Genomic DNA, 114711 nt, shown 5'->3' with positions numbered 1-114711 from the left:
ACGTCGCGTTTCAACCGGGCCCCGAGCAGAGCATCGCTCGAACCTCGATTTCATCGCCACACGCGCTCGGATAAGCCGCCTGAACAGGACTTCCACTTGCTCTCGCTGCCTCACCTACCCCGGCCGGCGTCGACCGCAGCGCGGGAGGAGCCGCGGCCTGCGTTTCCTTTTGTGTCGATCCTCTACGCCGCCCGATCCACGATCCGCTCGCCGGCCTCGACCCGCACCCGCAACCGGTTCCCCGCGGGAGGAAGGGGGCAGACGTACTGGTCGCTGAAAGCGCAGGGCGGGAGGTAGGCGCGGTTGAAATCGACGACCACCGTACCGTCGGAGTCCGGCGCCCCGATCGGCAGGAACCGGAATCGATAGGCGTCGTCGCCGCTGGTGGCGTCGGCGATGACGGCACTGAACCCCGTCGAGCCGCCGGAGACGGCGAGGCGCACGGATTCACCGCCGACCTCGAGAGCGATTTCTCCGACGGCGGTCTCCTCGCGTTCATATCCGTCCACGCTGCGCACGACCCTGGTCTCTCCGGATGCCGCAGGAATGAACACGCCGTCGACCACCCAGTCGTCGTTCGGGGGGAAGGAGAGGATCTCGCGCAGCTCGGATCGACTGGGCGCGTCCGGATCGAAGACCCGCAACGCCAGCGCGCCATCGCGGTCGATCGCGCGGAGACGGAGCTTCCCGACCCGTGCGTCCTCCCCCGGTGACAGCGCCACCTCTTCGGGCTCGGCATCCGGGTCGAGCGGGACGATGCCGACGACCCGCCCGTCACGACCTGCCCAGGAGCCGGGCGCTCCGGGGTAGGAACGATGCTCGGCATCCAGCCAGTGCGTGTGCCTCAGCGAGGCGATCCCGTACTCGCCGGAGACAGAGCGCCAACGGGACTCCCGTTCGGCGTCGAGATCGGTACGACCGGGGGCAGAGGTCATGCTGGTTCCTTTCGGATGACGGCGATCATGCGATCACGGATTCGCGTGAGGCATCGTACTCGGCGACGCGTTCACCCAACGACTTCTGAGCGCGCCGCCATTCGGCATCCAGCAGCGGGTATGCCTGCTCGATGAGCGTCCGAGCCTTTTCAATGGCGACCGGGATCGTGTACCGCCCGGGATGCAGCCCGAGGACGAGTTCGTCCGAGAGCGCGAACGACGGATCGGCCGTGAGGTCGGCGACGAGGTCGTCGACCGTACCCCAGGCCACGTTGTCCGAGATGAGCTCCTCGGCGGGGCTCAGACCTTCGGGCAGCCGGCCGACCGATCGCGCGGACGCGTTCCATTCCCGGGTGGCCTCGGTGAGTTCCGCGAGCGCCTGGGCTGTCGTGTCCGCCGGCCACGCGGACCGCGACAGCACCACATGGGGCGTGCGTTCCGTCCCCCACGAGCGCGTGAACTCCGATCGGTACTCGAGGATGGAGTCGGCCTGGCGCTTCAGGAACACCGGGCGGTTCTCCGGCGTCCGCTCATCGCCGTTCCCGAACCGCTCCAGGATGAATCCATCACCGAGTTGCGCCGCGCGTCGGATCGTCGACCACGTCGATGTGCCGTGGTAGATCCGTCCGCGCAGGTCGTGGTTCGGCGGATGGATGCGCGCCTGAGAATCGGGAATCTGCTCCCCGCGGAGCGCCCAGTGCAACTGCTCGACCTTGGTCAGGTAGTCGTTCTCGCGCTCACTCCCCCACCGCGCGAAGACGTGATATCCCGTCGAGGGAACACCCTTCCCGAGGCCGAGCTGCAGACGACCTCCCGACAGGTGATCGAGCACCGAGACCTCCTCCGCGAGGCGCACCGGGTCGTCGACGATGATCGGGACCACAGCGGTGCCGAGTGTGATCGTGGAGGTCAATGCGGCCGCGGCCCCGTAGAACGCGAACGGGCTGGGAAGGTTCGCCCATCCGGAGTGGAAGTGGCGCGTCGCGACCCACGCGCTGTCGTACCCGAGCTTCTCGAGCTCCTGGATGAACCGGAGATTCTCCGCGTACACCCGTTCGAGATCGTCGGTGTGGTCGAGGTGAGTGATGAACCCGAGTCTCAGATGACGATCCGCGGCGGGCTGCACCGGCAGATGGGTGCGGGGAAGTTCTTGAGTCATGACGGATCCTTCTAGGCCGATGCGGCCAGGTCGACGGTGGGTGCAGAGCTGACCGCCTGCAGCCCGGGGAGCTCATCGGCGAAGAGCTCGATGGCCTTGAGGACATTGGCGTGTGAGACGCCGGGCCCCTGGAACTGGATCGCGGTCTGTTCGGTGCCGTCGAACTGCGCCGTCCAGTCCCAGATCTTCTCCGCGACATCTCCCGCGGTGCCGATCGCGAAGCTGAGCTGTTCGGCGATCTCGTCGAACTGCGCGCTGTCCGGTCCGCCGCGCCAATCGACCTTGAGATAGATACGCGCGTATTCGCGGAGGAACTCCACGGAATCGCGCCGGGCCTGCTCACGAGTCGCGGCGACCAGGCCGCTGCGGAGGTGGATCACCTCGCCGGACTCCCCTGTCACGGCCCGATAGTCGCGGTTGATGCGCAGGCGCTCCTCAAGGGGAAGCGGCCGCGGAATCATCAGACGGTACCCGTGCTTCTCCGCGAGCGGGATCGCATTGCGTCCCGCGGCGGCCCAGATGAGATCACGCGCGCTCCTGCCGGCCGGCGGAGAGACGATCACGTCGGTGAAGTCGTAGAACTCGCCGTGGAAGTTCACCGCGCCGATGTCGATCGCCTGTCGGAGGATCTCGAAGACTTCCGCAGCACGTGCCGAGGACTCCGCCCGAGTCACCCCCCACACCGAGAGGAATCGGTCGTCGCCCACCCCGGAGCCCACACCGAGGTCGAGGCGCCCACCGGAGAGCGCGTCGAGCAGCAGCGCCGACTCGGCGAGCCGGATCGGATGATAGAACGGCGCGCACACGATCGAGGTGCCGAGCCTGATCCGGCTGGTGACGCCGCTGAGACGGGCGAGCAGCAAGAGCGGATCAGGGATCTCGCCGCGCATGTCGAGATGGTGCTCCGTCACCCACACGCCGTTGTATCCGAGCTGGTCGCCGAGCACGACCTGCTCCTCGATGTCGCGGTACAGTTCGGCAGCCGATTGCCCTGGTGAGGTGTCGCCGTAGTAGAAGAGATCAATCCTGGGCATCGAGGATCCTTTCGGGGGTGGCCTCCCGCGGCGGGAGGGTGGGAAGAGATGCGAGAAGCTGCTGGGTGTACGGATGCCGCGGTGCGGTGAAGACCTCGTGGACGTCGCCCTGTTCGACCACGCGCCCGTCCTTCATGACGAGGACGCGATCGGCGATGTGATGGATGACGCCGAGGTCGTGGGAGATGAACAGCAGCGCCACGCCGGTGCGGTCGCGGAGCTCGACGAGCAGGTCGAGGACCTGCGCCTGAACCGATACATCGAGCGCGGATACCGCCTCATCGCAGACGATCACCTCTGGCCGGGTCGCGAGGGCACGCGCGATCGCGACCCGCTGTCGCTGGCCGCCGGAGAGCGATGACGGTCGACGCCCTGTCACATCCGCCGTCAGGCCGACGGATTCCAGCAGTCGTCCGACTTCGTCAGGGCGCTCCGCACGGGGGACGCCGACACGGGCGAGCGCCTCGGCGATGATCGCGCCCACGCGCTGTCTGGGATCGAACGAGCCCAGCGGATCCTGCGAGATGTGCTGAATGCGAGGTCGCCGCATCCGCCGCTTCTGCTCGGGGATTCCGGACCACGCCTCGCCGAGGAATTCCACGGAGCCGGAGTCCGGCTCTGCCAGGCCCAGGACGACGCGGGCTGCCGTCGACTTTCCCGACCCCGACTCCCCGACGATGCCGACGATCTCCGACCGATGAAGCGCGAACGACACCTCCTCGAGGGCGACCGTGTCCTCTCCTCCCGGCGCACGATACGTCTTGCGAAGGCGGTCGGCACGCACGACGACGGGCGCCGAGCCCACGACGGCGGGAGTGGCGTCGTCCTGTCCCACCCGCTCGCGATCGTCGGACAGCCGTCGCCCGCGCGAGCCCGACCCAGGGACCGCATCGAGCAGCTGTCGCGTGTACTCGTGACGAGGCGCGGTCAGCACCCTCCTCGTCGGCCCCTCTTCGACCACGACTCCGTCGCGCATCACCAGAACACGGTCGGCGATCTGGGCGACGACGGCGAGATCGTGGCTGATGACCAGAAGAGCGGTGCCTCGGGATCTGAGGTCGGCGAGCAGGTCGAGGATCTGCGCCTGGACGGTCACATCCAGGGCGGTGGTCGGTTCGTCGGCGACGATGAGCTCCGGTGCGCCCGCGAGCGCCGATGCGATGAGCGCCCGCTGACGCAATCCTCCGGAGAGCTCGTGCGGGTACTGGCGAGCGCGGACATCCGGACGGGGGATGCCGACGCTGGTCAGCAACTCGCGGACCCGGAACCTGTGCTGCCCTCGCGTGAGGAGACGGTGCACCGCCAGCGGTTCAGCGACCTCCGCCCCGATCCGGCGAAGGGGATCGAGAGAGCTCAGCGCGTCCTGGAGCACCAGTCCGATTCGTCGACCCCGGATGCCGCGCCACTGGCGTTCGGTGAAACGGCGGAGATCGGCATCCGCCCAGCTCAGCCGCTCGGCGTTCACGGCGGCGCCGGCTCCGGCGACGCCGAGCAGCGCCCGCGCGGTGACACTCTTGCCCGACCCTGACTCCCCGACGATGGCGACGGACTCGCCGGCGCGGATGTCGAAGGACACTCCGCGCACGGCACGGACCGGCACCCGACCGCCGTGGAAGGTGACCGTGAGGTCGCGGACGCTGAGCAGAGGCGTTCCCTGGGCGACCGGCTGCGCATCGGCGTCCGATAACGGGAGCACCGGCCGGCTGAGGACGTCGGTCATCGCCGACCTCCCAACGGGCTGACGAATCGTCGCTGCAACCAGCGTCCGATCACCGTCACCGAGATCACTGTCGCGGCGAGGAAGATTCCCGGCCACAGGGCGAGCCACGGTGCGAGCGAGAGGTAGTTGCGACTGTCTGAGAGCATGAGTCCCCATTCCGGGGTCGGCGGCTGGGCGCCGAGGCCGACGAAGCTGAGAGCGGAGCCGAAGATGATGGCAGTGCCCACGCCGATCGTGGCCAGCACGAGCACCGGCCCGATCGAATTGGGCAGCACGTGGCGCCATGCGATCAGAGCGGGGCGCTGTCCGAGCGTGACAGCCGACTCGGCGTAGCCGGATGAGCGCACCTGGAGCACCTGCGACCGCAGGACCCGTGCGTAGCTGGGAATGGATCCGATGCCGATCGCGATCAGCAGCGTCGAGAATCCGGTGCCCAGCACCGCAACCGCGATGATCGCGAGGAGCATCTCGGGGAAGGCGTAGAGGACGTCGATGAGTCGGGAGAGCACGCGGTCGCCCCAACCCCGCGAGAGACCGGCGAGCAGTCCGAGGGCGAGCCCGGCGATCAGCCCGATGACGGTGGCCCCGAATCCCATCCCGAGACTCAGTCGCGCTCCGTGGATCACGCGGGCGAACTGATCGCGCCCGAGCTGGTCGGTGCCGAACGGGTGCGCGGCGCCCGGGGGCTGGAATGCCGCCAGCGGGTCGGTCCGCAGCGGGTCGGTGTCGGTGAACAGGGCAGGAGTGATCGCCATCACGATCAGCAGGATCAGGATGCCTGCGGCGAGGACCATGCCGACCGGAACATCCGTACGCAGGAGTCGCGCCTGCGCGCGGGGCAGCGGCACGTCGAGAGTCACCATGCTCCCACCAGCCCCTTCTGGGTACGAGTGCGGGGATCGACGATCAGCGCGAGCAGATCGACGACGGTGTTCACGACCACGAATACGATCGCCGAGAAGATCACGACCCCCATGATCACCGGAGCATCCTTCGACATCACGGCGTTGAGCAGCACTCGGCCGATCCCCGGCCTGGAGAAGAGCGTCTCGATGACGGTGGTGCCCACCAGGAGCGACCCGACGATCGCACCGGAGACGGTGAGTGCCGGGATCACCGAGTGTCGAAGCCCGTGCCGGACCCGCACCCGTGCGGCGCTCGCTCCGCGGGTACGGGCTGTGAGCGCGTGCGGCTGTTCCAGGGTCTCGTCGAGGCGCTCTCGCAGGATCTGCCCCAAGACGCCGGCGAGGGGCAGCGCCAGGGTGACCGCGGGTAGCACGAGCGAGCCGAAGCCGTCCGCTCCGGTCGACGGGAACAGGGGAATCGCGAAGGCGAAGACGCTCAGCAGGATGAGTCCGATCCAGAACGAGGGCACGGCGATGGCGACGAGCTCGATGCCCTGGGCCAGGAAACGCGCTCCGCGTCCACGGCCGGCCGAGACCAGTGCACCGACGAGGGCGAAGCCGATCGCCAGCACCATCGCGAATGCGGTGAGCGCCGCCGTCGGCGGCAGCGCCGTGCCGATGATCTCGTTGACCGATGCGCGCTGCTGGTAGCTGACGCCGAGATCGCCGACGAGCAGCCCACCGAGGTAGCGGATGTACTGCAGCCACACGGGCTGGTCGAGCCCGTAGGCGACGGCGACATCCCGACGCATCTCGGGGGTGATCTCGAACGTGCCGCGAAGGAGGGTGTCCACCGGGTTGCCCGGCATCATCTGAAGAGTGAGGAAGGAGAGCGTTGCTGCCGCGACCATGACCAGCGCGATGTCGATCGCTCGTGCGCGAGCGAATCGGAGCGCGACGACGGCACTCGGCCGACGGGCGGGCGACGGGGTGGCGTCGTCCACCGGACGCACCTCGATCAGAGTGTCAGACATGTGCCCTGGCCCTTCGTCGGTGGAAAGTGAGTGCGGGCGGGGCGATGGCAGCCCCCGCCCGCACGGGTGTCAATCGGCGATCTGCACGTCGTAGAACGCAGTCGGGTATCCGACCGGATCGAACGCGATTCCCGACACCGAGTCCTTCGATGCGACCAGGAACGACTGGATGTAGATCGGGATGATCGACACCTGTTCGTTCACCCGCTGCTGGATGAGGCGATACAGCTCGGCGCGACGTTCCGGATCAGCGGACGAAGCCGCTTCGGGCACCCACGCGGCGAGGTCGTCGTCGCCGTAGCGGGAGTAGTTGATCCCGTTCGGGGCGATGCCCTTCGGGTTGGTCGCGGATCCGAACACCGCAGCATCAGACTGCCCCCACGATTCCGCGACGATCTCATAGTCGCTCGCCGCGACCCGCTCGAGGTATGCCGACGTGTCGAGTTGCTCGATGGTGATCTCGATACCGGATTCACGGGCCTGCGCCTGGACTGCCTCAGCGACCACGTCGCGCTGATCGCGAATGTCGCTCGCGTCGCTGATCCAGCGCAGCACCAGACGCTCGCCGCCCTTGGTCAGGTAGCCGTCGCTGTCGGTCTCGGTGTATCCGGCCTCCGCCAGAAGCGCAGTGGCCGCGTCCGAGTCGAACTCGTAGCTGCCCTCGATCTCCGCGTTGTAGGCGCCCTCTGGTGCCGTCGTCGGCGCCAGAGGCGTCCATGCGCGGTCGTATCGCCCCTTGTAGATCGTCTCGACGAGTGCATCCCAGTCGACGGCCGTGCGCAGCGCTTCTCGCACCCGCACGTCCGCTGTCGGGCCGTCCGTCGTGTTCAAAGGCGCGACGAACGGGACTCCGGTTGCGGGGGCGCTCGCGAGGGCGAACCCTGCTTCCTCGACGGCATCGGCGTTCAGCGGAGGCAGGCTGGAGATCGCATCCGCAGAGCCGCTGGTGAGCGCACCGATGCGGACCTGCGCCTCGGGGACGAACTGGATCTCGACCTCCTCGAGGTAGGCAGGGCCCGTGTGCTCGGCGAACTCGGGACCCCACTCGTAGTCGTCGTTGCGCTCGAAGATGAGCTTCGCGCCTTGGTCGTATTCGACCGGCACGAACGGGCCCGTTCCGACGAGCGCAAGCGGGTCGGCGCAGCGGTCGCCGTCGTCGTACTTCTCGAGTGACGCGAGCGAGAAGATCGGGTAGTCGGGGTTCGAGAGCTGCTGCAGGATGTTCGCGGTCGGCTGCGTGAGGGTGAGCTCCCACGTGAGATCGTCGATCGCCCGCGAGGATGCGTACCAGCGTGGTGCGCTCAAAGTGCTGCCGTCGGCGATGAACCGGTCGAAGCTCGCCTGTACGGCATCCGCCGTCAACTGCTCGCCATCATGGAAGGTGACGTCGTCGCGCAGCGTGAAGGTCCACACCGTGCCGTCTTCGTTCGATTCCCACTCGGTCGCAAGGCCCGGGGAGAAGGCTCCCGAGGCGTCCTGCCGAACGAGCGGATCGATGATCTGTCGGATCACGTTGTAGTTCGCGAGATTCTTGTACGCGGCGGTGTCGAAGCAGGTCGGCTCGAGGTCGCTGAGGTAGACGAAGCGACGGGATGCTTCGTCGGAAGGTGACGTGCTGGTTCCACCCCCGGCACACGAGGTGAGAAGCAGCACCACCGGCAGCGCGGCAGCGAGAGTGATTCGGCGTTTCATGGGTTCTCCTGGGGAGTGCTGTGAGGGTATGGGTGTCGGGTGATCAGCGAGTCTGGAAGGCGGGAACGGGGTCGCGGTTCGCCGCCCACGCATCGAGTCGGCCGAGGACTCCAGCGGGCAGCTCGACGCGGAGCGCCTCCACGTTGTCGTGGAGGTGCACAATTCGGCCGGTGCCCACCAACGGCAGCGATGCGCGGGAGCTGTGCAGGATCCACGCGAGGAGAAGCGTCGCCGCCGATAGGCGCGCCTCGGCGGCGAGCGCAACGATCGCCGGGTCGTCGAGAAGCGTGCGTCCGTGCCCCAGGCTCCAGAAGGAGACGAAGGGAATGCCGGCGTCTTCTGCCGCGGCGAGGACGTCGCCGGATCCTCGGCTGACCACGTTGTAGTGGTTCTGCACTGCAGCGATCGGGGCGATCTGCTGCGCCGCGTGCAGCTGCGAGAGAGTGACGGCGCTCAAGCCGATGTGCTCGATGACGCCTTCGTCGCGGAGCTCGAGAAGTGCGCCGACCTGATCCTCGAGGGGGTAGGTCGGATCGATGCGGTGGAGGTAGAAGAGCGGGATCGAGTCCAACCGCAGCCGCAGGGCTGACGCGTGCGCTTGCTGTCGCAGGTACGCGGGCTGGCCGAGCGCACTCCACCCCGTCGGGCCCGTGCGCAGCATCCCGGCCTTGGTCGCGATCACGACGTCCCGCGGATACGGCCACAATGCCTCCGCGATGACCGCCTCGCTGACATCGGGCCCAAGGCTGTCTGCCGTGTCGATGTAGCGGATGCCGGCATCGACGGCGCCGCGCACGAGTGCGATCGCGGCACGGCGGTCGACCGGTGCTCCCCAGCCGCCTGGGCCCGCGAGGTGGAGCGCGCCGAAGCCGAGGCGCGGCACCTCGCGGCCGGCGAGGCTCACGCTCGCCGCCGGTGCGGGGCGGAGCGTGCTGCTGGGAGTCGGGGTCATGATCTCTCCTGGTGGGGGTCCACGGCGCCTCGTGGGAAGCGGCGTGACGCCGGCGAATCGGGCGGGTCACCTCAGAATCAGAGGCCCGGAGGTGACCGCCAAATCGCTGCAGCGCGGGGGCGTCATGCGGGTTAATGGAGGCGACACCGAAGGTCATAAAGACACGCCTGAAGAAACAATCACGATCGGGACCGCCGGCAGGATTCGCCGGCGGTTAGCGTTCCGACCATGACCCGTATCTCGCGCAGCGACTCCATCCGCGCGCCGCACAATGCAGCGAGCCTCGCCGCTGACGACTTCAAGTCCGTGTTCCGCGGCCACCCCGGCGGCGTCGCCGTCATCACTGCCGACCCTGGCTCCGGACCGGTGGCGTTGACCGCGACGTCGGTCGCATCGGTCAGCGCCGATCCCCCGTTGCTGGTGTTCTCGTTGTCTTCACAGTCTTCGGCGACGGCGGCGATCTCCGCATCCGCCTCGATCGTGGTGCACCTGCTCGACGAGCACGATGTCGATCTTGCGAAGCGGGGTGCGACCAGCGGTGTGGACCGTTTCGCCGACACGACCGCCTGGGCCCGACTCGCGACTGGCGAGCCGGTCTTCCCCGGTGTGCGGGCCTGGGTGCGCTGCGCGATTGTGAATCGGATGGATGCGGGTGGATCCACGGTGATCACGGCGTTGGCGCTGCAGCACCATCTCGCTCGCGATGCGGACTCCGCTGACGGCGGCGGCGCGCTGGTCTATCACAACCGCACCTGGCACCGACTCGGAGAGCACTCGACGCTGCGTTGACCCGCCGGCGAAGCGACTCAGGTCAGGTTCAGTACTTCGCGGAGCTTGGCCGCGAAGGCCTCGGGCTGGCCGGCGTAGCCGAACTCGCCACCCATGAAGCCTCCGTGGTGGCTGGGGAAGACCGTCGCCTCCTGGCCGAGCTGTTCAGCCAGGGCGATCGCAGTCCGACCCGTGTAGACCTTCAGTGACTCCTCACCGACGCCGACGACGATGCGGGTCGGCGCCGCCTTCAGGGCCTCGAGGCCTGGCTCATAGAGGCACACTGCCCAGGACCGGTCCGACAGCAGCGGGTCCCCCCGCGTGCCGTCGTCTTCGGTCGGCATCCCGAATGCGGCCGGGTCCGGCGCCGGCTGAGCGAGGTACTCGTCGGTGATCTCGCCCTCCCACGAGGTCATCGCGATGAACGCTGCCATCCCGGCGCCCCAGCCCCTGTCCTGATACACCTGGGTGTAGGCCGCTCGAGCTCGCTGGACAGCTTCCGCATCCGGCAGCACGCAGTCGATCGGCGGTTCGTGCGCGACCAGGGTCGATATGTCGTGCGGGTATGCCGTGACCAAAGCGAGCGCGGTCACCGCCCCGCCGCTGCTGGCGAGCATGTCTACAGGTCCGGAATTGAGCGCCTCGATGATCGCGTGAACGTCCTCGGCCTGAGTCTCCGGCCGGTTCGTGACTTCGCCATCCTTCCGCGTGCTCCGACCCAGTCCGCGCGGGTCGTAGGTCACGACGGTGCGATCCTCGAACAGCTTCACCTGGGCCTGGAAACCGCTCGCGTCCATCGGCTGGCCGATCATGACCAGCGGCGGACGGCCATCCACGGTCGGCAGTGGTCCGTGGACGTCGTAGACGAGGTCGACCTCTGGTAGCTCGAGCGTGTGCTGCGTCATCGACGGACTCCTCCATGGTGAGCGATCTCATTGGATCGTATGGCGCGGCATCCGTAGGGCGCTAGCTGCTTTCGGATGCCACTGCTACCGATGCACGGGCAGGTCGTCCGATCCGTTCGGGCGTCGCCTCCGAACAACCAGGGAACACCCCGGTGGACAGGAGACGATCATGGCCCAGCGCCGCAGCGGAAGACGATTCATCGCGTGGGCTGCCCTCGCGGGCGTGATCGGCGGCGCCGTCTTCTTGGCGACCGCCGAGCTGTTCGCACTGCTCTTCGCGCGCGCGGCCAGTCCGATCCTGGCGGTGGGCGGCTTCGTGATCGACATCGTGCCGCAGCCGTTCAAGGAGTTCGCGATCGCCACGTTCGGCGAGTACGACAAGATCGCCCTGCTGGCGGGGCTCGGCCTCGCCGTGGTCATCGCCTCGGCGATCGCCGGCGTGCTGCAATGGGTGCGCCCGCCGCTCGGCGTCGTCGCACTGATCATCGCGGGTGTACTGTCGACCGCTGCGATCGTCACCCGCGCCGGCGTGACGCCGCTCGCATTCGTACCGCCCCTCCTCGGAACGATCGCCGGCGCGCTCATCCTCATCCTGCTCATCGGTCGCCTGCGCACATGGCGGGACACGGCGCTCGGGGAGCGGTCGGACGACATTCTGACCGACGCAGTACCCGAGAACCCAGCCGCCCCGAAGGGCTTCGACCGCCGCCGCTTCTTCATACTCGCCGCGATCTCGGGAGCATCCGCCGTCATCGTCGGCATCACGGCGCGCACCGTGAGCATGGCGGTGGGGTCGGTCGATTCGATCCGCAGCGCTCTCAGACTCCCGGCCGCGCGCACGAAGGTGACGGTTCCGAAGGGGGCAGAACTCGACATCGAGGGCCTGAGCACCCTCTTCACGCCGAACAAGGACTTCTACCGCGTCGACACCGCCCTCACAGTTCCGACGATCGATCCAGAGACCTGGCGTCTCGTGATCGACGGGATGGTCGACCAGCGCATCGAGATGTCGTTCCAGGACATCCTCGACATGGGTCTCGACGAATACGCGATCACCCTGACCTGCGTCTCGAACGAGGTCGGCGGCGAGCTCGTGGGTAACGCGATGTGGCTCGGCGTGCCGTTGCGCGACGTGCTGAAGAAGGCCGGCGTGAAGGCCGGCGCCGACATGGTGCTGTCGCGCAGCGTCGATGGATACACCGCGAGCACACCGCTCGCGGCCTTGACCGACGAGGACCTCGACGCGATCCTGGCGGTCGGTATGAACGGCGAACCGCTCCCGCTCGAGCATGGCTTCCCGGTGCGCATGGTCGTACCAGGACTCTACGGCTACGTGTCGGCGACGAAGTGGCTGACCGAGCTCAAGGTCACCACCTTCGCCGACGACGAGGCCTACTGGACTCCGCGCGGGTACAGCGCAGAGGCGCCCATCAAGTTCTCGTCCCGGCTCGACACCCCCAGCATCGGCCAGGCCGTTCCGGCGGGCACCATCCCCCTTGCCGGCGTGGCCTGGGCGCAGTCCGTGGGGATCGAGCGCGTGGAGGTGCGCATCGACGACGGCGAGTGGATGCCCGCCACCATGTCGACGCCCATCAACGACGACACGTGGGTGCAGTGGTTCATGGAGTGGGACGCGACTCCCGGCACGCACTACGTCGCCGTCCGCGCGGTGAACAAGAACGGCGACCTCCAGATCGAGGAACGCGCACCGATCGCTCCCGACGGATCGTCGGGCTGGCAGCGCTCGCTCATCCGCGTCACCTGATCCGAGTGCGATGGCCGCAGACGTCGCCGATGTCGCCACGCATGCCCCTGGGAATGGAGAAGCCCCCCGACTTCTCGGGGTTTCTCGGGCGGTGACGGTGGGAGGTGATCCCACCGTCACCCCGAATACTCCGTGGGTAGAACTCCCAAGCCGAGCGTCGATAGGTTGGGATTGGAACTGCTCGCCGACGGAAGGCAACAGCGCATGCGCGTCACCCCTCGTATCTGGATCGGCTTGGCGATCTACGTCGGATACGTCCTCGTCATCTTCGTCGTATCGAAACTCAGCGGGGTCGCGTACACCGACATCGGGAAGTCCGCCGAGTTCACCTGGCGCGGAGCGGTGCTCGACCTCGCGGCCGGTGCTGTCCTGCTCGCCATCACCACCTGGCTGTTGGGATGGTGGAAGCCTGCGTTGTTCGAGCGGAAGCGGTCACATCACAAATGGCCGATCTTTGTCCCGGCGATCATGCTCGTCGTCGCCGTGGTGAACCTGTTCAGCACCGACTGGTCCAAGTTCGACGCGTCTTTCCTCCTGTCATTGCTCGCCCTCGGAGTCGCCGTCGGATTCTGCGAAGAGCTGATGACGCGAGGCCTCCTGCTGACAGCGTTCCGCTCGCGCCTCTCCGAGGTCTGGGTCTGGCTGCTCACCTCGCTCCTCTTCGGCGCGATGCACCTCATCAACGCCGCCCTCGGTGCACCATTTTTGAACACTCTCGGACAGGTGGTGCTCGCCGCGATGTCGGGAACCTGTTTCTACATCGTGCGTCGGGTCACCGGCTCCCTCATCTGGGCCATGGCCCTGCACGGCATCTGGGATGTCGCCGCCTTCTCGGTCGGCTTCGCCCCTCTCGGCACCGCCTGGGCGGCCTTCCTGACACCGGTCATCGGCATTCTCGCTGTCGCCGTCGTCCACTGGGTGATCAAGGGCACGGATGAGAAGCCGACCGGAGCGATGCCCGCAACGGCCGCACCGGCATAGAGTCCGAGGATCGGCCCGACGCACGTGCGTGGGGCGTCTACGATTCCGGCGCCCTCAGCCAGGAACCGAACCCCGGATACGGAAAAACCCCCGATTTCTCGGGGGTTTCCATGGCGGTGACGGTGGGATTTGAACCCATAGATCCGAGATCAGCTTCGACGTGAATGCCGGATTTCGGCCGGAATCGCTTGGGTTCGCCTCGGATTCGATCCGGCGGATCAGAGTCGATTCGATTCAGTTGTTCCCACATCGGCATCGATGCTCGGCGCAACTCATCGGCCGGGATGAACGCCGTCGACTCCATGGGTCTCGGTGTGCGTCATACGCCCGCTGCAGTTGCGGGTAGTGGCGCCGTGGGATTAGAACGAGATGCCGGGTGGCAGGTTCGCGACGTTGCCGGGCTCGACCACATAGATGACGGCGGTGTCGGCCTGCACTCGAATCTGGAGACGAGCAGTGAACACGGACCAGCGGCTGATGACGAGTCGTTTCACGGTGGTTCCGTCGAGGCGTTGGCGCTGCCGGTCAGCACCGAACCACCAGCCGGAGTAGCGGATCTTGACCTCGGCGCCGGCTGGACCCTGGAACCAAGCCGTGGTCGTCACGTTCCAGAAGGTTTCCAAGGTCCGCCAGTCTCCTGCGCGGACGAACTTCTCTCTCACTGGCATGGCGCATCCTCTTTCCCTTCTAGGGCGCAGCCGCGACGCTCACGCTGAGCGCGTAGTGCGCGGGCTCGGCATTGCCGCTGGTCGCCTCGAATTCGAACGTCAGATCGGCCGGCGATGTCGAGATCATGTGCTTGGCGATGAAGTCATCCCGGTCGTACCAATGGTCTCCATCGTTCTCGAACAGACTGAGTTCCCGCGAGCCGACGAAGAGGAACTCATCACTGAGGACCTGCGTCTGTCCCTGGGTCATGTTCGGCAGCGCGCGCTTCGTTCCGTTGAAGGTCACATACAGCTCGTCCGCGAACGTCTCCGCCTGCTCCAGACACGTGATCGACCGGAGGCGGAGGATGGCCGAACCAGCCGGCGAGCCCACCCGCACGCTCAGGGCGTAGTGCGCGCCTGCGGCGTTGCCGCTGTTCGTCGCGAAGTCGAGCGTCGAGTCCCCCGGCGACTCGGTGACCGTGTGCTTCGCGATGAAGTCGTCCCGGTCGTACCAGTGGTCTCCATCGTTCTCGAACAGGCTGAGCTGCCGAGACCCGTCGAAGAGGAACTCATCGCCGAGTGTCTTCGTGTCGCCCTTGGTCATGTTGGGCAGGGCCCTCTTCGTGCCGTTGAACGTCACGTACAGCTCATCGCTGAAGGTCTCCGCCTGCCCCAGGCAGGCGATCGATGTGAGTCTCAGAATGGCCATGTCAATCCTCCTCGTCTCCGCAGACCTTGCCGACACCCCAGCCGATGAGACCGCCGATCAGCATGCCTCCCGATCCTCCGGTGAGCAGTCCGCCGATGAGCATGCCGAACAACCCTGCCGCCGGGGCGACCGTGCTGTTCCGCGCGGCGTAGGTGGCACCGACCATCGTCGAGCCCATCGCGCTCGCATCGGGATCGTCCAGTGATTCCCGGAACAGCGTGTCGAGCGTCGCCGTGGCGTCCTCGGAGGACTGCTTCCCCGCGTCGACCTGGAAGACGATGCGGGCCACCTGCTCCAGGCGCTTCACGTCGACGTCGGCGATGAGGCCGTTGGCGCGCATGCGCCGGATGCCGAGACCGATCGCCCTCTGCCGGTTCCCGCCGGCCTCCTCGATGATGCGTCGGGCCTCGTCCTCGATCACGGTCGCCAGATCGCCGGGCGACATGCCCAGCGTCCGGTACGCGCGCAGGAGTTCCACGGACCCGAAACTCTCCACATTCAGGGTGCTCATACGAATCTTCCTTCCATAGATCGATGCGGATGGAAACGGCGCTGACGGCCGCTTCCGATGACATCGATCTCGTCGAGTGCATTCTTCTGAATCTGACGACCCCGTTAGGTCGCCCACTAGGAAGAGCGCGGTCGGCAGCTCGCTGATACATCGCGGTGCGCTCCGCTGATCCTGACGAGTGCCGCATGCTCGACGATGCCTGATGCGCCCGTTGCCGTCGGAGACGGAGATCTCGGTATCTGCCTGCGCCGAACACGAAAGAAACCCCCTCACGAAGAGGGGGTTTCCATGGCGGTGACGGTGGGATTTGAACCCATGAAGACGAGATCAGGCTCGATATGAAAGCCTCGTTTCGCGCGGAACCACTGGGATTCGAGTTCGCGGGCGATCAGGTGGTTCGGAGTCGATTGGATTCAGTTGTTGCCACGACGTTGCCACGAGACTCCACGCCGATTGGTCAGCGCGCGACGCGTGAGTGCGAGCATCAGATCGAGGGCTCTTGCGAGCTTCGTGGTCGTCGTGAATCTAGAAGCCCGGCCGCGACTCCTGCCGGAGACGATGGGACTCCGACCTCTGGTTGCCGCTTATACCTCTAATGTCCGAAAAGGGAATCCACCTTAGCAGGGCCGTCTTGCGCCCATCACAGGCGAAAACATGCACTTCCCACATGCCTGCCGCACACCACACACCACATCAACGGCAGCGCGGGTTCGCGCTGAGTCCGCGCGTTCCTATCCACTTCGGGCCGTTCTGGGACACTGCTGGGGACCGTGGGATCTGAATTCCATGCTGGGATATGTCTGAGCCACACCGCACCCGGCAAGGTTCGTGCCCCTCACATGAATAGTAGGGTTCGTGACCCTACTATCCAATCTCGTTGCCCGTCGACCTGCTGCAGAGTGCTCCGAGGGTTCAGCCCGACAGCTCACAATGACGAGAGTGGGCCTCCCGACAAAGCGGGCACCCACGCTCGTCAGACTATTACCCTGATACCGCCGCGGTCGATCCGCGCATGATCAGGCTGACCGGAAGCATGATCGTCTCCTGCACCTGCTCGGCACCGGAAAGCGCCTCCAGCAGAAGCTGAGCGGCGCGGATGCCCATGCTCGTCGCCGGAACACGAACGGTGCTCAGCGGCGGTGCCAAGTCCTCTGCGAACTGAACGTCGTTGAAGCCGATGAGCGACATGTCACGAGGGCACTCGATCCCGGTCTGCCTCATGGCACGCAGGATTCCGACGGCGATCAGGTCGTTGCTGGCCACGACACCGGTGGCGCCGTGAGATCGGTCGTGGAGAAGAGGCAGCATCGCCGCACGACCCGCCTCGATCGACAGAGCTTGGGCGATCACAACCGTTCCCGTCATATCACCGAAGGAACGCCACGCCGCTTCGAAGGCGTCGGCTCTCGTCGTGCTCGTCGAGAGGTTGCTCGGCCCGGCGATGTGCAGAAGTCGACGGTGCCCGAGATCGTGAAGACTGCGAACAGCCGCCGTGATGCCGCTCGCATCGTTGCCGGCCACGAGCGGATAGGGCACGGGGCCAGCGTCACGGTTCAGGAGCACCACCTTCACTCCCGCCTCGTAGAGATCGGCGATCGGCGACTCGTCGCGCTGGCCTGAGGCGATGATCAATCCGTCGACGCGCCGATCGAGCAACGACGTGAGTGCGCCGCGTTCACCCGCCGCGAAACCGTCTGTATTCGCGATGAGGACGGAGTAACCATGGGGTTGCAGGTGGGCTTCGATTGCGCGAACAAGAGGCGGAAAAAGCGGATTGGTGATGTCTGGGATGACGACACCCACGGTCATCGAACTGTTCGTGCGAAGGCCGCGCGCAAGAGTATTCGGAACATAGCCCAGTTGCTCTGCGGCGCGAACAACGCGCTCAACGGTCCGCGCGTTGACCATCGACCTCGTGCTGGCATTGAGCGCGCGGGAAGCGGTGCCCTTGTGGACTTCCGCGAGCGCGGCCACGTCGGCAATCGTCGGACGTCCGTTACGCACCGTTGCCTCACCCCTGACTACCTCATGCTCTGCAACGAACATGCTATTGGCACACCCTCCATGGACGGCTCTCGCCCGAAGTCGAAACGACTCTACAACCGATTGCTAAACCTCTTGTGCTGATCCTTGCGCGCCCCTAAGCTACCGCAATCGATTGCAGAATCTGTCTGGCCATGACAGGTGCGCCGTCGAAACACAACGGAAAGGACACAGCCATGCCCGACACGACAACCGCGGCGGCCCGGAAGTTGCGCCGATGCACCAGAGCCGGCGCGATGATCACGGCACTTGCGACAGCAGTAGGCCTCACCGCATGCGTACCTACTCTCACGACAGAAGCGACGAGCACCCCCTCCGCGGAGAGCTGCGCACTGGACGTCGAGCCCGGCATCAATGAGGTTCCCCTGGAGTCCGGTGGCGTGTCTCGGCCGTTCCAGCTTTACGTCCCTGCCGACTACGACGGACATACGCCGATCCCCATCGTGATCAACGGTCACGGCAGCACGAGCGACGGGGCGGAACACCTCGCCTACAGCGCCATGATGTCGGTGGCGGACGAGCATGTTTTCGCCATCGCATCTCCGACAGGAGCGGTCGAGTTCACCCGCGGATACATCTGGAACTTCCCCGGATTCCCGCTGTACGGCGGGACGGAGTTGGCAGCCGAGGGCACACCCGATGACGATCTCATGGTGAGAGACCTCATCGAAGAAGTGCAACAGGTCGTCTGCACCGATGCGACACGCATCTATGCAACGGGATTCTCAGCGGGTGGACGTATGGCCTCGCGTCTCGCGTGCACGAATGCAGATCTGATCGCGGCGTTCGGCGCCGTCGGCGGCCTGCGGGCCGGCCCGGAGCCGGACCCGACGGACTGCCACCCCGCGCGTCCCGTCCCCGTGATCGCCTTTCATGGCGATGCGGATCCGATCAACAGGTTCACGGGCGGCACCGGCACTACGACCAACTTCGGCTACGGAGTCGATACCGCCGTCGAGCAGTGGGCGTCCATAAACGGCTGCGAAGGCGAACCGACGATCGAATCGGTGACTCCGACTGTCAAGAGCGCGGCGTATCCGTGCCCAGAGGATGCCGAAGTCATCTTCTACACCGTCGAAGGCGGCGGACACACGTGGCCGGGAGCTGGATTCATTCTGCCCGAAGACCCGTTCGGACCGACTGACATGTCCATCAACGCCAGCGAACTGATGTGGGAGTTCTTCTCCCGCCACCAGTTGCCCGCCTCCTGACACGACGCTCGGGGTGGGGTCGAGAGGCTCGGCCCCACCCCGAGTGCTGTGCTCAGCAATGGTTCGCGACGAAGACCATTCCGCTGAACTGCAGGCTGGTCATTCCTCCTCCAGGCCGTCGCTGACGGCCACGCCCTCGGGGAGGAGATCCAACCCCGAGCCATGCGCGGACGTCAGGATGAGCGAGGCGAAGTCCTGCTCGACATTGCCGTTGCCGACTTCCTGAGCGACGATGTTGCGTGTCACCGAGGCGACGGGCATGACGACGCCCAGTTCGCGCGCAGCCGCCAGACCGAGGTCGAAGTCCTTCTGGAGCAGCTCATGAGTGAACGTGGGCGTGAAGTCCAGATTCACCAGGGCAGGCGTCTTGTACTGAGTGAAGACGGACCCCATGACGGAGTCGTTCAGGAAGGAGAGGAATGCCTCCCTCGTGACACCGGACTTCTCAGCGAGAACCGTGATCTCGGCGAGAGACTGGGTCACGACACCGAGGAACACATTGTGCGCGATCTTCACGGTACGAGCGACTTCCCCCTCGCCGACGTACGTGACGCCGCGTCCCCACGTCTCCAGAAGTGGAAGCGCAACCGAGAAGACGTCGCGTGGGCCGGAGACGGCCACAGTGAGCTTGCCCGTCGAGATGACCTTCGGATTTCCGGAGACAGGTGTGGCCAGGAAGCCCACGCCGCGCGACTCGGCCTTCTCACGGACCATGGCGCTCGCCTGTGATGAGACCGTCGATGCATCGCCGATGATCTTCGGCACCCGGCTCTTGTCGGTGAGCAGACCATCGGGCCCGAGCATGACGTGCTCGAGGTCTGGGGATGCAGAGACCATGCTGAAGACGATGTCCCTGTCGGCCAACTCGACCGGCTTGTCCACGACGGTGGCACCGTACTCTGTCAGCGCCTCGGCCTTCGTACGCGTGCGGTTGTAGACCGCGACGTCGTATCCCGCATCCAGCAGGCGCTTTGCCAGTTGGTACCCCATACGTCCTACGCCGATCCAACCCACAGTCGCCTTAGCGGTCATAACGTGCTCCTTCATTTAACAATCGATTGCTTTTCCTTTGAGGTGCCGCGTACGCGCGCAACGCTGTTGCGCATCAGGCGTCGCTCACGGTGCCTCAAGGCTCTATTCCGCGGCGGCGACCCCACGCAGTTCGGGCGCGATCTGTTCGTACATCCATCGCCAGGGTGCTGCTTCTTCGAAGCGTGCGCACGCCGACATCAGCATTCCGTCCTCGAAACGAGGGGCGATGAGTTGGATGCCGAAGGGGAGGCCGTCGATGAGCCCGCCCGGCAGGGAAGCAGCCGGGTGCCCACTGAAGTTCGTGAGGTAGGTCAGGCACCAGCCGATGAGCGGATTCACCTGTTCACCGTCGACCATCGAGGGACCGACCGTCTCACCGTGCTCACGATTCTCCACCGCCAGAGCACCGACCGTCGGCGACGCGATGAAGTCGACCTGGTCGAAGAGCCCGTCGACGATGTCATGAACACGAGTGCGCATCATCTGGTCCCGCTGGAGGTCGTCGAAGCCGGCACCACCGGCGACGTCCATCCAGTGCAGGACATGATCCGGAAGCTGCGGGATCATGTCGAGTCCGGCCTGCCTGAATCCTTTGACAGCAGCAAGGTTGCCCGTACTGATCATGCGGCACCACAGGTCGCTCAACTCGGTTCGAGAGAACGGCAGTCGGACATCCAGGGGCACGATGATCGCCCCCTGCTGTTCGAACGCATTGAGGCTCGCCTCGACGGCTTCGGAGATGCGGCGATCGACCGCGAAGACTCCGAAGTCCCGCGTGTAACCGATACGTTTCCCGGCGATCGCGCCGTCGAGACTGCCGCTCCAGTCCACGGTCTCCCTCAGCGAGTATGGGTCGAGTCGATCACGACCGCTCAGCGCCTGGAGTGCGAGCGCCGCATCAGCCACGCTGCGGGTGATCGGCCCCTCGTAGACGAACGGCGCCGTACCGCCGAAGGCATTCGGTCGCATGACGATCGGTACGCGCCCGAATGAGGGCTGGAACCCGAATGTGCCGCTCCACGCTGACGGGATCCTGATCGATCCACCGCCGTCCGTGCCGTCGGCGACCGCGAGTACACCCGCCCCGACGAGTGCCGCGCTTCCTCCAGAGGAGCCACCGCTGTTACGCCGCAGGTCGAAAGGATTGCTCGTCGCGCCGAAAATTGCGTTGTCGCATGTCCCGCGGAATCCGAGTGCCGGGCTGTTGGTCGTCCCCACGATGATCGCACCCGCGGCTTCCATCCGGCGCGGAAACGTGGATGAGATGTCCCCGACGAATCCAGTGCGCTGGAGCGCTCCCCCGAAGGTGGACGGCCAACCCGGGTACATGTTGTACAGATCCTTCATCGCCGTCGGAACCCCCGCAAGGATTCCGACGTCCTCGCCGGCTTGGATGCGTCGCTGCAGTCGGCGTGCGGATTCTCGCGCGCCTTCGGGATCGATGTGAGTGAAAGCGTTGAGGTGCGGCTCCGCGTTCTCGATCGCGTTCAGCGCATCGTCCACGATCTCTTCAACGCTCCGATCCCCCGAGGTGACTGCGGCCGCGATCTCAGTGGCCTGCGCTCCGGCGAAAGTGGACATGATGGTTCCCAATCTGGTTGGTTGGCGATCGATTACTTGGGTCGAAGCCGCTGGGACGTCGCGCGCATGTGCATCGCGTCACGTCCGGACCGCTGCGATGGCGCTGACTTCGAAGTTGAGAGCCGCGGGAACGAGGCGCACGATTTCGACAGTGGTCGTCGTCGTGAGGTGGGGCAGTGACGTCTTGGTCACGGCCTCGACGACAGCGTTGTTCTTTTCGATGTCGCGGACGTACTTCGTCATCGACACGATGTCGCTCAGCGTCCCGCCAGCCGCGACCAGGATCCGCTCGAGGTTCCGATATGCCCGGATGACCTCTGCTTCAACAGAATCGGACGGCTCGTCGGACGTCGGAGGTCCGAGCACCCCTGCGACGAAGATGAGCTCGTGGTTGCCGACCACCCGAATCGCTGGCGTGAAGGGGAGGCCAGGGATTCCGTACACCTCCTCCGCCGAGCCGATCGACAGGAGGTGTTCAGCATCGCTGAATGGTTGCATGTGCTCTCCCTTCAGGTGACGAGCGCGAATGCGCCCGCATGGGGATGTGGACCGAGTACCGACTGATACCGTGCCGCGCACGCGGCTCGCACCCCGTGCGCGGCTCGGTTGTCACGTCACGAGGTACTCGCGGTTCTTGCTCGCAAGGTCGCGAGCGATCGTGGACCGGGCGAACTCCTCGTAGTCGTCGAGCCAGCGCTCCAGCAGGGTGCGGACGCCCTCATCGGTGAGGTCGCCTTCCTGAGTAAACTTCTCCCCCGCGTGGTTCACGTAGATCTCGGGGCGACCCATGACCTCGAGGTCGGAGTAGAGCGCGATCTTTCGCAGGTCCATCTGCGCGCGATTGGTGCCGATGGTGCCGATCGATGCGCCGATGATCCCCAGCGGCTTGTGCCGCAACGGGTTGAGCGCCGGAACGGGCAAAGTCTGCCAGTCGAAGAAGTTCTTCAGCACTGCCGGGAGCGAGTAGCAGAACTCCGGCGTTGCGATGATCACACCGTCGGCCGCACCGATCTGGCCGTGAACATGCTTCACGCTGTCCGGCACCTCGCCGAAGTAGTACTCGACGCTGGCGAACGGCAGGTCGGAGAGACCGTCGACCGGCGTGATGACCATGGTTCCGCGCTTCTGCGCGATCTCCTGCAGAGCCCGGATGAGGCCGGCGTTGTACGAGCCGGCGCGCTGACTCCCGCAGACTGCTGCGATCTGAATCTGTCCATCGGAATTGACCACTGTGACCCACCTTCAACTCGAGTAGTGCTGAAATCTCGTCACGCAACCGACCAACTCTGGCGGCATCGTTCTGAGGCGTGCGGCGACTCCAGGTGAAGTCGCCGGCATTGGGACGGATCCATGAATTCGTGCTGGATCCGGTGCTGTCGCACGATGTCACTCGCGGCAGCCACGGGTGTTCCTCCTAGAGGGTCGGCCCGATCGACTGGGTCTCGATGCCGAGAACATCACGCCCCAGGAGTTCGTATCCGACGCGACCGGAGAGCCCTGCATGGCGGCTTCCGACGGCGGTGTTCCGCCAGATCCGCTCCAGCGGGTTCACCTGGGAGAAGGTCGACGTACCGTGCGCGCTCGCCAGTGCGTCCACTGCCTCCCAGCACGCCTGTGCGACGTAGGCGCAGTCCGCTCGGTTCTTGGTCTTCTCGTGATCATTGGCCGGCCTCGATTCAGCGACGATCCGATCCAGATCATCGGCCACGGCTAGCATCCGCAGCCGCGCGGTCTCGATGATCTGGGTCGCCCGCCCCAACTCCACCTGAAAGGCGGCGGACTCCGCCTGTGTCCGGTAGGTCGTGGTCACGATCGGCCGCGAGGCTGCTTTGCCGGTGACCAGTTCGAGCGCATGCTCCGCTTCGCCGACCAGAGTGCTCACGATCGCAATGTTCAGCACAGAATAAATATGGGAGCGGTAGATGCCCTGGTAGACGCTGCTGTCGTAGTCGCGCCAGCGAAGGATTCGGTGCTCCGGGACGAAGACCCCGTCGATCACGGCCGTCGAGCTGGCCGTGGCACGCATCCCGGTGACGAACCACGTGTCGTCCACCGTGATGTCTTCGCGGGGCAGCAACACGAACCCGAGCTCTGCCCCCGGACCGAGACTCCCGTTCAGCGGTGCGGTGACGAAGATCCAGTCTGCGACGGTGACGCCTGACATGTAGGGCCAACGACCTGTGAGCTCGATACCCCCTTCGCGAGCCTCCGCGTGGCCTGACGGAGCGAGCACGCCGGCCCCGCGGACTCCGGCACCACCAGCCCAGATCTCCGCCTTGGCCTGCTCGCTGAACAGTGCGAACACGAATGCCGCCGCATTGTTCACACCCATGAACCAGCCGGCCGCCGCGTCGCCCTGGCCGAGCAGGATCGCAGTCTCAACGACGGTGCGGAATGATGCCTCGCCGCCACCAAACCGGGTCGGAGTCAGCAGAGACGTCAGACCGGCACTGGTGATCGCCTCGACGTCAGACGGGTCGAGGTGGCGCTCCGTGTCCGCGGCCGCGGCGTGAGAGCGCAGCTGGTCGCACATGCTGTGGGCGTGATCGATCGCTGTATCGCTTGCTCGGGTTTCGGGAGCGCTCGTCATCATCTACACCTTCCTCACCAGCACCGGATGGCACCGGCATCGCTATGTGGCGATCACACTACACAATCGATTGCAATGAAACAAGAGATCGAGAGAGAGGCGTGCGTGGGTTCCAGACCATTGGGAACTGCACGACAGGCGAGTCGTGCTCAGAATTTACTACAACCGATTGCAGTTGAGGCGCCTCCACCTCTAGCATGACACCAGGGCGCCGTGATCTGACCCGCAAACGGTGGCCACGGAAGGAAGCTGACGATGACACGACGAACGATCCTTCGAAACGCCCATGTGCTGGCTCTGGACGACCAGATCGGCGAACGCGGCGGTGATGTGCTGATCGAGGACGGCGTCATCATCGAGATCGCCGAATCGATTCGCGCCGACGCCGCCGATATCGTCGAACTTGGCGGTGCGATCGTGATGCCGGGCCTCGTGGACACGCACATCCACCTGTGGCAGTCCGCGATCCGTGGTATCGCCTCCGGGACGTGGGCACGCGAGTACTTCGGCCTCGTGCATCCGCTGTCGGGCAGGTTCCGCGCATCAGACATGCATGCGTCCACTCTCGGAGGCGCCATCGAGCTCCTGCTGTCCGGGACCACCACGGTCTTCGATTTCTGTCACGCGACCAACTCCCGCGAGCATGCGGAGGCCTCATTGCAGGCGCTCGACGAATCCGGCATCCGCGGTCTCTTCGGGTTCTGTTTTCGTCATCGTCCAGAGGCCGTCGTGGAAGGATTCACGACGCTCCAGGAGCGGTTCGATGTTCTCGCAGAACTCGTCTCAGACTGGAAGAGTCATGATCGGCTGGGCCTGGGCGTCGCCCTCAACAACATCGACCACGTCCCTCCAAGGGTGCATGCCGAGGAGGTCGGCGCGGCACGGTCACTGGGATTGCGCCAGAGCTTGCACTCGAACCTGCCTGGACAGGTCGCGCTGTCAGCGCGGAACGGGCTCCTCGGCGAAGACTTGAGCTGGGTGCACGCTGCCGCCATCGACGACGATGAGATCGCTCTGCTCGCCGAGCACGGCGGTTCCATCGCCTTCACACCTGAAGTGGAGGCGGCGATGATGGGCGTCGCACCTCGCGTTGGCGCCGCACGACGTCGCGGTGTTCCCGTCTCCATCGGAACAGACGTTCCGTCGGGTATCAACGGCAGCCTGTTCGCGCAGCTCCGGATCGCTCGAGCGGTGACCCGGACGATCGACACACAGACCGAACGCGCTCAGAACCGACCTGGCACGCGAACGGCGTCGCATCCGAGCCTCGACACGATGGACTTGCTGCGGATGGCGACGATCGACGGTGCACGCGTGCTCGGGCTCGAGAAGCAGATCGGCACGGTCACGCCAGGAAAGCGCGCTGACCTGCTCGTCATCGACACGGCGCCGTTCGGTCTGGGCGCCGGCACCGCCGCTGATTTCGTCGTGTACCAGGCCACGGCGCGTAATCTCCGCAGCGTCTATGTCGACGGCGAGTTGGTGGTCCACAACGGCACCCACCTCACGTCCGACATGAACGTCGTGCGACGCAGACTGGACGATGCCCGCGATTGGGTGCTCGGCTGGACCGCAGAAAGCGAGTGGCCGGAGATCGACGAGGAGTTGCGCGCCCGGTACGAAGCCGGGCAGGGCAAGGCATCCTGATGCTGATGAGTTCCAGGGGCGGCTGACAAGAGGCGGCTCGTATCGTATACGCATGGACAGCACGCAGGCTCAACCACTCCGGATCGCGCTCGGCGGTCACATCCTGACCCTTGATGATCACTCCTCGCGCGCAACCGCAATGGCATGGTGCGATGGCGCCGTCGTGGCCGTCGGCAGCGATCGTGACGTACTGGCACTGACCGGCGCCGATCCTGCTGATGCGGTGGACTTCGCGGGTCGAACCGTCATCCCCGGCCTCACGGACGCCCACGCTCACCTGGACCGCTACGGTCTCGGTGCAGATCTCCCCGGCTTCGAGGACTGCGTGAGCGTCGCCGATGTGCTCGAAGTGATCGCGCACGCGGTCGAGACCCGGGAGCCGGGCGAGTGGATCGTGACTCGGCCGATCGGGGCGCCGCCGCACTACGAGCGTGCCCGATTGGGTGAGGGTTCTCTCGTCCCGACTCGTGCGCAACTCGACCGGGTCGCCCCCGACAACCCGGTGTACATCCGCCCGATCTGGGGTTACTGGAATGCGGAGCTCGACCTTGTTTCGGCGGCGAACACCGCCGCACTCCGGGCGGCCGGTATCGATCTGCGCACGACGCGGTCGCCCAGCGCCACGGTCGAGCTCCTCCGCGACTCGTCAGGAGAGTTGACGGGCGTCTTCGTCGAGCGCGTCCGAAACCCCATCCTCGAGCACACCCTGCTGGCAGATGCGCCGACGTTCACGACCGCGCAACGAGCCAGGGCGATCAGGGCCGGAGCTGCCGCTTACGCGGGCTATGGCACCACCGCTTTCTTCGAGGGCCACGGGCTGTCGGACGATGTCCTGGACGCCTACCAGCAGGTTGGTGCTGGGGGCTTGCGTGCGTCCCTGATGTGGAGTTCCAACTGGACTCAGGATGATCCGGATGAGGTCGGCGCGCTGCTGGCCGGCCGGCGACGCCAACTGCAGGCGGCCGATTCGCGCCTTGATCTGCAGGGGGTGTTCGTCGAGATCGATGACGGCTCCGGCGATGCCGCGCTGCGCGCTCGGGGACGTTCACACTCCGGCTGGGCCGGCTTTACGACGGGAGCGGCGCTTCCCGAGGAGCAGCTTCTTCGCCTCTTGCACAGGGCGGCTGAGGCAGGCATCCGCGTGTCGGGCCTAGACGCGCGCCTGCTGCCTCTCATCGCCGAAGTCGACGCCGTCACACCTGTCACGCCGCTGGGCTGGGTGCTGTCGCACCACCCCGTTCTGTCTCCGGAACAGATCGATCAGATCGCACACTTGGGGATGATGGTGACCACCATCGCGCCGTACACCCTGATTCGAGGCGGCGACGCACTCCTCCGCGGTGGTTCGGCCCCGGGAAGCATTCTGCCTCTGCCTGCACTGAAAGCTGCCGGAGTGCCGTTCGCGTTCGGTAGCGATAACGTTCCGATCTCGATCTGGGAGTCGATCTACGCGGTAACCGAGCGCCTCACCGAGAGCGGAGCCGCTATTGGACCGGAGAATGCCCTGTCTCGCGAGGAAGCCCTGATCGCAGCCGCGAGGGGCGGGGCCTCGGCCACCGGAGAGCAGGATACTCGCGGGGCACTGGCGACGGGCATGGCGGCGGATTTCGCCGTGCTCGACCACGATCCGCTTACTTGCCCCGCGAGCGCACTCAGAGCGATCCGCGCCTCAGCCATCGTCATCGGAGGGGATGTGGTCCACGGAACGCTGTAGCCATCTCCCGAATGCAATGGGTTGCAGTTTTCCCGGGAGCATGCGTAAATGGACGCCACGGGCAAGTTCGTATACGAACATCGCGACTATGGCCCGGTAACGACCGCTTTTGATAGATGCTCCAACCCACCCGTCAATGGAGGCACCGTGTCCGCTCGTCACCGTTTCCGAACCACCGTCCTTCCTGCTCTTCTGGTGAGCGTTCTCGCGGTCAGCGCCTGCGCAGGCGAGACCGGCGACAGCACCAGCGGCGATTCGGAGAAGCCGATCGCCCGCATCGTCACTGTCGGCACCCCCGGCACCAACGTGGGGTTCCTCTTCGACGACATCCCTATGGCCGTCGAAGCAGCCGGAGGCGGGGCGGAGGACGCTGGCTACTTCCCCTCCACCCAGCCAGCCCTCGAAGCACTCAGCGGCGGTGCGGCAGACTTCGCCACGATCGTGACCTCCGGGGCACTCACCGGACTCACCGGCACCGGCGACTACCTCTTCCTCGGCGTGGCCAAGGCCTCGGCAGGACAGAGCTCGTCGATCGTGGTGCCGGCCGGCAGCGACATCAAGACGGTGGAAGACCTGGCCGGCAAGTCGGTCGCGGTCACCAAGGGCGCGGCCGGCGAGTACATCGTGGACCAGGCGATGCTCAACCACGGCATGCCGGCCGACTCGATCAAGAAGGTCTACCTCGGCCCAGGCGACGCGGCCGGCGCGTTCATCCAGGGTTCGATCGACGCATGGGCGGCCTTCGACATCTTTATCCCTGCGGCCGTCACCAAGATGGGAGCACGTGTGCTGATCACCGGCGATGACGAGTTGACCGGAAAGTTCGACTACCCGGTGCTCGTCGTGACCCGTTTCTTCGCCGAGGCGCACCCCGAGGTCACGGCCGCCGTGCTGAAGGGCTACACCAAAGGCGGTCAGCACGTGATCGAGGATCCCGACGAGTATCTGTCGATCCAGAAGACCGCGAACGACTTCAGCCCGGAGCAGATGGACTACATCTTCGATCGGCTGCTCGTGTACGAAGCCTACGACGCTCAGACGCTCGCCGAGCTTCAGGAGAGCATCGACAGCTGGAACGAGATCGGTACGCTGAGCGAGAAGCTCGCGGCGAAGGACATCGTGTTCGACGTCGCTTCTGTTCCCGCGAGCTGACCGCGGCCCTGTCATGGCGACGCAAAATTCCTCCGCTCTCACCGAACCCCACGCGAGAAACATCGGGCCCGAACCGCGTCACGCACCCAAGCGCACTCAGTGGTGGTCGCGCATGAAGCCGTTGCGCACGGCCGGACCGGTCATCGTCCTGGTGTTGTGGCAGGTCACGACCATGACCGGTCTGGTGCCGCCGACCGTCCTGCCTCCGCCTTCCGAGGTGTTCGTCACGGGGTGGGAACTCTTGCAGACGGGTGAACTCCAGATGCACCTGCTGGTGTCCCTGGAGCGAATCGCCTATGCCGTCCTGCTCGGCGTGAGCATCGGTTTGGTGATGGCACTCCTCTCCGGCATCTGGAAGGTCGGCGACGCGCTGATCGATCCCCTCATGCAGATGATGCGCACCGTGCCGGTCCTCGCGCTGGTTCCGCTGTTCATCCTCTGGTTCGGTATCGGCGAGCCGTCCAAAGTGCTCATGATCGCGCTGGCTGTGGTGTTCCCGGTGTACCTGAACACATACGCCGGCATCCGCGGGGTCGATCGCAAGCTCATGGAGGTGGGGACGATCGTGCGACTCACACCCATCGGACGGATCCGGCACATCGTGCTTCCCGGCGCGCTGCCCGGATTCCTGACTGGTCTGCGGATGTCACTGGGCGTGGCCTGGCTGATCCTTGTCATCAGCGAGCAGGTCAATGCCAACGAGGGCGTCGGGTACCTCATGAACAACGCGCGTTTGTATTTGCGCACAGACGTGATCGTGCTCGGCATCCTGATCTACGCGGCTGCGGGCTATCTGTCCGACCTGCTCGTGAGGCTCATCGAGAAGCGCACACTGGCCTGGCGTCAGGGATTGGAGACGGTATGAGTGCGAAGGCACCCGAGAAGGCAGATGTTGGCCTCGGTGCCCTTGTCGTGTCGCTGCGCGACGTGTCGCGCTCGTTTGGGGATACGAAGGTGCTCTCGGATATCGACCTCGACATCGAGAGTGGACAATTCGTCGCGCTGCTCGGGCGGTCGGGAACCGGCAAGAGTACGCTCCTGCGGATCGTGACGGGACTCGACACCGGTGCGACTGGCCGGATCGCCGTCACCGACCGCCTCTCCGTCGGCTTCCAGGAACCTCGACTGCTGCCGTGGAAGAAGGTATGGCGCAACGTCGCACTCGGGCTTCCCGGTTCCGACCTGAAGCGGCGGGCCCAGCGCACCTTGCAGGAGGTCGGGCTCGAGCACCGCGCGGATGCCTGGCCGCTCACGCTCTCAGGCGGGGAGGCCCAGCGGGCCTCTCTCGCGAGGGCGCTCATCCGCGAGCCTCAGCTGATGGTCCTTGATGAGCCGTTCGGTGCGCTGGACGCTTTGACGAAGATCAAGATGCACGCGCTGCTGCTCGAGTTGTTCCGCGCCCACCGGCCCGGAGTCCTGCTTGTGACCCACGACGTGGAGGAGGCGATCCTGCTCGCCGATCGAGTGTTGGTCATGGAGGGCGGGAAGTTCGTTTCGGACACCCAGATCGATCTGCCGCATCCCCGCACCAAGGCGGGCGGGTCTTTCGTGAAGTTGAGAACGAAACTGCTGGCTGACCTCGGCGTCACTGACGTCGCCTGACGTCGCTGGAGTGCGCTCGGTTGGGCACGGTGCTACCCGTCTCATGCCGCGGTCTGACCGACCCGTGCCGTTTCCGTCGACGGCGCCCGTCGTCCGTCGGCCGTCGGCCGTCGGCGCGTCGTAGGACAACCAGTATCAGCAGCATGAGCACGACGACGATCGCGGCATCGATTCCGATGCCGACCCGAAGTGCGAAGAGGCTGGTGAGGCCGCCGGCTGCGATCGTGATGGCGGAGACGATGGGCGTTCCGAGGGTCATGCTGACTTGCTGGGTCATGGTGACGAGACCAGTGGCGAGTCCGTGCTGTTCCGCGTCGATCCCCGAGGTGGCGGCGACGAGGAACGTGACGACGGCGACCATGTGCCCCCCGGCGGCGATGGATCCGAGGATGGAGTAGAGGACTGTCGAGAAGGCGCCGCCGTCCACGACGACCAGCACTGCGACGACTTGCCACGCCGTTGCCAATTCCTTCTCATCATCGCACGCTCGCACACCGCGCGAGCGTGCAATGCACGAGCGAATCCGATGATCACCGTCGCCGCACTCTAGGAGCCGCATCCAATCTCGCTCGAGCTTCCTCGCGGCGGACGGGACGGCATCTCAACGCGTCGCTCTTCGCGGGCAATGTGCGGTTCGACTATTCGCCAGAGCAGACCACATCGACGAGGTTCCGCTCCACCCATTCGCGCAGAGTCGTGGTCGAGATGCCGTGGCGCGAGTTGAACGTGCCTTCCTTCTCCCAGGCCACGCCGCGTCCCTGCGCGAACGCTGCGCGGTACTTCCTGGTCATGTTGTCTGGGTCGGCGGCGAGTTCAGCCATGAGGAGGGGCTCCGACCATACGCGTAGCTCAAACGAGCGCCCCAGAACCTGTTCCAGCGTTTCCGCCAGCTGGCCGTAAGTGATGGTATCGCCGGCGACGTAGACGATCTCGTTCCGGATCCGCGGCTCGGCGAACAGGATCGCCGCGGTGAGCGCACCGATGTCTTCCGGGGTCGTAACGGTGACGGCGGTGTCCGGGGTGCCAAGTGCGTTCACGGTGTCATTCGGCAGGTCGACCATCCCCGACCCGGGCTCGAAGAGGTAATTCATGAACATGCCTGTGGATATGATCACCCACTCGGTGTCGTCCTGTGATCGGAGGAGGTCTCGCACGTCGAGCTGTGAGTCGAAGATGTCCTGAGGGCTCCCGCGCCCGATCACATCGAAGTCGACTCCGAACTGCCACGGGAAGTACCGTGGGAGCTTCGCCTGCAGCGCCGCCTGCGCAACCTTCATTGGGGTGTCAAGACCGGCGGTGATCCCGGTACAGCCGATGACAGTGTCGTAGTCCGAAAAGATCGCCGCGAGGTCGTCGATGGTGCTCTCCACCAGGTCGCCGGCGACGATCCCGATGCCAAGGGCGCGGATCTCCGCAACGTCGCGCTGCTTCGCCGGAACCGTTGAATCGATCGTGTAGGCGCGCAGCAGCACATCCACGGAGGCTCCCGGCATGTCCGCCACCCGGCGCGCGACGTTGCGCAGCACGGGCATTCCGAGTTCGCCCGCCCCAATGACGAGGATCCTCCGCGACGAGCCGTCCCAGCTGCGCACTGACATGTGTTCTTCCTTTCCTGCGGCATCTCGAGGATCGCGATGCCGTTCACAAAGCGTAAATTTTGACATCAGTGTCAAGGTCAAATCGATCACCCCCGACAGAAGGATGCACCTGATGAGGATCAGCGAGGCTGCGGCGGAGATCGGCGCGCCGGCGCGGATGCTGCGTTACTACGAGCAACAGGGACTCATCGAGGCATCACGCTCGGGAAACGGGTACCGCGACTACTTCGAAGAGCAGGTGGAACACGCCCGCCACGTCCGTGCCCTCGTCGAAGCGGGGCTCTCCACTCGCATGATCAAGATAGTGCTGGACATTGAGTCCCCCGCAGCCGACCGGCCGTCGACGGCGGAGAATCGCGCCTCCGCCGTAGAGCTGGCGAGAGAGCTGCGTGTGGTGGAGAACCGCATCCTCTGCCTACAGAAGAGCCGCGAGGCCGTCATCGGCTATCTCCAGAACTCCGCCCACGCAGATCTGCTCACGGCCAGCCCCCATTTATCGGGCGCGGACGCGGGAGAGCGGGACGAAGCGCCGACCGACACGCTCCGCCCGCATTCGCGCTGATTAGGAACGGATGGCGAAGCCACCGGTCCAGGGCACCTCTTCGCGCACCGCGAGGACGAGCTGCAGGAATCCGAGCGCCTCGAGTTCCCGCGCCCGCTTCAGCGACCCCGCGTCGGTCACGGAGACGCCGCTGGCCGAGATGATCTCGGTCAGCTGCGCTTTGGCCTGGTCGTCGTCACTCGCCACGATCACGGTCGTGGGGACTCCGCCCACCTCGCGCGACCCGAGGGTGGCGGCGAAATTGGTGTTAAAGGCCTTCACGACCTTCGCGTCGGGAACCGCTCGCTGGAACTCAGCAGCAGCGGAGGAGTCGGCGGGCACTGTGAGTGCGTCGAACGTGTCGAAATCGACCGGATTGGTGACATCGACGACGATCTTGCCCTGCAGCTGCTCGGCGTACGTCTCAATAACGTCTGCGACCGCAGGGTAAGGAATTGCGAGCACGACGATCTCACCCGTCAGCGCCTCCCCGAAGGCGGCCGCCGTGCCTCCGACCTGCTCTGCCAGGGCGGCAGCTTTCGCCGAGTCCCTCGCGACAGCCTGCACCGACGCGCCGCCCTTCGCGAGGATACCGGCGATCGCCGAGCCCATGTTCCCTGTTCCGATGATGGAGATGCTTGCCACGTTTCCGTCCTCCTGCTCAATTAGGTTGCAACTACAACTACTTCTCACAACCTACTCTCGGCCTGATCTGTTCCCCCTAGAGTTGGTGCGATATGTCCTACAAAGTCCCTCGGATGACCGATGAGCAATCTCGCGCCTGGTTGGCGCTCGTCTGGACGGCGGAGCTGCTCCCGGCAGCGCTCGACGCGCAACTGCAGGCGGACTCCGGTCTGACACACTTCGAGTTCATAGTCATCGGCACACTGCAGCAGGCGAAGAACAGCACTCTGCGCACGAAGGACCTCGCCTCCGCCACGAACTCGACGCTGCCTCGCCTGTCGAGGGTCGTCGGTAAACTCGCAGTTCGCGACCTGGTGGAACGCATCGGAGCAGATGACGATGCCCGCGTCGTGAATGTCAGGCTCACCGCGGCAGGGCGACGTGAACTCATCCGCGCGGTACCTGATCACATCGCGCTCGCCAAGTCGGTCGTCATCGACCATCTGTCCGTCGACGATCTCCGAGCTTTGACCCGCATTCTGGCGCCGCTCGTCGAGCGACTCGATCCGCTCCACCGCGTCGGGTTCGCTGCGGCCGAGAGATCCTCCTCCCGCTGAGCGGGATTCCTGTCCGACGGCCGTCAGTCCTGTCGGCGCGTGATCTCCGCCATCGCCGACCAGTCGAGCCTGGCGAGCTCTTCATCCTGGAGCGTCTGCTCGAAGATGTCAGTGAGAACCGACGCAGTCGGCAGGGCTGCACGGAACTCCTGCGCAGCCGACCGTGCCAGATTGAGATCCTTGAGTCCCAGCTCCGCCGAGAATCCGACGGGCAGATACCCGCGTTCGGCGATCATCTTGCCGTATCCGGTGTATGCGCTCCCGGTGTAGGCGGCGTCGGTCAGGATCTCGACGAAGACCGAACCGTCGACACCTCCCCGCTCGATCAGGTTGACCGACTCGGCCAGCGCCTGCAGCGTGTGGATGAGGTTGTAGTTGACCCCGATCTTGACGAGGTTCGCACGCTCCGGTTGGTCGCCGAGGCGCCAGGTGCGCTTTCCGAGAACCGTCAGGAACTCTTCGGCACGGTCCAGAGCGGCCTCAGGTCCGGCGGCGACGATGTTCAGACCACCGCTTGCTGCCAGGTGAGGGCGGCCCAGCACCGGAGCGGCGACATAGTCGACACCAGCCTCGCGATGACGCGCGACCAGATCCCGCACGGTATCGAGACTCAGCGTCGACATGTTGACGTGCACCGAGCCGGCCGCACTGCGGAGTGTCTCGTCGGAGAAGACCGCGTTTGCGGCCGCGTCGTTCGCGAGCATCGAGACCGCGACTCCGGCGCGAAGCGCCTCGGCGGGTGTCGCCACCGGTCGGGCTCCGGCCGCAACGAGCGGCTCCAGCGGCGCGCGCGATCGGTTCCAGACGAGCACCTCGTGCCCCGCATCGATGAGACGGCGAGCCATGCCTGCGCCCATGGTGCCAAGGCCGAGGAAACCAACTGTTGTCACGAGAAACTCCGTTCGATAGTCCTGGAAAAGAGGAGGTCAGGGGAAATTCGCGCTTGTCGAGCCACGCTCGATGAACTCGGGCTCGAGCATCTGACGGACGTCGGTCGGTCTCACTCCCTCGAGGAGATCGAACGCGATACGCGCGCTACGACGACCCAGCTCGAAACCGGGGAGGCGCACGGTCGTCAGCGGCGGGTCGAGATGGTCAACGAGCGGCGCATCGTTGTAGCCGACTACTGAGATGTCCTCGGGACACCGCAATCTGGCGGCTCTAATCGCATCGATCGCGCCGATTGCCATCAGGTCGTTGTGCGCGAAGACCGCAGTGGGTCGCCTGTCAGGCGGCTGACGCAGAAGCATCTCCGCCTGACGTCGCCCCTCCTCGACGGTGCTCTCCGGCGCATGGGCACCTGTCGACACATCGGAGGCTTCGGGGTGCTCGCGCATCGCCGCGCCGAACCCCCGCGCGCGCTCGACGAAGGAGGATATCTGGAACGTACCTGGTATCTGGGCGATGCGCCGGTGCCCCAGAGCCAGGAGGTGTTCTACCGCCACCCGGGCACCCACGAAGTCGTCCGGCAATACCTCGAGGTGACGTCGCTCGGCACCGGCGAGCCCGGACGAACCGAATCCTCGTACCGCCAGCACCACCGGAACCCGGCGCTCGAGATCCGAGACGAAATCCTCGTCATCGACCTGCGCGGCACTCAGGATGATGCAATCCACCTGATTGCGCAGAAGTCGGATCACGACGCTACGCAGGATCGCCGGGTCATCGTGGGTTTCGGCCACAAGTGGCGTATAGGTGCCGGTGCGGGCTTCGTGCTCGATCCCTCGCAGCAAGGAAACCACGAAGGAGTTGGCCAAGTCGGCTACCACGACGCCGATCGTGCCCGTTCTCCCCCGGCGCAGACTTTGCGCGACCGCGTTCGTACGATAGCCGAGCCCCTCTGCCACGGCGTGCACCCGCGCCTTGGTCGCCTCGCTCACGAGGTGGGATTGGTCATCACTCAGAGCTCGTGACGCCGTCGCGACATGGACGCCCGCCTCGCGCGCGACATCTTTCAGGTTGGGAACTCGGGATTCGGCCATATTCGCACTGTAATGCCCGTTCATTCGCCCGAGGCGCACTCGGTCCGTGCTCCTCGCAGCGCGTACCGATCCCGCGAAGTCTCGGGCCGCGCTGTCGGTACCCTCATCCTGGTCCATGGTCTCGCGAGAGATACTCCGCCACTCAGTACGGGTTGGCGACCATGAGTTCGTCGGCGGGATACTTCGTGAGAATGATCGGACCGTCTTCCGTCACGACGACCTCCTCCTCGATGCGCGCAGCCGAATAGCCGTCACTCGCCGGGCAGTATGTCTCGACCGCGAACACCATGCCGGTCTTGATCTCGACTGGTTCGCGGTAGCTGTTCAGCCGTGAGATCACCGGCCGCTCGTGAAGTCCGAGCCCGAGTCCGTGGCAGAACTGCAGACCGAAGGCCGAGAGCTCGTCATCGAACCCCAGAGACTCCGCGGTGGGGAACAACGACGCGATCTCGTCTGAGCCCACCCCGGGCTTGATGGCTGCGATCGCGTTGTCCATCCACTCCCGCGCCTGCGAGTATGCACTCTTCTGGGGACCTGTCGCACGACCCACACTGAACGTGCGGTAATAGCACGTGCGATACCCGTTGAACGAGTGGATGATGTCGAAGAACGCCTGATCGCCCGGACGGATGATCCGGTCGGTGAAGTTGTGCGGATGCGGGTTGCAACGCTCTCCGGAGATCGCGTTGATCGCCTCCACCTGATCGGAGCCGTACTCGTAGAGCTTCTTCGCCGCCAAAGCGACGATGTCGCTCTCGCGCACACCGGGCTTCAGCGCTTCGACGATGTCGGTATAGACACCGTCGACCATCGCCGCTGCCTGGTTCAACAGCATGATCTCGTCGGCGCTCTTGATCTCGCGGGCATCGAGCATGTGCTGCTGGGCGTCGACCACTGTGAGGCCCTGGCGCTGCATCTCGAAAAGGAACGGTGGCTCGACGATGTCGATCCCGACCGGGCTATTGTGCAGCCCGAGGTCCTTGAGGATGCCCTTGATCTCGGTCACGGCATCGACCATGAGGCCCGCGGTGGGAGCCACCGCGCCCCGGAATCCGAGGAAGCCGGGATGATTGTGGTCCTGCTTCAGCCATGGCGAGTAGAGCTGGTGGTGCTTGACCGCAGAACCGAAGTCCCACAGGTGCGGCTCCCCGCCACGCGTGAGCAGGGCGTACCGGATCATCTTGTCGCCCAGCGCGCCACCGACCCACGACGACGTGGTGTAGCGGATGTTATAGAAGTCGAACAACAGGAAGGCACCGCATTCGCTCGCTTCCAGCGCGGCTTGGGCGCGCTGGAGGCGATAGTCCCGAAGGCGGGAGAAGTCGACCCGCATCTCGTAGTCGACACCCATCTGTCCGGGAGTCAGGAGCGGTCGGGGAGTGTTGGCGGCCTCGGCCATCGGTGGCGATCTCTCTATTGGGACGGTGGTCGTATTCGACGGTACCGCAAATTCAAACGATTGCATTGCGAGCGGAAACCGATCCCCTGGGGAATCGCAACCACTTCCTCCGGATCGTGAGGTGACCATCAGATGGCCGACTTAGCTGACCATCCAGCAGTCACGACACGCAGCATCGCGCTGCCCGGAACGAGAGGAGGAAGAGGCAGCCCGCTCATCAAGAGAGGCTGCCCACCCTGTCCGCTCTTTATCGAACTGCGGCGATGCCGTCGATCTCGATCGTCGCGCCGTTGTAGAGGGAGTGCACACCGATGACGGTGCTCGCGGAAGGCGTGGTCGTCTTGACGATGCCGTTGCGCGTCTCTCGCCAGGTGTGAAGCTTCTCCTGGTCGAGTTCCGTGATGTACACGTTCACGCGAACCAGGTCGTCATACGTGACGCCGGCGGCATGCAGGGCGCGCTCGAACTCGCCGTACGTGAGTTCGATAGCGCGAACGAAGTCGGTGGGCACAGATCCGTCTTCTTCGAACCCAACCTGCCCAGAGATGAAGATGAGCTCACCCGCGGTGACGCGGGTGCTGTCAGAGATGCCGGGAACCACGGGAGCCGGGATGCGGGAGATACGTTCGTTGGTCATATTCATTACTCCTTGTTGAATGCGAATGGTCGGAAGGTTCTCATTCGTCTCGTCCGTAGACGACGCAGAACGGGACGGAAGATGTGGGTAGCGAAGATCGGTCCGAGAGCGTGTGCCACCGGCGGTTGTGATACACGAGAGGAATCGGCTCCTGGTCGACGTCTTCGCCGTGCTGCTTGGACTCGATCGCCTCAACGAGGATCAGGGTCGAGCCGTTGGCATCCACCCGCTGTACGACCCGTCCGCGCAACCAGTGCGCCCCCGGGTAGTAAGGCTCACCGGTGGGGAGCCGGCTCCACTCGACGTCCGGTCCGAACCGGTCGACCCCCCGCTGCGCACCCAGCTTGGCAAGGGCGACCTGGTCTGCAGCGAGCATGTGCACGACGACTGTCTCAGCCTTGAGGATCGTCGGCGTACTCGAAGAGAGGGCCGACGCCGAGAAGACGAGCGTCGGCGGATCGATGGACACCGATGCGACAGAGCTGACGGTCATCGCGACCGGGCCATCGCCAGCGTCGGCGGTGACGATCGCGACGCCGGCCGGGTGCGACCGGAAGGCGAAGCGAAAGTCATCAGCGGAGATGGCGGAATGAGTCTCAGTCATGGTCATTTTCTCACCGTTCACTTGGTTGTTTTCGAAGTCGGTCTCGACCGGGGACTCACACCACAGGCAGGACAAAGCGGGCATCGCCTTCACGGCCCACCATCACCCGCCCGAGAGCCTCGTAGCCACTCGCCGAGAGGGTGTGCCCGTGTCGGGCTGCTGCTGCCTGATCACGCCAGATCCGCTGGAGCACCGACGAGTCGGAGAACCCTGCGGAGCCGTGCGCCGTCACTAGATCACCGATGAGTTGAGTGATCGTGTCGATGACCCAGCCCGCCTTCGCACGCAATGCAATGCGATCGGCGTAAGGCGCATACTCGCCTCGTTCGGCCGTGAGGTAGATCTCGTCAGCGACCTGCTCAGCCAGAGCTTCGGCCGCCGCGAGCTGAACCGCAGCTTTGGCGAGCGTGTACTGAAAGATCGTCGAATCCGCCTGACGGTCATATCCCGTGAAGGCGATGGACTTGGTTCCCGCCGCCGCCACCACGAAGTCCAGTGCTGCGCGGCCCATTCCCAGGTGGGGCCCCACCAAGTTCATGAAGAGCGACGGCACGAACATCGTGCGATACGACGTCTCCTGGTTGCTGCCGATGTACTCACCCTCGATCGCTGCGGTCAGCCGGAAGATGCGGTGACTCGGCACAAGAACATCGTTCGCGAGCTGGGTGACGCTCGCCGTCGACTTCATCCCAGCGACGAACCAGTCGTCCTCAAAGGTGAGGTCCTCTCGAGGGATCAACGCAACACCGGCGTCGATGATCTCACCCGCGACGTTCTTGAGCGGCACGCCGAGAAGCGACCATTCTGCCTCGCGGCTGCCCGTGCCGTACGCCCATCGACCGGTGATGCGGTATCCCCCGTCAACGACGACGGCCTCTGACGTGGTGGCAAGGACGATGGAGACGAGCGCGCCCGCCTTCCCCCGCTCCCCCCAGACATCGCCCTGCGCCTGATCGCTCATGAGGCTCAGCACCCAAGCGCCGGTGTTGTAGATGCCGGCCATCCAGGCGAGGCTGCCGTCGCCGGCACCGATCGCACTCGTCACGGCCTGCACGTCACGAGTGTTGCCGGCGAGCCCGCCAAACTTCTCCGGCGCCGACACGCTGAATGCTCCCGTGGCCCGTACAGCCTCGAAGATGCGTTCCGGAACACGCCGGGAGAGGTCTCCTTCACGTCCGCCTTCTGCGAGCTCGGGGCGAAGCGCCGTGATTCGATCGATGACTTCAGTGATCGATGGTCGAACAAGTGTGTCAAACAAGGGTGTTCCTCCTCGGGACGTCTGAATTTTTGAAGCAAGAGACAAAATGCAAACGATTGCTTGCGCCTTATGCTAGGCCGAGATTGTTGCAGCGATGTTTCAAGGTCGTAAGTTGCCGGATTCGCCTGCGTCGCATGGGAAGAGTGCCGCCGCCTGCAGGCTATGCATCGAAGACCTCCGGATGTCGAACCAGTTCGAGCCGACTGCGACGGATATGTCGGCGGAGGACCTGCTCGGCCTCGTCGGCATCTCGACGACGTAGAGCCGTGACCAGAAGGTGATGGTCGTGATGCACCGCATCATCGCCCTCGCGATAGAAGAGGCGCGTCGCAGTCCTCCGATAGTGCTGCGTGCGATTCCACAGGCGAAAGACCGTCTCGCCGAGAACAGTGGTCTGCACAGCCTGCAGGCTCGAGTGATGGAACTCGCGATCCAGGAGCAGAAAGCGCTCGACATCGGAGGTGCTCGCCATCGCGTTGGCAAGGGAATCCATGTTGTCGATCACCGAGTCCGACAGGAGAGGGACGTTCAACCCGAGAAGCAGCGGTTCCAGACTCTCCCGCATGCGATACATCTCCTCGCAGTCCGAGATCGTGAGCCTCGACACCCAGGCGCCGGTGTTCGCGACGAGCGTGACGAGGCCCTCCGCCTCCAGCATCCGCAACGCCTCGCGCACGGGCAAGCGACTGGCGCCGAGCTGATCGGCGAGCTGGCCTTGACGGATACGCTCGCCCGGTGCGTATTCACCCAAGAGGATGGCATCACGCAGCGTCGCCGCGATGCGAGCGCCGGTCGCACCGTGGATGAGCGTGCTGGTCTCTATCGACATGTCGACCTCATCGCTCGGGGTGCGCCGGGTGCCAGAGCAGGCTGTCGGCTTGCTTCTCGTACGCCTTGCCCTGGGGGAAGCTCACAAGTTCGAACTGCAGACCCCACGGGCTGGTGAAATAGACCCAGCGCTGGCCTTCCGCAGCCTGGGCACTGGATGTCGGAGACCCCATGACCTCGACGCCGTTGTCATTCAGGTAGCGCACGGCCTCGTCGATGTCATCGACGTAGAACGCGATGTGAAACCCGCCGAGGTCGCTGTTGCGGGGATGGGGCGCCTGACCATCGGCCGCCTCATAGAGGAAGACCTCGAAGTTGGCCCCGTTGCCCAGCCGGAAGAAGCGGATCTCACTGATGACAGTGCGCGGATGCACTCCCAGATGCGTGTGCATCCAGTCGCCGTCTGATTTCTTCGATCCGAGGGTGTAGACGCGTTCGCAACCGAGGATGTCGACGAGGAATCGCTCAGCTTCTTCCAGATCCGGGACGGTGAATCCGATGTGGTCGGTCCCGTGGATGCCGGGGATGCCCGGCCGCACGGCGTCAGCCATATGTGGACTCCTCTGTCGCAACCAAATTGGATACACCGTACCCGTATCGGCAGTCTACGACGATATATTCCGATATGCAAACGTTTGTATTGGATCCGATACTCCGCTACCGTCGACTCAGCGGTCTAGGTGATCGCGCGAGAGGAATGGCGAAGATGCCGAAGAAGAAGCGACTCCAGACCGGCGTCGACTGGTTCCAGCTGACCACCACCGACGCGGATTGGAATGCAGCCGATCCCGCACTTCTGGGGACCATGCTGAGTGAACTGCATCTGATCCGCGCGTTCGAGGAGACGGTCCTCGAGATCGCCGGCGAGGGACTCGTCCATGGGCCAGCGCACTCGAGCATCGGGCAGGAAGGTGGAGCAGTCGGCTCAATCGTCGGGCTTCGCTCCACCGACGGCGTCAACGGGTCTCACCGGGGTCACCATCAGTTCCTCGCGAAAGCTCTCACCCACGTCAGCGCCGGAACGATCGATCCCGCCGAGCCGGTGAACGACGACATCCAGACGGTCCTGCAGCGGACCCTGGCGGAGATCCTTGGCCTCGCGCAGGGCTACTGCCGTGGCCGCGGCGGGTCGATGCACCTCCAGTGGTTCGAAGCCGGGGCACTCGGAACCAATGCGATCGTCGGCGGCGGCGCACCGATGGCCACCGGTAACGCCTGGGCGCAGAAGCACTCAGGGACGACGGATCTGTCCATCAACTACTTCGGCGACGGCGCAGCGCAGATCGGCTCGGTGCTGGAGTCGATGAACCTCGCTGCCGCATGGAAGCTGCCGGTCTGCTTCTTCGTGGAGAACAACCTCTACGCGGTGTCGACGCGCGCCGACGAGATCACCGCGGATCCGAGGTTCTCCGTCCGCGGCCAGGGCTTCGGAATCCCCTCCTGGCGTGTGGACGGAATGGACCCGCTCGCGGTGCACCTGGCAACCCTGGAGGCATCAGAGCGGATGCGCTCGGGCGAAGGCCCGACCGTCATCGAGGCAGAGGTGTACCGGTTCTTCCACCAGAACGGCGCCTACCCCGGCAGCGCGTTCGGATACCGCACGAAGGAGGAGGAGGCACTCTGGCTCGCCCGCGATCCCCTGGACCTCGTGGCCCGGCACATGATCCGTCGTGGACTCATCGAGGACGCCGGCGTCTCGGCCCTTCGCGAACGCGTTCAGGCTGCGATGACGGAGGCCGCAGCTCAACTTCTCGAGTCAGATCCGGATCGCCCCGGAAAGCGCCGCATCCGACCGGAGCTGTGGCCGGAGACGAGCTTCGTAAACGTGGGCGTCAGAGGCGACGGTAGCGAGTTGCAGGGTCTCCCCGCGCTCGATGAGTCCGCTCCCCTGCGCCCGGTGAAGTTCATCGAGGCCGTGGCCCAGGTGATGGACCGCCGCATGGAGACGGACCCGCGCATCGTCGTGATGGGCGAAGACGTGCATCGCCTCAACGGAGGCACCAACGGCGCCACCAAGGGGCTGCCGAAGAAGTACGGCGAGGATCGCATCCTCGGCACCCCCATCAGCGAGAACGCCTTCGTCGGTCTCGCCGGTGGCCTCGCCCTGGACGGCCGCTTCCGTCCGGTCGTCGAGTTCATGTACCCGGACTTCATGTGGGTGGCCGCCGACCAGGTTTTCAACCAGATCGGCAAGGCGCGGCACATGTTCGGTGGCGACAACGATGTGCCTCTCGTGCTGCGCACCAAGGTCGCGATGGGATCCGGCTACGGGTCACAGCACCTGATGGACCCCGCGGGCATCTTCGCGACCAGCCCCGGATGGCGAATCGTCGCCCCCTCCAACGCGAGGGACTACATCGGTCTGATGAATGCGGCTCTCGCGCTGCAGGACCCGGTGCTCGTGATCGAGCATGTCGACCTCTATGGCACAGCTGACGAGATCCCGGAGGGCGATCTCGATTACATCATCGAGCCGGGCTCGGCCGCCGTGCTCCGGGAAGGTTCCGACGTCACCGTCCTCACCTACCTGGCAATGGTCGCTCACTCCAAGGAAGCGATCGAGCAGACCGGCATCGATGCCGAACTCATCGACCTGCGCTGGCTCGACCGGGCATCCATCGACTGGGAAACCATCGGCGACAGCATCCGCAAGACGAACGCCGTGCTGATCGTCGAGCAGGGCTCGCAGGGCACGTCCTACGGCGCATGGCTCGCCGACGAGATCCAGCGGCGATTCTTCGACTGGCTCGATCAGCCGGTCGCCCGAGTCACCGGAGAAGAAGCATCGCCCAGCATCTCTCGCGTGTTGGAGCGGGCAGCCATCGCCCGCACGGAAGAAGTGGTCGCGGGCCTGGAAGCAGTCCGCGCCGGATTCGGATCCTGATCATGGTTGAAATCATCCGCATGCCCGAGATCCTCGCTGGCGCCGAAGAAGCGGCTGTCCAGTCTTGGCTCGTCTCCCCGGGCGATACCATCGCACAGAATCAGCCGATCGCCGAGATCGAGACCGACAAGGCGAGCGTCGAGATGCTGTCGGAGGCCGCCGGAGTGGTTGGACGCCTCCTCGTTCCCGAGGGCGACAGCGTGGCGGTGGGCGATCCGATCTTCGTGATGCTCGCCCCCGGCGACAGCGAGAAGGATATCGATGCTGCTCTCGCGGCTATCGGCCTGGGCGAGACGCCATCGGCGCCGCCCGCAGAGGCCACCGATCCAGAGCCGCAACCGTCGAACTCGGCCCAGCCGACGCCCCCGGTCACTGCGATGGAGCAGGCGACCGTCCCCGCCCCGGAGCAGAGCGATGCAGCTGAAGCGCGTCGACTCTTCGCTACCCCCATCGTCCGTCGGCTCGCGGAACAGCACGGCGTGGCGTTGCAAGACGTACAAGGAACCGGTCCCAACGGGCGGATCGTGCGTCGCGACTTCGAGACGCACCTGACCCGGCTGACGACAGCTCCTCCCGTTCCGGTCGCGCCCTCTCCCGCGCCCGCGCAGGAGCCGTCGAGTGCGAGCACTTCGGAGGTCGCGGCTGCCGGCACAGCACCCTACGAGGACATCCCCCTCGATCGCATGCGCAAGGCGATCGCCCGTCGCCTCACCGAGAGCAAGTCGACCGTGCCGCACTTCTATCTTGTGGCCGACTGCCGCGTGGACGAGTTGATGGCCCTGCGTGCGACGGTGAACCAGACGGCGAGTCGCAAGATCTCCGTCAACGACTTCGTGGTGAAGGCCGTCGGCGCAGCTCTCATGGAGGTCTCGCAGGCGAACGCGACGTGGAACGGCGACAGCATCCGTCAGTTCTCCTCCGCAGATGTCTCGGTCGCCGTCGCCACGGAAGGCGGCCTGACCACTCCGGTGCTGCGCGGAATCGAACGCATGTCGCTGACAGAAGTGAGCGCCACCATCGCCGAGATGGCGGAGCGCGCACGCTCAGGGCGGCTCAAGCAGCACGAGCTCGAGGGAGGCAGCTTCTCTGTATCGAACCTCGGCATGTACGGCACGTCGCAGTTCACCGCCATCCTCAACCCGCCGCAGGCGGGAATCCTCGCGGTCGGCGCCGCGCGGGCGGTGCCGGTGATCGACTCGGACGGGGCTCTCTCTACCGGGAAGGTCATGACCGTGACGCTCTCAGCTGACCATCGCGTACTGGACGGGGCGGTCGCGGCCCTGTGGCTCGCCGCCTTCCAACGACGCATCGAGAACCCTCTCACCATCCTGATCTGACCTGACCTGACCTGACGAAAGAAAGCAACCATGGCAATCATGCGAAGTGTCAACCCCACCACCGGGGAGGAACTGGCGACGTTCGAGCAGGATAGCGACACTGTCGTCGAACAGAAGCTGGCCGCCGCCAACACCGCTGTACCGCAGCTCAAGGCGGCAGGGTGGGCTCGCCGAGCCGAGCTCATGAACGCCGCCGCGGACCTCCTGGAGGCTGACCTCGAAGTGGTCGCGGCGATGATCACGGACGAGATGGGCAAGCCCATCGCACAGTCGCGTGGTGAGGTGGCGAAGTCCGTCTACGCGATGCGATATTACGCCGAGAACGCCGAAGGTTTCCTCAGCGGGCGCACTCTCGACGACCCCTCCGCGGTCGGCGCGAGCCAAGCTGGCACGCGCTTCGACCCGCTCGGCGTCGTCCTCGCCGTCATGCCGTGGAACTACCCCATCTGGCAGGTCATCCGTTTCGCGGCACCGGCCTTGATGGCCGGGAACGCGGGCATCCTGAAGCACGCCTCGAACGTGCCTCAGGCGGCGGTCTACCTCGGCAGTCTCTTCACGCGTGCGGGCTTTCCTCAAGGCTCCTTCTCGACCCTTCTCATCGGCGCTGGACGGGTCGAGAGCGTCATCCGGGATCCGCGCGTATCCGCCGTCACGCTGACCGGTTCTGAGCCAGCCGGGAGGTCGGTCGCGTCGATCGCCGGCGACGTGCTGAAGAAAGTCGTGCTCGAGCTCGGCGGCTCAGACCCGTTCATCGTGATGCCCTCTGCCGACCTCGAGGCGGCCGCGGAAATGGCTGTGAAGGCCCGCACCAGCAACAATGGTCAGGCCTGCATCAACGCGAAGCGCTTCATCGTGCACACCGATGCCTACGCCGTGTTCTCCGAGAAGTTCGCCGCGAAGATGGCGCAGTTGCAGATCGGCGATCCGCAGGACGAGAGCACCGACATCGGACCCCTGGCGACTTCGTCGGGCCGCAACGACATCGTCGAGCTGGTCGATGATGCACGAGAGAAGGGCGCGGACATCATCGTGGGCGGCTCTTTCGACGACAGCGCCGACGGATGGTTCTACCCGCCTACCGTGATCGCGGGGATCACTCCGGAGATGCGCCTGTTCGAGGAAGAGGCCTTCGGACCTGTCGCAAGCCTGTACGAAGCCGCGTCGCTCGAAGACGCTCTGAACATTGCCAACGGTCTCGACTTCGGCCTGGGCTCGGCGTTCTGGAGCTCGGATGAAGCGGAGATCGGACACGCGATCAAGACGATCGAGTCCGGCGCCGTCTTCATCAACGGCATGACCATCTCCTATCCCGAGCTGCCCTTCGGAGGCATCAAGCGCTCCGGGTACGGCCGCGAGCTCTCGGCGGAGGGCATCCGGGAGTTCTGCAACCTCAAGACGGTGTGGGTCGCTTGACCCACCAAGACGCGTAGCGGAACTCACCCGAGAGCGCGCGACGTATGCAGAACGGCCCCGTGGAGAGGTCCACGGGGCCGTTCTGCATGCCCGGGCGCAGCGCCTCAGCGACAGGAGAAGGGGCCCTCGGCGCGGTGGGACGTCTCCGTCGCCGCTCCGAGGGCCCCTTTTCGTCCAACGATCAGAAGGGCTGAACGTTGTCCTCGATACCGAAGAGGAACTTGCCGTAGACCTCGGCGCCGATCTCCGGGTGCACCAGAGCGTGACGGCTCGCGGTCTCGCTGTTGCGCCAGAAACGCTGCAGCGGATTGATCTCGGCGAAGCTGAAGGCTCCGGCGATGCTGAGGCAGCGGTTGATCGACTTGCGCACGAGCGCTGCCGCCTGGCCGTTGTCCATACGAGTCCTGGCACGCTCTTCCACCGTCATCGGGCGACGGTCACGGGCGGCGGAGTCGATGATCGCAACACTGCGCGTGACGAGCAGGTACGCCTGGTCTGCCTCGGACTGCGCCTTGGCCAGCTCGATCTGGTGCACCACCGAGTTCTTCGCGTGCTGGTACACCGAGTACGTGATCGGCTTCTCACCGACGCCACGGGCGATCTCGATGGCACCGCGCGCCATTCCGATCTGCGCAGCGCTCAGCACGATCTCCGCGACAGGCACGAAGGAGGCATTGTAGTTGTCCTCCTCGGCCCAGACCCGGGGGTACTGCTCGGTCGCGAAGTTCCCGATCGGCTCGATGCGGTGGTCAGGGATGAAGATGTCCTCGACGAAGACGGTGTTCGAACCCGTTCCGCGCATACCGGCCACGTACCAGGTGTCCCTGATGTTCGAGTCCGACTTCGGGATCAGCACGAGCGAGTTCACGGGGAGACCGTTCTCATCCTCGCCCGTGCGCACCGGCACGATGGACCAGTCCGCGTGCAGCGACCCGGTGGAGTAGCCCCACTCGCCCGTGAGGCGGATGCCGCCCTCGACGCGCTCGAACTTCTTGGTGGAATTCGCCTGCATGAAGGGACCACCCGGCGAGAGCACGGCGGCGACGGATGCGCGGGGGTTGGAGCCGAAGACGTCTTCCTGAGCCTGCTCGGAGAACAGGGTGGCGAACCACGTGGACGAGTTCAGCAGCGCTGAAACCCAACCGGTGGCACCGTCAGCCTGGCCGACGGCCGCAACGGTATCGATGAAGGTGCGGAAGTTGCCGCCGAGGCCGCCCCAGCGCTTCGGGATCGAGATGTGCAGAAGACCTGCGTCCCGCATCGCCGTGATGACCTCTTCCGAGACACGACGGTTCTCCTCACCCTGCTGGGCGTACTCGCGGATCAGAGGCTGCAGTGCCTGTGCTTTCGCGATGATCTCGTAGTCGGGGCCGGGCGCGCCGAAAAAGGCGTCCATGGCCGGTGCTTCTTGAACTGAACTGCTCACTGTCGCTCTCCTTCGATGACGCCGGCCTGGAGCCTGCGTGTGATTGCAATCGTTTGCTTCTATCGATGATGGTATACGCCCGATGGCTACTTTTGTGTTTCGGTTTTGAAAACTTCCGCCCTGCGAAGGCTGAGCGCGAACCGGACCTGGCTATCGGGTCGCAGTGAAGTCGATGTCCACCAAGGCTGCGAGGAAGTCACTCAGCTCCGCCGCCATGTCGACCGCCTCGGGATTCAACAGCCATTGCACCTGCAACCCGTCCATCATCGCGAGGGTAGCCACGGCGGCGCTTCGCGGCGCGACTCCCGGTCGCGTGCGATTCTGCCGCTCCAGATCTTCGAACGCCTTGCGCAGGTTGGTGCGGGCTTCTTCATAACGAGCAATGAAGTAGTCCCGCGCGGGGTGCCCGGGTTGCGTGGCCTCCGCGGACAGGACGCAGTACAACTCGACAACGCCGGGCGCGGAGGCGTTACGAGCCGCCGTGGTGACCAGCCCGCGCAGAGTCACGTCTCCATCGCCCTCGGCCATGCGCACCCATTCCAGGCTGTGCTGATCGCGGCGATCCAACACAGCCGCCAGCAGCGCAGGCTTGGTCGGGAAGTGGTGCAGCAGCCCCGCCTCACTCATTCCGACCCGCTCAGCCACATCGCGGAGCGATCCCGCACGATACCCCACTTGGGCGAACACTTCGAGCGCAGCATCGAGAATCGCTACCCGCTTCGCTCCTGTCTTCGCATACTCCCCGCGGGGCTTCCGCTTGCGCGAATCCGTCATGATCTCCCTCGTACACTCCGGGGTCGACGGATACGCCGGCCCCCTCCATTCTGCAACCCCCACGCGGAGCCCGTTTCGTACAGTGATACTAAATTTTGCAAAAACCTAGTGAACATTCATTTTAGGTGCTAGCTTACGCATACAGCGATCCGACGAGGCATCGCCCCTACCAAGAGGACACAGCAAATGATGCGATGGAAGAAGGTCGTCTCCGCAGCGGCCATCGCTGTCACCGCGACGCTCGCGATCGCGGGTTGCGCGGCCGGCGCGAATGAAGACACCGCCAGCGAGACCCTGATTCTCGGCGCCAGCGCCGCTCCTGTCACGTTCGACCCGTCCGGCACGGAGTGGGGAAACCGGTCGCCGTTCTATCAGGCCGTTTTCGACACTCTGCTGCTCGCGACCCCGGAGGGGACCATTGAGCCCTGGCTCGCGACGAAATGGTCGTACAACGAGGACAACACGATCCTCACGCTCACCCTCCGTGATGACGTGACCTTCACAGACGGCACGAAGCTCACCGGTGATGTCGTCGCCACGAACCTCCTTCGCTACAAGGAAGGCACTTCTCCGAACGCGGGGAGCTTCGCCGGTGTGGCGAGTGTCGAGGCTCCTGACGACACCACAGTCGTCATCACCCTCAGCGCGCCCGACCCTGCACTTCTCAGCTATCTGACCCGCGATGCCGGCCTCGTCGGCGCCGCGGATTCGCTCGAGAGCGCCGACGTCGCGACGACGCCGGTCGGCTCCGGCCCGTACATTCTCGACACGGACGCAACTGTCACGGGAACCTCGTACTCCTACACCAAGAATCCGGACTACTGGAACCCGTCAGTCCAGCACTACGACAAGGTCGTCATCAACGTTCTGAGCGACGCCACCGCCGCACTGAACGCGATCAAGGCGGGCGAGGCGAACGGAGTCAAGCTCTCCAGTAACGACGTTGTCTCCGAAGTCGAAGCCGCCGGCTGGACCGTCAGCTCCGCCGAGATCGATTTCCAGGGACTGTTGCTCCTCGACCGAGCCGGGCAGATGAACCCCGCCCTGGGCGACGTGAAGGTGCGTCAGGCGATCAACTACGCGTTCGATCGCAAGGGTCTGCTCAGCGCGCTCCAGTCGGATCGTGGCACCGTGACCACCCAGGTCTTCCCCGCCGGCTCGAAGGCGTTCGATCCGGAGTTGGACGACTACTACACGTACGACCCGGAGAAGGCGAAGAAGCTTCTTGCCGAAGCCGGCTACCCGGACGGTCTCACGCTCGCGATGCCAACGCTCTCGGTGTTCGGAACGACGACCTACGCCCTGATCGCCCAGCAGCTCGCGGATGTAGGGATCACGGTCGAGCCGACGGACGTACCAGTCGGCAACTTCTTCGCCGATCTGCTGGCGCCGAAGTACCCTGCCTCCTTCATGGCACTCGAGCAGAACCCGGACTGGCAGCTGGTTCAGTTCATGATCGCTCCGACCGCGTCGTTCAACCCGTTCAAGTCGCAGGACCCGCAGGTCGACGAGTACCTGAAGCAGATCCAGTACGGCGACGAGGCGACCCAGGCCGCAGTCGCGAAGGAGCTCAACACCTACATCGTGGAGCAGGCCTGGTTCGCCCCGTTCTACCGCGTGCAGGGAAGCTTCGCGACGGACGCCAACACGGCCGTCACGATGCTCCCGACGAACACCTACCCGGCGCTTTACGACTTCCGGCCGAAGAAGTAGTCGCCCTCCGGTCCGCCCGAGAGATCGGGCGGACCGGCATCCATCTTCGAGGTCCCTCTACACAGGAGTGGAGCCATGCTCACTTTCATTCTGCGGCGGTCAGTTTCGGGTGTGATCCTGATCGTCGCGATCACGGTCATCGCCTTCACACTGCTGTATCTCGGCAGCGGCAACATCGCCCGCTCGATCCTCGGCCAGAACGCCACCAATGAGGTGGTCGCGCAGAAGACCGCGGAACTCGGGCTCGACAGACCACTCCCCGCTCAGTTCTGGGACTGGCTTAGTTCCGCCGCAACCGGCGATCTCGGTCGCTCCTGGTTCACCGGCCAGCTCGTGTCGGTCCAGCTCTCCAGCCGACTCTCGGTGACGCTGTCGATCGTCATCGGATCCATCATCCTCACCGCGATCTTCTCGGTGGTCCTCGGCATCGTCGCCGCTCGCCGCGACGGAGCGGTGGACGGCGCCATCCAGTTCCTCTCGATCCTCGGCTTCGCGATCCCCGGCTTCCTCATCGCCCTGTTCCTGGTGCTGCTGTTCGCCATCAATCTGCAGTGGTTCAAAGCGACCGGGTACATCCCCATCACTCAGTCCTTCACGGGGTGGCTCAGCAGCGTGACACTGCCCATCATCGCCCTCGCGATCGGCGGGGTGGCGACCATCGCTCAGCAGGTGCGCGGTTCCATCATCGATGGACTCTCCCGCGACTATGTGCGCACGCTGCGCAGCAGGGGCCTCAGCTCGAATCGCGTGGTGTACAAGCACGTGCTGCGCAATGCCGGGGGGCCCGCGCTCTCACTTCTCGCCGTGCAGTTCGTCGGCATGATCGGTGGCGCGGTCATCGTCGAGCAGATCTTCGCCCTCCCCGGAATCGGCTCGCTCACGGTGCAGGCGACGGCACAGGGCGACATCCCGGTCGTGATGGGGATCGTCGTCGTCACCGCGATCATCGCGGTGGTCGTCAACCTTCTCATCGACCTAGCGCAGGCTGCGCTCAACCCGAAGGTGCGACTGTCATGACCACCATCGAAGTCTCTCCAACCACCGCGACAGCGGGTACGGACCGCCTGCTGAGGAAGCTGCTGCGCAACCCGGTGGCTCTGATCTCGCTGATCCTCCTCGCTCTCGTCGTGGTGATCGCTCTCATCGGGCCGCTCCTCGCGCCGTACTCCCCCAACCCCGCTGACCTTCAGTCGATCCTGAAACCGCCGAGCACCGAGCACCTGCTCGGGACCGACAGCGCCGGGCGCGATGTGCTGTCGCGGATGCTCGTCGCGACGCAGATCAGCGTCGCTGCCGCACTCCTCGCTGTCCTCACCGCTCTGGTGCTCGGCGTCACGTCCGGGCTGATCGCCGGGTACTACCAGGGCTGGTTCGACAACCTGGCGTCGTGGGCGACCTCACTGGTGATGGCGCTGCCGGCCATGGTGATTCTGCTCGCGGCGCGCGCAGCGATCGGGCCTTCCGTCTGGATCTCGATGATCATCTTCGGCGTCGTGCTGTCACCCGCATACTTCCGACTGGTCTACACGATGGTGACTGCCGTCAGATCAGAACTCTATGTCGATGCCGCACGGGTGTCGGGACTGAGCGATCTGCGAATCATCGGCCGCCACGTCCTGTCGGTCGTCCGGGCACCGATCATCATCCAGACCGCTGTGGTCGCGATCATCGCGATCGGGATCCAGTCCGGACTCGAGTTCCTCGGGCTCGGCGATGCCTCGGTCCCCACCTGGGGAGGGATGCTGCAGGACGCCTTCACGAAGATGTACGTCGGTCCCCTGCTCATGCTGTGGCCATCACTCGCGATCGGGCTGACGAGCATCGCGTCGATGCTGCTCGCGAATGCGATCCGTGACGTGATCGAACGCACCGTCGTGGTGCGCCGCAAGCGTCGTCGCGCGGTGACCAGCCGCACCGGTTCTGTCGCCGCAGTCACGACGAACACCGACCTCGCCGACCTGGGCGACGAGGTCGACATCGTCACCCGCGATGGTGAGCCGATCGTTCATGACGAAGACGCGCGGACCGCCGCCCGATCTTCGGAGCCGCTCCTGCGCATCACGGACCTCCGTGTTGGCTACCAGCAGCCGGATGGCACCTCGACCGAGGTGGTGCACGGCGTCTCCCTCGACGTCCGCAAGGGAGAGGTGCATGGACTGATCGGCGAGTCCGGCTCCGGGAAGTCGCAGACCGCGTTCGCGGTCCTCGGCCTGCTCCCCAAAGGCGGCAGCATCACGGCGGGATCGATCGACTACGAAGGGACGCGCCTGGAGAACGGGGATGACGGCGTCTACGCCGGCATCCGCGGTCGTCGCATCGGCTATATCCCGCAGGAGCCGATGAGCAACCTCGACCAGTCGTTCACGATCGGCAGCCAGCTGACGGAACCGCTGCGGATGTCCCTCGGGATGAGCAGGAAAGAGGCCAGGGACAAGGCGCTCTCGCTGCTCGAACGAGTCGGCATCCCGAACCCGGTGCGCACCTTCCAGGCCTACCCTTTCGAGATCTCGGGCGGTATGGCGCAGCGGGTGCTCATCGCGGGAGCGGTTTCGACCGATCCCGACCTGATCATCGCCGACGAGCCGACGACCGCGCTCGACGTCACGGTGCAGGCCGAAGTACTCGACCTGCTGCGCGATCTGCAGGCTGAGCGCGAACTGGCGATCCTCCTGGTCACACACAACTTCGGTGTCGTCGCCGACCTGTGCGACCGCGTCACGGTCATGCAGAGCGGTATGTTCATCGAGACAGGCCCGGTGCGCGCGATCCTGCAGCGCCCCGAGCACCCGTACACGAAGTCGTTGCTCGCGTCGATCCTCGACGAGGGCCCCGCCCGTCCGCCGTTGGCCACCACCGGCGGCCGCGCATCTCAGGGAGGCATCGCGTGAGCGAGTCGCTGCTGACCGTCGACGACCTCGTCGTCGAGTACCCGGGCAAGGGGTTCCGGGCAAAACCCTTCCAGGCGCTGAAGGGCGTCTCGATCGACATCAAACCCGCCGAAACGGTCGGTCTGGTCGGCGAGTCCGGCTCAGGGAAGACCACGCTCGGCCGCGCCGTGCTAGGACTCGCTCCCGTCACCGGCGGGAAGATCACTTACGACTCTCGGGACATCAGCCAGCTCCGCCGGGCTGAACGGCGAGCGCTCAGCTCTGAGATCCAAGTCGTCTTCCAAGACCCGTATTCGTCGCTGAATCCCTCGCTGACGATCGAGCAGATCCTCGCCGAGCCGCTCCAGGCTCGAGGCGTCGACGCGAACACCGCCAAGACTCGCGTCCGCGACCTGCTGGATCATGTCGGGCTCCCGTCGGGCGCGCGCAGCCGCCTGCCGCGGGAATTCTCCGGCGGGCAACGTCAACGCATCGCGATCGCGCGAGCGCTCGCGCTCGCGCCGAAGCTCATCGTGTGCGACGAGCCCGTCTCGGCGCTGGACCTGTCGACCCAAGCGCGCGTGCTGGACCTGTTCATCGAGATCCAGGAGCGCACCGGCGTCTCCTACCTCTTCATCACGCACGACCTCGCCGTCGTCCGCCACATCAGTCACAGGGTGGCGGTGATGTATCACGGCGAGATCGTCGAGACCGGCGACGGCGACCAGGTCACGGCTCGTCCCGCCCACCCATACACACAGCGACTGTTCATGGCGTCACCGGTGCCCGACCCCGATAAGCAGGAAGCCCGACGGCTCGAACGACGCGCACTGCTGAACACGGACGACGCCCCCGCGTGATCTCGCTTCCCGGTGGGCACACGCCGTGAGCACGTGCCCATCGGGAGTCCAATCGATCTCCCCCGCACGACGAAGGACCCTTCTTTGACTTCCCCCACCGATCATCTCCTGCCCCTGCTAGCGAAGCTCACCCTCGAAGAGAAGGCTGCGCTCATCCAGGGTGCCGACTTCTGGACGACGGTTCCCCTCCCCTCGATCGGGCTGCGCGCGATGACGCTGTCTGACGGGCCCGCAGGTGTCCGTGGGCCCCGCTGGGATGAGCGCGATCCCTCCCTCAACCTGCCCTCCGGATCTGCACTCGCGGCATCGTGGGATGTCGATCTCGCGTACCGATATGGAGCTGCCGCGGCATCCGAGGCACGACGCAAGGGTGTCGACGTCGTGCTCGGCCCGACCATCAATCTGCAGCGCACACCCCTCGGAGGTCGCAACTTCGAGTGTTTCAGCGAAGATCCCGAGCTCACCGCCGCGCTTGCGGCGACCTACGTCGCCGGGCTGCAGGACAACGGCGTCGGAGCCTGCCCGAAGCACTACGTCGCGAACGACTCGGAGACCGACAGGTTCACGGTAGACATCAGGGTCGACGAGCGTCCGCTGCGCGAGGTCTACCTGGCGCCGTTCGAGAGGGCGGTCGAAGCCGGTGCCTGGAGCATCATGAGCGCGTACAACTCTGTCGATGGGGTGACGATGACCGAGAACGACCTGCTCGACAGTCCCCTCAATGACGAGTGGGGCTTCGATGGAGTGGTCATCAGCGATTGGACCGCTGTGCGTAGCCTTGACGCGATCCCAGCCGCACAGGACCTCGCGATGCCGGGACCCGCCCCCGCGTACGACGACCTCCTCGGCGCGATTCGCGACGGTATCGTGCAGGAGTCGGACCTCGATCGCAAGGTTCTGCGTCTACTGCTGTTGGCCGAACGGGTCGGGGCTCTCGGAGACGCGTCTGCGGCGGTCCCTGCTCCCCTCGACGGAATCGCATTTGCGCGCACTGCCGCAATCCAGGGAAGCGTCCTGCTCGCAAACGACGGCACTCTCCCCCTCGACGCAGCGGCGCTCTCGCGAATCGCGCTGATCGGCCACAATGCCCGCGAGGCCCGCACCCAGGGCGGCGGCTCGGCGACGGTGCTTCCTGCACATGTCGTCTCGCCTCTGGAAGGTCTTCGCGAGGCGTTGCCGCACGTGCAGATCGACTACGAGATCGGAGCCGTCGTGCAGGAGGGCGTGTCCCGCTTCCCCCTGGAGACGATCACGAATCCGATCACCGGCGAACCCGGCGCCCGTGTCACGTTCTTCGATGCCGACGGCGAGGAACTCTGCCACGAGGACCGACGCTCGACGGAGTTGATCTGGTTCGGCGGAGACAGCGCACTGGCCGGGGCCGGGACGCTCGAGATCCGTGCGGCCTACACACCCCAGGCATCGGGAACGATTCTGCTCGGATTCTCGGGCTCCAACCCGGGCAAGATCTTCGTGGATGGGGAGCTCGCTCTCCAGGACGCTCCGGTGGCCCGAGGCAACGATCTGGGTGCGGCGATCACGTCACCGGCGTCCGCGACGGTGACGGTGCCGGTCACCGTCGGGATCCCGGTGGATGTGCGGGCCGAGTTCTCTCTCGCCACCGCCGGCACGCTCGCCGGCTCGCTCAGCGTGACGGTGGGGATCGCCCCGGATGACTCCGACCCCGACGGCCTCATCGCTCGTGCGGTGGCCGCCGCAACCGGTGCGGATGTCGCGATCGTGGTCGTCGGCACGAATTCCCGGGTGGAATCCGAGGGGCACGACCGGGAGAACCTTGCTCTTCCCGGCCGCCAGGACGACCTGGTGCGCGCGGTGGCGGCTGTGAATCCACGAACGATCGTGATCGTGAACGCGGGTTCTCCTGTCGCGCTTCCGTGGGCCGGCGAGGTCTCGGCGGTTCTTCACGGATACTTCGGCGGTGAGCAGTTCGGTAGCGCCATCGCGAGCATGATGATCGGCACATCGGAGCCGGGCGGCCGCCTCCCGACGACGTGGCCCGCCGCGCTCTCGGACGCACCGACCACGAATGTGGTTCCCGAGAACGGCAGACTGACCTACGGCGAGGGCATTCACATCGGCTACCGCTCCTGGTTGACCTCTGAGGCGGAGCCGGCGTTCCCCTTCGGACACGGTCTCGGATACACGACCTGGAGTTGGGGGGCGGCGTCCCGCGTCGATGACACGCTCGAGGTGATCCTCGCGAACACAGGCTTACGAGCTGGCAAACAGGTTGTTCAGGTGTATGCAGAGCGCCCCGACTCCACCATCGAGCGTCCCGCCCGATGGCTGGTGGGGTTCGCTGTCGTGCACGCGGCGGCAGGAGAGACCGTCACCGCCACCATCCCGATCGACTCGCGTCGGCTCGCGCACTGGACTGCGCACGGCTGGGGCCTCGAGGAAGGGCATTTCACCCTTCGCGCCGGTGCGTCAGTCCATGATCTCCCCCTTGCCTGTGACTGGGAGCCGCAGCCCGCGATCGGGTGAGTTCTACCAGTCGGACGGAGATCAGCTCCCGTTTGCGGAGACGGGGAGGGTCCGGGGCCGCCACGACTCGCGACGGCCCTCGAACTGCGCGATCTTGTCTTCGTTGCGCAGCGTGAGCCCGATGTCGTCGAGCCCTTCGAGGAGCCGCCAGCGTGTGTGGTCATCCACACCGATGCGGATCTCGTTCTGCCCGATTCGTGCGGTGCGTGCGCTCAGATCGACCGTGATCTCCATCGCGGGCGACAGGCCGATCTCGGCCCAGATGCGCTCGAGATCTTCTTCCGAGATCGTGGCGGCGAGGAGGCCCTGCTTACCGGCGTTGCCGCGGAAGATGTCGCCGAATCGCGGGCTGAGCACCACCTTGAAACCGAAGTCTCGCAATGCCCACACCGCGTGCTCGCGACTCGACCCGGTGCCGAAATCGGGGCCGGCGACCAGGACCGAGGAGCGGCTATAGGCCATGTCGTTAAGCACGAAGTCGGGGTTCTTTCGCCACTCATGGAACAGCGCGTCTTCGAAGCCGGTCTTGGTCACGCGCTTGAGGAAGACCGCGGGGATGATCTGATCGGTGTCGACATTGGAGCGCTTCAGCGGCGCTGCGATGCCGGTATGGGTCGTGAACTTCTCCATGATCAGGCCTCCTCTCCGATGGCGACGAGCAGATCGCCGGGGCTCGACAGCGTGCCGCGGATGGCGGTGGCCGCGGCGACGAGCGGGGACACCAGGTGGGTCCGTCCGCCTTCGCCCTGGCGTCCTTCGAAGTTGCGGTTGGAGGTGGACGCACAACGCTCACCTGGTGCGAGCTGGTCGGGGTTCATCCCCAGGCACATCGAGCAGCCGGCGAACCGCCACTCCGCCCCGAAGTCCGTGATGATCTTGTCCAGACCCTCCGCCTCGGCTTCCAGGCGCACACGCGCGGAACCGGGCACGACCATCACACGGACGCCGTCGGCCTTCTTCTTCCCCTCGATGATCGACGCGAACGCCCTCAGATCCTCGATGCGGCTGTTCGTGCAGGAGCCCATGAACACGGCGTCGACGGGAACCTCCTTAAGGGGCGTACCAGGGGTGAGGCCCATGTACTCCAGCGCCCGCTCTGCCGCGGCACGCTCGTTCGGGTCGACGATGTCGGCGGGGTTCGGTACCGACGACGACAGGGAGCTTCCTTGACCCGGGTTCGTGCCCCAGGTCACGAACGGTTCGAGCTGATCGGCGTCGATGAACACCTCGGCGTCGAACACCGCGCCCTCGTCCGTCGGAAGCGTCCGCCAATAGGCGACCGCATCCGTCCAGTCCTGCCCCTTGGGGGCATGCTGACGACCCTCCAGGTACGCGAAGGTCGTCTCGTCCGGCGCGACCATGCCCGCTCGCGCTCCGGCCTCGATCGACATGTTGCAGATCGTCATCCGGCCCTCCATGGAGAGCGCACGGATCGCACCGCCGCGGTACTCGAGCGCGTAGCCCTGTCCCCCACCGGTGCCGATCTTCGCGATGACGGCCAAGATGATGTCCTTGGCGGTCACGCCCGGACGCAACGTCCCCTCGACATTGATCGCCATGGTCTTGAACGGCTTCAACGACAGCGTTTGCGTGGCCATCACATGCTCGATCTCGCTGGTGCCGATACCGAAGGCCATGGCGCCGAAGGCACCATGGGTTGAGGTATGAGAATCACCGCACACGACCGTCACCCCCGGCATCGTCAAGCCCAGCTGCGGACCCATCACGTGCACGATGCCCTGCTCTGCATCACCCAACGAGTGCAGACGCACTCCGAACTCGGGAGCGTTGCGTCGCAGCGTCTCGATCTGCGTCCGACTGGTCAGGTCCGCGATCGGCTTGTCGATGTCCCACGTCGGGGTGTTGTGGTCCTCGGTGGCGATCGTCAGATCTGGACGACGCAGCGGACGCCCTTCTTTTCGCAAGCCGTCGAACGCCTGCGGGCTGGTGACCTCGTGGACCAGGTGGAGGTCGATGTAGATGAGGTCCGGCTCGCCGTTCTCGCCCTTCACGACGAGGTGGTCGTCCCAGACCTTCTCGGCGAGAGTGCGAGGGTGCGACGGGCGTGCGTCATCACGCATTTCCCCGTCCCCAGATCGTGTTGAGGTGCGACTGCGAGTCGCGTTCGTTCTTCAGCGGACCTCCGACGGCGATGTAGCGTGGACCCGCGATGAGCAGCTCTTCGGCCGGGAACTTCGTGATGACTTCGCAACCGGTCGCCGTGACGACCACTTCTTCTTCGATCCGCGCGGCTCCCCACCCATCAGCGGACGGCCAGTAGGTCTCGAGCGCAAAGACCATGCCCTCTTTGAGCTCTTCCGGGTGGTCGAAGGATGTGAGGCGCGAGAAGATCGGCTTCTCCCAGATCGACAGTCCGACGCCGTGGCCGTACTGCAGAGCGAACGCCGCTTCCTCGTCGGCGAAACCGAACTCCTGAGCGGTGGGCCACACTGCGCAGATGTCGGCCGTCGTCGCCCCCGGCTTCACCAGCGCGATCGCTCGGTCCATGTATTCCCGCGCGCGCGTGTACGCATCCTTCTGCTGTCTCGAGGCCGACCCTACGGCGAAAGTGCGGTAGTAGCAGGTGCGATAGCCATTCCAACTGTGCAGGATGTCGAAGAACGCAGGGTCGCCCGGGCGGATGAGACGATCGCTGAACACGTGAGGGTGCGGCGAGCATCGCTCACCGGAGATCGCGTTCACGCCTTCGACGTACTCGGAGCCGAGGTCGTACAGAGTCTTGGCGACGAGGCCCACGGCCTCGTTCTCGCGCACCCCCGGCCTCAGAAAGCGATAGAGATCCTCATAGGCTGCGTCCACCATCGAGGCTGCCTGAGTGAGCAGTCGGATCTCGTCGTGCGTCTTGATGCGCCGTGCCTCCATGAAGACCTGCTGGCCGTCGACGACTGTGATGCCCTCCTTCTGCAACGCGAAGAGGATGGGAAGCTCGATGACATCGACGCCGAGGGGCTCGTGGGCCACGCCGAACTTCTCGAGCTCGCGCTTGATCTTGCGAGCGACCTCTTGCGCGATGCCCGCATCGGGAGGGAATGCACCGCGGAGCGTGGAGATACCGGCGCGAGCACCGGACTCCAAGCGGGGCCTCTTGGTTCCCTCGTGAGGAGCATGCGGATCCGCGTCCATCTCCGACGACGTCACATCGAGCCACGGGTTGTAGAGCGCATGGTGCTTTGCCGCCGATCCGAAATCCCAGGCGATCGGATCGGTGTTGCGGGTGAGGAGGCTGAACCGGATCAGCTTGTCCATCGCCCAGGTTCCGATGTGAGTCGACGTCATGTAGCGGATGTTCGAGAAGTCGAACGCCAGTATGGCGCCGAGATCCGACGCAGCCAGCTCGTTCTTCAGTTTCCCGAGACGCTCGTCCCGCAGCCGATCGAAATCGACGCGCGCCTCCCAATCGACGCCGTTAGTCCCGGCTGTCCCCGTGCTCTTCATCGAAATTCCCCCTACCTGGACGCGAAACACGCCGCAAATCTAGTTAAGTAAAGTTAGACAGCCGGCGGGGTCAGGTCAGACGATCGGGAGGACGAAACGTGCGTCGTCCTCCCGTCCGAAGATCACCTTGCCGAACGCCTCGTAGCCGCTGGCACCGAGAGTGTGCCCATGGCGCGACGCCGTGGCCTGGTCTCGCCAGATCCGCTGGAGCGGCGACACATCGGCGAAGCCCCCCGAGCCGTGCGCAGTCATCAGGTCGTGGATCATGTTGGTGATCGTCTCGACCACCCACGCGGCCTTCGCGCGCATCTCGATGCGCTCGGCATAGGGCGCGTAGCACCCGGTCTCGGTCGCCTCATAGATCTCGTCGGCGACCTGCGCAGCGACGAGCTCAGCGGCGGCGAGGTCGACAGTCGCCTTCGCGATCGCCGTCTGGAACAGAACGGAGTCCGCCTGCTTCGCATAGCCCGTGTAGGCGATCGGTTTGGTCTCGGCCTTGGCGATCACCAGGTCGAGAGCCGCACGCCCCATTCCGAGGTGCGGCCCGACGAGCTTCATGAACAGCGACGGCACGAAGACCGTTTTGTACGTGGACTCCGGGTTGTCACCGAGATATCTGCCCTCGACGGCCGCGGTCAACGGAAAGACTCGATGCGCAGGCACGAACACGTCTTCGGCGATCTGCATCACGCTCGCTGTCGACTTCATCCCCGCGACGAACCAGTTGTCTTCGTATGTGAGGTCAGCGGTCGGGATGAGCGCGAGGCCGGCGTCGACAACCTCGCCGGCAGCGTTCTTCAGAGGAATTCCGAGCAGCGACCACGTCGCGTGCATGCTGCCGGTACCGTAACCCCACTTGCCGGTGACCCGATACCCGCCGTCGACCGGCTCTGCCTCGGAAGTCGTGGCGAGCACGATCGAGATGAACGAGTCGAGGCCAGAGCCCCAGACGTCCCGCTGTGCACGCTCGTCCATCAGGCCAAGAACCCAAGCGCCGGAATCGAGAATGCCGTCCACCCAGGCCAGGCTGCCGTCGCCGCGGCCGATAGCCCGGGCCACCGCGTGAGCCTCGCGAGTGTTGGCGGCCAGACCGCCGAACTTGGTCGGCGCCGAGATGCTGAAAGCACCGGTTGCAGCGACCGCGTCGAAAACCTCGGGCGAGATGCGCCGGGTCAGATCGGCTTCACGTCCACCCGCGATGAGTTGAGGCCGCAACTGGTCGATCTTCTCGATGATCGCTGCGATCTCGGGCCGAATTGCTGTCGTTGCCATGGAACTCTCCTTGTGGCGTCGCGGTCGGCTGTTCCGGCCGGGGCTTATGCGTTCACCAAGGATGACCGAAGGGGCCAAGACTGTCAAGTGTCACTGCACACTATTTGTGTTGGCACGCGGACAGGTCGCCGCGGACAGGCCATTCGGCATGGCAGATGAGCATGTTGAAGCGCGCAGGGGCAACGGTCGAAGCGAAGAGGCTGGGCGAACGATCAGGGGATCAGGATCGCCGCGATCTCCTCAAGAGATCGAGCCCCGCCGGTGGGAATGGAGCAGTTCCATGAGGCAGCGGTTGAAAACGGATTCAGGCGCTCGCGCCTTCGTGCCTACCGACGACGAACCAGACCCCGCGGGCCGTGACCGCTCCCCGGTTCGCCAACATGTGCGGACGCGAAGACTCGAAGTGAAGCGAATCACCCGGCGACAGCTCGTAAGTGTCGAAATCGAGCTGGAGTGTCAACACGCCTTCGAGCATGTACCCGTACTCGACTCCGGCATGCCGCATCAATCTGCCGTCGATCGAGCTGGAAGCGCCGGGCTCGTAGGTGACGAGCAATGCCTCGACCCCACCGCCCTGCGCCATCGCCAACCGTTCCCAGCGGACGCCGTTCTCCATCTCGATCACCGGGCCTTCGCCCGCGCGCTGGACATCGAACCGCGCGACAGTCGCGGAAGTATCTCTCGAATTATTCGAATCCATGCCGAGGAGGTCGTCTGCCGAGACCTCGAGGAGATTGGCGAGGGCATAGAGCGTGGCCACAGAGGGCTGAGACTTCCCCGTCTCGACCTGCGAGATGAGGCTTGGCGACACCCCGAGCGACTGCGCGACACTCCGAAGGCTCAGGCTCCGCGACTGCCGAGCTTGTCGCAGGCGCGTTCCCAGTTCATCGGCAGCCACAATAGAATCTCCGTTGCCTCAATTTGAGCGATTGGGAAACACTATCGTCTCACGACCGAAATTCGTGCACCCCGACTGCACAGGACGGAGCTGCTCAGACGGCAGCAATCGCGTCGATCTCGATCACGGCGCCGTTGTACAACGACTGCACGCCGACGACCGTGCTCGCAGGCAGCTGGTCTGCATCGATGATCGAGTCGCGGACCCGCCGATAGGCCTGGAGCTTCTCCTCAGTGAGATGCGTGACGTAGACGTTGACGCGCACAAGGTCCGCGAAGGTCGCTCCCCCTCGGTGTAGCGCTTCTTCCAACGCTCCGAAGGTCAACCTGATTGCGCGCTCGTCGTCTTCAGGGAAGGGGACATAAACGCCGGAAACGAAGAGAAGTCCTGACTCGGTGTCCAGGACACTGTCGGAGATCCCGGGAACCACGGGGGCAGGAATTCGGACGAGGCGGTTGCGAGACATGGCGGGCCAATCTGTGTGGGGCACTGAAGTTAAGTCCATCTGGACAGCTTGATCCTCAGACGTCTGATTGTCCAAGATTGGCTGCCGGCGCGTCAATCGATTGCATCCGCTGGTTTTCAACATATTTTCGTTGCGCATCCGATAGGCAGGCATGTACCATGACTGCACGCCGCCAGCAGTGACGCTTACGGTCACTCGAAACCCGAATCCCGAGAAAGACCGGCCATAACCATGAGCGAACGCAAGACCGACTACTCGATCTACTCCCTCGAGTTCTGCCAAGGGACGATGCCTCACGACTTCTTTGGTGGCTCCGGCCTGTACAGCAACGCGGGAACTATTCGTATCCCCATGCTGTACACGCTGCTCATCGGAGGCGAAGTGGGCGGTAAGCAGCACATCGCCCTCGTGGACTGCGGCTTCCGCAACGACTACTGGCTTGACCGCTACCCGTTCCAGAGCTGGGAGAGCCCGGCAGAGGTCCTCGCGAAGGTCGACCTCACGCCCGAAGACATCGACGTCATCCTCGTCTCCCACATGCACTTCGACCACATGGGCAACTTCGAGGCTTTCCCCAACGCGCAGCTCTACGTGCAGTTCGACGAGTACGTCGGTTGGTCGCAGGCGGTGGACCTCGCGAACCAGATGCCGACTGACGCCGATCGGGCGTGGATCTTCTCCTCCTTCGACCCCACCGACCTGACACGCGCCGCCAAGGGAATCGCTGACGGTCGCATCCGATTCGTCAACGGTGACGAGGAACTGCTCCCCGGCGTCACCGCGCGCCTGGCCCGCGACTCCCACACGTTCGGCTCGCAGTGGTTCAAGGTCGAGACGCAGAGTGGACCGTTCGTCGTCGCCGGTGACACCGTGTACTGGTACTCGAACGTCGAGAAGATGTGGACTCCGGGATACGGACAGGGCAACGACTTCAACCTCATCAAGCTCTATAAGACCCTCAAGGAAGAGCTCAAGGACGAGACGAGCCGCATCATCCCCGGCCACGATGTCGACATCGTGCAGCGCTACAAGTCCTGGACGACGGACAGCGGCAACTACGTCATCGAGGTCAACCGACGCGAGAACGAGGCATCGCGGGCACCTGCGAACGCCGGCGTTCTCCTGACCTGATCCCACTACCGCGACCGCGCCTGCACCCGACGACGAGTGGAGGCGCGGCCCTTCGTAAACGTGAAGAGCATCACTGCACAGACAGTGCCCCCCGCTCTGAAGACCAATCCGAACGCTCTGGGAAGACTGTGATGACGAAGAAGACAATCCTGATCGTGGGCGGCTCGAGCGGCATCGGCCTCGAGTTGGCGAAGGACCTGATCGTCTCGGGTGACGACGTCGTCGTCACGAGCCGCTCGCGGGATACCGCCGAACGAACCGCCGACGAGCTCGGCGGCGGCGCACAGGGGTACGCCTTGGATGTGTCCGACCCCGAAGGCATCGCCGATCAGCTCAAAGCCGTCGGCCGGCTCGACGGCGTGGTGCTCAGCGCGATCGAGCGCGACGCGAACACCGTGCGAGACTTCGACGTCGCTCGGGCGACACGGCTCGTCATTCTGAAGCTCGTCGGCTACACCGAGACGATCCACACGCTGCTCGATCGTCTCGAGCCCAGCGTCTCGACCGGAATCGTACTCTTCGGAGGTCGCGGGAAGGACGCGCCGTATCCCGGATCGACGACAGTCTCGACCATCAACGGCGGCGTGGACGGCTTGACGAACACGCTCGCGCTCGAGCTCGCACCGATCCGTGTCAATGCCCTTCACCCCGGCATCATCGGCGACAGCCCCTTCTGGGCCTCGAAGCCCGAGGCCATCATCGACAGCTATCGGAATCGCACTCCCGGTGGTGAGCTCGCGACCATGGCCGACATCGTCGAAGCCACCAAGTTCCTGCTGTTCAACAAGGGAGTGTCGGCGCACAGCCTGAACGTCGACCGCGGGTGGCGGATCAGCTGATCCAGCATCTTCTGTCAGCTTTGTAGCTGGCTGTGGCCGACATCGGCCACGGCCAGCGGACCCGAGGTTGCTCTCTGCACGTGAGCGGCCATAAGCGCTTCCGCCAGGTTTCCATCGCCGGCGGCGATCGCCGCGCTGATCTCGTGGTGATCTCCCCAGAGATGCCTGTTCTCCGGAGTGATGGCCGCGACGTTGATCCACTCGGATCTGCTGGAGAGCGTATGAACGAATGCCTCCAGAATGCTGTTTCCGCACGCCGACGCGATGGCGTCGTGAAAGCGAGAGTTCAGCCGATGCAACCGTGCGACCTCGCCCGCCGCCAGCGCTGCGTCACCCTCCGCGAGTATCGATTCGATCGACTCGAGCTGCGCCTGCGTATGGTGAAGCGCAGCCTCGCGAGCTGTGGGCGGCTCCAAGATGTTCCTCGCAGATCGAACCTCATTCACCACCTCCGCGCTGAGCTCCCGCACCGTCGGCGAACCGTAGAGGCGCAGATCGACGAATCCTTCTGCGGCGAGCGCTCTCAGCGCCTCCCGCACGGGCACGCGGGACACACCGAACCTGTTCGCCAATGACGGCTCTGTCACCCGCGATCCCGGAGTGAGCTCTCCGGTGATCACGAGATCCCGAATGGCATCGACGAGGTCTCGTCCCCTTAGGCTCGGCTGCGCCAAAATGTTCTCCCTCGGAATGCGAGCTAAAGACCAATGTATCCCGCGACCCGGGGGCTCAGCCGATGAGGAATCCCTCGGGGATCACGAGGTCATCCGGGCTGAGCTCGTGGATCGAGGACTTCCCGAGGCCGATGAGGGCGCGCTCGATGGTGATACGGAACGTTTCCATCACCTCGAAAACACCTCGCTCCCCGTCGACGGCAAGGCCATAGAACCAGGGTCGTCCGATCATCACTGACTGTGCTCCCAGCGCAAGCGCCTTGACGACGTCGGTCCCCCGGCGGACTCCACTGTCGAAGGTGACCTCAGCCTGGTCGCCGACGGCTTTGACGACCGCAGGAAGGAATCTCAGCGGCGACGGGGTGGTGTCGAGGTTGTTTCCGCCGTGGTTGGACACCCCAATCGCGGTCGCACCGACGTCGAGGGCACGCCGGGCGTCATCAGGCGTCACCAGACCCTTGATCATGAACTGACCGCCCCAGAGATCGCTCAGCCATGCCATGTCGTCCCAGGTGGGGACGTGCGTGTCCACCCACTCGTACAACCCACCGACCAGGGTCGGAACGACTCCGTCCTTCTTGCTCATGTTCGGCGCGTAGAGCCCCGGCACACTTCCTCGGCGGAGATATCTCATGGTCCATCGCGGATGGGTCAGCGCCATGGGGGCGTACTTGATCAAGGTGCTGAGGCCCAGGCCGTCGGGGTAGACCGGCGATCCCCAGTCGCGAGGCTGGTTCGCGACACGGACGCCCGACAGGTCCATCGTGAAGATGAGCCCCTTGACGCCGGCCTGGCGGAACCGCTCGACACGGCCGGCGATGATGTCGCGGTCACCGGAAAGGTACACGTGCGCGAACGTGTCGGGGTTGGCGCGCACCACGTCCTCCACCGGCATCGATGCGAAGTTGCTCAGCCCCAGCGCCGTCCCCGCGCGCCGCGCCGCGCGAGCGACACCGACCTCGCCATCCGGATGCATGGCCTGGGCTGCTGCGGGCGCGATGACCACCGGAAGGTCGATGCTCTGGCCCATGAAGGTGGTCTTCAGGTCAAGGCTCGCGGGTAGGTCTACGCCCACTCGGGGGATCATGCCCACCTGCTCGAAAGCGGTCAGGTTGTTCCGCATCGTCGCCCCGCTGTCGCTCCCCGCTTCGAGCGCCGTGAAGACGTCCTTCGGAAGCAGCTTCTTGGCGCGCGCTCGCGCCTCGGCGACCGTTTCGATGGGCTTGTGAGGGGAAAGGCTCATCCGTTGCTCCTGACTGTCGATGCTGCGGCGGATGCTCGCAACGATTCCGGTTGACCTCGTGCGGGCCGGATGGGATCTGGTCCACACGACACGATGTTCGTCACGTCAACTTCGCTGAGCCAGCCGCTGCACCCGGCGCTGTGAGAAAGGATCGCGCGAGAGGAATGGCCATCTCACCTCTCTACCACCGGTGATACCGGAGGGACGAAAGATGATGATGAACACCATGAACGCCGCCACCGCCACGAGGCGGCTTCCGGAGGGCAGCGAGACGATGAAGCCGCCGATCTGCACGCCGTTCTCCAGGAGTCCCATGACGTGGTTCATCGCCGAGATGAGGAGGGTTCCGACGACAGCACCCCAGAGCGAGAGCATCCCGCCGATGACCAGCATCGCGATCGTCGTGAAGGTGAAGTCCAGTCCGAACTGCGATGCCTGCACCACGCGGTTCGCCTGGGCCCACATCGCTCCTCCCACTCCCGCGAGTGCTCCGGACACGGCGAAGGCGATGATGCGGTGCCATGTGATGCTGATGCCGGAGGCGGGCGCGGCCTGAACACTTTCTCGCGATGCACGGAGCATCCGCGCGCTGACGCTCTGCCCGTATCCCCAAGCGATGACGATGACGATGAGGGCGATCAGAAGGGTGCTCTGCAGGTCGAAGCTCCGCGGAACGCCGGTCATGGATTGCCCGGACCTTGGCCCGATGGCGTCCCAGTAGGTGAGGATCTGCACGACGAGCATGAGCAGCGCGAACGTCGCGATGCCCGCTTCCAGCCCGTGCAGACGCATGAGCGCGAAACCGCTGATGATGGCGGTGAGCCCGCCGACCGCCGCGGCGACGAGCAACGCGACATAGGGATCCAGCGTCGTGTCGGCTAGGAACGGCGCGAGGTTCGGCATGATGGAGGACTTCACCGTGGGGCTGATCGTCAGCAGTGACATAGTCCACGCTCCGACCGCTACGAAGGCGATGTGCCCGAACGACAGCACCCCGCTGTTGCCGATGAAAGTCCACATCGCCACGACGATGATGAGAGTCGCCAACGCGTAGCCCAGATCGATCGATGCGGCCGGGGAGAGACGACTCGCTGCCGAGCTGAAGAGCCACACGACGACCAACGGCACCGCGAGGGTCCACAACGAGAGCACGGGCTGCGGAACACTCCAGCCCAAACGGGGAGAGCGACGGGTATCAGAGGACATCATGCGCGCTCCTTGGCCGTGCGTCCGGCGAAGATCCCATTGGGGACGATCACCAGAACGATGATGACGAGTAGGTAGACGAAGGCGACCCGGAAGTCTCCGAGACCTGCGGGCAGCCACGTCGTGAACAACGACAGCGAGAAGCCGACGGCGAAGCCACCGACGAGTGCACCGCCGATCCGGTTGAGGCCTCCGATGACGGCACCGATCAGGCCGAACACCGTCACCTGCACACCGAAGCTGGGGTTGACCGACCCGGACTGTGCCGTCAGCACGAAGGCGACGGCAGCGGCCAGGAGTCCGCTCATCCCCAGAGTGACCGCGATCACCGCACCCGAACGGATGCCGAGAATGCGCGCTTCCCGGAAGTCGGCTGCGGCGGCCTGCACCTGCAGACCCATCCGTGATCGCGTCAGGAAGAGATGCACGGCGAGCAGGAGCAGCGCGGCCAGGACGATCGCGACGATCGCGAGCAGGCTCAGACGCAGTCCTCCGACATTGACCGATTTCGTCAGCGCGGGCGCGACCGCGCCGCTTCTGACGTTGACGCCGAAGATTCCCTCGAAGGCGCGCTGCAGCAGGATGCTCACGCCGAAGCTCGCGATCAGGAGAGCCGCCGGGGATTGCGATCTCATCCAGCGGAACACGGCGAGATCCATCAGGAGGGAGAGCCCGATGGCGACCAGGACGGATGCTGCGAGCGCAAGCGGCCAGGAGAGCGGCCAGAGGAGCACGAGCGCGTAGCCGGCGCCGGTGATGATCTCGCCGTTGGCGAAGTTGGCGAGCCGCAGCACGCCGAAGACCAGCCCGATGCCGAGCGCGGCGAGTGCGTACACGGCTCCCGCAGACGTGGCATCGATGAGAGATTGGATGACGGGGATCACGATCCGAGGTACGCCTTCATGAGCAGCGCGGAGTCATCCGCATCGGTCGGGGAGAGTGTCATGGTGATGTGTCCTTCGCTCAACACGTAGGTTCTGGTCGCCGTGGCCACGGTCTGCTGGGCGCGCTGTTCAACGAGAAGAACGGCCGTGCCGCGAGCGCAGACGCTTTCGATGGCGGCGAAGACGGTGTCGACCGCGGTCGGCGAAAGCCCCAGAGAGGGCTCGTCGAGGGCGAGCAGAGTCGGAGCAGCCAGCAGCGCCCGCCCGATCGCGAGCTGCTGCTGTTGTCCTCCGGAGAGGAGCCCGGCGGGGCGGTCTGCGAACTCCGCGAGGATCGGGAAGAGATCGTGTACCCACTCCAGGTCGTCCTTGAGCCCCTTGCGATCACGGCGCGCGGTGGTTCCCAGTCGCAGGTTGTCGCGGACGCTCAGCCGTCCGAAGATGTGATGCCCCTCGGTCACCAGCGCCAGCCCGGACCGTGCGGCGCGCTCGGGGGCCATGCGCCGCAAGTCGACGCCCCGCAGGCTGGTCTCCTCGGACTCGGATCGCACCGCGTTCACGATTCCGAGCAGAGTCGACGACTTGCCGGCTCCGTTCGGCCCGATGACTCCCACCAGTTCCCCGGCGTTCACATGCAGGCTCACGTCGGATACGGCGGGAACGCCCCCGTAGGCGACGCGCAGGCCCGATACCGTGAGTACTCGTTCCGCGTCAGGCTGTGACATCGGCTCCTCCTTCGGCGATCTGGCGGGCGGCGTTGCCCAGGTACGACGTCGCCAAGCGCTCGTCGTGACGGATCTCATCCGGCGTGCCGTCGACGACGTTGCGACCCGCGCCCAGCACGAAGATGTGGTCGCAGCTGCCGAAGACCAAGGGCATGTTGTGATCGATCAGAAGAACGCCGATACCACCTGCCGCGAGCGCGCGCATCGTCTCGCGGAAGTGCTGCGCCTCGCCTTCGTTCAAGCCGGCAGCCGGCTCGTCGAACAAGACCCAGCGAGGCCGAGTCGCGAGAGCCCGCGCCACCCCGAGACGCCGTTCGACACCGTGAGGCAGGTGATCCGCCTCGTGCAGCGCCCACTCCTCGAGCTGGAACTCTGTCAGTACGTCGGTGGCGAGGGAACGTGCTTTCGCGCGCGACAGTCCGCACGCCAGCGCCGTCACCTCAACATTCTCGATGACGGTGAGCCGGGGGAAGAGGTGTCCGTGCTGGAACGTCCGCGCAATGCCTCGGCGAGTCCTCCGCTGCGCCGACTCGCGGGCGATCTCTTCGCTGTCGATCGAGATGACGCCGTCGTCCGGCCGGTCATATCCGCTAAGGATGTTGACAAGCGTCGACTTTCCGGCGCCGTTCGCACCGATCAGTCCGGTGACCCGGCCGCGAGGGATCTCGATGTTGACATCGTTCAGCGCTTTCACGCCTTTATAGGATCGTGTGATTCCGCGGCCCAGGAGCCGGGCGCCTTCGTGCCCGACTCCCGGAACAGGGCGGATGTCAACCATTGACGTCGATCTTCTCGGGGGCACGGCGCTCGAGGAACTCGAGCGTCCCGTCCTTGACCACCAACACGCTCTGCGGCCGGTCGACACCGATGTGCAGATCGGAGGTGAAAGTCGTGTCTCCGACCAGGAACTTCTCATCCTTGAAGGTCTGGAAGGCTTCGGCCAGCTTGTCGCCGTCCCAGCTTCCTGCGATCTCATGACCCTTGACGAGCGCTTCGAGAACCGACGGACCGGCGACGAAGCTGCCGGTGACCGGCCGCTCGTTGTACGTCTTCTCGTACAAGTTGGCGAACTCGTTGACCTTGGGGTCGGGGTCGTCGCCCGTCGTCGAGACGTACGTGGTCACGTAGTAGTCGCTCAGCCCGGGAATCGCGTCGAGCCAGAACGTCCCGTCCATGCCGAAGCCGGAGACGATGGGAGCATCGATGCCGCCGTCACGCAGGTCTTTGGCGACCTGGGCTCCGCCGGGGTTGTAGCCGCAGTTGAATACCACATCGGGAGTCGTGCCTCCCGAGATCTTCGACACGATCTCGGGGATGCTGCTGCCCTGCACGTAGTCGAAGCTGCCCACATCGGTGCCACCGAGTTCCGTGAATCGCTTGCGTGCGATCTCACACTGGCTCTGCGTGTACTTCAGCGTCGTATCGGTGAGGAAGACGGCATTCTTCCATCCCTTGCTCTCGGCGAACTCAGCGAAAACGACGCCCTCGCCGATCGTCGAGTTGCCCATCGAGAAGGCGAGGTTGAGGCCGCTCGCCGGGCCGAACAGTGCGTCGCCGATGCAGGGAGAGATGCTGAGGACGTTCGCCTGCTCGGCGACGAGGGCTCCCGGGCTGGAGAGGTCGAAGTCGCAGGTGAGGATGATCGCCTTGGCACCCGCGTCGACGAGCTGCTGGCTGGCCGGTGCGTACTTGTCGAGGTCCGAGCCGGTGTCGATGATGCGGAGCTCGACGGGTGTTCCGTCGATACCGCCGTCTTCGTTGAGCTGATCGATGGCGATCTTCAGGGCGTTGATCGCCGGCAGGTCGACGACGGACATGAAGCCGGTCTCGGCCACCGCCGCGCCGAGAAGGATGGTCTTCGAGTTGCCGCCGTCACCGGAGCCACCCGGAGCGGCGGCGCTGGCGACGCACCCGGCCAGCGCTAGAGCGGAGACCGCCGCGACGCTGACGGCCGCAATCGTTCGTGTCGAAAATCTCATGGTTCGCTTACTCACTTTCTGTCGGGCATTGCAGTTGAGCAGGAAACGCCAGGCCGGGACGCCTGTCCGAGAGCAAGCCGACAATCATGTTCGTATACGACTTCTCGGTGTCGCCAAGGTAGCCGCAACATGCCCCCGAGGACAAGAGGGCAATTGTCACGTTATGGTCGCGATTCGATCGACCGCGTCCCTCGCAGATTGCCGCATGACAGTTGCACGCATTTTTGCCTGGTCAGCAGCAAAAGAATACTCGCCATCCGCGCAACAACGAAGATCAGTGCGGGGCGCCAGAGCCGCCCGGACTACCGACTTCTCGCGCAATGCACACCAAACGCCTCTCGCGCATTCTGAAGCGTTACGTATACGATCAAAAAAGTTCGACCGCCTACCGTTCACGACGGCCGGGCAAGGAACTCCACACGACGCGGAGTCAGAAAGGGATCACCACGATGCGCTTCACCACTCGTCCTGAACTGGTCGGCACGTTCGGCATGGTTGCCTCGACTCACTGGCTCGTATCGGCAGCAGGCATGGCGGTGCTCGAAGAGGGGGGAAACGCGTTCGACGCCGCCGCCGCCGCCGGACTGTTGATGCACGTGGTCGAACCGCACTTGAACGGGCTGGGCGGGGACACGCCGATCATCGGCTTCGATGCGAAGTCCGGCACGCCCTGGGTTCTGTGCGGACAGGGGCCCGCCCCCGCGGCAGCGACGAGCGCGGCGTTCACGGATCTGGGGCTCGACGTCATCCCCGGAACCGGACACCTCGCCGCCGTCGTGCCGGGCTCGTTCGGGGCGTGGATGAGCATGCTCGAACGTCACGGCACGCTTCCGCTCGAGCGCATCACGCGATTCGCCATCGGATACGCGCGGGATGGCTACCCCCTGATTCCCGACGCGGTCGCGGCGATCGAGTCGGTGTCCGACTTGTTCTCCGATCACTGGACGTCGTCTGCCGAGGTCTATCTGGGTTCTGATCGGCATGTCGCCGCCGGTGCCAGATTCCGCAATCCGCAGCTCGCGGACACCCTCGAACGCATCGTCGCTGAGGCGACGCGAGGCGGGGGAACTCGGGAGGCGGTGATCGCCCGTGCGCGCGACGTCTTCTACCGCGGGTTCGTCGCCGAGCGGATCGACGCCTTCATGCGACAGCCGGTCAGAGATGTGACAGGTAAAGACCACGCCGGTCTGCTCACCGCCGACGACCTCGCGCGCTGGGAACCCACGTGGGAGGCTCCGACGACAGTCGAGTTCGCCGGTGTCACCGTCGCGAAGACCGGCCCGTGGGGGCAGGGGCCTGTTCTGCTGCAGCAGCTCGCCATGCTGGCGCACCAAGACATCGGTGATCCCGGCTCGGCGCAGATGGTGCACACCGTCGCGGAGACGGCGAAGCTCGCCTTCGCGGACCGGGAGGCGTTCTACGGCGATCCTGACTTCGTCGATGTTCCCCTGAATGATCTTCTCTCGGACTCGTACGCCCGCGAACGTGCGGCGCTCGTCACCTCGCACGCCTCCAGCGAGTTGCGGCCCGGCTCTCCGGGCGGTCGACACCCACGCCTGTCGCCCGAGATCTTCCGCGAGCGCGCCCAGGGCGGCGCCGGAACAGGCGAACCGACGGTGCGAAGCATGGGAACGGTTCGCGGAGACACGTGTCATCTCGACGTCGTCGACCGCTGGGGAAACGTCGTCGCCGCCACTCCCAGCGGTGGGTGGCTGCAGAGCTCTCCGGTGGTCCCCGGTCTGGGGTTCTCGCTTCCGACCAGAGCGCAGATGTTCTGGTTGGAATCCGGCCTGCCCAACTCGATCGCTCCGGGGAAGCGTCCTCGGACGACGCTGAGCCCCGGCATGCTCCTTCGCGATGGTGCTCCTTTTCTCGCGTTCGGCACTCCGGGAGGAGACCAGCAGGACCAGTGGACTGTTCCCTTCCTGCTGAACCTGCTGGTCCACAAGATGAACCTGCAAGAAGCCATCGACGCCGCCACCTGGCACTCGACGCACATGCCGTCTTCGTTCTTCCCGCGAAGCTTCACTCCCCTCGGGCTCGTGGCCGAAGCTTCGCTGGGAGCCGACGTCCTGACGGACCTTCGCGCGCGCGGACACGAGCTCGTCGTGGGGGCCCCGTGGACGCTCGGCAGGATCAGCGCGGCAGGATTCCGGGAGGACGGGATGCTGGTAGCCGCGGCGAACGCTCGCGGCATGCAGGGCTACGCGGCCGGCCGCTGATCTCACCATCTGGACCGCCTTCCGGCACTTGATGAACAGGACCGACCGCGCTGCGGATCATCCGTAGAGCGGAGGGCGCGTACGTGTCTGAACCTGGACCGGGGTACCGCTGCGTAGGGATTCCAGGCAAGCATCGGTCACCGCAGCCGCGCAGTAGCCGTCCCAGGCGTTGGGTCCGCTCACGATGCCCTGGACCGCGTCTGCAGCCCAGACCTCGAGCTCACGCCGGTAGGCGTCACCGAACCGGACGGTGAAGTCCTTCTCCCGCACACCCGCCGTGCGGAAGTCCAGGCTCACCGCGACGGGCGGCGAGTTCGTGAGACGAGCCACTCCCGAGCGACCGACGACATCGCATCCGATCTCGTAGCCGTAGGTCGCGTGCAGGAAGACCTCGGAGTAGATCATGACGCCGCGTGCGGTGCGGAAGTAGAAGAACTGCGGATCCAGCCACTCGTCGAGCCCGAACCGCCCACCGTTGCCGGTGACCCGCACCTCTACGATGTCGTCGTCCAGGAGCCACCGAGTGCTGTCTGCCTCGTGCACGACCGCCTCCGTCGTGTGAGCGGACGAACCGACGCTCGACGGGACGTCTGCGGCCCGGTGGACGAACTGCAACGACACGACCTCGCCGAGATCCCCGGTGTCGACCGCGTTCTTGAGATCGACGAATGCCGCGTCGTAGCGGCGCATGAACCCCACCTGGACGAAACGCCGTCCGGCGCGGACCTCCGCGTCGACGATCAGTTCGCAGTCCGCTGCGGTGAGGGCGAGAGGCTTCTCGCAGAACACCGGCTTGCGGTGTTCGATGCAGGCGAGGACGAGCGAGAGATGAGATTCGGCGTTGGACGCGATCGTCACCGCATCGACCGCGTCGGAGGCGATCAGTTCCTCCGCCGTGGCGAACACTCTCACATCACCCGGCAGCGACTCGGCGATGGTCTGCGCTCGGTCCTGGTCTACGTCGGCGACGGCCACCAGCTCTCCTGCGCCGACCGAGCGTGCGATCGTCTTCACCTGCGCGGAGCCCACCATGCCGAGGCCGATCGCTCCGATTCGGATTCTGTTCACTTCTGATCCTTTCCTCTCTGGTTCTGCAAGTCATCCGTCGCGCCCTGCACTCCGGGCTGAGAGCCGGAGGACGCCGACGAGCGGCTCAGCGACGGACGCAGGAACTGGAGCTCCCGCGAGCCCAGTAGTCCGTGCGGCCGAACGGCGAGCACGATGATGAGGCCGATGCCGAGCGTCAATGTGCCGAACTCCGGCAGACGAGGAAGCTGTGTCCCGAACAGCAGCAGACCACCCTCTACTTGCCTCGCCAGCTCTTGCCAGATGACGACGATCGATGCGCCGGCGATGGCTCCGCTGACGCTGTTGAGTCCCCCGATCACCGCCATGATGACGACCACGATCGCGGGGTCGATGCCGAAGGTCGCCGGAGAGAACGACGTCAGATAGTGAGCCCAGACAGCGCCGGCGGCGCCGGACAGGAGTCCACCGAGCACCAGCGCGGGCATCCTCACCCGCGTCTGGGAAAGACCGGACGACTCTGCGGCGACCGCGTCATCACGACCGGCTCGCGCCTGCAGCCCCCACCGGGAGAACTTGAACGCCGAAGCGGCCAGCGTCATGACCACGACCGTGAGTCCGGCGACACCGAGGTTGGTGTCGAAGGGCACACCGGGGAACATCATCGCGCCCCTCGTGATCGAGGGCGACTCGCGGATGATGTCGCCGACGATGAACAGAAGGCCGAGGCTCACCACTGCGGCAGCCAGACCGGACACCCTGACCAGCACAGGGCTCGCGATGGCCGCGACCACAGCGCCAGCGAGAGCGCCGGCCAGGATGCTGACACCGAAACTCACCTCGAGCTCTTCCAACCACGGCGGGAGATCGGGCAGGAGCGCGCCGCGAGAAGCGACCGGAACGGTGAGCACCCCCGAGACGTATGCGCCGACCGCGACGAACGCGAACTGGCCGAAGAAGATCAGTCCCGTGTTGCCCATGAGGGCCTGAAGCGAGACCGTCAGGCAGAGGAAGACGAGCCCGGATACCAGGATCGCTTCGAGCGTCCCGCCGGTGATGCTGTCAACTGCCAATGCCACCGCGACGGCGACGACAGCGAGTGTCGTCGGCCCTGAGACAGCGCTGAGATATCCTCCCGTCGTCTGCACTCGGTCCTGGGACATCGTGAAGATGCGTGTCATTTCGTCAGCACCACCTTTCGTTGCAGCACTCCATCGGGTCTCAGCACCAGCACCACGATGAGCAGGATGTATGTGAACGCCCGCGTGTAGCCCTGGACTTCACCGGGCAGGTAGGTGGCCATGAATGCATCGACCATTCCGAGCAGAAGTCCCCCCACGACCGCGCCACCCACGTTGCGCAGACCGCCCAGGACGAGCGCGACGAACGCGACCATGGTGACTTCGAGGCCCGAGCGAGGCGTGACGCTGCCGGCCTTCGCATACCAGAGGAAGGAGGCAATGCCCGCCAGGACACCCGCGATGATGAGTGCTGTCAGGACGACTCGGCGGGTGCGGATTCCGACCAGCGCCGATGTCGACAGGTTCTGGGCAGTGGCCCGCATCATCAAACCGAGGTCCGTGCCCCGAAGCAGCACCAGCAGCGCGGTGAGCGCCACGACCGCGACCGCTAGGCTGACCAGGCTGGACACTCCGATGCGCAGGTCTCCGACGACCACGACCTCTCCGAACCACTCCGGGGTCGCATACAGCCGCGGTGCGTCGCCGAAGATGAGGACCGCTGCGGACTGCAACACCAGCCCGAGCGCCAGCGATTTGAGCATGATCACTTCGCTGGGTGCCCGATGTCCCGTCATGAAAGTGAGCTGACCGCCGACAGCCGTGATCACCACGGCGACGAGCGTCGCGATGGAGACCGCCACGAGAAGCGGAACGAAGGCGGTCAAGAACACGGTCAGAGACGCCGCCCACATTACGAGCCAGCCGTGGGCGAAGTTCGGGAACGACATCACCGCGCTCACCAGTGCGACACCCACCGCCAGCACGGCGTAGACGCCGCCCTGCGAGAGGCCGTCGAAGAGCGCTTGAAGAAGCTGAGTCATTGTGCCGTCCCCTCACCCAGAAGGGCCTCGGTGAGTACCCGTTCGTCCTGCAGAAGTGATGCGCCTCCGGAGATCACGATCTCTCCACCGCGCATCACGACGACGTGATCGGCGAGGTCGACCAGCCGCAGCGGCGACTCCTCGATCACGAGAAGCGCCACGCCGGTCGACGTCAGCGCGCCCAGGATCTCGTAGACCGAGTCGACGGTCGTCGGCGCCAATCCCATGGAGGGCTCATCCACGATGAGAACCTCGGGCTGCGCGGCCAGCGCACGACCGATCGCGACCAGCTGCTGCTGTCCGCCCGACAGTGAGCCGGCGCGGCTGTTGCGGAAGGGCGTGAGCAGTGGGATGAGATCGAAGATCTGCTCCACGGCGCCCTTCCGGGTCGATGCCGGACGGTTGATCGCGCCCAGACGGATGTTCTCCGCCACCGAAAGAGCGGGGAACACCTCCCGCCCCTGCGGGCACAGCACGATGCCCTTACGGACCCTGTCCTGCACCGACGTCTTGGTCACCTCCACACCGTCGAAGAGGATCTGGCCCGCAGTCGGGATCACCCTCCCCGCAAGAGCCGAGGCGAGGGTCGTCTTGCCCGCACCGTTCACTCCGGTCAGAGCGGTGACCTGTCCGGCGGCGAGGCTGAGGTCCACTCCATGGAGGACCATGTCACCGGCGCCATAGCCCGCGAAGAGATCCGATACCTCAAGCAGCGTCATGTCTCTCTCCCAAATAGCACTCGAGAACCTGCGGGTCCTTGAACGCGCTGGCCGGAGTTCCGTCGAATATCAGCTGCCCCTGGCGGAGCACGAGTACCCGCGTGCACACTCTCGAGATCAGCGACATGTCGTGATCCACGAGAAGTGATCCCACCCCGCGAGCCGTGAGGTCTCCGATGATGCCGGGGAGCTTCTGACGCTCGGACAGGTCCAGTCCTGCTCCCGGCTCATCCAGGAGCAGGTATCGAGGAACGCCGTTGATCACCCGCGCGAGTTCCACCCTGCGCCGGTGACCCCAGGAAAGGTCACCGACGCGAGCATCGAGATCGTCTTCGAGACCGAACAGACGCGCAGTCTGCGTGACGATCTCTTCGGAAGCACGCCGCTCGCCGCTGGCCAGGCCGGCGGACACGGCGATGTTCTCGCGAACAGTCAGGGAATCGAACAGCCTGAGGTTCTGGAAGTTCCGAGCGAGACCCGCCTTCGCGCGTGCGCGCATCGATGAATGATGGAGTTCCTTGCCCCCGAAGGCGATCGATCCCGTCGTCGGCTTCAGCAGTCCCGACAGGCAGTTGACGAGAGTGCTCTTCCCCGAGCCGTTAGGCCCGATCAGTCCGGTGCAGACGCCCTGCTCGAGGTCGAGTGTCACATCGGCCAGAGCCATCAACTGGCCGAACGACATCCCGACCCCGCGGACGGAGACGATCGGCTGCGTGTGCGCCTCCAACGGTCCTCACTCCCCGCCGCTTAGGTTGTACGAGCTGACCTGCTCGAAGGCGCCGTCGGCGGTGAACCCCACCACCACGTTGCTGCCGAGGATGTGCCCGTCCTTCCACTCGAAGACGGTGCGCATCGGAAGCTCGACATCCTTCTGAGCGAACAGCGCCTTCTCGATCTCCGTTCCGGTCGTCGAATCGGCCTTCTCGATCGCGTCGAACAACGCCCACATCGTCCAGTAGGACTCCACCGCCTGGTGGTTCTCCGGGAAGGTGTCGTACGCCTCCTTGTAGCGGTTGACGTACGCGACGGTCGCCTCATCGGCATCGTCGCCCTCGGTGTAGGCACCGGCCGTGTAGAACACGTTGTTCGTCGAGCCACCGAGGGCATCGACCATGTTCTTAGTCGCCCATGTCGCGTTGCCTACCACAGGAGTATCCAGTCCGGCCTTGCGCAGCTGCTTGATCATGGTCGGTGCATCCGGGTAGTTCGTCGCCAGGAGGATCATCGGCTTTTCACCACCATCCACGGTGCGCTTGATGTCACTGATCACCGCGGCGAAGTCGGTCTGGCCGAACTCGATCGCCTGGCTGCCGAGCTCCTTCAGGTCCTTCCCGACGTCCTCGCGGAAGTAGTCCTCGACAGTGCCGAAGTACGCGAACGTATCGTTGGTGATGTAGTAGACCGAGTCATATCCCTGCTCCTTCGCGAACGCAGCGGCCGCCCTGCCGTTCAAGCTCGCCATGCTGCCGCCGGTGGCGAACAGGGATCCCACGCCGGGTGCATAGTCGTCGCCCGATGCACCGGCCATGCTGAAGATCCCTTCGCTCTGGGCCGCCTGAGCAGCAGGGGTGCCGAGGCCCTCGTTGTTCGGAGGCAGGAAGACCTCCGCACCGCCGGCGATCAGCTCACGGGCCACCTGCCGGCCGACCGCAGGGTCGGACTTCATGTCCTGCGTGACCAACTCGACCTTGCAACCGTTGATCCCGCCCTGCTCGTTGACGAGTTCGACAGCCAGTTCTTCCGCGTGGGAGCCTGCGGTGTCGTAGAACGAGAAGGAGCCACTCAGCGCCTTCGCTGAGCCGATCGTGATCTTGCCGTCAGCGCAGAGCTCGCCGGCGGCAGAGTCCGGCTTGCTGTCAGCGGAAGGTCCGGCGCAGCCCGCGAGGACAACGCTTCCGCCGAGCAAGGAGATCAATACGACGTTCTTGGCTGCCTGTGAGAATTTGTGATGCGTCATGACCGCTACCTGTTTCTGTGATGGTGCTCGGGCCCCTCCCCGGCGCCCGCCCACGGAATGTGTGAATGAACGGACCGGGGTGTGCAGCAGAGAGATTCTCGGACGCTGCGGAAGGAGACTGGCTTCGAACCAATCGCTCGATACTTGTCAGCCCGTTCGACACCTTGTGGGCATCGACCAGACTCAGGATCTGAGCTTCATTGCTCGCGTCCTCTGATCGCGACCGTACAGCACGACTGAAGTCACCGGTTAAGCCGTAATCAATACTTAACACTCCAAAGGGTGGATTCTCCGGATGGAGATCCGCTCCAAGGCCGATTTGACAGCAAAACACCCCGCCACAGCGGTCTGGCGGGGTGCGTGCTGTGACGCTGAACGCGTCGCTGTCGTACTACTGGCGTTGTCAGCCGTTGAAGTGCCGGAGATCCAACTTGTCCGAGAAGACGGCGTCCGCGCCGGCATCCACGTCAGTCGGCGCCGGCCCCTCGATCACAATCGTCTCCCCCACCCCGAGATCGGTGAATTCCACACCGTGACGATCCGCGAACATCCGCGCTCTCTTGATGTACAGCGGCCGCCCGACGGTCTCGTTGAGCAGAGCGTCGTGCACTGGGACGGCCTGCCTCGGGCGCACAGCAGTGATGAAGTCGACCATCTCGGCCATCTTGTTCCAGGGTGCACTCAAAGGCACGAGCAGCGTGTCAGGGGCGGGCCCAGCCGGAACGATGAAGCTGTCGCCGGGGTGATACACCAAGCCGTCGACGATGTACCCGGTGTTCGCCACCACCGGGATGAAGGCATGGATCACCGCGTGCTGACCTCCGACGGTGCGGAGCGAGAAGCCTGCGCTGTCGAACTGCTCTCCCGCTCCAGTGGCGATGATCTGGCTGTCCTTCACACCGGCCCCCGCCGCCTGAGCGAGAAGACGGGCCGCTGGGACCTCGGGAGCGCGGACCGTGGCGTCGGGGTTCGCTGCGAGATGCCGCAGCACCGCACCCTCTTCCAGATGGTCAGGATGCTGATGGGTGATCAGGATGTGCTCGGCGCCTTCGAGCGCCGGCGCCGGGTCGCTGTACTCACCGGGATCGATGACGATCCGCCGACCGTTCTTCTCGAGTCGCACACACGCGTGGCCGAACTTCGTCAGTTCGATGCTGATAGTCATGCCTGCTCCACCAATGCGATGACGCGAGCCGGACTGCCCGTGCCCCCCACGATCGGGAGCGGGGCGACCACGATCACTGCGCCCGTCGTCGGAAGCAGATCCAGGTTCTGCAGTGAGGTGACGCCGTACTTGTCGTTGCCGAGGAGGTAGTAGTGCATCGGCATCTCGGGGTCCAGACCGTGACCGAGTCCCGCATCCAGGCCCATGGTCTCCACCCCTACGCCTGAGATGCGAGTCTCCTCCGCCAGCCAGCGTGCGCACTCCGCGGTGAATCCTGGGGTATGCGAGCCCGTGCTGTCGGCATTGACGAACCTCTCCGGATTCTGGCTGTGGACTGACCAGCCCGTCCTGAACAGAAGCCAGGCGTTGTCGGGGAACTCTCCATGTTCCGCTACCCACGCCTTCAGGTGGTCGACGGTCACCAGGAAGTCCGGGTCGGCCGCAGCCTCGGCCGTGAAGTCGATGACGACCGCTGGTCCGACCAGTCGTGTCAGGGGAGTCTCCGAGACGTCTGTGCCCTCGCGTCCGGTCAGCCAGTGGATGGGCACGTCCAGGTGAGTGCCAGTGTGCTCGCCGATGTGAATGTCGTTCGCCGCCCACATCGGCCCACGCTCGTCGTAGGCCGCGATCTCGTCCAGCGAGAACGGAAGCGGGCTCGGGAACGGCTTGGGAAGCGTCAGGCTGGGCGTGTTCTCGGTCAGCTTGTTCGTCAGATCGATGATCGTCACGTCACCGTTTGAGAGGGAATTCAGCAGGTTACCCAGTTGCGCCATCATCTCGCCTTCGTATGTCGGGCCGGCGAGCTGCCTGCTCGCCGACAAAGCCCATTGCGGCCGGGACCGCAATGGGTTCGACGCGCCTAGCGGGCCAATCATCGCAGGACCATGCTCACAGTGTCAATCCTTGCTTAACATCTATGCAATCCTTTGCAACTGCGCGATGAGTGACAATCAGCCGTCGCAGTCATGACTCAAGTGATGCTTGACCGCGGCCCGACGTTCAGTGATAGCGTACGATTCGTGGCCTCACCCTCCCTCACTTTTGATCAAGGGGCACTGTGGGGTGGGAACTGGTCTCGAGGATTCTTGGGAAGGAACCGTCGTGAAGAGTTCAGGTTTGAACGTCTCGCCCTCTGCGCCGCGCTATGACACGCCCGCGATGGCCGAGCTGGCCGCCTGGGTCGAGGAGATCCGCACCCTCACTCAGCCCGCGAACGTGCACTGGGTCGACGGCTCACGGGCCGAGAACGACTGGCTGCTGCGCGGGCTCGTCGACGAGGGCAAGATCATCAAGCTCAACCCCGAGTGGCGCCCCGGTTCCTACCTCGCCCGCTCGCACCCCGGCGACGTCGCCCGCACCGAGGGGCGCACCTTCATCGCCTCCGAGCGTGAAGAGGATGCCGGACCCACGAACAACTGGGCGGATCCGGCCGAGATGCGCCAGAAGATGACCGGCCTCTTCGAGGGCTCGATGCGCGGTCGCACGATGTACGTCGTCCCGTTCTCGATGGGCCCGGTCGGCGGCCCGCTCTCGCACATCGGCGTCCAGATCACCGACAGCGCCTACGCTGTGGCATCCATCGGCATCATGACCAGGGTCGGCGACGCCGTCACCCGCCGGATCGCCGAGGGCGCGCCCTGGGTGAAGACGGTGCACACGGTCGGCGACCCGCTCGCTGCAGGTGAGGCGGACGTGGAGTGGCCGTGCAACGACGAGAAGTACATCGTGCACTTCCCGGACTCGCTCGAGGTCTACTCCTTCGGCTCCGGATACGGCGGCAACGCGATCCTTGCGAAGAAGTGCTTCGCCCTCCGCATCGCGTCGGTGATCGCGCGTGATGAGGGCTGGCTCGCCGAGCACATGCTGCTCATCCGGGTGATCGACCCGCAGGGCAAGGCGTACCACGTCGCGGCGGCGTTCCCCTCTGCCTGTGGTAAGACGAACCTCGCGATGCTGCGCCCGACGATCCCGGGCTGGAAGGTCGAGACGCTCGGCGACGACATCGCCTGGATCCGCCCCGGCGACGACGGACGGATGTGGGCGATCAACCCGGAGGCCGGTTTCTTCGGCGTCGCGCCGGGCACCGGCGAGTCCACGAACGTCACCGCCGTCGAGACGCTGTGGGGAAACACCATCTTCACCAACGTCGCACTCCGCCCCGACGGCGACGTCTGGTGGGAGGGCCTCACCGACGAGGCACCGGCCGAGCTCATCGACTGGGAGGGCAACCCCTGGACGCCCGATTCCGGTCGTCCGGCGGCGCATCCGAACTCCCGGTTCACGGTCTCGGCCGCCCAGTGCCCGCAGATCGCCGAGGACTGGGAGCAGGCGGTTCCGCTCGATGTGATCCTGTTCGGGGGGCGTCGTGCGACCAACGTCCCGCTGGTGGTCGAGGCGACCGACTGGACGCATGGTGTCTTCCTCGGATCCACCATCTCCTCCGAGCGCACGGCCGCGGCCGAGGGCACGCTCGGCGAGCTGCGCCGCGATCCCTTCGCGATGCTGCCGTTCTGCGGCTACAACATGGGCGACTACTTCGCGCACTGGCTCAAGGTCGGCCGCAGCCTGCGCTTCGACCGGGCGCCGCGGATCTTCCAGGTCAACTGGTTCCGCCGCGGCTCCGACGGCCGGTTCCTGTGGCCCGGATTCGGCGACAACTCGCGCGTCATCGACTGGATCATCCGCCGCGTCGCCGGTGAAGTGCCCGCCGTGGACAGCCCCATCGGCCGCCTGCCGCGCGTCGAGGACCTCAATCTGGACGGACTCGACATCGCCGACGCCGATCTCGAGGAGCTGTTCTCGATCGACTCCGCCGCCTGGCTCGCCGAGGCCGACCTGACCGAGGAGTTCTTCGACACCTTCGGCGACAAGCTGCCGGCAGCTCTCCGCGCCGAGCTCGCATCGCTGCGTAGCAGGCTCACCATCGCCGCCGGACGGAACCCGAGAACTCCGGAGGAGCATGAGGGCCGCGTGTTCCAAACCGTTGAGACCGTTTCCCCTGACCAGTTCAAGAGCGCCTTCCGCAATCACCCCGCAGGCTTTGCCTTAGTCACCGCGACCGAGAACGGGCAGCACATCGCTCTCACTGTCAGCTCCCTGTCCTCGCTCAGCGCCGAACCGCCGTTGCTTGTGTTCTCGGTACCCGATCTCTCCTCGAACGCACCCGTCATCCTCGAGACAGAATCCGTCGTCGTGCACATGCCCGACACAGACTCCTCCTGGCTGGCAAGGCTCGGCACCCTGAGCGGCGCAGATCGTTTCGGCGATACCGGGAAATGGTCTCTACTATCCACCGGCGAGCCTTATTTCATGGATGCATCGGTCGTGATTCGCGCCCGGGTCGTCAACCGCGTTCGCGCGGGTGCCTCAACGCTTTGCATCGCGGAGGCAACGGAGATCGTTGAGAACTCAGAATCGGGATCCGTACGACCGCACGCTCACCCCAACCGCGCGAGGCAAGAGCCGGGTGACTACCCCAGTGCCTCCGGCGTGATCTTGCCATCAGATCCGCACTCGTGGACATCGTGTTCCGCGATCACGTCACCACGCTCGCGGCCTCGCACCACGGAGGGAACAATTGATGGCATCTGGTAACGCGACGAAAGCAACAGCCAAGGGCCCGATCCCCCTCTGGGGCCTGATGGTCCTGGGCTTGACGGCCGGGTATCTCTCTGGCCTCTTCGGCGTCGGCGGCGGCATCATCGTCGTGCCCGCGTTGGTGCTCCTGGGCATCGATCAACGGCGGGCCGCAGGAAGCTCGGTCGCTGCAATCCTTCCCACTGCCATTGTCGGCGCCACCAGCTATGGCATCGCTGGTCACGTCGACTGGGTCGCTGGCGCGATCCTGGCAGCGGGGATCATCGGAGGAGCGCAGATCGGTAGTTACCTGCTGTCGCGGCTTCCCAGGTCGGTGCTGTTCTGGATCTTCATCGTGTTCATGGCGGGCGTCGTCATCAGCCTGTGGATCGTCATCCCCGACCGCGGCGACACCATCAGCATCGACGGCTGGGCCGTCGCCGGACTCGCTGCTCTCGGTGTGCTCACCGGAATCCTCTCCGGGATTCTCGGCGTGGGAGGCGGGATCATCGTCGTGCCGGCATTGATGCTGCTGTTCGGAGCGGGCGACCTCAACGCCAAGGGCACCTCGCTGCTGATGATGATCCCCGGCTCCCTATCCGGCACGATCGGAAACGTGCGTCGGAAGAACTTCGATATGCGCGTTGCCGCGACCGTGGGCATCACCGCGTGCATCGCTTCTCCGCTCGGCCTGTTGACCGCAACGAACATCACTCCCCTCGCGTCGAACATCGCCTTCTCCGTGCTGATCGTCGCAGTGACGACACAGTTGATCGTCAAACACCTCCGTGCGCGCCGGAAGACGAGCGAAGCGAGCTAGTCGCCACCGCGCGATGGTCTTCCCCTGTACACAAGGCGCAGGTCATGATGTCGGATCGCCATCGTCGCGAATGCCGATCAGCAGATTCAGACCATCGCAATCCCACTAGATCCCCACCCGCCTGGATTCGCCCTGATCGACGAAGGCGCGCTCGGCGTTGCGGACGATGGCTCTGGCCTCGTGTGCGACCTCTCCTGGAAGAGCCCGCCCGGTAGCGGGCGGGCTCGGCGAACTGCATGTCCAGATCACTGTGCCTCACGAGCGGGCGAAAACTGCCCATCCCTAAGCCGACGCTCTCGCAATGATCTCGCGAGGATCCTGATCTGGTCGACCGCCGCAATCAACGGGCTGAACTGGCCCACTCTTAGAACTCCCCGATCGCTAGTCCCAAGCGAAGGTAGAGGTCAGTCACAGCCTCGTTGTTCACCCGATACTTGACCCAGACACCCTTGCGGGATCCTCCCTCTAGACTCGGCGGATCGGCGATCACCAGCCCTGCCGCCTCGAGCTCGTTAAGTCGCGGCTGGATCGTCGTCGGCCCGAGCACGAGAGCATCACAGATCGGGCCGACAGTGACGTCGGGGTTGCTGCGGAGGAACCGTAGAATCGCGGCCTTGACGAGGTTCCCGAGGAGCGCGATCGGGTCTTGGGCGTCTTCGGATCCCGCCGGCTGAGCTAGTCGTGGCATGTTCCGATTCTCTCGCACTGCCTGGCTACCGGTCCAGCGAACCATCCGATTTAGACCTGTACTTCACGCCCACACTGCTATACAGTGTGGGCATGTCCACGGCTCGCACGATCCAGATGGTGGCCTCGAAGCCCCTCCAGTTCCGTGGGCCCACTGACGAGATAGCCCCCGATATCCGGGCAGAACAGCTCGAATCCCCCACCGCCAGAAGGCCCAAGGCTGCGGGATCCACAAAGGCCGACGGCATCCGAGTTATCCACAATCTGGCCAAAAGTCGCTACATGACGGCCTACCTCGTGCGTAGAATGCCCGCACGGCAACCGTCGCGCGAGCCGTACCGTCCGTGCACGGTCGCCATCCCGGATCATCAGGGGGGTCGGCGATAGTGACGAGCGCAAACTCCGGACGGCGCGGACTGACGTGGGCCATCACCGGCGGCCTCGTCTTGGTCGCTGGCATCGTGGCGATCATCATCGGCTCCTTGCTGACACAGCGGACGCCGACGCCCACAGATCCGACCGGGGAGCCGACAACGCAGCCCACTCCACAGACGACCCCGGGTGATGACGAGGTCGTCGACCCCTCCGTCGCCGACCGCGGCTGGCGACCCGAACCGATCACGACGGACGCCGCAACGTATATTCGCGCCGCGCTCGAAGCCGCATCCTCCTTCGACACGACGAAGGGCGAGCGAGAAGCGTGGCTCGACTACCTCGACACCTGGTTCACGCCCGACACCCGCTTCAACTCCGAAGCCGATCAGCAGGCCGCGATGACGGATTCGCAAGGATTGATGCGTCAAGGCGTCGTGCTCCCCCAGCAGGACTGGGACTCGCTCGCGAACGAAGACGGCCGGGTCGTTGCCGCCACGACTGGCGATATCGCCTTCGTGCCGGTCAGTGATGACGCGTCTGGCGACATGTCGATCGGGACCGCGGACGTGACGCTGTCCTTCACGCGGTCAGATGGCGACGGCAGCGAGACGTCTTATGACGAGCAGGTGCGGGTGAGTGTCCAGGTGCTGTGCGGCGCCGGATCCGTACCGACGCCCGATAGTGCGCAGCAGTCTGGGGACTGCAAGGTGGTGCGTTACTTCACGGAGCCGTTGGAGCCCTGACATGGGTGTCCCCGCCGTCGCCGCCGCAGCCCTCAATACGAGGACTGGCCGGCGGATCCTTGGCGGAGCGATCCTGGTCATCCTGCTCGCTGTGGCATTCGCGCTGACTCCGCTGATCGCGATCCCGTTCGCTGTCGCAGGGAGCGCCGCGGGCATCGTTGAACCCGGCGCCAATCCTCCGGCAGCGAGCGGCGACTGGGGGTACCCGCTCGCTGGCGAATACACCAAGGGCCGCGGGTTCGGATACGACCCGGTGGACGGATGCAGCTACTGCTCCACGAACCACAAGGGCTATGACATGGCTCAGGGCTGCGGCTCGACGATCTTCGCCGCTGGGCCCGGGGAAGTGATCACGGCGGGGTCGTACTACGGCTGGGGAAACACCGTCCGCATCGATCACGGCGACTCGCTGGTCACGCTGTACGGCCACATGCAATGGGAATCGATCCGTGTTGTCGAAGGGCAGCAGATCACGGCAGGCACACCTCTGGGTGCGGAAGGCGACACCGGCGCGTCGTTCGGATGCCATCTGCATTTCGAAGTTCAGAAGTCCGGAACTCCGGTAGATCCGGAGCCGTTCATGGCCGCTCTCGGCCTTCCCCTGAAATAGGGCCCGCGCAGGCCCCCACCGCAAGGAGCAGATCCCCATGTTCACGAACACCATCCCTGGCGAGGTCGACGTCCCCGATATCCAACCGGACTTCTCTGCCCCGTTCTTCCAAGGGTTCCAAGTCATCGCGTCGTACATCCTCGCGGGCGCGATGCTCGTCGTCCTGATCATGCTGATCATCGCCGGCGCTGCCCTCGCCTTCCGCGGCCTTGCCTCCGATCGCGTGCGCACCTGGGCGGGCGAGAACATCCTCTGGATCTTCATCGCCGCCGCCGTCCTCGGTGCGGCATCCGGCCTGTTCGCCTGGTTCGTGAATTTCGACTTCGGGTTCTGATGAACATGCTGCGCGTGCTCCGGTTCGGCGTCACCGTCGGGATCGCGCTGGTGCTCGCCTCGGGCAGCGCGGCCCAGGCCAGCACCCCTGCGGATGCCGCCAATACCCCGCCCATGTCGGCATCCGTCGGTGGCGAACCCTGGTCCGCTCCCGCGTTCGATGTCGATTGCCAGAGCTCGAGCGGGCAGGTCAACTGCACCCCGAATGACACACAGCAGGTCACGGCCCAGCAGTGTTTCGTCGGGGTCTCGTTCGGCGGTGAGCGCGCCATGGTCTGCACGACCTACGAAGGACACGTCAAGGCCATTCAGGCCGACGGCGGCACTCCCCTGCTGGTGAAGTACGGCTGCAGCCTCGGGGATGCCGTCTGCCTCACGTTTGAGAACGCGGGTCGTGGCATGGCGATCGCGGCGACGGCGATCATGTTCCTCGTCGCGGATGCCATGCGCTTCGACACCAGCACTTTGCTGTGGGCCGCGGCGGTCGGCGAGTGGTCGTTCTGGCAGTGGGCGATCCTGATCATCACCTTCGGCGCGATGGTCTGGGCCGTCGCCGCTGCCGTCGTCTCCGGTGATCGCGAGGAGCTCGTGGGCGCTCTGGTGCGGTCGTTCATCGCGGTCCCCGCGGTGCCGATCACGCTGTGGCTGACGGGCCACCTGTTGAACGCGATCGACGACATGACCTGGTACATCATGAACCGCGACGGTCCGCTTGCGCTGTTCTCGACGCTGCAGTCGGTGATGTGGGCCGGCGGGCAGGCGAATTACTTCTTCGCCTTCCTGATCCACGGTCTCCTCATGCTCGGGATGCTGCTGCTGATGCTCGTGTTCACGTTCCGCAACATCGTGCTCGCCGCGCTCATCATGGTCGGACCGGTGGCGTGGATGCTGTTCCCGGTGCGCGGTGTCGGTCCGCAATGGGTCGTCCGCTACTCCTCGGCTGTGATGGTCCTGTTGCTGACCGGTCCCCTCACGATCGGGTTCGTCACGCTTATCATCAACGGGCTCGCGAGCGTGAAGACGATCTGGAATCCGCAGTCCTGGCCGCTGCTGGTCGGACTCGTCCTCGTCGCATTCGCACCTTTCGCGATCTTCGGGCTGTTCAGCTTCGTCGGCGCGGTTGCCGCCGACGGCGTCGGCTCTCGCCTCGGATCTCACGGCGGGCGCATGGCCGGGAACGCAGGGCGCACGGCCGCGCGTATCCCGACTCGGCTCGGCGGTCTCCCCTCCGGTATCCACTCGCCGGGTGGCGGTCCCAAGAGCACCGGCCCGATGTCGAAGACCGGCGCCAGGTCGGGTGCGCTCCGCCGTGCATCCACACCGACTCGGAATCGCACGGCCACGACGTCCGGCGGATCCCACTCCGGCGGTCCCACCGCATCAACACCGCGTCCCTCGCCGCAAGCTTCGCCGCAGGCACCGCCGAAAGCATCACCGCAAGCTCAGAAACCGCAGGCTGAGGGGAGCCCATCATGACCATCAACAGCGACTACGCACGTCCGGTGCGGTTGCCGCGTCGGTCGAGGCAGGGCGTCGTGATGGGGATGGATCCCTGGCAGCTGACTTTCCTCGCCATCGCGGCGCTCGTTCTGCTGCTCTTCGTGAACCGATTCGGGCCGCTCGGGCTGCTGTACGGCGCACCGCTGTATCTGGGGTTCGGGGTGACCGCGCTGACGAGCCTCCGTGGGGTCTCCACCCCTCGGATGGCGGCATTGTGGATGATGAAGAAGCTCCGTAGCCGTACCGGGGCGACGACGCACACGTTCCGCCCCGAGCGCCCCGAACTTGCTGGCACGCTGAACCTTCCCGGCATCCGTGCGTCGCTGCAGCTGTGGGATGTGAACGGTCTCGCTGCCGTCTACAACCCGCACGACCGGTCCGTGTCGGTCGTCGCGGAACTCGAAGTGCAGGGCTTCCTGATGCACGACCTCCCCGAACGGTTCGACCTCGCGGAGCAGTTCGACCGGGTCCTCGGACCATTCACCCAGCGCCCCGGAATGAAGCGGGTGACCCTGCAAGAGCGCACCCTGCCGACCACGATCCGCGCCGCCCGCGACCACTACGACACCGTCCGCCGAGTCAGGAACATCGCCGCAGATTCGCCGGTCGCCCGCAATTACCAGGAGGTGATGGATCAGTCGGAGCGGTTCGAGGTCGCGCATCGCAACTACGTCATCCTCACCCTCGACCTGGTCGCGCTCGGGTCGCAGTTGAAGGCGCTCGGCGGCGGGAAGGACGCGATCCTCGCTCTCGCGCAGATCGAATCCGGCAACCTCGCCGACGCGCTGACCGCCGCGAAGATCACCGTCCGCCGCTGGTTGACAGTTCGTGATGTCGCAGCCCTCGGCCGGCTGGCGTTCGATCCGGAGTTCGCGCCGATCGTGCAGAACCGTCCCGATCAGCTCGCCGGGGTCGATCCGGTCGCGATCGGCCCGATGTTCCTCGATGAGCCGAAGGGACGCAACGGGATCGTCGTTACCGACTCCGGCGTGCACACGACCATGTGGGTGCACGAGTGGCCGCGCTCCGATTCTCCCGTCGGGTTCCTTTCCCCCGTCGTGTTCGCCCGGCATCCGAACACGGGTGAGGCGATCACGCACATCCTCTCCATCGTGCTGACCCCGGTTCCGGTGTCCAAAGCGTTGAAGCGGATCCGTGACGAGAAGAAGGTGTGGCGTGGCAACGAGTCGCTCCGCGCGAAGCGCGGGGCGGACGGATCGGCGGCGGATGCTGCGGATTGGCGTGCCCTGGAGCAGCAGGAACAGGAAATTGCGAACGGGCACGGCGAGTTCCAGTACGGCGCTTACCTCACCATCACCGCATCCGACGAGGAGCGCCTCGACCAGGCCGTAGCGGGGATGCGCAACGCCCTGTCCCGCGCCGGAATGGAGGCGCAGATCCTGTACTGCCAGCAGGCCGAGGCGCTGATGGTGAACGCGATCCCGGTCGGATTGGGGATGAAGTGATGACCCGCCACGCCGCCACCTTCACCCCGACCGGCCTCACCCGACGGCAGAAGCGCGAGCTGCGACGTCAGGTCGCGCAAGAGCAGCGAGAGGCGACGCCCGCTCGCACGACACGTCATGACCGTTCTCTTCCCGAGGCACCGGTGCGCGGGCCGTTCGGCCCCGGCTTCGTTCAGGGCGGGTACTGGAATCTGGCGAAGGCGGTGGTCCCGGCGCATCAGGCGACCTCGCAGCACATCGCCGGGATCTACCCGTTCGTCGCCGACTCCGGGCTCGGACACCGCGGCCCCATCCTGGGCGTCGACCTGAACGCCGACGCGCTGTGGCACTTCTCCCCGTGGGAGGCGTACGTCGACGACACCGAGCGCGGCACGTTCTCCACGAACATCCTCGTACTCGGGGCATACCGGGGCGGGAAGTCCGCGACGGTGAAGACCCTCGTCACGCGGTCGATCGCGTTCGGGCACCAGGTTGTCGTTCCCTCGGACCCCAAGGGCGAGTGGGTCGCGGTCGCGGAGGCGATCCCGAGCGGGCAGGTGATCCGCCTCGGCGGCGGCACCGGCACCCGCCTCAATCCGCTCGACCGCGGCCCGCGTCGCACCGACACGACGGATGAGCAGCACGAGCAGATGGTCAAGCAACGTCGCATCGGCACCCTGATCTCGCTGATCGAGTTGACGCTCGGCAACCGCCTTACCGCGGTCGAGCACGCCGCGATCCTCGACGCACTGGAGCGGTGCATCGCGCACACCGATGACCGGCCGACGCTCCGCGGTGTCTACCAGGAGCTCGGCACCATCGCTGAAGAGTCCGATGCCGCGTTCCGTGCGTCCGACGGCGCCATTCAGCCTCTGTTCGTGCTGCGCCGATTCGTTGACGGCGACCTGTCCGGGCTCTTCGAAGACGAGTCCACGGTCGAGTTCGACCAGGACGCGCCGATCGTCGTCACCGACACCAGTGAGCTGTTCGCCCGCGGTGACCTCGCCGCCCAGCTCACGCAGGTGTGCTCGACGGCGTGGATCCAGGCGGTGATCAGCGACCGGGCCGCGCACCGCACCCGCTACGTGGTCCGCGAGGAAGGATGGCGCGACATGACCTCGCTGGCGTCGTTGCAGATGTTCCAGCAGTGGCTCAAGCTGTCCCGCCATTACGGGATCAGCAACATCGTGATCCTGCACAAGATGGGCGACCTGGATGCTGTCGGCGACGCCGACTCGATGGAACGCTCCCTCGCCTACTCGATCGTCGGCGACATCGAGAACAAGTTCATCTTCCGCGTCAACCACCAAGAGCAGACTGCCCTCCGCCAGCGGTTGAACCTTCCAGCTCCGCACGTGGAGATGGCTAGGCAACTGCGGAAGGGCGAGTTCCTCGCCTACGTGGGCCAGTTCTCCTACCTCGTCGACTGTTTCGCCACCAGCACCGACTGGGAATACGAACTGTTCGCCACCGACGACGCCGTCTCCGCCGCCGACCACGACGACGCCCTCCGAATCCTGGACGCCGAGGCCCTCGACGCCTACTGGCCCAGTGGCCCTGACACCAGCCTCGGCGGCTGGGTCATCCCCGAATCCCGCGATCTCACACTCGATCTCACCTAGGAGCACTGACCATGAGCATCGTCACCCATCCCCGCACCTACGCGACCGTCACCGGGCCGCAGGCGACCTTCATCACCCTCGAGGGCAGCACCGAACCCGTCACACCGACCGGTGAGGAGGACATCCGCCACGCGGTCGTCCGCCGCGCCACCGAAGAGGCCCGCCGCACCGGCACCCCGGTCGAACTCATCACCGCCGGCGACCGCGGCTCCCACCACCTCCTCGTCGGCACCGATGGCACATTCACGGCGATCACGCCGGACGCGACAGCTTCCCCAACCGGTCCCGTCCCCGACATCGCGGACGCGTCGACGAGCGGAGAGGAGCTTACGGTACCGACCCCGCAGCCCGATGCCGTTGACGCCATGTCGGCTGCGGAGTCTCCCCGTCCGACCTTCCTCACCCCCGTTGCAGAGGCCGCCTCCCGACCCACCGGGTGGCGTGGTGCCCTCGCCGGCATCGGGATCAACATCCGGCCGTCGAATGCCGACCGTCGGCGGGCCGACTGGGTCGCGGCCGTATCGATGCACTGGGCCGGATGCCGCACGATCGCCGTCGCAAACGGCAAAGGCGGCGTAGGCAAGACGATGACCTGCGCGATGCTCGCCGCCGTGTACGCCCGTGAAGGCGGCGGGAACGTGCTCGCCTGGGACAACAACGACACCCGCGGCACCCTCGGTTGGCGCACCGAACAAGGCCTCTACGACACCACCCTCCGCGACCTGGTGCCCGCTGCCCCCGGGCTACTCGAGCTGAGCGCCGGGGTGTCGGACATCACGCGGTTCGTGCATCACCAGGCGACCGACCGGTACGACGTGCTGCGTTCGAACCCGGAGCTTCTCGCCACGGATCAGCGCATCGCCGCCTCCGAGTTCAACCTGCTGATGCGCGTCGCCGCCCGCTATTTCCGCCTCGTGGTATTTGACTCCGGTAACGACGAATCCGCTGATCGGTGGCTGCGGATGATCGACAGCTCCTCCCAGCTCGTGATCCCCACCCTTGCCACCCCGGAATCCGCCGAATCCGCCGCACTGCTCCTGGACGCGCTCCGCGGCCGCGACGAACGCTCCGCCGACCTCGCCGACCGGGCGGTCGTCATTGTCACCCAATCCGAGCCGGCGGAACGGACGGCACGGCGCATCGCCGAGGGGTTCCGTCCGCTCGTCCGCGCCGTCGAGATCATCCCCTTCGACCGCGCGCTGAAAGCCGGACCGCTGCGGTTCGATGCGTTACACCGCCGTACCCGCGACGCCTGGCTGAGCGCCGCCGCATCTGTCGCCGGGGCGCTCTGAGGAGCCGGCGTCATGAATCAGGGACTGCTCGGGAAAGGAGTCACGGTGCTCATCGGCGCCGCGGTCATCCTCGCGCTCGTGTTCGGGTTCATCGCGGAGGCCGTCACCCGCCTTATCTGCGGTGCACGACCTACCGCTGGCAACCTGTTCGCAGGGCTCGGGCTTGCGATCACCGGCGACCCGGCTGGCTACACCGCGCCCGCCGGATGCGCCCTACCCATCACAGGGATCCGCATTGCCGACCTCGCCGCTGTCCTGCTGATTGCCAGCGCGACCGTGTGGGTGCTGGTCGCGGTAGGTCGGTACCGGGAGTCGGACCGCGCGTTCATCACCGACTTGCGGACCCGGCCGGGGTTCGCGACGAGTTCCGAGATCCGCGAGCACCTGTCCGCCCGCGCCGTCCTCCGCCGCGCACGCCAACTCCGGCCGGATCTCGCCAAGCCCACCGCTACCGACGTCGGCTGGCGCGTTGGGCGCTCCCGCCAGCAGGATGTCTACGTCTCGATCGAGGATTCCGTGGCGCTCGAAGGGCCGCCGCGGTCGGGCAAGGGGTATCGCGTCTTGGTCTCCGCGATCGTCGACTGGTCCGGTCCGTTGATCACCACCTCGACCACCAACGACAACCTGACCGCGACGATGCGGACCCGGCAGGCTCGCGGCGACGTGCACGTGTTCGACCCGCAAGGGCTCTCCGGCATCCGGCATCCGCTCCGCGTCTCCCCCATCGCAGGCTGCGAGGATCCGCTGGTGGCGATGCAACGCGGCACCGCGATCATCACCGGCACCGCGCTCGGCGCGTCGACAACCAACGGGGAGTGGGCGCAGGCATCCGGTGTCATACTCGGCAGACTCCTGCACGCCGCAGCCGTGGGCCGGAAGACGATCGCCGAACTCTACGACTGGGGATCCAGCCCTGCACTCACCCGCGACGCCGTCGACATCCTCAAGCGCGACGGCGCCCCAGGTTGGGGCGACAGCCTCGACGCGACCATCAACGGCGACGAAAAGCTCGTCTCCTCGATCTGGTTCGGAGTACAGGGCGCCGTCGCACCGCTCGCCGTCCCGCAGATCCGCGACGCCCTGATGCCCCGACCGGGTGATCCCACGCTCGACCCGCGGGAGTTCCTGGATGCCGCGAACACCCTCTACCTGATCGGGTCCTCGTCAGGCGCCTCAGCGATGGGCGGATGGCTCGGGGCGCTGCTCGACGACATCGTCGAGGTCGCCCGCACCACCGCGCTCGCCTCCCCGGGGTCCCGGCTTGCGCACCCGCTCGGGCTGATCCTCGACGAGATCGCGAACATGTTCCGGTGGGGCAACCTGCCCCGGATCATGGCCGACGGCGGGGGTCGTGGCATCTGCACCTTCATCGTCCTGCAGGCTCTCTCCCAAGCCGAGACCTCCTGGTCGCGGGCGGAGGCTGACACCATCTGGGCCGCGGCGACCGCGAAAGTGCTCTTGGGCGGCGCCAGCCACGTCGGCCACCTCCGCGACATCGAGTCACTGCTGGGCACGCGCGACACGCAGCGCACACAACGTTCGTGGTCAACCAGGGATGCCGGGCACTCCGCGAGCGAGCAGCACGAGCGCCGCCCGCTGATGTCGGTCGACGAGATCCGCCGACTCCCACCAACGACGGGGCTGCTCGCGTACCGCAACCGGCGCAGCGTGCTCCTTGACCTCGCCGGCTGGGACGAACGTCGCGACGCGGCGAGCATTCAATCCGGGAAACGCCAGACCGAGGTCGAACAGCGCGACGTGTTCGACGCCGCGTCCCGCGCGACTCAGCCCGCCGCACAACCATCCTCCCGTGACGTTGCCTCGACGGAGGCGGCTCCGGCCGAGGCGGTGAACGACGAATGAGCAATCGTCGCCGTCCCGGGCTGCTGAACATCTACCGGTCTGAGTTCCTGCACTCACCGGTCTGGTTCGCGAGGCGCGACCGCTGGTTCACCGAAGAGGCGTCGTTCGGTCGGGTGCTGGCGTGCGCGGGCTGCGGGCGTGCTGCGAGCAAGGCGCAGCTCGAGCTGCACCACCTCGACTACGTCGGCGTGGTCCTCGATCAGGGGCGATGGCAGGCGCTCGAAACGCACGAAGACCTCGTGCCGATGCATCCGTACTGCCACGATCTGCTCCACCGTCTCCTGGACCGCGATGCCGTCCTCTCCCGGAATCGCACCCGCCGCGCAGCATCCGACCTCGCGCTCGAACGACTCCGCCGCAAGCTGCAACCCGCCGAAGGAGCCTCGTCATGACCCGCTACGAAGAACCGCCCGACCTCGACGACCTCCTCGCTGCCGAGCTGAGCGACTTCGAACCCGACATCCGCCACGCCAGCTCCGTGCCGCTCGGCGCGCACGTCGTGAACTGGCGCACCCTCACCGACGCCGATGCGCGCGAAGCATGGGACGAGCTGCGGGCATGGGTCGAGTGGTTCTCGCTTCGCTATCGGGTCTCCGAATCGGTCGTCCCAGCGTGCTGGTTCAAGCACGGGCAACTCGTCGAGGAACTCTCCGCACTGCATATAGCGCACACCGCTGCGTTTGATCCGTCCGATGCCGGGTTCGGGCCGATCGGATGGCACGAACGTCTCAGCCTCGCAATCCCCCGCATGAACCGTGCATACTCCGGCGGCTGCGCACGCGGGCATGATGCCGCAACGCCGCGCTCGTGGGTGATCGACGAACAGGAATGGACTGCGTGGACCAGCCAGGCCCACGCAATCGCGACGCCTGTCCAGGCGTCGCACAACAGAAAGGAAGAGAGATGACTACGAGGATCCCCGTCACCATCGAGGGCAACCTCACCGGTGACCCCGAGCACGGCACAGGAGAGTCGGGTAACGAGTACGCCCGATTCACCGTCGCCGTCAACGACCGCCGCCTCAACGAGACGACCAACCGCTGGGAAGACGCCGGCACGGTGTTCCACCGCGTCGTCGCGTTCAACCAGCAGTCGCGGCACATCGCAGACTCGCTCCACAAGGGCGACAGCGTGATCGTCGCCGGCGACCTCCGGTTCGGCACCTACACCGACAAGGAGACTGGCCAGACCCGCGAAACCCGCGACGTCGTCGCCGACAACGTCGGCGCCTCGCTGAAATTCGCCAGCGTCACCGTGGATCGCGCCCCAAAAGCTGAAAGGCCCGCAGCAGACGCTACGGGCCCGACAGCAGCACCGGCCTCGTACGCCGGAGCGGGGGTTGTCCGCTGACCTGAATCAAGAGAGCGGGACGAGAGTCAGCGTACTCTCGTCCCGCTCCTCATTGGGGCCGTTTGTCGTCGATGTGCGTGTCGACCTACGTCACCGGCTCTGGGTAAACTCACCTACCTGAGGAAAGCCTCAACGGAGTCGCGGGTTCTCACCCGAGTTGTAGATCGGTGGTGCCGGTGCGGGCCGACCTGCGGATTCCGAGGAACCGACTATCCGCCCATCGCTCACCCCTCGGCGCATAAGGGTTCTTTCGCTCCGGGACCGTTGGCGGCCCCACTCCACGGGGTACGCCCACCCGACACCGCCGCGCGGCGGCTTCGGCTAGCGTTACCGCGCACGATCTGCGGCTTCTCCGTAGTTCCCCACGCGGGATCATGAGTCGTTACCGCTCGTCACAGTCGACGCCAAGGAGAACCTCATGTCCCGAATCCATCGACCCGCCCGGCCGCGCCGTTCGCGTCGTGCCGTGCTCGCGCTCGCCTCCGTTGCGGTCGTCGGAGTCGCGCTGGCCGCGTGCGCTCCTCCCGGTTCATCCGCACCCGCCGCATCGGATCCTGCCGGTCCTGTCTCGACCCAGCTGACCAGCGAGGAGGTCACCCTGCAGATCCTGTCCAACACCGAGATGGGTGAAGCTCTGAAGACGATCGGCGAGGCGTTCACGGAGCAGCACCCGAACGTCACGTTCGATGTGGTCGCTGAGGCCAACGCGAACGTCGCGACGAATCTGTCTCGGATCCTCACCCGCGATACCCCGCCCGACGTCATCTTCATTCCCACCATCGCGCAGCCCGCGAAGGACGGCCTGCTGACGAACCTCGATCCCTACTTCGACGCCTACGGGTGGGACACCTGGTCGCAGGGCCTGCTCGACATCAACCGCGTCGGCCCCGACGGACAGCGCGGTTCCGGTCCGCTCTACGCGGTCGGGATCGGCAACAACGTCACCGGCGTCTTCTACAACAAAGAGATCGCCGAGCAGGTGGGCATGACCGAGCCGCCGAAGACGTTCGACGATATGGAAGCCGCCGCTGAAGAGGCCGTTGCGGCCGGATACCTCGGATTCTCGGTCGCTGCCAAGGATGCCGGCACGCCCCTGCTGCTGCAGCAGGTGCAGAACTCGTTCGGCAATGCTCCCGAGATCAGTGCTTGGAGCGCTCAGGAGCCCGGGGCCACGTTCGACCAGCCCGCAATGGTCGATGCGGCGGCAAAGCTGCAGGAGTGGAAGGGCAAAGGCGTTATTTCGAAGGATGCCGTGTCGGTCGACTATCCGACCATGATGGGCGACTTCCAGGCCGGCAAATCGTTGTTCGTCGCCGTGGGCGACTGGGAGGCGCAGCGCCTGGTCGCGGCCATGGGGGACAACGTGGGGTTCTTCCTCATGCCCAACCAAGACGCGGACGCCAAGCAGTACGCGATGGCGTTCCCCTCGAACCACGCCATCCCCGCCGGCGCGAAGAACAAGGATGTCGCCGCGTACTTCCTCAACTGGCTGGGAACCGACGAGGTCGGACGGCAATTGATCGTGGATACGATCGGCAGCTCGCCGGCCGGGCCGACCGACCTGCCCGCACCCGTGACCGACGTGCCACTGATCCAAGAGACCTCGGCAGCATTCGAGCAGGTGCTTCGCGAGGACGGCGCCGTGGACTCGTTCACGAACGTCAGCCAGGCATTCACGCTGTCCACCCTCAACGGACTGATGCAGTCGATGATGCTCGGCTCGAAGACGCCGCAAGACTTCGTCGACTCGGTGCAGGCCGCCTATGAGTCGGAGTTGATGAACTGATGAGCAGCCGGGGAGGACTCCTGCAACGGGGGATCAACAGACGGCGCACTCTGATGAGCTTGCTCTTCATCGCGCCCGCGGCCGCGCTCTACGGCTGGCTCGTGCTGGGCTCGTTCGCGAAGGCCGCTCAGTTCTCCCTCTACGACTGGAATGGCATCGGCACCGCCACCTTCGTGGGGCTGCAGAACTATGTCGACGTATTCTCCTCCCCGGCTCGCCTCATCTCGTTGCTGCATGCATTCGAGCTCATGGTGTTCTTCACCGGGGTGACCCTGACCCTCGGCCTTCTCGCCGCGGTGCTCACCCGCGGTGCGGCCAAGCGGCGAGGATCGGGCGTCACCCGAGCCATCCTGTTCATGCCCCAGGTGATCCCGATCGTGGCGGCTGCCATCGGATGGAGCTGGATCTACTCCCGAGAGGGGGCTGTGAACCAGATCCTCACCGCGACGGGTCTGGGGGCGGTCACCCGGCCTTGGCTCGCCGACCCCGCCACCGCGCTCATCGCCGTCGGCTTCATCGGCACCTGGGCTCTGCTGGGCCTGGTGACGTTGCTGCTGACCGCTGGCATCAGCAAGATCGATCCCGCCCTGTACGAGGCGGTCCGCATCGATGGGGCGAACCCGTTTCAGGAGCTCTTCGCCGTGACCCTTCCCGGACTGCGCCGTGAGCTCGTGGTGAGCGCGACCCTCACTGTCATCGCGGCACTCGCGGCATTCGACATCATCTACATCACAACGCAGGGCGGTCCGGAACGGGCGACGACAGTGCCCGGTATCGACATCTTCTTCATGGCCTTCGGTGAACAGAAGGTCGGCGGCGCGGCAGCCATGGGCATCGTGCTGATGGCCGTCGTGCTCGTGGTCATCCTGCCGCTCCAGCGTCTCGCAGCAAAGGACTGACCCGTGCGCATCTCCCGTACCGAACGTGTGTTCAGCGCCGTCGTCCTCGTCGCCCTGGTGCTCTTCACCCTCCTCCCCTTCGTCGCCCTCCTGTCGGTCGCCCTCTCGCCGCCGAACACGCTCCCCTCGGGGATCTCGTTCCTGCGCGAGTTGCACTGGGAGAACTTCGCGACGGCCTTCGAATTGTCGCAATTCCCGACCCTTATGGTCTCCAGTGCGACGCTGGTGTTGATCGTCGTCCCGTTGGTCGTGTTGTGTGCGACCATGGCGGCCTACTCGCTGACGTGGCTGCGCGTGCCGTTCGCGGGAGTTCTCTTCATCGTGTTCCTGCTCGGATTGACGATCCCCTTCGAGAGTCTCATCACGCCGCTGTACCTGACGATGCGTGAACTGAACCTGACCAACACGGTGTGGAGCGTCGCGCTGCCGCTCGCGGCGATCCAGATTCCCTTCGGAATCTTCTGGATGCGCGCCCACTTCCTCGGCATGCCTGCCGAGCTGGAAGAAGCCGCTCAACTCGATGGCGCCGGCCCCATCCGTACGTTCTTCCAGGTGCAGCTGCCGCTCGCCCGTCCGGCCATCTCGACGATGGTCATCCTCAGCTTCCTGTGGACGTGGAACCACTTCATCCTCACGCTGGTGATGATCGACGATCCCGCCAGGCGCACGGTGGGCGGTGCGCTCGCCGGGTTCCAGGGCGCGCAGGCCACGGACGTCGTCATGCTGTGCGCGGCCGCATTGCTGATGATGGTTCCGACTCTGCTCGTGTTCATCGTGTTCCAACGGCAGTTCACGGCGGCTCTTCTGCAAGGCTCGGTGAAAGGATGACCCTCGAGGAGGCAACCGTGACCAGCGACGTTCCCGTCCGCCCCGCCTATGATGCCGAGCTCGCCAGTTCACTCCGGGCAGCCGGCGGGCCGTATGTCCTGGACTTCGACGATATCGACCTCCTCCAGAAAATTCAGGCCAACGTCCGCGCGACATCAGACGTGTCACGCGGCGAGCTCGAGGCACTGGGTCTGGTGGTCCTCGACCATCATGCGTTGGCCCACGACGGTTACCGCGTCCCGCTGCATCACGTGTTCTCGCCGTCCTCGAGCTCGCCACGCCCATGCATCATCTACATCCACGGGGGCGGGATGATCATGGGGACGCCCTGGGACGGCGTCACGGACTTCCCGAGGTGGATCGCCGACTTCGGCGTGAGCGTCGTGACCGTCGACTATCGCCTGGCCCCGACCGCCAAGGCGCCCACGCTCGTCGAGGACTGCTACGCGGCGTTGCGTCACGTGCATGCCAGCGCCGCCGAGTGGGGCATTGATCCCGCGGCGATCGTCGTAGCGGGTATGAGCGCCGGGGGCGGGCTTGCCGCGGGCACGGCCGTGCTCGCACGGGACCGCGGCGGACCAGCGCTGCGCGGGCAGCTGCTTATGGCCCCGATGCTCGACCCTGACAGCGACGGTGACTCGATGCGCCAGCAGCCCTCCGGGCCCTGGAACCGTGAAGAGAATTCTGCTGCGTGGAAGATGGTGCTCGACGGGGTCCCCGAGAACGAGGTCGGATGCAACGCGCCCGGCCGTGTCCCGCGGCTGGGTGACCTGCCCCCGGCGCTGCTCGAGGTCGGTTCGGCCGAGATCTTCCGCACGGAGGTCATCGATTATGCTGGTCGCATCTGGCAGGTCGGCGGGGATGCCGAGTTGCACGTGTGGAGCGGGGGGTTCCACGGTTTTCAGAGCTACCCCCACGCGGCGGTGACCCAGGCGGCGATCGAGTCACGGCGCAACTGGCTGGGCCGGCTGTTCGGATATGGACCGCAGGAGGCGACGCAGCATGAGAGATCTGCTGGCGCGACTGGCGCAGAACGATGAAGACGCCTCCGCCGCGCTGAGAGTACTTGACTACTTCGACGCACTCGACGACCGGGCCGGTGGCCCCGAGACTTACCTGCGCGGCGCAGCGGCGTTGAGCGCGTCCGCGGTCGGCATGGTGCTCAACGAGCGGCGTCTGACACTCCGGATCGCCCCGAACGGTGAGCGACTGCGCGCCGACCGCAGCTTCGAACCCTCCGAAGAGTGGCTCCAGCGCACGCTTGCATCGTCCTCGAGCAACCGAGTCTGGGTCGAGACGCACGAGCGCAGCACTTTCCATGAGCTCATCCTGGAGCGCGTCGAACAGGGCGTGAACCGATGGACGGGCCGCATGGAGGCGCTCACTCCCGAACCGGCTCAGGCGTGGTCGGTCTTGTTGAACGATCCCGTGCCCGGCGAGCGGCGCCATCAACTGTTCGCGGCGCTTCGCTTGGATACCGCGCGCCGCTATCAGGTCGTCGCCCAAGTGCCCCCCGCGCGCACGGACGGACTTCACGCCTACACGACCGTGCAGGGCGTGCAGGTCGGCGCGACGATCCGCCCGGCGCCGTTCGAGATGGAGTACGAGGTCGGCGAGCGTGCACGCTACGGCATCGGCCCGGCTGTCGACGTCGTGGACCTGCTCGATTCGTGGCGACGCGCTGTCGTCGTGCTTCGCCTCGCGCGTCAGGGGGAGGCCCTGCCCTGGGACAAGCTCGGCGTCCTGGCGCCACTGTTCCTGCGCGCCAAGACCGATGAGTTGCTCGCCGAGCCGATCGTCAATGCGATCGACTCGGAGAACATGCCCTGGCTCGATGAGACCGTCACCGCGGTCACCCAGACCGGTTCCGTCCGCGGCGCTGCCGACCTGCTGGGGCTGCATCACTCCACGGTGCAGAAGCGCATCGACAAGCTGCAGCACCACTTCAACCTCAACCTCGCCAACTCGCGGCACGTGTATCACCTGTGGCTCGCCTGCGCCGCGTACCGGTTCGCCTCCTTCGGCACGCCTGAGAACATGGCCACCGAGGTGCGCCTGGCTCCGCGACCCTTCGACGTCCCACCGGACGCCTGAGACGGATGCACTCAGGACGAGAAGACCAGCTCCTCCTGAGCATCCCCGCGACGAGTCGTGATGCGAAAAGCAAGACCGGGGAAGTCGGCGACCAGCGCGACGGAGCATGAGGCATCCGACCATGTCAATCGCAGAACGCCGGCGCCCTCCTCGATGACCGTGAACGCGCCGCCGAAGGCCGGGAACGTGTTGCGGAACCGCAGCACCTCCAAGAACTTCTGGATCTGCGGCTTGCCGACCCGCTCGGCGATCTCGTCCAGCGTGTAGTCATGGCGGTTGGCGCTGCGCGGATCGCGCGCGGCCTCCAGCGCCTCGAGGTCGTTCACACCGAACAGCGCACCGACGTAATAGACCTGCGGGATGCCGGGAACGAACAGCTGAAACACCCGCGCGAGGAGGTATGCCGTGTCGTCCTCGCCCACCGCGGAGTAGTACGACGACATCAATTGGTACTTCTGCGCGCCAGCAGCCCCCTTGCGGATCACGGACGCGGGCAGCGGCACGACCTCGCGCAGCACGGCCGTCTCGGAGTTGACGCGATCCGAGACCAACTCGATCTCGTCTTCGGTGAGCAGTCCCACCACGTCGACGACGCCGATTCCGTCATGGGTGTCGAGCGTCGTGAACTGCTTGCGCGGACAGATCTCGAGCCAATGCAGAAGTCGGTCGGACCGACCGGTGAACAACGCGTGCAGCGTCAGCATCGGCAGGGCGAAGTCGTAGACCCAGTGACCCTTCTCGGCCATCTTCAACTGAATCCCGTAGTTCTCATGGATCTCGGGCAGCATCTCCGTCCCGCGGGCGCGCAACGGCTCCATGCCGATCTCGAGCACTTCCCACACTTCGGGTTCCACGAAGAAGCAACTGGTTCCGGGCCGCTTGGAGGCATACGCGAACGCGTCGAAGCGAACGATCGCGACGCGCTCGGCGAGCATGCCGAGGTTGCGTGCGAAGTACTCCTGCGTGACCGGCTGCCACGGATCGATGTCGATCTGCTCGGCGAAGAACGTGTTCCAGAGGCGGACGACGCGGCCGTCGTCGCGGGTGAATTCCAAGAACGGGCCATTCGGCTTGCGCCGATACAGCGCCGCCATCTCGTCTTCCGTCGCATCGCCATCGGGCCAGAACTCGTCCCAGTGGATGAACATCTTCCGGAAGGGCGACTCGTCGCCTCGGCGCATGTAGTCGACGAATTCGCGAGAGCGGATCGACGCGTGGTTGATCATGAAGTCGGCCATCAGATAGTGGTCGCGTCCGATGTCGTCGATGTCGGACCAGTCGCCGAAGGCGGGGTCGACGATGTCGTACTCGACAACCGCGAATCCCCGGTCCCCCGACGATGGGAAGAACGGCAGGATGTGCACACCTCCGAAGGCGCCGGCGAAGTGTGTGCGCAGGGTGCGGGCCAACGCCTTGAGGTCACCTCCGAGACTGTCGGCGTAGGTGATGAGCATCGCTTGGTTCACGACGGGCAGCATGGTGGGTTCCGATCCGGGTGGGTAGGGGTCACTCGTCGAGTTCGACGAGAGGTTCGGCGTGGCCGGGGCCCCGGGAGCCGCGTCCGAAGAGCAGGAAGACCAGCAGGCCGATTCCGATCGGCACGATCAGGACGAGATACATCATCGAATACGCGTCCGAGGTCGCGGCGCCGGCATCCATGCTCGCCGTCACGATCCAGCCCGCCGCGACAGGTAGCAGAAGATAGCCGAGGTCGATTCCGATGTAGTTCGTGTTGCTGGCTACGCCTCGCCGTTCCGGGCTGACAGACATGAGCGACAGGGTTTGGATGGCCGGCTGGCAGATCCCGTAACCGAGCGCCGAGATCGCGCCGGCGATCAGGAAGCCCGTGAGAGTCGTCACCTGACTGATCACGATGAAGGACACCGCGAACATGAGCAGTCCGGGCACGATGACCACCGTGAGACCGTAGGTGTCGGCAAGACGCCCCGCCAGCGGCCGCGACAGCAGGATGAACACCGCGTACGCGGCGAAGAACAGCCCGATCTGAGCGACGCCGCGCGCTTCGCCGTACAGCACGATGAACGCGTTCACACCCGAGAAGGCTCCGGCGAGGCAGAGCATCACCGTCGCCGGGACGATCGCCTCGACCGCAATGAAGGATCGCCAGCCGAAACGCTGCTCGGCAGCCGGCCCGGGCCTCGGCGAGCGGATGAACCCGGCCGCGACCGCGGCGCCCAGCAGCAGGACCGCGCCCAGGAGGAAGGACGGGAGGGACCCGAACGTCTCCAGCAGCCACAGGCCGACCGACGGCCCCACGGCGGTGCTGACAGCCTGGCCCAGCGAGAAGACGCCGATGCCCTGCGCCATCCGCGACGCGGGCAGGGCGTTGCTGGCCAGGGCCAGCGTCACCGGTGCGAGGAAGCCCATGGCTGCGCCGTGGAGAAGGCGGGCGGCGATCAGCACCGGGATACTGTCGGAGATTCCGTAGAGCACGAAGGCGACGATGATCAGGGCGAGCGTGCCCATCAGAAGGTACGAGTGCCGCACCTTCAGCGTGGCCCATCCCACCGCCGGCCGCACCGCGAGGGCGGTCACGGCGAAGATCCCTGTGACGACGCCGACCGTGATCGACGTGGCGCCGAGCGACACGGCGAGTTTGGGAATCAGGGAAATGGTCATGAACTGCGCGAAGGTGATGACGAGATTGATCGCGAAAAGCGCGACGAAAGGCCCCGTCCAGATGCGGGGCGAGCCACCGGCGCGCGTCATCACGACATACCTCGCACGTTCAGCCTCCCTGGGCGCCATGGTGTTCAGCGCTCCCCCAAGCCATCCTGATGCGCACTGCGGGTGCCGCTGAGCCGCCCCTCGACCGCAATCGCGGTCGTAGAATCCGCCACCCGGCGGCTGACACGGCCGAGAGTCACTGGGCATAGTGTTCTTACGGCCACGACGGCATCGCACCCGAGCCGGCCGCACCAGCTCGAGGAGGACAGATGGCACTGCTGACGATGAACATGGCGAGCAAGCACCTGCGCGTGAATCAGGAGTTCAGCGTGATCCTGCCCGACATGCCGAGGGAGGGAGAGCCGGCGGAGTTCTATGGTGCGACCACCGATCTGCCCGTCGTCTGGCTGCTGCACGGCACCTACGGTGACCACACCGATTGGGTGCGCAAGACGAACGTCGAGCGGTACGCCACCGAAAAGCGGGTCGCGGTGGTCATGCCGAGCGCGATGAACACCAGCTACGCCAACTGGAGCCGCGCGATGCTCGGCTATAACATGTACGACTACCTGCTCGACGAGTTGATGCCATTGGTGCACAACTGGTTCCCGGTCTCGAGTCGACGTAAAGACAACTTCATCGCCGGACTGTCCATGGGCGGCCGGGGAACCATCACGTACGCGGTCAACAATCCGGAGCGCTTCGCTGCGGCGGCAGCGCTGTCCGCTTCGCCGCGCGATTTTGCCACGCTCACGCCGGAGTACCTGGCGTCGGACGGCCCTGTCGCCGAGCGCTTCTCGCGGTCGATCGAAAACGCCGGCGGGTTGGACGCGTTCCTCGCTTCGCCGGACAACACCTGGCGCGTCATCGACGAGCGCGCCGCATCCGGGGAGCTGCCGCGCCTGCTCTTCGCGTGCGGGGCCGACGACGACTACGTCATGGATGACCTGCGTCCGTTCCGCGCTCACGCCGAGCAGATAGGCCTCGACGCCGAGTTCCTCGTCCGCGACGGCTACGCGCACGAATGGGACTTCTGGGATGTGGCGGTGCGCGACGCGTTCGAGTTCTTCGGGCTGCGCGACATCGACCACGACGCGGTCTGAGCGAGTCGGCATGAACTCCGCCATCCGTCTTCTGCCCGGGACGCCGGACGACGCCAATCGCGACTACCTCCCGGAGTCGCTCAAGCACTCGGACATCGTCGTCAACGAGAACGGCAACAACTCGCAGCCGTATCCCGCAGGGCTGACCGAGCATCGGGAGGTTCTCGTCGACGGCGTCGAGGACACCTGGTACACCTTCGTGCCGAGCGGCTGTCGGCCGGGTGTTGCCCTGCCGCTCGTGATCTCGCTGCACGGCGGCCTCATGACCGGCTGGGGGCAGGCCGTCTACTCGTCGTGGACGGCGGTCGCCGAGCGCGAGGGCTTCGTTGTGGTCTTTCCCGACGCGCACGAGCGACGGATGTGGGCGATCGATGTCGCGGCGGAGCATGTCGCCAGAATGACCAGGCCCAACCCGGAAGGCCTCTACTTGCCCGCACCCGCGGCATCCGTCGAGGCCAATCATGACCTGCAGTTCGTGCGCGCGCTCATCGAGCGGATGGCTCAAGAGTACGACATCGATCGCGAGCGGATCTTCGTGCATGGCATGTCGGCGGGAAACATCATGGCCTCGCAGTTCGCGCGACATTTGGGTGGTGTCCTGGCGGGTGTCGCGGGGTCGGGGGGTCCCACCGACCCCGCGATGCTGTTCGACGCCGACGGCGAGATCATCAATGAAGCGGGCCCCCTGGCCGTGTGGGAGTCGCGCCTGGATCTCGATCTGGCGGGCACGTACTACTCGGACGACATCCCCTCGGTGGTCGTCGCCAATCGCAACTATTGGCTGCGCCTGAACGGCGTGACCGATCCGCCCGTGATCGCGGTGAGGGGTACGGACAACTTCGCCTTCTATCGCGGTGCGCATGCCGACGTGGTGTTCCGTGACGTGCACAACCGCGACCACGGCCAGACCTTCGACGACGCCGAGCTGGTCTGGGACCACTTGTTCTCCGGGGTTCGCCGCGACGCGGACGGGTCGATCGTCCGCGACGAGTCGTTGCTGCCGCGCACCGGGGATCCATTTGCTCTCGCCGTCGCGGCGGGGCGCGCCAAGGCGTGGGTGTCGGGTCGGAGAGTGCCGATGTCGACCCCGGCCTTCGTCTGGGACTCGGTCCAATACCACGGCCGGGGCGGATCGACGCTGTCCCGCGGCAGCTACGTGTTCGCGCCGATCGATCTGCTCGCGGAGGTCTTCGACGCGACACTCGCTGACGACGACGATGGGCGAGTCGCGGAGCTCACGCTTAAGGACGGACGCACGCTACAGTTCGCCCGTGGAGCCATCGGCTGCGTGGTCGATGGGCGCATCACAGCGATGCTCGCGGAAGCGGTCTGGCGAGATGGCGTTCTCTGCCTTCCCGTGCAGTGGCTCGCCGAAGCCATCCTCGACTTCCGAGCCTCCACACATTCCGGCGTCGTGTACGTAACTGATCACCACTCGCAGCTGTCAGGAAACATGGCCCGCCTGATCGCCGATCTCCTGCTATCTCACGAGTAAGCCCGTCAGAGTGGCCAGTCTTGACACTTCAGATGAGACAGGATCGGCAACGAGTCGATCCCAATCTCCGCCAACTTCCGCCTGCGGTGGGGGCGCTTCACCCGTGCCGCCCTTGATCTCCCCCGCGGGAGGCTCAATGACGTCCCGAGATTCCTAGGGACCTAAAGGTTGCAGTCCACTGCTCGGAATCGGGTTTCTCCCCATGCACGTCCGCAACACCGCCAGCCGCGCCGGAACGGAATCCCGCGTGAATACCGCGTCCCAGCAAGTGTTCGCGTCATCGTTCCAGGGACAAACCGTCGGCCAACGGAACTCGAGTGTCGGAAACCCCAGAGTGATCGTGCGCCGACTGACCCATCAGGCTCTGGCCAGAGCGACCGCCATCGACGTGTAGGCGGCCGCCGTACTGGCGAGTAAGCTCCGAGTACTCGTCGGCTCGCGCTTCGTACTGCGCAACGAGCTCCGCACGCGCGTTCGTCAACGAATCGACTTCTGCACCACTCTTGCGGCCATGCGCCGACGAATCCTTCGCCGCGATACGGGCATCCGTCTCGAGAAGCTTCGCCATTGCGGCACGGATCGAAATATCCTGACGCACGAGCCGGTCACCCAATCCGGGCACCGGACCCCTCACGGGATCACCCACTCGCGCCGCCCGCCCGAGTTCGATCCGCGCCGCCCGAATCGAGTCCTCGATACTCACCTCTGGAATACCGCGCATCATGCTGTCGGCAGTCTGATCCAGCGCTTCCGCATCCGTGCGCGCAACAGTGATCGCCACGTTGTGTGCCCGACCGCGAGTCATCCCGACGTAGAGGCCCGCTGCGTCGACGCCAGGCCCGACGATCGCGGCATCCGTCGTCTCCCCTTGAATGCCGCGCACCGTCGACGCGTATGCGAGGTGCACATGCTCGGCGGTGTACTCATGCGCGACCGTGCAGGTATCGCCGCTGTCGCCGAGGCTCACGAGCTCCACTCCCCGTGGCCCGATGTTGCGGATGACCCAGACTGCTCGATTCTCGACGCCCGTCCGTCGATCGTTGCGACGAGTCTGGACAATGTCGCCCTCCAGAAGTCGCTGCTCCCGCTGCCCGACGACGATGCGCGTGTCACCCAACTGTCCGCGGTCGAGGCGACGCTGCTGGATCCTCTCGTTGATCGCATCGGCTTCCTCGTTGCTGCTGGTGACCAACGCCACGCGACCGTTGTTGGCAGCCCATCGGAAGTAGGCATCGATCATTTCCTCTCGCGCCTGGTCGTGATCGGAGACGCGACGAATCAAACCACGCCCGTCGAGTTCGGCGGCGACGGCGAGAGCCACGTCCTTGGATGCCGGCTCCCGCATCCGCAGCGTCAGCGCCGCGTAGTCCGGATCCGTGAATCGATGCACCGCCGTCAGCTCCACGACCGCGGTCGCCCGACGCGTCATCGAAGCCATTGCCCCGGAATGCCCAACCGGACGTGCTTGGAGATGATCTCCGACCATCGCGACGCCGGCTCCCGTCTCGTCCGCGACGGTCGCCAGCGCCGTCGCAGTCTGCAGGTCGACCATGCCCGCCTCGTCCACCACCACCCGATCACCTCCAGCCAGCAGGAACCGTCGAGGTCCGGCGAACTCGATCCCCGTCGCGGGATCGACGTCGCCTACAGCGAGGCGACTCCACGCTTCGGCTCCCGCCTGGTCTCGCCCCCAGCGGAACCCGTGATCGGCGAGGAGCGCGTGCAGGCTCGACGCGGAAGTACCGATCTCACGCTCGGCGACGGATGCCGCTTTCTTGGTCGGCGCGACCACCAGCATCCGATACCCCTGCCGCGCGATTGCTACTTTCGCGACCCGCAGCATCGTTGTCTTCCCCGCGCCAGCCGGCCCCGTCACCGATACCAGTCGATCGGTCCCCGCAATCGCCGCCGCGGCCTGCACCTGTCGCTCATCGAGCACGACGTACTCGTCGAGGACCTGAGCGGCGATCCGAACGATCACGTCACTGCCGATGGCCTCGCCCGCACGGCTCAGCGCGTCGAACCGTGCGCCCAGCTCGACTTTCAGCCGAGCGGTCGTGGACGCCATGTATGCCTTCACGTGCGCTGGGCGCTCTGCCTCATCTTTCAATAAGTCGGTGGCCAATCTGAGGGCGCGGTCGATGACATCGTCGATCACTCGTTGCAGGTGATCGCGCGGGGCGACGACGCCGCAACCCGCGAGCGCACGCGTCGCGCCAGCTCTGACGTCGAACAGGCTGAACCTTCCTCCGCAACACGCTGACCGCGCATCCGCCTCGACGATCGCTTGCGCTGCTAGCAAGTCAAGATCCAGACCTTCGACAGAGACCGCGCGAAATGGTACCTTGCGACGGGCGCGCAACAGGTCAGAATCTATCGCGCCAAGCTCACCGGCGATGAGTTTCTCCCATGCCGTCTCGTCCAGGTCGCCGGGCTTGTTCGGTCGGGCTCTCGCCCACGCGAGCCGGTCGATCCGGTGCACCTGGTCAGGACTCGGCTCCTGTCCCGGATACTCCCGCCGCCAGGCCACGAGCAGCATGGACCGGTTCGATTCGATCTGCGTCGACCGGCGCGACAGCGGGCGCACCGCATGGGCGAGTGCTGCGATCTCGCCCTCGGAGTTGAGCGAGTACCCGTGGCGGGCGAGTGCGGCCATCCATTCCGGATCGGTGCGTGCAGCGAGTTCGCCTTCGGCGTTGATGACGGTATGCAACCTCATCGCCACGCGAGAGTCGACGTTAGACCATTGGCCGTCGTCGCCCTGTACCTTGACGTTCAGCCACAGGTGCCGGTGGATGTGCGGGTCCAACGCCCGTGAACGTCGATGCTGTAGTTCGACGACCTCGATGCGGTGGAGGGACTCACGGATGCGCCCACCGGCGCCGCGCCGCGCATTCAGTTCTCGCTGCCAGATTGTGATGATCCGATCCCGGAGGCGGTCCTGTAGGAGTTCGAGCTCTCGCGCGAGGTCTTCGTTGATCAGTGCGGCGATGCTGTACGACTTCGGAGCGTTGATGGTCCCGTCGAGGATCAGATCCGCGTCCGGGGAGCTCAGGTCGCGGCCGCGGCGCTCGCCCGTATTCGGATCGCGCCCGTCGACCCAGCGGCGCAGCCGAGTTTCGTCAAGCGCGTCGGTCGTGATGATTCCGGCTTGGACCGTGAATCGGGTGACGCCTGCCGATGCGGCGGCGCTGTAGCCGGCGAGCGCATCGGCTCCCGTTGTCTCCCGGAGGTGGGAGTCACACGAGCCCTTGAGCGCGTACCCGAGCGCCTGTCGAACGCCCTGCGATCCGACACCTCGTTTCCAGCGCTCGAGACCTCCTCGCACGCATCAAGACTACGCTCATCTTGCTGAACTCGAAACGAGTTCCACAGAAAGTGCCTGCGTGCATTCGTGAATTGCATTAGGGAGTTGCATAAGGGAGTTGCGCTGACGCTCCCCATGGCTGCCATGCGATCATGATTGCCATGACACAGTCACAGGACGTAAAGAGGTTCATCGCTCTGCGTGATGAACTCGCCGCACTTCGCAAGAAGTTGCCCGAGACGGGTCCACTCTCGGGCACACAACGCGACTTTGTCGCCCTCGCACAAGCTGAAGCGCTCTGCGATTTGGCCGCCACGATGAACAACGGGATCATGGTCGGCGTGGGGCAGTAGCACGACCGGCGCCAGACCGCGACTCCGCCGCCGCCGCGTCCCACGTACAAACTTGCGGCCTCTTTAGCCCGGGAATCGAAGTCTTCGCCGCACGCGGGAACGCTTCAGCGGCCTTACTTGCCAACATACGAATATGACGTGATCATGAGAGACGATGAGCAGCGCTCAGAGCAGAAAGCAGTCGCTGAAGAGTCCCTGCTGGCCCCGGACGATTCAGCTGCCCTTCTCACCATTCGAGAATCCGAAGAAGAGATGCAGCCCGAGCCGCCCGCGTGGTATCAGCGTCTTGAACAGAAGCTCGACCGTGCTGAGCGTCGACGAGGCTTCCGTGACGCACTGTTCCCGCTTCTAGGAGTGCTCATCGGTGGCCTGGTTGCGTTCGGCGGAAGCTTCGCCGTCGCGACCTATCAAAACGCCCAAGAGGCGGCGGAGCTGTTGCGTCAAGACCGTGTCGAAAAGTATCAGGCGTACTCCGACGCCGCCAACGCGTATGCCGTGGCCGCGCAGTCCCGGTTCGAGTCGTGCCAACCAAACGAAGATGCGCCGCTGGATGAGGAAGCACCATGCTCTCCCATCCAGGATGTCTACCAAAGCGCCCGCTACGAGTACGCCGGCGCGTGGCAAAATCTTGAACTCGTCGGAAGCGAGCGCGCCCGAAGAATTGCACAGTTGATGACTGAGTTGCTGCCTTCTACATCTGTCGGCTTCACAGGCACCCCCATCGACACGACCCGGGATCTCAACGCCGACCGCAGCCTCAGTGGCCTGTTCTACGTCTTCAATCAAGTCCAGCGCTGCGACACAGCACCTGTAGAACTAAGCGAGTGTGCCCCCGCTATGAAGGCGGTCGACGACATCATCGCAGAGCTTCAATGAGCCCGCCATAGTCTGAGGTTTGGGATGCCGGCCCGGGGTTAGCCGAAGCCGGTGGCGGTGCTACCGGTGACTCCGGCTGGCCGGTGTGGGACCATGTCGAGAACAGAGGTGGTGCGCGTGGAGGAAAGAACCGCAGTGCTCCTCGGTGCTGGCGCCTCCCGAGACGCCGGGTTGCCGCTTACGCAGGAACTGGCCTTGAACCTCTTGAAGTCGTTCGACGATGAACTCTCGACGATGAACGACTACATGAGACAACGGCAGCAACCTGTGGTCCGCGCACTGGAAGTCATCTATGCGGCGATGATCTCGCACGCCACAGAACAGGGTGGCAGTCCTTTATCCGCCGTGAATGTCGAGCGTCTCGTCTCTGCCATTCGCCTCCTTCGAGATCGTCGAACCCACGAGGCTGCGCCGTTCATCACGTCGTGGCGTCCTTCTCTCGAGAACGTCGATGCCCATCCCCTCGCCATTACCGACTCAGACTTGCGGAAGCACTTCACGCTCGACTCCAACTTCGATTTCCGGCTCGACGGTCTAGCGAGCAAGGTAGCCGACATAGCTCGATCAATCTCGGCTCCAGGGGACGGATCAGTGTTTCGCGCTCTCGAAGATCAGGTTCTTCGGAGAATCTGTGTGCTCCTCGCCAAGCCCGTAGATGTGTCGTACCTCGACCCGCTCGTCGACTTGGCTCTCGAGCAGCCAGGCGGCCTGGACATCACGACGCTCAACTATGACCTGACGGTGGAAATTGCGGCGCAAGCTCGTGGCGTCGAAGTTGACACCGGGCTGGGTCGCTGGATTCCAGGTTCCCCGCTGACGTTTGAGTCCACCGACCGGCGTCTGAATCTAATCAAACCGCACGGCTCCATCGACTGGGCCCGTGTGAGTTCATCGAACAGCCATCGGCTCGAAGGACACCCGCTGATGCGATATCGATATCGCACCGGGGTGGTTCCCAAGCCTCATCCGTCGGCCGATGAACCGATGCAGCCTCTGATCGTCATCGGAGATCGCGAGAAATTGGAGACGGAAGGGCCGACTCTCGAGCTGATCCGTGCTTTCGAAGACTCGATGCGCCGAGCGTCTCATCTTCTCGTAGTCGGATACTCCTTCGGCGATGAACACGTGAATACAATCATCCGAAACTGGATGAACACTAATCCGACTCGCACGGTGGGAATCGTCGACCCGGGGTGGCCAACTCACAGGATGGTCATCGACGGATCCCCACTGCCGACGTTCCGAGATGCTCTGCTCTACACAGCAGGGATCGCTCTTACGGCATCTCCCGGCCGCATCGTCGTCGTGCAGAAGGGGGCTCGGGCGGGGCTTGCCGAGGCTGTACAGGCGCGCCCGCTGAACCGGTTGGAATCACTTCTGAGCCTCGACGTCAACTACGTCGCCGATCAGGCGCACATCACCATCACGAATCCGGGCTACACCATCAGCGAGGTGAAAGTGAGCGCTTGGCCAGAATGGCAACGCAATCCTCTTCAACCTACGGCAGCGTTGGACGCCTGCGACGGAACCTGGGTTAGCGAACTGCGCCTGCCCGACCTCGAGCCGGGCGCGTCGCATGTCGTTAGTGTTGACCTCTCCCGGGAGCCCAGGCCCGTGCGACTGGACATTGCGGGGCGGTCCTGGGCCTATAACGTCCGCGAACGAGTAGAGCTAGAGACTGCAGAACCTAGTGGAACCGTTGACGACATTTGATCGCCGCTGTTCCAGCAGAGGAATCGGTGGCGTAGCTGGGGTACGCCTGGCTGTGGTCTAGCGATAGGCGAACGCTCGAGGCTCCTACGCCGAGCACACGCCTGATGCTTTCCCAACAGCTGTTCTCCAGCCGCATGCGCCTGGTGGCGGCTATCCGCTCACGCGTCATCACGCTCGGTCGCCCTCCAACGCGGCCCTGGCTGCCGGCGTAATTGAGGCACGCTGCTATTCTCTCTGAATGGTGTCGACGCGGAGCTGCGCGAACACCGCGGCGATGCCGTAGAGCGCTCGGCCCATCGGGGTCGTCGTGTCGATCATCGGTTCGGTGAGGCTGACGATGTTGAACTGGCGAGCATCGAGGTCCTGGAGCGTTTCCATCAGGATGCGCTCACTGCCCGCGAGCGGATCGAGGCGGCGGACTTTGAGAGTGTCTTCCCGGTTGGAGGTAGTCGAGGCATGCGAGCCATTGCGGCCGGTCGGTGATGCGGCTGGACTCGCCGTGGTCGACGAACACCCGTTCGCAGCCGGCAGCGTGCAGCTCGGCCGCCTGTGCCTCGGGGTTCTGTTCCCGCTTCGAGTCTCGGGCGTATCCAACTTCGTGGGCCATTCCGAAAACGGTACTGCCGAAGTTCCGGCGCGTTTAGGTTTCGGCAGGGGGTTCCGACGGACTGATTCTCGGCGTGTCGCTACCCTGGTTTGTGGAGTTGATCGCTCGGTGGCGGTGTTCCGTGATCGTTGTGTGGCGCTACAGCTAGTTGCCGATGACGAGGATGCTGGCTGCGGCTTCGATGACGTCGTCGGTGATGGTTTCGAGTTCGTTGATTTTGAGGACTCGGGCTATCTGGGGGAAGAGTCGTTCGAGGAGGCGGAAGTTGCCGCGGGTGATGCGTTCGATGGCGGCGATGGCTTGTGCGTCGGTGAAGTCGTGGGGATCGAGGGTTCGGCCGAGGCGTTTCCAGTGGCGGTCGAGGACGAAGAGGAGTTCGTCGCGGCCGAGGGTTCGGTAGTGGTGGGAGAACCCTAGGCGGCTATAGAGCTGCGGGTAGTGGCGGAATCGTTGATCGATTCCCGGCATCCCGATAAGGACCATTGAGAGGTGTTCACGGTCGTGCCGGTCGCGGAGCAGCTCAAGCCCTGCGGGCGTGAGTCGTTCGGCTTCGTCGATGATGAGGAGTTCGACCAGATGTGAAAAATTGCCTGGTTTGCTGCGGGGCTCGGTCTCAGTTGAGCGGAGGTGTTCGTCGGCGCAGATGCCGACTTTGACCTGCCAGTAGTCGATGTCCCTCATGAGGTCCTTGGGTCGGCAGAGGACTTCGGGTCTGTAGAACAC

101 protein-coding genes and 3 pseudogenes (1 of these 104 only partly in view) are annotated in these 114711 nt (G+C 65.3%); 46 read left to right on the top strand and 58 right to left on the bottom strand.

The window, feature by feature from the left end; all coding sequences use genetic code 11:
• Positions 1 to 182 precede the first annotated feature (182 nt).
• The 8 genes from MRBLWO13_RS08705 to MRBLWO13_RS08670 form a co-directional block, all read right to left on the bottom strand.
• Complete coding sequence (locus MRBLWO13_RS08705) at positions 183 to 935, bottom strand: DUF1684 domain-containing protein (RefSeq protein ID WP_341978001.1); 753 nt, start codon at positions 933 to 935, stop codon at positions 183 to 185.
• A 25-nt stretch (positions 936 to 960) separates the two neighbouring features.
• A complete protein-coding gene (locus MRBLWO13_RS08700; RefSeq protein ID WP_341977999.1) occupies positions 961 to 2094 on the bottom strand; it encodes an LLM class flavin-dependent oxidoreductase in 1134 nt (377 codons plus the stop codon).
• A gap of 11 nt (positions 2095 to 2105) precedes the next feature.
• On the bottom strand, positions 2106 to 3128 hold the full coding sequence (locus MRBLWO13_RS08695) for an LLM class flavin-dependent oxidoreductase (protein ID WP_341977997.1): 1023 nt from the start codon (positions 3126 to 3128) through the stop codon (positions 2106 to 2108).
• A complete protein-coding gene (locus MRBLWO13_RS08690) occupies positions 3115 to 4848 on the bottom strand; it encodes an ABC transporter ATP-binding protein (protein ID WP_341977995.1) in 1734 nt (577 codons plus the stop codon). The genes MRBLWO13_RS08695 and MRBLWO13_RS08690 overlap by 14 nt, the downstream gene beginning before the upstream one ends.
• The gene (locus MRBLWO13_RS08685) at positions 4845 to 5711 is read right to left on the bottom strand and encodes an ABC transporter permease (protein ID WP_341977993.1); all 867 of its coding nucleotides are present in this window, start codon (positions 5709 to 5711) and stop codon (positions 4845 to 4847) included. Before MRBLWO13_RS08685 ends, MRBLWO13_RS08690 begins: the two co-directional genes overlap by 4 nt.
• A complete protein-coding gene (locus MRBLWO13_RS08680) occupies positions 5705 to 6727 on the bottom strand; it encodes an ABC transporter permease (RefSeq protein WP_341977991.1) in 1023 nt (340 codons plus the stop codon). The genes MRBLWO13_RS08685 and MRBLWO13_RS08680 overlap by 7 nt, the downstream gene beginning before the upstream one ends.
• A 69-nt stretch (positions 6728 to 6796) precedes the next feature.
• A complete protein-coding gene (locus MRBLWO13_RS08675) occupies positions 6797 to 8419 on the bottom strand; it encodes an ABC transporter substrate-binding protein (RefSeq protein WP_341977989.1) in 1623 nt (540 codons plus the stop codon).
• A gap of 43 nt (positions 8420 to 8462) precedes the next feature.
• Positions 8463 to 9371 carry an aldo/keto reductase gene (locus MRBLWO13_RS08670; RefSeq protein WP_341977987.1) on the bottom strand — a complete coding sequence of 303 codons (909 nt, stop codon included), beginning with the start codon at positions 9369 to 9371 and terminating at the stop codon, positions 8463 to 8465.
• Positions 9372 to 9599: 228 nt separating this feature from the next.
• Between MRBLWO13_RS08670 and MRBLWO13_RS08665 the strand changes: the two genes are divergently transcribed.
• A complete protein-coding gene (locus MRBLWO13_RS08665) occupies positions 9600 to 10160 on the top strand; it encodes a flavin reductase family protein (protein ID WP_341977985.1) in 561 nt (186 codons plus the stop codon).
• A 17-nt stretch (positions 10161 to 10177) separates the two neighbouring features.
• Here MRBLWO13_RS08665 and MRBLWO13_RS08660 read toward each other — a convergent pair whose 3' ends face one another.
• On the bottom strand, positions 10178 to 11044 hold the full coding sequence (locus MRBLWO13_RS08660) for an alpha/beta hydrolase (protein WP_341977983.1): 867 nt from the start codon (positions 11042 to 11044) through the stop codon (positions 10178 to 10180).
• A 169-nt stretch (positions 11045 to 11213) separates the two neighbouring features.
• On the opposite strand from MRBLWO13_RS08660, the gene MRBLWO13_RS08655 reads away from it, so the two are divergent.
• Positions 11214 to 12809 (top strand): molybdopterin-dependent oxidoreductase, encoded by a 1596-nt coding sequence (locus tag MRBLWO13_RS08655; protein ID WP_341977981.1) that lies wholly within the window; start codon positions 11214 to 11216, stop codon positions 12807 to 12809.
• Between the two features lie 204 nt (positions 12810 to 13013).
• Positions 13014 to 13790, top strand: a complete 777-nt coding sequence (locus MRBLWO13_RS08650; RefSeq protein ID WP_341977979.1) for a CPBP family intramembrane glutamic endopeptidase — start codon at positions 13014 to 13016, stop codon at positions 13788 to 13790.
• Positions 13791 to 14149: 359 nt separating this feature from the next.
• On the opposite strand, the gene MRBLWO13_RS08645 is transcribed toward MRBLWO13_RS08650, so the two are convergent.
• The 4 genes from MRBLWO13_RS08645 to MRBLWO13_RS08630 all read right to left on the bottom strand — a co-directional run bounded on the left by MRBLWO13_RS08645 (position 14150) and on the right by MRBLWO13_RS08630 (position 17634).
• Positions 14150 to 14458 carry a hypothetical protein gene (locus tag MRBLWO13_RS08645; protein WP_341977977.1) on the bottom strand — a complete coding sequence of 103 codons (309 nt, stop codon included), beginning with the start codon at positions 14456 to 14458 and terminating at the stop codon, positions 14150 to 14152.
• 19 nt (positions 14459 to 14477) lie between these two features.
• The gene (locus MRBLWO13_RS08640) at positions 14478 to 15149 is read right to left on the bottom strand and encodes a hypothetical protein (RefSeq protein WP_341977975.1); all 672 of its coding nucleotides are present in this window, start codon (positions 15147 to 15149) and stop codon (positions 14478 to 14480) included.
• Position 15150: 1 nt separating this feature from the next.
• A complete protein-coding gene (locus tag MRBLWO13_RS08635; RefSeq protein ID WP_341977974.1) occupies positions 15151 to 15660 on the bottom strand; it encodes a hypothetical protein in 510 nt (169 codons plus the stop codon).
• A gap of 981 nt (positions 15661 to 16641) precedes the next feature.
• On the bottom strand, positions 16642 to 17634 hold the full coding sequence (locus tag MRBLWO13_RS08630) for a LacI family DNA-binding transcriptional regulator (protein ID WP_341977972.1): 993 nt from the start codon (positions 17632 to 17634) through the stop codon (positions 16642 to 16644).
• 245 nt (positions 17635 to 17879) lie between these two features.
• Here MRBLWO13_RS08630 and MRBLWO13_RS08625 point away from each other — a divergent pair, with 245 nt between their 5' ends.
• Positions 17880 to 18914, top strand: a complete 1035-nt coding sequence (locus MRBLWO13_RS08625; RefSeq protein WP_341977970.1) for a PHB depolymerase family esterase — start codon at positions 17880 to 17882, stop codon at positions 18912 to 18914.
• 99 nt (positions 18915 to 19013) lie between these two features.
• Here MRBLWO13_RS08625 and MRBLWO13_RS08620 read toward each other — a convergent pair whose 3' ends face one another.
• From MRBLWO13_RS08620 to MRBLWO13_RS08600, 5 genes are all read right to left on the bottom strand, one after another.
• Positions 19014 to 19946, bottom strand: a complete 933-nt coding sequence (locus MRBLWO13_RS08620) for an NAD(P)-dependent oxidoreductase (protein ID WP_341977968.1) — start codon at positions 19944 to 19946, stop codon at positions 19014 to 19016.
• A gap of 102 nt (positions 19947 to 20048) precedes the next feature.
• Complete coding sequence (locus tag MRBLWO13_RS08615; RefSeq protein WP_341977966.1) at positions 20049 to 21527, bottom strand: amidase; 1479 nt, start codon at positions 21525 to 21527, stop codon at positions 20049 to 20051.
• 78 nt (positions 21528 to 21605) lie between these two features.
• Positions 21606 to 22025: a RidA family protein gene (locus MRBLWO13_RS08610; protein ID WP_341977964.1), complete on the bottom strand. Its 420-nt coding sequence runs from the start codon at positions 22023 to 22025 to the stop codon at positions 21606 to 21608.
• A gap of 111 nt (positions 22026 to 22136) precedes the next feature.
• On the bottom strand, positions 22137 to 22757 hold the full coding sequence (locus MRBLWO13_RS08605; RefSeq protein ID WP_341977962.1) for an NADPH-dependent FMN reductase: 621 nt from the start codon (positions 22755 to 22757) through the stop codon (positions 22137 to 22139).
• A gap of 184 nt (positions 22758 to 22941) precedes the next feature.
• A complete protein-coding gene (locus tag MRBLWO13_RS08600; protein WP_341977960.1) occupies positions 22942 to 24117 on the bottom strand; it encodes a hypothetical protein in 1176 nt (391 codons plus the stop codon).
• A gap of 255 nt (positions 24118 to 24372) precedes the next feature.
• Between MRBLWO13_RS08600 and MRBLWO13_RS08595 the strand changes: the two genes are divergently transcribed.
• The 5 genes from MRBLWO13_RS08595 (at position 24373) to MRBLWO13_RS08575 (ending at position 30232) form a co-directional block, all read left to right on the top strand.
• Positions 24373 to 25764: an amidohydrolase family protein gene (locus MRBLWO13_RS08595; protein WP_341977958.1), complete on the top strand. Its 1392-nt coding sequence runs from the start codon at positions 24373 to 24375 to the stop codon at positions 25762 to 25764.
• Between the two features lie 52 nt (positions 25765 to 25816).
• Entirely contained in the window at positions 25817 to 27478 is a 1662-nt protein-coding gene (locus MRBLWO13_RS08590) for an amidohydrolase family protein (RefSeq protein WP_341977956.1), read from the top strand.
• Between the two features lie 147 nt (positions 27479 to 27625).
• The gene (locus MRBLWO13_RS08585; RefSeq protein ID WP_341977955.1) at positions 27626 to 28630 is read left to right on the top strand and encodes an ABC transporter substrate-binding protein; all 1005 of its coding nucleotides are present in this window, start codon (positions 27626 to 27628) and stop codon (positions 28628 to 28630) included.
• Between the two features lie 112 nt (positions 28631 to 28742).
• Positions 28743 to 29495 carry an ABC transporter permease gene (locus tag MRBLWO13_RS08580; RefSeq protein WP_341977953.1) on the top strand — a complete coding sequence of 251 codons (753 nt, stop codon included), beginning with the start codon at positions 28743 to 28745 and terminating at the stop codon, positions 29493 to 29495.
• Entirely contained in the window at positions 29492 to 30232 is a 741-nt protein-coding gene (locus MRBLWO13_RS08575) for an ABC transporter ATP-binding protein (RefSeq protein WP_341977951.1), read from the top strand. The genes MRBLWO13_RS08580 and MRBLWO13_RS08575 overlap by 4 nt, the downstream gene beginning before the upstream one ends.
• Here the strand turns inward: MRBLWO13_RS08575 and MRBLWO13_RS08570 are convergent.
• Together MRBLWO13_RS08570 and MRBLWO13_RS08565 are read right to left on the bottom strand one after the other, a co-directional pair.
• The gene (locus MRBLWO13_RS08570) at positions 30216 to 30698 is read right to left on the bottom strand and encodes a hypothetical protein (RefSeq protein ID WP_341977949.1); all 483 of its coding nucleotides are present in this window, start codon (positions 30696 to 30698) and stop codon (positions 30216 to 30218) included. The two genes, MRBLWO13_RS08575 and MRBLWO13_RS08570, sit on opposite strands and share 17 nt — an antisense overlap.
• A 172-nt stretch (positions 30699 to 30870) precedes the next feature.
• Entirely contained in the window at positions 30871 to 31920 is a 1050-nt protein-coding gene (locus MRBLWO13_RS08565; protein WP_341977947.1) for an aromatic alcohol reductase, read from the bottom strand.
• 22 nt (positions 31921 to 31942) lie between these two features.
• Here MRBLWO13_RS08565 and MRBLWO13_RS08560 point away from each other — a divergent pair, with 22 nt between their 5' ends.
• Positions 31943 to 32392 (top strand): MerR family transcriptional regulator, encoded by a 450-nt coding sequence (locus tag MRBLWO13_RS08560; protein ID WP_341977945.1) that lies wholly within the window; start codon positions 31943 to 31945, stop codon positions 32390 to 32392.
• Here the strand turns inward: MRBLWO13_RS08560 and MRBLWO13_RS08555 are convergent, their stop codons facing one another.
• Entirely contained in the window at positions 32393 to 33016 is a 624-nt protein-coding gene (locus tag MRBLWO13_RS08555) for an NADPH-dependent F420 reductase (RefSeq protein ID WP_341977943.1), read from the bottom strand.
• A 113-nt stretch (positions 33017 to 33129) separates the two neighbouring features.
• Between MRBLWO13_RS08555 and MRBLWO13_RS08550 the strand changes: the two genes are divergently transcribed.
• Positions 33130 to 33612 carry a MarR family winged helix-turn-helix transcriptional regulator gene (locus MRBLWO13_RS08550; RefSeq protein WP_341977941.1) on the top strand — a complete coding sequence of 161 codons (483 nt, stop codon included), beginning with the start codon at positions 33130 to 33132 and terminating at the stop codon, positions 33610 to 33612.
• A 23-nt stretch (positions 33613 to 33635) separates the two neighbouring features.
• Here MRBLWO13_RS08550 and MRBLWO13_RS08545 read toward each other — a convergent pair whose 3' ends face one another.
• The 8 genes from MRBLWO13_RS08545 to MRBLWO13_RS08510 form a co-directional block, all read right to left on the bottom strand.
• Positions 33636 to 34502, bottom strand: a complete 867-nt coding sequence (locus tag MRBLWO13_RS08545) for an NAD(P)-dependent oxidoreductase (protein ID WP_341977939.1) — start codon at positions 34500 to 34502, stop codon at positions 33636 to 33638.
• A gap of 36 nt (positions 34503 to 34538) precedes the next feature.
• Complete coding sequence (locus MRBLWO13_RS08540) at positions 34539 to 35594, bottom strand: LacI family DNA-binding transcriptional regulator (protein WP_341977937.1); 1056 nt, start codon at positions 35592 to 35594, stop codon at positions 34539 to 34541.
• Positions 35595 to 35736: 142 nt separating this feature from the next.
• Positions 35737 to 36993 (bottom strand): Xaa-Pro peptidase family protein, encoded by a 1257-nt coding sequence (locus MRBLWO13_RS08535; RefSeq protein ID WP_341977935.1) that lies wholly within the window; start codon positions 36991 to 36993, stop codon positions 35737 to 35739.
• Between the two features lie 247 nt (positions 36994 to 37240).
• The gene (locus tag MRBLWO13_RS08530) at positions 37241 to 37630 is read right to left on the bottom strand and encodes a RidA family protein (protein ID WP_341977933.1); all 390 of its coding nucleotides are present in this window, start codon (positions 37628 to 37630) and stop codon (positions 37241 to 37243) included.
• A 40-nt stretch (positions 37631 to 37670) separates the two neighbouring features.
• A complete protein-coding gene (locus MRBLWO13_RS08525; RefSeq protein ID WP_341977930.1) occupies positions 37671 to 38234 on the bottom strand; it encodes a flavin reductase family protein in 564 nt (187 codons plus the stop codon).
• A 55-nt stretch (positions 38235 to 38289) separates the two neighbouring features.
• A complete protein-coding gene (locus MRBLWO13_RS08520) occupies positions 38290 to 39492 on the bottom strand; it encodes an acyl-CoA dehydrogenase family protein (protein ID WP_341977928.1) in 1203 nt (400 codons plus the stop codon).
• 160 nt (positions 39493 to 39652) lie between these two features.
• The gene (locus tag MRBLWO13_RS08515) at positions 39653 to 40321 is read right to left on the bottom strand and encodes a GntR family transcriptional regulator (RefSeq protein WP_341977926.1); all 669 of its coding nucleotides are present in this window, start codon (positions 40319 to 40321) and stop codon (positions 39653 to 39655) included.
• A gap of 7 nt (positions 40322 to 40328) precedes the next feature.
• Positions 40329 to 40871, bottom strand: coding sequence for a VOC family protein (locus tag MRBLWO13_RS08510; protein WP_341977924.1), 543 nt, complete (start codon positions 40869 to 40871; stop codon positions 40329 to 40331).
• A 155-nt stretch (positions 40872 to 41026) separates the two neighbouring features.
• Here MRBLWO13_RS08510 and MRBLWO13_RS08505 point away from each other — a divergent pair, with 155 nt between their 5' ends.
• Genes MRBLWO13_RS08505 through MRBLWO13_RS08495 form a run of 3 tightly spaced genes read left to right on the top strand, consistent with a single transcriptional unit; the run spans position 41027 to position 45954 of the window.
• Entirely contained in the window at positions 41027 to 43204 is a 2178-nt protein-coding gene (locus MRBLWO13_RS08505; RefSeq protein ID WP_341977922.1) for a thiamine pyrophosphate-dependent enzyme, read from the top strand.
• 2 nt (positions 43205 to 43206) lie between these two features.
• The gene (locus MRBLWO13_RS08500; protein ID WP_341977920.1) at positions 43207 to 44541 is read left to right on the top strand and encodes a dihydrolipoamide acetyltransferase family protein; all 1335 of its coding nucleotides are present in this window, start codon (positions 43207 to 43209) and stop codon (positions 44539 to 44541) included.
• A gap of 30 nt (positions 44542 to 44571) precedes the next feature.
• Positions 44572 to 45954 (top strand): aldehyde dehydrogenase family protein, encoded by a 1383-nt coding sequence (locus tag MRBLWO13_RS08495; RefSeq protein ID WP_341977918.1) that lies wholly within the window; start codon positions 44572 to 44574, stop codon positions 45952 to 45954.
• A 181-nt stretch (positions 45955 to 46135) separates the two neighbouring features.
• Here the strand turns inward: MRBLWO13_RS08495 and MRBLWO13_RS08490 are convergent, their stop codons facing one another.
• Positions 46136 to 47350, bottom strand: a complete 1215-nt coding sequence (locus tag MRBLWO13_RS08490) for an acyl-CoA dehydrogenase family protein (protein ID WP_341977916.1) — start codon at positions 47348 to 47350, stop codon at positions 46136 to 46138.
• 180 nt (positions 47351 to 47530) lie between these two features.
• Complete coding sequence (locus MRBLWO13_RS08485; RefSeq protein ID WP_341977914.1) at positions 47531 to 48154, bottom strand: TetR/AcrR family transcriptional regulator; 624 nt, start codon at positions 48152 to 48154, stop codon at positions 47531 to 47533.
• Positions 48155 to 48340: 186 nt separating this feature from the next.
• Between MRBLWO13_RS08485 and MRBLWO13_RS08480 the strand changes: the two genes are divergently transcribed.
• The 5 genes from MRBLWO13_RS08480 to MRBLWO13_RS08460 all read left to right on the top strand — a co-directional run bounded on the left by MRBLWO13_RS08480 (position 48341) and on the right by MRBLWO13_RS08460 (position 56099).
• Positions 48341 to 49867 (top strand): ABC transporter substrate-binding protein, encoded by a 1527-nt coding sequence (locus MRBLWO13_RS08480; protein WP_341977912.1) that lies wholly within the window; start codon positions 48341 to 48343, stop codon positions 49865 to 49867.
• Between the two features lie 75 nt (positions 49868 to 49942).
• Complete coding sequence (locus tag MRBLWO13_RS08475; RefSeq protein ID WP_341977910.1) at positions 49943 to 50884, top strand: ABC transporter permease; 942 nt, start codon at positions 49943 to 49945, stop codon at positions 50882 to 50884.
• Complete coding sequence (locus MRBLWO13_RS08470) at positions 50881 to 52755, top strand: dipeptide/oligopeptide/nickel ABC transporter permease/ATP-binding protein (protein ID WP_341977908.1); 1875 nt, start codon at positions 50881 to 50883, stop codon at positions 52753 to 52755. The genes MRBLWO13_RS08475 and MRBLWO13_RS08470 overlap by 4 nt, the downstream gene beginning before the upstream one ends.
• Positions 52752 to 53594 carry an ATP-binding cassette domain-containing protein gene (locus MRBLWO13_RS08465; protein WP_341977906.1) on the top strand — a complete coding sequence of 281 codons (843 nt, stop codon included), beginning with the start codon at positions 52752 to 52754 and terminating at the stop codon, positions 53592 to 53594. Before MRBLWO13_RS08470 ends, MRBLWO13_RS08465 begins: the two co-directional genes overlap by 4 nt.
• An 84-nt stretch (positions 53595 to 53678) precedes the next feature.
• Positions 53679 to 56099, top strand: coding sequence for a glycoside hydrolase family 3 C-terminal domain-containing protein (locus MRBLWO13_RS08460; RefSeq protein ID WP_341977904.1), 2421 nt, complete (start codon positions 53679 to 53681; stop codon positions 56097 to 56099).
• A gap of 21 nt (positions 56100 to 56120) precedes the next feature.
• On the opposite strand, the gene leuD is transcribed toward MRBLWO13_RS08460, so the two are convergent.
• From leuD to MRBLWO13_RS08430, 6 genes are all read right to left on the bottom strand, one after another.
• A complete protein-coding gene (gene leuD, locus MRBLWO13_RS08455) occupies positions 56121 to 56729 on the bottom strand; it encodes a 3-isopropylmalate dehydratase small subunit (protein WP_341977902.1) in 609 nt (202 codons plus the stop codon).
• Between the two features lie 2 nt (positions 56730 to 56731).
• On the bottom strand, positions 56732 to 58180 hold the full coding sequence (gene leuC, locus MRBLWO13_RS08450; protein WP_341977900.1) for a 3-isopropylmalate dehydratase large subunit: 1449 nt from the start codon (positions 58178 to 58180) through the stop codon (positions 56732 to 56734).
• Positions 58173 to 59585: a Xaa-Pro peptidase family protein gene (locus MRBLWO13_RS08445; protein ID WP_341977898.1), complete on the bottom strand. Its 1413-nt coding sequence runs from the start codon at positions 59583 to 59585 to the stop codon at positions 58173 to 58175. Before MRBLWO13_RS08445 ends, leuC begins: the two co-directional genes overlap by 8 nt.
• Before the next feature lie 45 nt (positions 59586 to 59630).
• Positions 59631 to 60827, bottom strand: coding sequence for an acyl-CoA dehydrogenase family protein (locus MRBLWO13_RS08440; protein WP_341977896.1), 1197 nt, complete (start codon positions 60825 to 60827; stop codon positions 59631 to 59633).
• A 304-nt stretch (positions 60828 to 61131) separates the two neighbouring features.
• Positions 61132 to 61725 carry a helix-turn-helix domain-containing protein gene (locus tag MRBLWO13_RS08435; RefSeq protein ID WP_341977894.1) on the bottom strand — a complete coding sequence of 198 codons (594 nt, stop codon included), beginning with the start codon at positions 61723 to 61725 and terminating at the stop codon, positions 61132 to 61134.
• A gap of 94 nt (positions 61726 to 61819) precedes the next feature.
• Positions 61820 to 62386: a RidA family protein gene (locus MRBLWO13_RS08430; RefSeq protein ID WP_341977892.1), complete on the bottom strand. Its 567-nt coding sequence runs from the start codon at positions 62384 to 62386 to the stop codon at positions 61820 to 61822.
• Between the two features lie 36 nt (positions 62387 to 62422).
• Between MRBLWO13_RS08430 and MRBLWO13_RS08425 the strand changes: the two genes are divergently transcribed.
• The gene (locus tag MRBLWO13_RS08425; RefSeq protein WP_341977890.1) at positions 62423 to 63322 is read left to right on the top strand and encodes an N-acyl homoserine lactonase family protein; all 900 of its coding nucleotides are present in this window, start codon (positions 62423 to 62425) and stop codon (positions 63320 to 63322) included.
• A gap of 131 nt (positions 63323 to 63453) precedes the next feature.
• Complete coding sequence (locus MRBLWO13_RS08420) at positions 63454 to 64161, top strand: SDR family NAD(P)-dependent oxidoreductase (RefSeq protein WP_341977888.1); 708 nt, start codon at positions 63454 to 63456, stop codon at positions 64159 to 64161.
• A 14-nt stretch (positions 64162 to 64175) separates the two neighbouring features.
• Here MRBLWO13_RS08420 and MRBLWO13_RS08415 read toward each other — a convergent pair whose 3' ends face one another.
• The 7 genes from MRBLWO13_RS08415 to MRBLWO13_RS08385 form a co-directional block, all read right to left on the bottom strand.
• Positions 64176 to 64835, bottom strand: a complete 660-nt coding sequence (locus MRBLWO13_RS08415; protein WP_341977886.1) for a GntR family transcriptional regulator — start codon at positions 64833 to 64835, stop codon at positions 64176 to 64178.
• Positions 64836 to 64890: 55 nt separating this feature from the next.
• The gene (gene mftD, locus MRBLWO13_RS08410) at positions 64891 to 66078 is read right to left on the bottom strand and encodes a pre-mycofactocin synthase MftD (protein ID WP_341977884.1); all 1188 of its coding nucleotides are present in this window, start codon (positions 66076 to 66078) and stop codon (positions 64891 to 64893) included.
• Between the two features lie 105 nt (positions 66079 to 66183).
• The gene (locus MRBLWO13_RS08405; RefSeq protein WP_341977882.1) at positions 66184 to 67287 is read right to left on the bottom strand and encodes a branched-chain amino acid ABC transporter permease; all 1104 of its coding nucleotides are present in this window, start codon (positions 67285 to 67287) and stop codon (positions 66184 to 66186) included.
• Positions 67284 to 68168: a branched-chain amino acid ABC transporter permease gene (locus MRBLWO13_RS08400; RefSeq protein WP_341977880.1), complete on the bottom strand. Its 885-nt coding sequence runs from the start codon at positions 68166 to 68168 to the stop codon at positions 67284 to 67286. Before MRBLWO13_RS08400 ends, MRBLWO13_RS08405 begins: the two co-directional genes overlap by 4 nt.
• Positions 68165 to 68893: an ATP-binding cassette domain-containing protein gene (locus tag MRBLWO13_RS08395; RefSeq protein ID WP_341977878.1), complete on the bottom strand. Its 729-nt coding sequence runs from the start codon at positions 68891 to 68893 to the stop codon at positions 68165 to 68167. Before MRBLWO13_RS08395 ends, MRBLWO13_RS08400 begins: the two co-directional genes overlap by 4 nt.
• Complete coding sequence (locus MRBLWO13_RS08390) at positions 68880 to 69671, bottom strand: ATP-binding cassette domain-containing protein (protein ID WP_341977876.1); 792 nt, start codon at positions 69669 to 69671, stop codon at positions 68880 to 68882. Before MRBLWO13_RS08390 ends, MRBLWO13_RS08395 begins: the two co-directional genes overlap by 14 nt.
• Positions 69664 to 70872 carry an ABC transporter substrate-binding protein gene (locus MRBLWO13_RS08385; protein ID WP_341977874.1) on the bottom strand — a complete coding sequence of 403 codons (1209 nt, stop codon included), beginning with the start codon at positions 70870 to 70872 and terminating at the stop codon, positions 69664 to 69666. Before MRBLWO13_RS08385 ends, MRBLWO13_RS08390 begins: the two co-directional genes overlap by 8 nt.
• A gap of 449 nt (positions 70873 to 71321) precedes the next feature.
• On the opposite strand from MRBLWO13_RS08385, the gene MRBLWO13_RS08380 reads away from it, so the two are divergent.
• Positions 71322 to 73094, top strand: coding sequence for a gamma-glutamyltransferase family protein (locus MRBLWO13_RS08380; protein ID WP_341977872.1), 1773 nt, complete (start codon positions 71322 to 71324; stop codon positions 73092 to 73094).
• A 57-nt stretch (positions 73095 to 73151) separates the two neighbouring features.
• Here MRBLWO13_RS08380 and MRBLWO13_RS08375 read toward each other — a convergent pair whose 3' ends face one another.
• The 8 genes from MRBLWO13_RS08375 to MRBLWO13_RS08340 all read right to left on the bottom strand — a co-directional run bounded on the left by MRBLWO13_RS08375 (position 73152) and on the right by MRBLWO13_RS08340 (position 80796).
• Complete coding sequence (locus MRBLWO13_RS08375) at positions 73152 to 74162, bottom strand: Gfo/Idh/MocA family oxidoreductase (protein ID WP_341977870.1); 1011 nt, start codon at positions 74160 to 74162, stop codon at positions 73152 to 73154.
• A complete protein-coding gene (locus MRBLWO13_RS08370; RefSeq protein ID WP_341977868.1) occupies positions 74159 to 75301 on the bottom strand; it encodes a branched-chain amino acid ABC transporter permease in 1143 nt (380 codons plus the stop codon). Before MRBLWO13_RS08370 ends, MRBLWO13_RS08375 begins: the two co-directional genes overlap by 4 nt.
• Positions 75298 to 76182 (bottom strand): branched-chain amino acid ABC transporter permease, encoded by an 885-nt coding sequence (locus MRBLWO13_RS08365; protein WP_341977865.1) that lies wholly within the window; start codon positions 76180 to 76182, stop codon positions 75298 to 75300. Before MRBLWO13_RS08365 ends, MRBLWO13_RS08370 begins: the two co-directional genes overlap by 4 nt.
• Positions 76179 to 76901 carry an ABC transporter ATP-binding protein gene (locus tag MRBLWO13_RS08360; RefSeq protein WP_341977863.1) on the bottom strand — a complete coding sequence of 241 codons (723 nt, stop codon included), beginning with the start codon at positions 76899 to 76901 and terminating at the stop codon, positions 76179 to 76181. Before MRBLWO13_RS08360 ends, MRBLWO13_RS08365 begins: the two co-directional genes overlap by 4 nt.
• Complete coding sequence (locus MRBLWO13_RS08355; protein WP_341977861.1) at positions 76888 to 77628, bottom strand: ATP-binding cassette domain-containing protein; 741 nt, start codon at positions 77626 to 77628, stop codon at positions 76888 to 76890. Before MRBLWO13_RS08355 ends, MRBLWO13_RS08360 begins: the two co-directional genes overlap by 14 nt.
• A 6-nt stretch (positions 77629 to 77634) precedes the next feature.
• Positions 77635 to 78858 carry an ABC transporter substrate-binding protein gene (locus MRBLWO13_RS08350; protein ID WP_341977859.1) on the bottom strand — a complete coding sequence of 408 codons (1224 nt, stop codon included), beginning with the start codon at positions 78856 to 78858 and terminating at the stop codon, positions 77635 to 77637.
• A gap of 403 nt (positions 78859 to 79261) precedes the next feature.
• A complete protein-coding gene (locus tag MRBLWO13_RS08345) occupies positions 79262 to 80023 on the bottom strand; it encodes an MBL fold metallo-hydrolase (protein ID WP_341977857.1) in 762 nt (253 codons plus the stop codon).
• Positions 80020 to 80796, bottom strand: coding sequence for a cyclase family protein (locus tag MRBLWO13_RS08340; protein WP_341977855.1), 777 nt, complete (start codon positions 80794 to 80796; stop codon positions 80020 to 80022). The genes MRBLWO13_RS08345 and MRBLWO13_RS08340 overlap by 4 nt, the downstream gene beginning before the upstream one ends.
• 385 nt (positions 80797 to 81181) lie before the next feature.
• Here MRBLWO13_RS08340 and MRBLWO13_RS08335 point away from each other — a divergent pair.
• From MRBLWO13_RS08335 to MRBLWO13_RS08325, 3 genes and pseudogenes are all read left to right on the top strand, one after another.
• Positions 81182 to 82951, top strand: a pseudogene (locus MRBLWO13_RS08335) (phosphoenolpyruvate carboxykinase (GTP)); the annotation flags it as partial.
• Between the two features lie 42 nt (positions 82952 to 82993).
• The gene (locus tag MRBLWO13_RS08330; RefSeq protein ID WP_341978331.1) at positions 82994 to 83617 is read left to right on the top strand and encodes a flavin reductase family protein; all 624 of its coding nucleotides are present in this window, start codon (positions 82994 to 82996) and stop codon (positions 83615 to 83617) included.
• Positions 83604 to 84419: a sulfite exporter TauE/SafE family protein gene (locus tag MRBLWO13_RS08325; RefSeq protein WP_341977853.1), complete on the top strand. Its 816-nt coding sequence runs from the start codon at positions 83604 to 83606 to the stop codon at positions 84417 to 84419. Before MRBLWO13_RS08330 ends, MRBLWO13_RS08325 begins: the two co-directional genes overlap by 14 nt.
• Before the next feature lie 364 nt (positions 84420 to 84783).
• On the opposite strand, the gene MRBLWO13_RS08320 is transcribed toward MRBLWO13_RS08325, so the two are convergent.
• Positions 84784 to 85107 carry a helix-turn-helix transcriptional regulator gene (locus tag MRBLWO13_RS08320; protein WP_341977851.1) on the bottom strand — a complete coding sequence of 108 codons (324 nt, stop codon included), beginning with the start codon at positions 85105 to 85107 and terminating at the stop codon, positions 84784 to 84786.
• Between the two features lie 385 nt (positions 85108 to 85492).
• On the opposite strand from MRBLWO13_RS08320, the gene MRBLWO13_RS08315 reads away from it, so the two are divergent.
• From MRBLWO13_RS08315 to MRBLWO13_RS08240, 16 genes are all read left to right on the top strand, one after another.
• Positions 85493 to 86224 carry a hypothetical protein gene (locus tag MRBLWO13_RS08315; protein ID WP_341977849.1) on the top strand — a complete coding sequence of 244 codons (732 nt, stop codon included), beginning with the start codon at positions 85493 to 85495 and terminating at the stop codon, positions 86222 to 86224.
• Between the two features lies 1 nt (position 86225).
• A complete protein-coding gene (locus MRBLWO13_RS08310; protein WP_341977847.1) occupies positions 86226 to 86834 on the top strand; it encodes a M23 family metallopeptidase in 609 nt (202 codons plus the stop codon).
• Between the two features lie 37 nt (positions 86835 to 86871).
• Positions 86872 to 87168, top strand: a complete 297-nt coding sequence (locus tag MRBLWO13_RS08305) for a hypothetical protein (RefSeq protein ID WP_341977845.1) — start codon at positions 86872 to 86874, stop codon at positions 87166 to 87168.
• Positions 87168 to 88643, top strand: coding sequence for a hypothetical protein (locus tag MRBLWO13_RS08300; RefSeq protein WP_341977843.1), 1476 nt, complete (start codon positions 87168 to 87170; stop codon positions 88641 to 88643). Before MRBLWO13_RS08305 ends, MRBLWO13_RS08300 begins: the two co-directional genes overlap by 1 nt.
• Positions 88640 to 90133 carry an SCO6880 family protein gene (locus MRBLWO13_RS08295; RefSeq protein ID WP_341977841.1) on the top strand — a complete coding sequence of 498 codons (1494 nt, stop codon included), beginning with the start codon at positions 88640 to 88642 and terminating at the stop codon, positions 90131 to 90133. The genes MRBLWO13_RS08300 and MRBLWO13_RS08295 overlap by 4 nt, the downstream gene beginning before the upstream one ends.
• Positions 90133 to 91734: a hypothetical protein gene (locus tag MRBLWO13_RS08290; protein WP_341977839.1), complete on the top strand. Its 1602-nt coding sequence runs from the start codon at positions 90133 to 90135 to the stop codon at positions 91732 to 91734. The genes MRBLWO13_RS08295 and MRBLWO13_RS08290 overlap by 1 nt, the downstream gene beginning before the upstream one ends.
• An 11-nt stretch (positions 91735 to 91745) precedes the next feature.
• Positions 91746 to 93026, top strand: coding sequence for a ParA family protein (locus MRBLWO13_RS08285; RefSeq protein WP_341977837.1), 1281 nt, complete (start codon positions 91746 to 91748; stop codon positions 93024 to 93026).
• Positions 93027 to 93038: 12 nt separating this feature from the next.
• Positions 93039 to 94889 carry a TraM recognition domain-containing protein gene (locus tag MRBLWO13_RS08280; protein WP_341977835.1) on the top strand — a complete coding sequence of 617 codons (1851 nt, stop codon included), beginning with the start codon at positions 93039 to 93041 and terminating at the stop codon, positions 94887 to 94889.
• Positions 94886 to 95281, top strand: coding sequence for a hypothetical protein (locus MRBLWO13_RS08275; protein WP_341977833.1), 396 nt, complete (start codon positions 94886 to 94888; stop codon positions 95279 to 95281). Before MRBLWO13_RS08280 ends, MRBLWO13_RS08275 begins: the two co-directional genes overlap by 4 nt.
• Entirely contained in the window at positions 95278 to 95796 is a 519-nt protein-coding gene (locus MRBLWO13_RS08270) for a hypothetical protein (protein WP_341977831.1), read from the top strand. The genes MRBLWO13_RS08275 and MRBLWO13_RS08270 overlap by 4 nt, the downstream gene beginning before the upstream one ends.
• Positions 95793 to 96239 (top strand): single-stranded DNA-binding protein, encoded by a 447-nt coding sequence (locus MRBLWO13_RS08265; RefSeq protein ID WP_341977829.1) that lies wholly within the window; start codon positions 95793 to 95795, stop codon positions 96237 to 96239. The genes MRBLWO13_RS08270 and MRBLWO13_RS08265 overlap by 4 nt, the downstream gene beginning before the upstream one ends.
• 418 nt (positions 96240 to 96657) lie before the next feature.
• Entirely contained in the window at positions 96658 to 98025 is a 1368-nt protein-coding gene (locus MRBLWO13_RS08260; protein ID WP_341977827.1) for an extracellular solute-binding protein, read from the top strand.
• Positions 98026 to 98078: 53 nt separating this feature from the next.
• Positions 98079 to 98924 carry a sugar ABC transporter permease gene (locus tag MRBLWO13_RS08255; protein ID WP_341977824.1) on the top strand — a complete coding sequence of 282 codons (846 nt, stop codon included), beginning with the start codon at positions 98079 to 98081 and terminating at the stop codon, positions 98922 to 98924.
• A 3-nt stretch (positions 98925 to 98927) separates the two neighbouring features.
• Positions 98928 to 99752 carry a carbohydrate ABC transporter permease gene (locus tag MRBLWO13_RS08250; protein WP_341977822.1) on the top strand — a complete coding sequence of 275 codons (825 nt, stop codon included), beginning with the start codon at positions 98928 to 98930 and terminating at the stop codon, positions 99750 to 99752.
• A gap of 17 nt (positions 99753 to 99769) precedes the next feature.
• Complete coding sequence (locus MRBLWO13_RS08245) at positions 99770 to 100792, top strand: alpha/beta hydrolase fold domain-containing protein (protein WP_341977820.1); 1023 nt, start codon at positions 99770 to 99772, stop codon at positions 100790 to 100792.
• A complete protein-coding gene (locus MRBLWO13_RS08240) occupies positions 100755 to 101846 on the top strand; it encodes a helix-turn-helix domain-containing protein (RefSeq protein WP_341977818.1) in 1092 nt (363 codons plus the stop codon). The genes MRBLWO13_RS08245 and MRBLWO13_RS08240 overlap by 38 nt, the downstream gene beginning before the upstream one ends.
• Positions 101847 to 101857: 11 nt before the next feature.
• On the opposite strand, the gene gtfA is transcribed toward MRBLWO13_RS08240, so the two are convergent.
• Positions 101858 to 103312, bottom strand: coding sequence for a sucrose phosphorylase (gtfA, locus tag MRBLWO13_RS08235; RefSeq protein ID WP_341977816.1), 1455 nt, complete (start codon positions 103310 to 103312; stop codon positions 101858 to 101860).
• A 40-nt stretch (positions 103313 to 103352) separates the two neighbouring features.
• Positions 103353 to 104576, bottom strand: coding sequence for an MFS transporter (locus MRBLWO13_RS08230; RefSeq protein WP_341977814.1), 1224 nt, complete (start codon positions 104574 to 104576; stop codon positions 103353 to 103355).
• 227 nt (positions 104577 to 104803) lie between these two features.
• On the opposite strand from MRBLWO13_RS08230, the gene MRBLWO13_RS08225 reads away from it, so the two are divergent.
• Together MRBLWO13_RS08225 and MRBLWO13_RS08220 are read left to right on the top strand one after the other, a co-directional pair.
• Positions 104804 to 105637, top strand: a complete 834-nt coding sequence (locus MRBLWO13_RS08225; RefSeq protein ID WP_341977812.1) for an alpha/beta hydrolase family protein — start codon at positions 104804 to 104806, stop codon at positions 105635 to 105637.
• 10 nt (positions 105638 to 105647) lie between these two features.
• Positions 105648 to 107132, top strand: coding sequence for a PHB depolymerase family esterase (locus MRBLWO13_RS08220; protein WP_341977810.1), 1485 nt, complete (start codon positions 105648 to 105650; stop codon positions 107130 to 107132).
• A gap of 277 nt (positions 107133 to 107409) precedes the next feature.
• On the opposite strand, the gene MRBLWO13_RS08215 is transcribed toward MRBLWO13_RS08220, so the two are convergent.
• Positions 107410 to 110460, bottom strand: coding sequence for an AAA family ATPase (locus MRBLWO13_RS08215; protein ID WP_341977808.1), 3051 nt, complete (start codon positions 110458 to 110460; stop codon positions 107410 to 107412).
• Positions 110461 to 110600: 140 nt separating this feature from the next.
• Here MRBLWO13_RS08215 and MRBLWO13_RS08210 point away from each other — a divergent pair, with 140 nt between their 5' ends.
• The 3 genes from MRBLWO13_RS08210 (at position 110601) to MRBLWO13_RS08200 (ending at position 113381) form a co-directional block, all read left to right on the top strand.
• Entirely contained in the window at positions 110601 to 110792 is a 192-nt protein-coding gene (locus MRBLWO13_RS08210; protein WP_341977806.1) for a hypothetical protein, read from the top strand.
• Between the two features lie 138 nt (positions 110793 to 110930).
• The gene (locus tag MRBLWO13_RS08205) at positions 110931 to 111668 is read left to right on the top strand and encodes a hypothetical protein (protein ID WP_341977803.1); all 738 of its coding nucleotides are present in this window, start codon (positions 110931 to 110933) and stop codon (positions 111666 to 111668) included.
• Positions 111669 to 111785: 117 nt separating this feature from the next.
• Positions 111786 to 113381: an SIR2 family protein gene (locus tag MRBLWO13_RS08200; protein WP_341977801.1), complete on the top strand. Its 1596-nt coding sequence runs from the start codon at positions 111786 to 111788 to the stop codon at positions 113379 to 113381.
• Between the two features lie 225 nt (positions 113382 to 113606).
• On the opposite strand, the pseudogene MRBLWO13_RS08195 reads toward MRBLWO13_RS08200, so the two are convergent.
• Positions 113607 to 113988, bottom strand: a pseudogene (locus MRBLWO13_RS08195) (recombinase family protein).
• Positions 113989 to 114132: 144 nt separating this feature from the next.
• Positions 114133 to 114711, bottom strand: a pseudogene (locus MRBLWO13_RS08190) (AAA family ATPase); it runs 250 nt beyond the window's last position.

Origin of the sequence: Microbacterium sp. LWO13-1.2 (assembly GCF_038397725.1) — a bacterium.
Taxonomy (GTDB): domain Bacteria; phylum Actinomycetota; class Actinomycetes; order Actinomycetales; family Microbacteriaceae; genus Microbacterium.
Note: the sequence above shows the minus strand (reverse complement) of the source record. Positions and strands in the feature narration are given on the sequence as shown.

What these genes read in the sequence shown, in the direction of transcription:
- MRBLWO13_RS08705 (WP_341978001.1), bottom strand. Translation starts at nt 935, where the DNA reads ATGACCTCTGCCCCCGGTCGTACCGATCTCGACGCCGAACGGGAGTCC.
- MRBLWO13_RS08700 (WP_341977999.1), bottom strand. Translation starts at nt 2,094, where the DNA reads ATGACTCAAGAACTTCCCCGCACCCATCTGCCGGTGCAGCCCGCCGCG.
- MRBLWO13_RS08695 (WP_341977997.1), bottom strand. Translation starts at nt 3,128, where the DNA reads ATGCCCAGGATTGATCTCTTCTACTACGGCGACACCTCACCAGGGCAA.
- MRBLWO13_RS08690 (WP_341977995.1), bottom strand. Translation starts at nt 4,848, where the DNA reads ATGACCGACGTCCTCAGCCGGCCGGTGCTCCCGTTATCGGACGCCGAT.
- MRBLWO13_RS08685 (WP_341977993.1), bottom strand. Translation starts at nt 5,711, where the DNA reads ATGGTGACTCTCGACGTGCCGCTGCCCCGCGCGCAGGCGCGACTCCTG.
- MRBLWO13_RS08680 (WP_341977991.1), bottom strand. Translation starts at nt 6,727, where the DNA reads ATGTCTGACACTCTGATCGAGGTGCGTCCGGTGGACGACGCCACCCCG.
- MRBLWO13_RS08675 (WP_341977989.1), bottom strand. Translation starts at nt 8,419, where the DNA reads ATGAAACGCCGAATCACTCTCGCTGCCGCGCTGCCGGTGGTGCTGCTT.
- MRBLWO13_RS08670 (WP_341977987.1), bottom strand. Translation starts at nt 9,371, where the DNA reads ATGACCCCGACTCCCAGCAGCACGCTCCGCCCCGCACCGGCGGCGAGC.
- MRBLWO13_RS08665 (WP_341977985.1), top strand. Translation starts at nt 9,600, where the DNA reads ATGACCCGTATCTCGCGCAGCGACTCCATCCGCGCGCCGCACAATGCA.
- MRBLWO13_RS08660 (WP_341977983.1), bottom strand. Translation starts at nt 11,044, where the DNA reads ATGACGCAGCACACGCTCGAGCTACCAGAGGTCGACCTCGTCTACGAC.
- MRBLWO13_RS08655 (WP_341977981.1), top strand. Translation starts at nt 11,214, where the DNA reads ATGGCCCAGCGCCGCAGCGGAAGACGATTCATCGCGTGGGCTGCCCTC.
- MRBLWO13_RS08650 (WP_341977979.1), top strand. Translation starts at nt 13,014, where the DNA reads ATGCGCGTCACCCCTCGTATCTGGATCGGCTTGGCGATCTACGTCGGA.
- MRBLWO13_RS08645 (WP_341977977.1), bottom strand. Translation starts at nt 14,458, where the DNA reads ATGCCAGTGAGAGAGAAGTTCGTCCGCGCAGGAGACTGGCGGACCTTG.
- MRBLWO13_RS08640 (WP_341977975.1), bottom strand. Translation starts at nt 15,149, where the DNA reads ATGGCCATTCTGAGACTCACATCGATCGCCTGCCTGGGGCAGGCGGAG.
- MRBLWO13_RS08635 (WP_341977974.1), bottom strand. Translation starts at nt 15,660, where the DNA reads ATGAGCACCCTGAATGTGGAGAGTTTCGGGTCCGTGGAACTCCTGCGC.
- MRBLWO13_RS08625 (WP_341977970.1), top strand. Translation starts at nt 17,880, where the DNA reads ATGCCCGACACGACAACCGCGGCGGCCCGGAAGTTGCGCCGATGCACC.
- MRBLWO13_RS08620 (WP_341977968.1), bottom strand. Translation starts at nt 19,946, where the DNA reads ATGACCGCTAAGGCGACTGTGGGTTGGATCGGCGTAGGACGTATGGGG.
- MRBLWO13_RS08615 (WP_341977966.1), bottom strand. Translation starts at nt 21,527, where the DNA reads ATGTCCACTTTCGCCGGAGCGCAGGCCACTGAGATCGCGGCCGCAGTC.
- MRBLWO13_RS08610 (WP_341977964.1), bottom strand. Translation starts at nt 22,025, where the DNA reads ATGCAACCATTCAGCGATGCTGAACACCTCCTGTCGATCGGCTCGGCG.
- MRBLWO13_RS08600 (WP_341977960.1), bottom strand. Translation starts at nt 24,117, where the DNA reads ATGACGAGCGCTCCCGAAACCCGAGCAAGCGATACAGCGATCGATCAC.
- MRBLWO13_RS08595 (WP_341977958.1), top strand. Translation starts at nt 24,373, where the DNA reads ATGACACGACGAACGATCCTTCGAAACGCCCATGTGCTGGCTCTGGAC.
- MRBLWO13_RS08590 (WP_341977956.1), top strand. Translation starts at nt 25,817, where the DNA reads ATGGACAGCACGCAGGCTCAACCACTCCGGATCGCGCTCGGCGGTCAC.
- MRBLWO13_RS08580 (WP_341977953.1), top strand. Translation starts at nt 28,743, where the DNA reads ATGAAGCCGTTGCGCACGGCCGGACCGGTCATCGTCCTGGTGTTGTGG.
- MRBLWO13_RS08575 (WP_341977951.1), top strand. Translation starts at nt 29,492, where the DNA reads ATGAGTGCGAAGGCACCCGAGAAGGCAGATGTTGGCCTCGGTGCCCTT.
- MRBLWO13_RS08560 (WP_341977945.1), top strand. Translation starts at nt 31,943, where the DNA reads ATGAGGATCAGCGAGGCTGCGGCGGAGATCGGCGCGCCGGCGCGGATG.
- MRBLWO13_RS08550 (WP_341977941.1), top strand. Translation starts at nt 33,130, where the DNA reads ATGACCGATGAGCAATCTCGCGCCTGGTTGGCGCTCGTCTGGACGGCG.
- MRBLWO13_RS08540 (WP_341977937.1), bottom strand. Translation starts at nt 35,594, where the DNA reads ATGGCCGAATCCCGAGTTCCCAACCTGAAAGATGTCGCGCGCGAGGCG.
- MRBLWO13_RS08535 (WP_341977935.1), bottom strand. Translation starts at nt 36,993, where the DNA reads ATGGCCGAGGCCGCCAACACTCCCCGACCGCTCCTGACTCCCGGACAG.
- MRBLWO13_RS08530 (WP_341977933.1), bottom strand. Translation starts at nt 37,630, where the DNA reads ATGACCAACGAACGTATCTCCCGCATCCCGGCTCCCGTGGTTCCCGGC.
- MRBLWO13_RS08525 (WP_341977930.1), bottom strand. Translation starts at nt 38,234, where the DNA reads ATGACTGAGACTCATTCCGCCATCTCCGCTGATGACTTTCGCTTCGCC.
- MRBLWO13_RS08515 (WP_341977926.1), bottom strand. Translation starts at nt 40,321, where the DNA reads ATGTCGATAGAGACCAGCACGCTCATCCACGGTGCGACCGGCGCTCGC.
- MRBLWO13_RS08510 (WP_341977924.1), bottom strand. Translation starts at nt 40,871, where the DNA reads ATGGCTGACGCCGTGCGGCCGGGCATCCCCGGCATCCACGGGACCGAC.
- MRBLWO13_RS08505 (WP_341977922.1), top strand. Translation starts at nt 41,027, where the DNA reads ATGCCGAAGAAGAAGCGACTCCAGACCGGCGTCGACTGGTTCCAGCTG.
- MRBLWO13_RS08500 (WP_341977920.1), top strand. Translation starts at nt 43,207, where the DNA reads ATGGTTGAAATCATCCGCATGCCCGAGATCCTCGCTGGCGCCGAAGAA.
- MRBLWO13_RS08495 (WP_341977918.1), top strand. Translation starts at nt 44,572, where the DNA reads ATGGCAATCATGCGAAGTGTCAACCCCACCACCGGGGAGGAACTGGCG.
- MRBLWO13_RS08490 (WP_341977916.1), bottom strand. Translation starts at nt 47,350, where the DNA reads ATGGACGCCTTTTTCGGCGCGCCCGGCCCCGACTACGAGATCATCGCG.
- MRBLWO13_RS08485 (WP_341977914.1), bottom strand. Translation starts at nt 48,154, where the DNA reads ATGACGGATTCGCGCAAGCGGAAGCCCCGCGGGGAGTATGCGAAGACA.
- MRBLWO13_RS08480 (WP_341977912.1), top strand. Translation starts at nt 48,341, where the DNA reads ATGATGCGATGGAAGAAGGTCGTCTCCGCAGCGGCCATCGCTGTCACC.
- MRBLWO13_RS08475 (WP_341977910.1), top strand. Translation starts at nt 49,943, where the DNA reads ATGCTCACTTTCATTCTGCGGCGGTCAGTTTCGGGTGTGATCCTGATC.
- MRBLWO13_RS08470 (WP_341977908.1), top strand. Translation starts at nt 50,881, where the DNA reads ATGACCACCATCGAAGTCTCTCCAACCACCGCGACAGCGGGTACGGAC.
- leuD (WP_341977902.1), bottom strand. Translation starts at nt 56,729, where the DNA reads ATGGAGAAGTTCACGACCCATACCGGCATCGCAGCGCCGCTGAAGCGC.
- leuC (WP_341977900.1), bottom strand. Translation starts at nt 58,180, where the DNA reads ATGCGTGATGACGCACGCCCGTCGCACCCTCGCACTCTCGCCGAGAAG.
- MRBLWO13_RS08440 (WP_341977896.1), bottom strand. Translation starts at nt 60,827, where the DNA reads ATGGCAACGACAGCAATTCGGCCCGAGATCGCAGCGATCATCGAGAAG.
- MRBLWO13_RS08425 (WP_341977890.1), top strand. Translation starts at nt 62,423, where the DNA reads ATGAGCGAACGCAAGACCGACTACTCGATCTACTCCCTCGAGTTCTGC.
- MRBLWO13_RS08420 (WP_341977888.1), top strand. Translation starts at nt 63,454, where the DNA reads ATGACGAAGAAGACAATCCTGATCGTGGGCGGCTCGAGCGGCATCGGC.
- mftD (WP_341977884.1), bottom strand. Translation starts at nt 66,078, where the DNA reads ATGAGCCTTTCCCCTCACAAGCCCATCGAAACGGTCGCCGAGGCGCGA.
- MRBLWO13_RS08405 (WP_341977882.1), bottom strand. Translation starts at nt 67,287, where the DNA reads ATGATGTCCTCTGATACCCGTCGCTCTCCCCGTTTGGGCTGGAGTGTT.
- MRBLWO13_RS08395 (WP_341977878.1), bottom strand. Translation starts at nt 68,893, where the DNA reads ATGTCACAGCCTGACGCGGAACGAGTACTCACGGTATCGGGCCTGCGC.
- MRBLWO13_RS08390 (WP_341977876.1), bottom strand. Translation starts at nt 69,671, where the DNA reads ATGGTTGACATCCGCCCTGTTCCGGGAGTCGGGCACGAAGGCGCCCGG.
- MRBLWO13_RS08385 (WP_341977874.1), bottom strand. Translation starts at nt 70,872, where the DNA reads ATGAGATTTTCGACACGAACGATTGCGGCCGTCAGCGTCGCGGCGGTC.
- MRBLWO13_RS08380 (WP_341977872.1), top strand. Translation starts at nt 71,322, where the DNA reads ATGCGCTTCACCACTCGTCCTGAACTGGTCGGCACGTTCGGCATGGTT.
- MRBLWO13_RS08370 (WP_341977868.1), bottom strand. Translation starts at nt 75,301, where the DNA reads ATGACACGCATCTTCACGATGTCCCAGGACCGAGTGCAGACGACGGGA.
- MRBLWO13_RS08365 (WP_341977865.1), bottom strand. Translation starts at nt 76,182, where the DNA reads ATGACTCAGCTTCTTCAAGCGCTCTTCGACGGCCTCTCGCAGGGCGGC.
- MRBLWO13_RS08360 (WP_341977863.1), bottom strand. Translation starts at nt 76,901, where the DNA reads ATGACGCTGCTTGAGGTATCGGATCTCTTCGCGGGCTATGGCGCCGGT.
- MRBLWO13_RS08350 (WP_341977859.1), bottom strand. Translation starts at nt 78,858, where the DNA reads ATGACGCATCACAAATTCTCACAGGCAGCCAAGAACGTCGTATTGATC.
- MRBLWO13_RS08345 (WP_341977857.1), bottom strand. Translation starts at nt 80,023, where the DNA reads ATGACTATCAGCATCGAACTGACGAAGTTCGGCCACGCGTGTGTGCGA.
- MRBLWO13_RS08340 (WP_341977855.1), bottom strand. Translation starts at nt 80,796, where the DNA reads ATGGCGCAACTGGGTAACCTGCTGAATTCCCTCTCAAACGGTGACGTG.
- MRBLWO13_RS08325 (WP_341977853.1), top strand. Translation starts at nt 83,604, where the DNA reads ATGGCATCTGGTAACGCGACGAAAGCAACAGCCAAGGGCCCGATCCCC.
- MRBLWO13_RS08320 (WP_341977851.1), bottom strand. Translation starts at nt 85,107, where the DNA reads ATGCCACGACTAGCTCAGCCGGCGGGATCCGAAGACGCCCAAGACCCG.
- MRBLWO13_RS08310 (WP_341977847.1), top strand. Translation starts at nt 86,226, where the DNA reads ATGGGTGTCCCCGCCGTCGCCGCCGCAGCCCTCAATACGAGGACTGGC.
- MRBLWO13_RS08305 (WP_341977845.1), top strand. Translation starts at nt 86,872, where the DNA reads ATGTTCACGAACACCATCCCTGGCGAGGTCGACGTCCCCGATATCCAA.
- MRBLWO13_RS08300 (WP_341977843.1), top strand. Translation starts at nt 87,168, where the DNA reads ATGAACATGCTGCGCGTGCTCCGGTTCGGCGTCACCGTCGGGATCGCG.
- MRBLWO13_RS08295 (WP_341977841.1), top strand. Translation starts at nt 88,640, where the DNA reads ATGACCATCAACAGCGACTACGCACGTCCGGTGCGGTTGCCGCGTCGG.
- MRBLWO13_RS08290 (WP_341977839.1), top strand. Translation starts at nt 90,133, where the DNA reads ATGACCCGCCACGCCGCCACCTTCACCCCGACCGGCCTCACCCGACGG.
- MRBLWO13_RS08285 (WP_341977837.1), top strand. Translation starts at nt 91,746, where the DNA reads ATGAGCATCGTCACCCATCCCCGCACCTACGCGACCGTCACCGGGCCG.
- MRBLWO13_RS08280 (WP_341977835.1), top strand. Translation starts at nt 93,039, where the DNA reads ATGAATCAGGGACTGCTCGGGAAAGGAGTCACGGTGCTCATCGGCGCC.
- MRBLWO13_RS08275 (WP_341977833.1), top strand. Translation starts at nt 94,886, where the DNA reads ATGAGCAATCGTCGCCGTCCCGGGCTGCTGAACATCTACCGGTCTGAG.
- MRBLWO13_RS08270 (WP_341977831.1), top strand. Translation starts at nt 95,278, where the DNA reads ATGACCCGCTACGAAGAACCGCCCGACCTCGACGACCTCCTCGCTGCC.
- MRBLWO13_RS08265 (WP_341977829.1), top strand. Translation starts at nt 95,793, where the DNA reads ATGACTACGAGGATCCCCGTCACCATCGAGGGCAACCTCACCGGTGAC.
- MRBLWO13_RS08260 (WP_341977827.1), top strand. Translation starts at nt 96,658, where the DNA reads ATGTCCCGAATCCATCGACCCGCCCGGCCGCGCCGTTCGCGTCGTGCC.
- MRBLWO13_RS08255 (WP_341977824.1), top strand. Translation starts at nt 98,079, where the DNA reads ATGAGCTTGCTCTTCATCGCGCCCGCGGCCGCGCTCTACGGCTGGCTC.
- MRBLWO13_RS08240 (WP_341977818.1), top strand. Translation starts at nt 100,755, where the DNA reads ATGAGAGATCTGCTGGCGCGACTGGCGCAGAACGATGAAGACGCCTCC.
- MRBLWO13_RS08230 (WP_341977814.1), bottom strand. Translation starts at nt 104,576, where the DNA reads ATGACGCGCGCCGGTGGCTCGCCCCGCATCTGGACGGGGCCTTTCGTC.
- MRBLWO13_RS08225 (WP_341977812.1), top strand. Translation starts at nt 104,804, where the DNA reads ATGGCACTGCTGACGATGAACATGGCGAGCAAGCACCTGCGCGTGAAT.
- MRBLWO13_RS08220 (WP_341977810.1), top strand. Translation starts at nt 105,648, where the DNA reads ATGAACTCCGCCATCCGTCTTCTGCCCGGGACGCCGGACGACGCCAAT.
- MRBLWO13_RS08210 (WP_341977806.1), top strand. Translation starts at nt 110,601, where the DNA reads ATGACACAGTCACAGGACGTAAAGAGGTTCATCGCTCTGCGTGATGAA.